This window comes from Rhodoblastus acidophilus (assembly GCF_900187365.1).
Classification (GTDB): domain Bacteria; phylum Pseudomonadota; class Alphaproteobacteria; order Rhizobiales; family Beijerinckiaceae; genus Rhodoblastus; species Rhodoblastus acidophilus.
The window spans coordinates 113,675-227,812 of record NZ_FYDG01000001.1 but is presented as its reverse complement, the minus strand read 5'-3'; the positions used below and the strand labels follow the sequence as shown (position 1 = coordinate 227,812).

The window sequence follows — 114,138 nt, the reverse complement described above, 5'->3', positions numbered from 1 at the left end:
GCGCCAGCAGCGTCGCGCTCGATCAGCTGGCGCTGTGCTGTCAGGAGATCGCGCAAGGCGAAAGTCCGTCCGAACTAGTGGTTGGCGCGCCCGGCAGCTTTCTCGCCAACTGGCTGATTCCCCGATTGCCGCGTTTTGAGGTGCGGCGCCCCGACATCAGGGTGAACCTGCGCACATGCGGGGAATTCGCGCCGCTGGAACAGGGCGGGATCGACATTTTGCTGGTGAGCGGCAGGCACTGGCCGCGCGCCGTGGCGGCGCGTCGCTTGTTCGCCGATGCGGTCGGCCCCGTCTGCGCGCCGGCGCTGGCCGAAAAACTGCGTGAGCCCGCCGACGTCGTCGGCCAGCTTCTGCTGCACACCCGATCATGCGTCGAGGCTTGGCCGGATTGGGCGGAGGCGCTTGGCCTCGCCGCTCCGGCCTTTGGCGCGGGGCGCAAATTCGACCATCTGCCCTTGATGCTGGAGGCCGCCGCAGCGGCGATCGGCGTAGGCGTCGCGCCCAAGCTGCTGGTCGAGCGCCAGATCGAAAGCGGACGCTTGATCGCGCCGTTCGGCTTCGTTCCCTGTGGCGCGGTCTTCGCCTGCTGCCTGCTCAAGACGCGCGCGGACGAGCCGGCCTTGCGGGAATTTTCCGCGTGGCTGGCGGAGGAGGCCGCGCCCATCGAGGGAGGCGACGGCGCCTGACGCCGAGCGCCCCGTTTGGCGGCGCGGGTGAGGATTTTCAGCGCCCGCGTAAATATGAGTTGATTTATAGACTTTATGAAATATTCTGAAGCTGAAGCTCGTCCGAGGCTTTGGCGCCTCGTCTCCGGGCCCAGGAATCGCTCGGCGTCCGTCCGCCGATCCGATCGATTGCGAGGTCGTTATTGTGAATTTCGCCATCCGTCAGCCGCTGCGCTCGTCGCAAGCCTATTGGGACCAGCAGCTCGAAACCCAAAGCCGCGCTCAATGGCGCGCCCAATCTCTCGCGCTGTTGCAGCGTCATCTCGCGCTCGCCTACGAAAAATCGCCGTTCTACCGCGCCCATTTCGACGCGGCGGGCGTCCATCCCGACCAGCTCCGCACGCTTGACGATCTCCGGCGCTTCCCTTTCATCAACAAGAAAGTCGTGCGCGACCGGCAAATCGCGGTTCCGCCGTTCGGCGACCTCTGCGCCGCGCCCGAGCGCGACATCGTCTATATTTCCGCGTCGAGCGGCTCGACCGGCGTGCCGACCGCCTCGCCCTTCACCGCGCAGGATTTCGACGACTGGATCGACTATGAGGCGCGGCAATTCTGGTCGTCGGGCCTGCGCCCGGAAGACCGCTACTGCCACTCGCTGAATTTCTCGCTGTTCGTCGGCGGCCCCTGCGTGCTGGGCGCGCAAAAGCTCGGGGCGCTGTCGATCCACGCGGGAACCGTGCCTTCGGAGCGGCTGCTGAAGATTCTGGGCCAGTTCCAGGCCACGGCGATCTGGACCACGCCGTCCTACGCCTGGTATCTCGGCGAAACCGCGATCAAGGAGGGGATCGACCCGCGCAACGACCTCGCGATCAAGCGCATTTTCGTCGCGGGCGAACCCGGCGGCTCCATCCCCGAGACTCGCCAGCGCATCGAAAAGCTGTGGGGCGCCTCGGTTTACGATTATTACGGACTGTCGGATATTTTCGGCTCCTGCGCCGGCATGTGCGAGCAGAAGGACGGCCTGCACTGGGCCGAGGACCATATTTACGTCGAAGTGCTCAATCCCGCGACGGGGGAGTCGGTTCCGTTCGGCCAGCGCGGCGAACTGGTGCTGACCACGCTGAAGAAGACGGCGCGGCCGATGGTGCGTTTCCGCACCGGCGACATCGTGTCTTTCACCGACGAGCCCTGCGCCTGTGGCCGCACCTCGCTGCGCATGCTCGGCGTCCACGGCCGGCTCGACGACATGCTGATCATCAAGGGCGTGAACCTCTTCCCGTCCGACGTCGAGTCCATCGTGCGCGACGATCACGACCTGACCGGCGAATACAAGCTGATCGTCGAGCGCGTGAACCATCTCGACCGGCTGACCATCGACGTCGAGCATGTGGCCGGCTGGACCGGCGCGCCCGAGGATCTGGCGCATCGCATCGCCCGCCACCTGAAATCCGTGGTCGGCATATTGGCCGATGTGCGCGTGCTGCCGCCGGACACGCTGCCGCGCGAGACGCACAAGGCCAAGCGCGTGGAAGACCGGCGATCCGGCGTCTGGGCCTGACGCGCCACGATCATGCCCGCACCCCGCCCGCCTGCTTTCGAAACGCTGAGCCTGCACGCGGGCCAGCGTCCCGATCCCGTCACCGGCGCCCGCGCCACGCCGGTTTACGACACCACCTCCTATGTGTTCGCCGACGCCGACCATGCCGCCGGCCTGTTCAACCTTGAGCGCGCCGGCCATCTCTATTCGCGCATCTCCAATCCAACCGTGGCGGCGCTGGAGGAGCGCATCGCCGCGCTGGAAGGCGGCGTCGGCGCGGTCTGCGCCGCCAGCGGCATGGCGGCGCTGCATCTCGCCCTCGTCACCCTGCTCGGCGCCGGCGACCACATCGTCGCCTCCGCCGCGCTCTACGGCGGCACGGTCAACCTGCTGGCGCAGACGCTGCCGCGCTTCGGCGTGACCACCACATTCGTCGATCCGCGCCGCCCCGATGCCTTCGCCGCCGCGATCACGCCGCAGACGCGGTTGATTCTGGGCGAAACCATCGGCAATCCCGGTCTGGAGGTTTTCGACATTCCGCGCGTGGCGGCGATCGCCCATTCCGCCGGGCTGCCGCTGCTGATCGACAACACTTTCGCCACGCCCTGGCTGTTGCGCCCGATCGAGCATGGCGCGGACCTTGTGCTGCATTCGCTCACCAAATGGCTCGGCGGCCACGGTCAGGCCGTCGGCGGCGTCATCGTCGATTCCGGCCGGTTCGACTGGACCGCCTCCGGCAAATTCCCGACTCTGACCGAGCCTTGCGCCGGCTATCAGGGTCTTGTCTTCGCCGAACAGTTCGGCCCCGCCGCTTTTGCGATGCTGGCGCGGGCGGTGGGCTTGCGCGATTTCGGCGCCTGCCTGTCGCCGCACAATGCGTCGCGGCTGCTGACCGGGGTCGAGACCCTGCCGCTGCGGATGCCGCGCCATGTCGAGAACGCCGCCGAAGTCGTCAAGGCGCTGGCTGCGCACGAGGCCGTGGCCTGGGTCAATCACCCCAGCCTGCCCGATCATCCCGATCACGCGCTGGCGCAAAAGCTGCTGCCGCGCGGGGCGGGCTCCGTCGTCACCTTCGGCGTCAGGGGCGGCCGCGCCGCCGGCGTGAAATTCATCGAGGCGCTGCGGCTCGCCAGCCATCTCGCCAATGTCGGCGACGCCAAAACCCTGGTGATCCATCCCGCCAGCACGACCCACGCGCAGATGAGCCCGGAGCAGCTCGCCGCCGCCCGCGTCGGGGAGGATATGGTGCGCGTGTCGGTCGGGCTGGAGGCGCCCGAGGACATTGTCGCCGATCTTAAACAGGCGCTGCGCGCGTCGCAACGAGGCGGATCATGAAGCTGACGCTCGACCGCCGCGCGGTTTTCGCCGGGACCGGCGGATACGCGCATGACGCCGCGCAGCCTCTGGCCGTTCTGCTGCATGGCGCCGGGATGGACCATACGATCTGGGCCTTGCAGAGCCGCGCGCTCGCCCGCCGCGGCCTGCGCGTGGTCGCCGTCGATTTGCCGGGCCATGGCGCCTCGGAGGGGCCGCCGCTCGGCTCCATCGAGGAACTCGCGGATTGGACGGCCGCGCTGATCCGGGCCGCCGGCGCCGGGCGCGCGTTGATCGCCGGGCACAGCATGGGCTCGCTGATCGCCCTGGAGACGGCGGCGCGCCATCCGGAGCGCGTCGCCGGGCTGGCGCTGATCGGAACGGCGGCGGCCATGCCGGTGCACGCCGATCTGCTCGCCGCGGCGGCGGCCAATGATGACGCCGCCATCGCCATGGTCAGCCTCTGGGGCTTGGGCGCGACCGCCACGCTCGGCGGCGGTCCTGCGCCCGGCCTGTGGATGCTCGGCGGCGCGCGCCGCCTGCTGGAGCGGGCCGGTCCCGGCGTGCTGCACGCCGATCTCGCCGCCTGCGCCGCCTATGCCAACGGCGCCGAAGCCGCTGCGGCGCTGCGCTGTCCCGCCACCCTGATACTCGGCGGGCGCGATCAGATGACGCCGCTCAAGGCCGGGCAGGCGCTGGCCGGGCTGATCGCCGACGCGCATATCGTGGCTCTGGAGGGCGCCGGCCATTTGCTGACCATCGAACGGCCGGACGACGTCCTGGCGGCTCTGACCAGGGCGGCGTCCTGTCTAAATGTCGGATCGGGTCAGACGTCCGGTTGATTTCTAGAAATAGTAGCCGTGCGCCCCCGCGACGGCGCCGAGGATCGTCGCGGCGAGCAGGCCAAGCAGGATGAGGTGCATCAGCGCCAGCCGCTTCAGCGCGCCGGCCGGGTTTTTGCGCGCCAGAACTTCCAACTTGTGCTCGAACAAGGGTTCGACGACGAAAACCATCGCCATGAACACGATCCACAGCAAGGCCATCGCCGGCATCCACCAGAAATGCGGATCGACAAACCTGTCCCACACGTCCATCCGGTAGGTCATCCACAGCCCCGCCGCGCCGGCGAGCGGAATCGACCATCGGACCTGCGCGGCGAAGCGGCGCTCCACCAGATTGAACAGGTCCAGCCCTTCGCCGGCCGGTCGCGACAGGGCCAGCGGCAGGATGACCAGCGTCACGAAGCCGACGCCCCCGATCCAGTGGACCACGGCCAGAACGTGCAAGGCGCGCGCGAAGAGAAGATCGTCAAACATCACCGCGTTCTAGTCGAGGGGGGCGCGCGTCGCAAGACAAGCCGGACGATGTGGCGGTAGGGTCTTGACTGTTCGGTCAAGACAGCTATATTCGACGCTCAGGAGAGAGGTGATGGGCGCTCAAATTCCCGAAACCAAGAGACGTCTGATCGCCGCCGCGCTGGAGCTGATCTGGCGCAGCAGCTACGGATCTGTCAGCGTGGACGATATCTGCAAGGCCGCGGATGTTCGCAAGGGCAGCTTCTACCACTTCTTTCCGTCCAAGGCCGATCTCGCCGTCGCCGCCATGGACCACGCGGATATCGAGCTGCGCGCGACCTACGACCGGATCTTCTCGCCGGCCTCTCCGCCGTTGCAGCGGCTCGAAAACCTCGCGGCTTTCATCTACGACGCCCAAAAGGAGTCGGCGGAGAAATACGGGCATGTCTGCGGCTGCCCCTGTGCTTCGCTCGGCTCGGAAATGGGCGCGCAGGAGCCGGAGATTCGCGCCAAGTTCGACGAACAGCGGCGTCACAAGACCCGCTACTACCAGAATGTCATCCGCGATCTCGTCGCGGAGGGCCTGCTGCCCGCCGACGCCGACGTCAAGGCCAAGGCGGACGAGCTGTTCGCCTATCTGATGGGCCGTGTGATGCTGGCGCGGATCGAGAACGATCTCGAACCGCTCAGGCGCGATCTGAAAAACGGCATTTTCCGCACGCTCGGCATTGCCGCCGAGACGACCCCGGCGGCCTGACCGCCCGGAATCGCGCCGCCGCGCCTGAAGATCGGAAGTCGCTTTCAAGCGGCTTTTTTTGGGGCATAGACTAGACTGACCGGTCAACTATTCGCCGGTCCCCTCATCGAAGGAACCTCAACATGACCGCTACGCTCGCAGGCAAACACGCCATCGTCACCGGCGCCTCGAAGGGTATCGGGGCGGAGATCGCCCGCACCCTCGCCGCCCATGGCGCGCAGGTCACGGTGAACTACAGTTCGGATCAAAGCGGCGCCGACAAGGTTGTCGCCGACATCGCCGCCGCCGGCGGCAAGGCGGCCGCCGTCCAGGCCGACCTCACCGCGCCCGAAGGGGCGAAGACGCTGGTGACGCAGGCGGTCGAGGCGTTCGGCCCCATCGATGTTCTGGTCAACAACGCCGGCGTTTACGAATTCGCGCCGCTCGACCAGATCACGCCCGACCATTTCCACAAGCAGTTCAATCTCAACCTGCTCGGCCTGCTGTTGACCACGCAGGAGGCGGCGCGGCGTTTCCGGCCCGAAGGCGGCTCCATCGTCAACATCAGCTCGGGCGTCTCGACGATCCTGCCGGCGAACTCGGCGGTCTATTCGGCGACCAAGGCGTCCGTCGACGCCGTCACCGCCGTGCTCGCCAAGGAATTGGCGTCCAAAAACATCCGCGTCAACGCCGTCAATCCCGGCATGATCGTCACGGAGGGCGTCAAGACCGCCGGCTTCGACCAGGGCGACATGCGCGGCTGGATCGAATCCGTCACGCCGATGGGCCGGGTCGGAAAGGTCGAGGAAATCGCCCGGCCGGTGCTGTTCCTCGCCTCCGACGCCAGCGCCTACGTCACGGGCGAAACCCTTCACGTCACCGGCGGCCTGCGCTGAGCCGGCGGCACCATTTGGAAGACGACGCCATGCCAATTTCAACACACAAGGTTTTCATGATTGCGGCGCTGGCCGGGGCCGGCGCCCTCGGGCCGCTGGCGTTCGGAACCACGGCGCCGCGGGCCGACGTCAAGCCGCCGCCCGCCGCCGTGCCGGTCAGCGTGGAAACGCTCGCCATGCGCGACATCCGCGTCTGGTCGTCGTTCTCCGGCCGGGCGCGCGCGGTCGATTACGCCGAGATCCGCCCGGAGGTCAGCGGCAAGATCGTCGATGTCAGATTCGTCGACGGCCAGACGGTTCAGGCGGGACAGGTGCTGCTGGTGATCGACCCGCAGCCCTATGAAGCGGCGGCGGCGCGGGCGGAGGCCAATCTCGCCTCCGCCACCGCGCGGGCCGAATACAGCCGCAAGGATCTGGAGCGGGCCAAGAGCCTGATCGGCAACCAGACCCTGACCCAACGCGATTTCGACGCCCGCGCCAATGCGGCGCGGGTGGCTGACGCCGACATCAAGGCCGCCGAAGCCGCGCTCAGGCAGGCGCGGATCGATCTCGACCACGCCTATGTCAAGGCGCCGATCTCCGGCCGCATCAGCCGGGCCGAGATCACGCAAGGCAATCTCGTGCAATCGGGCGCCAACGCGCCGCTGCTCACGTCCATCGTGTCGCAGAACGGCATCTACGTCGATTTCGACGTGGATGAGCAGACCTATTTGCGCACGGTTCGCGCGGCGGCGAAACAAGCGCAGGCGGAGAAAGCCATTCCCGTCGAAGTGTTCCCCGAAGGCGGCGACGCTTCCGCCATACCCGGCGTGATCTCCAGCTTCGACAACCGCATCAACACCGGCACCGGCGCCATTCGCGCCCGCGCCCGCTTCGCCAATGCGGACGGCGCGCTCGTGCCGGGCATGTTCGTCTCGGTGCGCCTCGCCGGAAGCGCCGAACAGCGCGTGGTGCTGGCGCCGGAGCGCGCCATTCAGAGCGACCAGAGCAAGAAATTCGTCTTCGTCGTCGGCGCCGACGACAAGGTCGCCTATCGCGAAGTCAGCCTGGGTCCGCAGGTTGACGAGGGGCGCCGCATCGTGCGCGCCGGGTTGAACGCCGGCGACCGCATTGTCGTGGACGGATTGCAGCACGTGCGGCCCGACACTTTGGTGCGCACGCGCGAAGCCGCCGCGCATTGACAGCCTCCGGGGAGAATTCCATGAACCTGTCCAGGTTTTTCGTCGACCGGCCGGTCTTCGCCGGGGTGATCTCGGTGGCGATCCTGCTCGCCGGTTTGCTCGCCATGTTCCAGCTGCCGATTTCGGAATATCCCGAGGTCGTGCCGCCGTCGGTGGTGGTGAAGGCGCTGTTCCCCGGCGCCAATCCCAAAATCATCGCCGAGACCGTGGCCATGCCGCTGGAGGAGCAAATCAACGGCGTCGAGAACATGCTCTACATGTTCTCGCAGGCCGCCAGCGACGGAACGCTGACGCTCACCATCACCTTCCGGCTCGGCTCCAATCCCGATCTCGCCACGCAATTGGTGCAGAACCGCGTCAACCAGGCGCTGCCGCGCCTGCCCGAGGTGACGCGGCAGCTCGGCGTGACCACGACGAAAAGCTCGCCCGACCTCACCATGGTCGTGCATCTGAAATCGCCGGACGCGCGCTATGACATGCTCTATCTGCGCAATTACGCCCGGCTCAACGTCAAAGACCAGCTGGCGAAAATCCCCGGCATCGGCAGCGTGCAGCTGTTCGGTTCGGGCGACTACGCCATGCGCATCTGGCTCAACCCGGACAAGGTGGCCGAACGCGGCCTGACCGCCAACGAGGTGGTCGGCGCCATTCGCCGCCAGAACGTGCAGGTCGCCGCCGGCGTGATCGGCGGCCCGCCCTATGGCAAGGGCGTCGAGGTGCAACTGCCCGTCAACGCGCAGGGCCGGCTCACCACCGAGGAGGAGTTTTCCGACATCATCGTCAAGCGCGAGGCCGGCGTCGTGACGCGGCTGCGCGACGTGGCGCGCGTCGAGATCGACGCCTCCGAATATGGCCTGCGCTCGCTGCTCGACAACCAGCCGGCGGTGGCGATTCCGGTGTTCCAGGCGCCGGGCTCCAACGCCATCGAAATTTCCAACCGGGTCCGCGCCACCATGGAGGCGTTGAAGAAGAATTTCCCGGAAGGCCTCGACTACAGCATCGTCTATGACCCCACCATTTTCGTGCGCGGCTCCATTGAAGCCGTGGTGCACACGCTGCTGGAGGCCGTGGCGCTGGTGGTGCTGGTGGTGATCCTGTTCCTGCAGACATGGCGCGCCTCGATCATCCCGCTGCTCGCCGTGCCCGTCTCCATCGTCGGCACGTTCGCCATCATGCTGGCGGCGGGGTTCTCCATCAACGCCCTGTCGCTGTTCGGCCTGGTGCTCGCCATCGGCATTGTCGTGGACGACGCCATCGTCGTGGTCGAGAATGTCGAGCGCAATATCGAGAACGGCCTGTCGCCGCGCGAGGCGACCGTCAAGGCCATGTCGGAAGTGACCGGGCCGATCGTCGCCATCGCGCTGGTGCTCTGCGCGGTGTTCGTGCCGATCGCCTTCATCAGCGGGTTGACCGGCGAGTTCTACCGCCAGTTCGCCCTCACCATCGCCTTCTCGACGCTGATCTCCGCCTTCAATTCGCTCACCCTGTCCCCTGCCCTGTCCGCCCTGCTGCTGCGCGGTCGCGACGCCCCCCGGGACCGGCTGACGCGCGGGATGGACCGGCTGTTCGGCGGGTTCTTCGCCCGCTTCAACCGGCTGTTCCATGCGGGATCGAACGGCTATGGCGGCGGCGTGCGCGGACTGCTCGGCCACAAGTCGGCGGCGCTGCTGGTCTATGTCGTGCTGCTGGGCGGGACCGCGCTGATCTTCGCGCGCACGCCGCACGGCTTCGTGCCGCTGCAGGACAAGCAATATCTCGTCAGTTTCGCCAAGCTGCCCGACGGCGCGACGCTGGAGCGCACGGAAAAGGTCATCCGCGAAATGTCCGACATCGCGCTGCGCGAACCGGGCGTCGAGAGCGCGGTCGCCTTCCCCGGCCTGTCGATCAACGGGTTCATCAACAGCCCGTCCGAGGGGATTGTCTTCGTGACGTTGAAACCGTTCGAGGACCGCAAGACCCCGGACCTCTCGGGCTTCGCCGTCGCGCAAAAACTGCAGGCGAAATATGCCGGCGTCTCCGACGCGATGATCGCGATCTTCCCGCCGCCGCCGGTGCAGGGGCTGGGGACCATCGCCGGCTTCAAGGTGCAGATCGAGGACCGCACCGACCAAGGCTACGAGGCGTTGAACGCGGCGTTGAAATCCGTGCTGGCGCAGAGCGCGAAAACGCCGGAACTGTCGCGGGCGTTCTCGAGCTACAACATCGGCACGCCGCAGCTGTTCGCCGATCTCGACCGCACCCGGGCGATGCAGTTGGGCGTGGACGCGCAGGACGCCTTCGACGCCATGCAGATCTATCTCGGATCGCTTTATGTCAACGATTTCAATAAATTCGGCCGCACCTACCAGGTGACGGTCCAGGCCGACAAGCCCTATCGCTCGCGCCCCGACGACATTCTCAGGCTGAAGACCAGGAACGCCGACGGTCAGATGACGCCGCTGGGCGCCTTCATACGGGTCAGCGAGACCACCGGGCCAGACAACGCCATGCGTTACAACGCCTTTCGCTCCGCCGACCTCAACGGCGCGCCCGCGCCCGGCTTCTCGACCGGACAGGCGCAGGCGGCGATCGCGAAAATCCTGGCCGACACCCTGCCCAAGGGCATGGATTACGAGTGGACCGAGCTGACCTATCAGGAGATTCTGTCGGGCGATACGGCGCTGATGGTGTTCCCGATCTGCGTGCTGCTGGTGTTCCTCGTGCTGGCGGCGCAATACGAAAGCCTGTTCCTGCCGCTGGCGATCATCCTGATCGTGCCGATGTCGCTGCTGGCGGCGATCGCCGGCGTCTGGCTGACCGGCGGCGAGAACAATTTGTTCACGCAGATCGGCTTGTTCGTGCTGATCGGCCTCGCCTGCAAGAACGCGATCCTGATCGTGGAATTCGCCCGCGAACTGGAACGGCAGGGACGCGCGACGGCGGACGCCGCGGTCGAGGCCGCGCGCCTGCGCCTGCGTCCGATCCTGATGACGTCGATGGCCTTCATCATGGGCGTCGCGCCGCTGGTGTTCTCCTCCGGGCCCGGCGCCGAAATGCGTCACGCCATGGGCGTCGCCGTATTCTTCGGCATGTTGGGCGTGACCCTGTTCGGCTTGTTCCTCACGCCGGTGTTCTATGTGCTGGCGCGGCGCATGGAGATGCGGCTGTCGCCCCTCCCCTCGCCCGCCGTTGCGGTCGAAGCCGCCGCGCCCGCCGAATGACATCGCCGGAGGCGCGCGCGCCTCCGGATTTTCTGCAGGATCGGCCTTAGAACCCAATCAATCGGAGGCCGTGACCTTTCGCCAGGAACAAAGGTTGCAAGAGAATCGTTGGGGTTAAGTTTGCGACGGCTCGCCGTCGCGCAAGATAGCCAGACGAGGGGTTGAAAATTGACCCTGCTCTCCTTGCGGCGCCTTTGGGCGTTGGCGCGCACGCCTTGCTGGCGGCGGCGCGACCGAACGCTCGCCGCGGTCATCCTGGCTGCCCTCCTCCTCGTTTATTCCGGCCGCCTTCACGCCCAGGGCGCCGCCGAAGCCGATGCGGCGGCGGCGGCGCGCGCCTGCATCGCCGCCAAGCAGAAGGGGGGCGACCTTTGCAATGACGTCGGCGCCTGCCTCGCGGATTACCGCAAGCGCTTTCCCAATGGCGCCTCGCGCGCCGATCTCGATTCCACCGCGGGTCGCCTGACGCTCGGTTGCGCCTTCGCGCGCGACGAACAGTCGTTCGATGTGGCGAAATCCTGCGCCGCCGCCGCGTCTTCGGCCTGTGCGGCTCAGAGCTGCCTCGCGCAATACCGCCGCGATTTTCCCACGGGCCTTCACTCCAGCGAAGCCTTGCAGCTCGAAACAGCCCGGCTTCAGGACTGCGTGCGCGAAAGCGAGCGCGCGAAACCGAGGGCGGCCCCCTCGGCCACCCCGCTGGCCGACGGCGATTACCTGGGCGACGCCGCGCCTGCGCCCGCTTGCGGCGTCGTCCGGCAGCGCATCGACATTTCCGCCTGCGGGGGCCGCATTCAGTGGCGGCACAAGGCTCCGCTCGCCGCCAGTCTGCCGCCTGCGCCGGTTCAATGGGAGGGGGAAATCGACGCCTCGGGCGACTTGCGCGCATCGGTGCGGGGCAATGCGAGCTTTGTCGCGCACGGCCATGTCGGCGCGACGGAGCGGCGGATCGAGATGCGTTATCCCGATTGCGCCTCGGCCATCGGCGTCGCCATTACCGGGCAGCTCGCCTCCGGCTGCTCGCAGAAACCCCCATGATCCGCCGGAGACTGAAGATGCCAGCCCTGCCGAACATCGCCTTTCTCGCTCTCGGTCTGACGCTCGCCGCCGCGCCCGCGGCCGCGCAACCGGCCTCGACCTCGTTCTGTTTTGTCGACGGTTCGCAGATCAAGGCGGAACGGTTTGAAAGCCGGGGCGGCAATTTCCAGCTCTACGTGCCGGGCTCGGCGACGCCGCTGCAATATCCGGCGAGCAGCGTCTGCTCGGTCAATGTCGATCCGTGCATTTGCGGCGGGCGCACACCCGCAGGGGCGGCTGCGCCCGCGCAGCGCGCGGACGGCGTGGATCGTTTCGGCGTTTACGGCTCCAACACGATCGGCGAGCGCATGATGCCCATGCTGATCGAAGCCTTTGCGAAAAGGACTTATGGCGCCGATCCCGTGGTGAAGATCACCAATGCCGAGGAAAAAGAAATCACGCTCGTGCAGGGCGGCGCGACAAAGGCGATCATTGACTTTCAGGCGCATGGCTCGGCGACGGGACCGAGCGCGCTGCTGTCGGGCAAGGCGCAAATCGCCATGACCTCGCGGCCGATCAGCGCCGACGAGGCGGCGGCGCTCGACCAGAAATACCAGGTCGATATGTTTGCGCCGGACAACGAACACATTCTTTCGCTGGGGGCCGGCGCGGTGATCGTGAACGCCGCCAATCCGGTGGCGCAGCTCACGCTGGAGCAAAGCGCGCGGCTGTTCTCGGGCGCGATCGCCAACTGGCGCGAGGTCGGCGGCCCCGACCTGCCCGTGACGATTTATCGGCGCGACGACAAGTCCGGCACGTTCGACCTGATGAAGGCCAAGGTGCTCGACCCTTCTGGACAGCAGATCGCGCGCAGCGCCAAATCTTTTGAATCCAGCGAACTGCTGTCGAGCAATGTCGCGCGCGATCCCGGCGGGATCGGCTTTGTCGAGGCGCTTTACGCCGGCGATAACGTCACCGTGCGCATCGCCTCCGCCTGCGGCATTGTCAGCGCGCCCACCGCCTTCTCGACCAAGACGGAGGAATACCCCATTTCGCGGCGTCTGTTCGCCTATACGCTCGGGCGGCCGCAATCGCCGGTCGCCAGCGACCTTCTCCGATTTTCTCTGTCCGACGAGGCCAGCGCGCTCAAGGTCGAGGCCGGCTATGTCGGATCGGAGATAGAATTTCAGGATGCGGCCGAGCAGGACGCGCGCACGCAGGTCATCGTCAACACGCCCCGCGCATTCCTGGGCGCGAATGACGACGTCCCCGCCGATGCGACGAAATTCTTCGCCTCGGCCATGAGCAGCATGCGACGCGCCTCCGTCGAACTCCGCTTTCGCAGCAATGACGCCAACCTCGACACGCTGGCGCTGCGCGACGTCAAACGGCTCGGCCAATTCCTTTCCAGCGCCGAAATCGCGGAAAAGCCCTTCCTCGTGGTCGGTTTCGCCGACACGGACGGCGGCTGGGCCAAGAATCTGAAGCTGGCCAAGCGCCGCGCGCAGATCGTCGCCAACGCCCTGAAGAAGGCCAGCGGCCTCGGGGTCTCGGACGCCAATGTGCGGTCGCTGTCCTATATGGCGCCGGTCGCTTGCAACGACACCGAGGCCGGCAAGGCGAAGAACCGCCGCGTCGAAGTGTGGATCGGCCGGTGAGTTCAGGAACAGACAGCCGACGGCAACGCTTTCGGCCTTGGACCGCCCGTCGCCCAGTCCAGCAGTTCGACCGTATGCACGACGGGAATGGCGGTGGCGGAGGCGATCTGGACGATGCAGCCGATATTGCCGGCGGCGATGACCTGGGGCCGCAGGCTTTCCAGATGGGCCGCCTTGCGGTCGCGCAGGCGAACCGCGATGTCGGGCTGCAACAGATTATACGTTCCGGCGGAGCCGCAGCAGAGATGGCTTTCGGGAGGGACGAACACGGCGAAGCCGGCCTGCTGCAGCAGGTCGCGTGGCGCCTGCGTCACGCGGGCGCCGTGCTGGAGCGAACAGGCGCTGTGATAGGCGACGCGCGCTCCCGTCGGCGCGACCGGGTCTTGCAGGCCGATCTCGGCGAGAAATTCGGTGATGTCGCGCGCCAGCGCCGAGACGTTTTCCGCGTCGTTCTTCAGCTCGGGATCGTCGCGGAACATAAAACCGTAATCCTTGACCGTCACGCCGCAACCGGAGGCGTTGATGACGATGGCGTCGAGGCCGCCGCGCGCGATTTCGCGCGTCCAGGCGCGAATGTTTTTTCGCGCGAAGTCGAGGCCCTCGGACTGGCCGAGATGATGGTTGAGCGCGCCGCAGCAGCCGGCGCCCTGGGGCGTGATCACCTCGCAGCCATGCCGCGCCAGGATGCGCGCCGTCGCCGCATTGATCTGCGGCGACAGCACGGTCTGGGCGCAGCCGGTCAGCAGCGCGACGCGACGGCGTTTCGCGCCGCGCGGCTCCGGCGCGGCGGCGGCGTCTCGGGCGCGGCCGGCGGCCTTGGGCGCCATCGCCAGCGCCGCACGCGGAATTTTTGGCAGGAGGCGGGCTAAGGGCCGCGCCATCGCCGCGCCCAGCAGCGCCAGACGAAACAGCCGGGGGCGCGGCAGAACCAAGCCGAGCGCGCGGCGGTACAGGCGGTCAAGCCAGGGCCGACGATAGGTTTTCTCGATGTGATGCCGGGCGTGGTCGACCAGATGCATATAATGGACGCCCGACGGGCAGGTGGTCATGCACGACAGGCACGACAGGCAGCGGTCGATGTGCTTGACCACCTCCGGTTCGGCGGGGCGGCCGTTTTCCAGCATGTCCTTGATCAAGTAGATGCGGCCGCGCGGGCTGTCGAGCTCGTCGCCGAGCAGCACATAGGTGGGACAGGTCGCCGTGCAGAAGCCGCAATGGACGCAGGCGCGCAGAATCTGCTCGGACGAGGCGACGTCGGGATCGGCCAGTTGAGTCAGCGAGAAACTGGTCTGCATGTCACACGCCCTCTCGCATCCGTCCGGGATTGAACAAGCCAAGCGGATCGAAACCGGCTTTCACGCGCGCTTCCAGCGCCGCAAGCGCCGGTTCGACGGGTTGGAACACCTCGACGCTGGCCCGCGCCGTTTCGGGCGCGACCACCAGCGTGGCGTGGCCCTGCCCGTCCAGCGCGCCGCGCACCACAGCCGCGCCGCAGTCCGGCCCGGCCTCGGCCGGGTCCAGGCTCAACCAGACGAGGCCGCCGCCCCATTCATAAAACGCCTCGGCGCCGGGAAGTTTTTCCCGAACCGCGGCCACGATCGCCGCCGCGCGGCTCGGCGTCGGGCAGGCGCGCCAGACCAGGGGCGCGCCATCTGGCAGCAGCGCCCGCACTTCGGCGACCTCCCGCCAGAAAAGCGCTGACGCCTCGGCCTCCAGCCGAACGCCGCCGCCAAATAGTTTTTCTGTTTCCGCCGCCCGATAAGCGACCGAAGGCGCGGGGCCTTCGAGCCGCAGCGCGGTCAGCGGCCCCTCGGCGGCGAGGTGGGCGCGTCGCGCGGAAAGCTCCGGCAGATGCGCGGCGGCGGAGATTTCGTGCGGCGTGTTGAGGGCGCGGGCCATCACGTCGAACGCCTTGGCGTCGGAGAGGCCGGGCAGCAGCAGCGTGCATTGCGTCTCCGGGCGCGGCGCGACTTTTAGCGTGACCTCGGTCAGGATCGCCAGGGCGCCGAAGGAACCGACCATCAATTTGCTCAGGTCGAAGCCCGTGACGTTCTTCACCACCTTGCCGCCGGCCTTGAACATTTCGCCGCGTCCGTTGACGGCGGAGAAGCCCAGGATGAAGTCGCGCGCGGCGCCGGCGCGCAGGCGGCGCGGACCCGACAGATTGCACGCCAGCACGCCCCCGAGCGTGGGCGTTCCGGCGCCGCCCAAGAGATTCAGCCATTGCGGCGGCTCGAAAGCGAGCATCTGGCCTTCGGCGCGCAGCGCCTCATCAATGTCGGCCAGCGGCGCGCCGGGCCGCGCGGTCAGCACCAGTTCGCGTGGCTCGTAGCTGACGAGGCCGGCGAGCTTGGACAGGTTCAGTTGCTGCGCGGCGCGGACGGGCCGGCCGAACGCCCGCTTGCTGCCGCCCGCCACGATTTCCAATGTGTGGTTTTCGGCGCCGGCGTGGCGGACGATTTCCGCGATCTCGCGCGCGTCATGGGGGCGATGCAGCGTCACGGCGCGCCTCAAAATCGCGGCAGATCGGGATGGGGCAAGGCGCCGCCGCGCACATGCATCCGGCCGAGTTCGGCGCAGCGGCACAATCTTGGAAACACCTTTCCCGGATTGAGCAAATTCGCCTCGTCGAAGGCGCATTTCAGCCGCTGCTGCTGGGCGAGATCGATCTCGTCGAACATCACGTCCATCAGGTCGCGCTTTTCGACGCCGACGCCATGCTCGCCGGTGAGCACGCCGCCCACTTCGACGCAGAGCCGAAGAATGTCGTCGCCAAATCGTTCGGCGCGCTCGAGTTCCCCGGGCTTGTTGGCGTCATAAAGGATCAGGGGATGCAGATTGCCGTCGCCGGCATGGAACACATTGGCGACGCGCAATCCATATTTCGCTTCCAGTTGTTTCATGCGCAGCAGGACCGCGCCGATCTCCTTGCGCGGTATGGTTCCGTCCATGCACAGATAGTCCGGCGAGAGGCGGCCGACAGCCGGAAAAGCGGCCTTGCGCCCCGCCCAGAACAGCAGGCGCTCCTGTTCGCTCTGGCTGGCGCGGCAACTGGCGGCGCCATGGTCGGCGGCGATCTTTTCCACGCGGGCGACGAGATGATCGACCTCGGCGGCGCAGCCGTCGAGTTCGACGATCAGCAGCGCCTCGGCGCCGAGCGGATAGCCGGCGTGGACGAACGCCTCGGCGGCTTCGATCGCGAGCTTGTCCATGATTTCCATGCCGCCCGGAATGATCCCCGAACCGATCACGGCGGCGACGCAATCGGCGGCGCCGCGCACGCTCGGAAAGCCGATCAACAGAGCGCGCGCGCCGGGCGGCGTGGGCAGGACGCGCACCGTGACCGCCGTGACCACGCCAAGCAAGCCCTCCGACCCGACCAGCACGCCCAGCAGGTCGAGCGCGCCGGAATCGAAATGCTTGCCGCCGAGACGGATCACTTCGCCGTCGATGGTGACGAATTCGACTTCGATCACATTATTGGTGGTGAGGCCATATTTCAGGCAATGGACCCCGCCGGAGTTCTCGGCGACATTGCCGCCAATGCTGCAGGCGATCTGGCTCGAAGGGTCGGGCGCGTAATAGAGGCCGTGGCCCTGCACGGCGTGGGAAATGGCCAGATTGGTGACGCCGGGCTGGGCGACCACGCAACGGTCGGCGACGTCGATCTCCACAATGCGATTGAACTTGCTCATGCCCAGCAGCACGCCGTCGGCGAGCGGCAGGGCGCCGCCCGACAGCGAGGTTCCGGCGCCGCGCGGCACGACGCGGATCGCATTGGCTTTGCAATAACGCAGGATCTCGACGACTTGCGCGGTCGTCTCCGGCAGAACGACGACCATCGGGGTTTGCCGGTAGGCGGTCAGCGCGTCGCACTCGTAAGCGCGTCGCTCGCGTTCGCCGTCGATCACGCCTTCGCCGGGCGCGATTTTTCGCAACGCCGCGATGATCTCAGCGCGACGCGCGAGCACGGCCCGATCGGGTTCGGGCATCGCCAGCATGTTTCCCCCCGCCGCCGCTGTTGGTCGCGGCCGTTTGCGGAATCGTAACCGATATTCCCCGAGGCGATAAGCTTGCTGGCGGCAAATTGGTTCCGCCCGAGCTTGCTTTTATGTGCTCCTGCGCCGACGCGAGACCGGGATGGGCCTCCCTGTTCGGCGCCGATCATGTTGCGGCGCGGCGCCGATGGGAACTGAATCAAGCCCGTCACGTTTCAGGTCCGATCGCCAAATTTGAGCTGCTTGAGGCCGCCGCCATGATGACACGCGAGGTTGAACCCATTTTGCGGGCGTACGAGCGAATCTGCCCGGCCTGCAAACGCTTGCCGTTGTCGTTGCACTTCGCGCGCTGCCGGGCGAGCGGCTCGCTTGGGTTCGTCCGCAACGCCCATGAAAACATCTATGCCCGCGACAACGATCCAGACCGGCCGACAGGCCGGGGGATGGTCACGAAGTCAGGGACGACATAATTCGGCGCGTCGCGCCTTTCACAGCGGCTTCCAGAATCGCCCGACCGATCGGACCCGAAGCCGCGGGATCGCCCCGCGCTCGGACCCGATCAAGCGCCTGAGCGGATTACTTCACCTCGATCTCGATCACGTCCGAAGTCACCGGAGGATCGTGGGGAATGTGGTTGCCGTCGCCAAGGATCAGCTGCAGTTTATGCCGGCCGGGCGGCAATTCCAGCCGGGTCTCGGTCTGCCCGCCGCCGAAATGCTTGATCTGAGCGCTGGCGGGCAGCGGTTGATCGAGTTCGTCGCCTTTTGGCGTCTCAGTGTCGATCAACAGGTGATGATGGCCCACGCCCGTCTTGTCCACGCCCGCCGGCGCCACGCCCGCGCCGACCAATCCAAACTTCACCTCGAAAGTCTTGTCGACGACGGCGCCATTGGCCGGCGCAATGAAATAGACCCGCGCGGCGCTTGGCCAGTACGGCTCGGCGCGCAACCCATGGACGGAAACGGCAAGCGCCGCGGCGGAGATCAACGACGCGAAAATTCTGTGCATGGCTTTCTCCCATAAAATGACATTTGGCGGCGCGCGCCGGCCGGCGAGCTCAACCGGCGCGATCGCCGGATAACGCGCAGCCCGCGCTTGCGTTCCCCGCCCCGCCCTCGTCCGGGCGCGGATTGGGACGCCGGGGCGCGTCAGCCCGTCGGGCCGGCAAGCTTTCGATCGCATGATGAGCTTGGCCGATTCGCCAGAATCGGTGCAGATACGCTTTGGCGAACTTCTCCGGGCCGTGGCGGGTTTGCCTGACGTTTGGCGCGTGCAAACGCGGCCTGGTGGCGAGCTGGAGCCATGCGAGATCAACTTGTGCGCCAAGCGCGCATCACGGAGCATCAGCCTGTAAGAGGGGCGGCGTGAGCGGCGCCAAGACGGCGCTCGCGCGCCTTGGCGAACGCGCGCGTTCGAAGCGCGAGGCCGAATTTGCTCGCCTGTTCAACGTGCTGGCGTCGGAGCGTGGAATCGTCGTCCATAAAGGGGCGACCTACGGTCCCGATGCGCGCCACCGTCTCGACGTCTATCAAGCGGACCCGCGCCGCAACCGGAATGCGCGCGTGCTTTTCGTTTATGGCGGCGGCTGGCGCGACGGCGCCCGCGAGATTTACCGTTTCGTGGGAACCGCGCTGGCCGCGCAGGGCCTCACCACAATCATTCCCGACTATCGGCTCTACCCCTCGGCCCGCTTTCCCGATTTCATGGAGGACGCCGCGCGCGCCTACGGTTGGGCGCACGCGCATCGCCTCGCAGACGGCCCTAAGCCGGTCGTGCTGATGGGACATTCGGCGGGCGCCCATATCGCCGCGCTGCTGGCGCTCGATCCGACGTACCGTATGCAATTCGCTCCGGACGCGCCGCCGCCGGCGGGTCTTGTGGGTCTGGCCGGGCCTTACGCCTTCGATCCGACGACATGGAGTTCGACCCGCGACATTTTTGCTCCGGCCGCCGGCCATCCCGACCGGGCGCGCCCGGTCGCCCATGCGCGGGCCGACGCTCCGCCAAGCCTGCTGCTTTACGGCCGCGCCGACGATACGGTGGGGCGCTTCAACGGCCAGGATTTCGCCGGCGCCCTGAGCAAGGCGGGCGCGACCGCCCGCTTGATCGAATATGGCGGCGTCGGCCATGTCGGGCTGGTCGTCGCAATCGGACGCGGGGTGCGCTGGCGCGCGCCGGTCTTGCGAGACGTTCTGGACTTTATTGATGGTCTGGCGCGGGACGCGTGCGAGCGGACGGCGTCTCCTTCCGAGGAAACGCCGGGAATGGAGTCCTCCTCCACCTCCTTCTGACGTCATACAAGACGCCGTATCGAAAGAAATCGCCTTCTCCTGACGCGCGTCACACTCGCCATTCCCAGTTTGCCGGGCTATAGGTCGCGACGAAATCTAAACGTCTGATCTCAAAGAAAGAGTCACCCGGCCGGATGTCACAGGACAGATTCACGCACACAATATTCCGCCTGTCGGAACTGCTGATGGATGGCGTTTTCATGCGCGTTATTCCCACATTTGAACGCAAGACGGGATTCAACGCGCTTTATGGCGCCATCGTCCTCTATGGGGCGCATTTTATCGCCATGATCCTTTACGCGTTTTCCGGCTTGTCGACGCTGGAAGCCGACGCGCTGCTGTTCAACCAGTCGCCGACGCTCGGCCTGGTGTCCGTGGCCTCGGATCTCGGCGTGTTCGGCTTGGGACTGACGATCGCCTATGGGTGCCATCGCATCGCCATGGGGTGCATTCACGCCTGCCGCAGGCGGATCGCCAGCGTCGGCGCGGGCCGACAGGCCGGGACTTTGCGCTACGACGCCAAACTTTTGCGCGCGCGCGTCGTGACGCTCAGAGCCGCGGTGGTTCTGACGGCGCTGGGCATGGTCAATCACACGCTGTTCGCCTCGCATGCGCCCGGCGTCGCGGATCAGACTTTCCTCAACGATCCCTTGAGCTTCATGATCGCCAGTTTGCTGCTGTGCGCGCTCGCGCTGCATATTCATTGCGCCTCCGCCAATCCGCCTCCTCGGACGCGCAATATTCGACATGCCGCCTTGTCTCACGCCTTCCGTTAAGAGACCCGGCGCTTCGGCGCCGGTTCCGCCGTGGTGGAAAACGCTGTAAGCTTCCCCCTGAACCAGCCAAGGGATCGCCTTCCATGACGAAACGCCAGGAACCGGGATAACGCCCGTTTCCCGCCCGGCCACGACATTGGCGGTGACGCGCGGCGCGCAGCGGCTGCTGCGGGCGGCGGGCCGCGCCAGCCTGACCGAGGTTCCCTTGCCCAGCGGTCGCCGCGCCGACCTGATGGCCCTGGGCGCCGATGGCGAAATCTGGATTGTCGAGATCAAGTCTTCCGTCGAAGATTTTCAGGCGGACAAAAAGTGGTCCGACTATCGGGCGCATTGCGACAAGCTGTTCTTCGCGGTGGACCTGACCATGCCGCAGGAACGCCTGCCGGCGGATGCGGGACTCATCGTCGCCGACGCCTTCGGCGGGGCGATCCTGCGCGACGCCCCGCTGCACCGCCTCGCCGGCGCGACGCGGCGAAGCCTCTTGCTGCGCTTCGCGCGCATCGGCGCGGACCGGCTGCATCTGGCGACCGATCCCGATGCGGGCGCCGCCCTGCCGTGCGGATGATCGGGCGCGGTCAGCGACTGGCCGCGAAGGCCTGCGCAACGTCCCAAAGGAGATCGTCGGGGTCTTCGGTTCCGATGGAGAAGCGGATCTGTTCCGGCTTGACGCCGGCCAGCCTTTGCTCGGCCTCGGTCAATTGGCCATGGGTGACGGTGGCGGGATGCACCACCAGCGATTTGGAATCCCCGACATTGGCCAGGAACGAGAAAATCTTCAGCGCTTCGATGAATTTTTTCGCGCGCTCAAACCCGCCGTTGATGCCGAACGTCAGGATCGCGCCCGGCCCTTTCGGCAGATATTTTTGCGCCAGGGCGTGATAGGGACTGCTTTTGAGGCCGGGGTAATTGACCCAATCCACATCGGGGCTGGCTTGCAAAAATTCGGCGATGCGCTGGGTGGTTTCAACCTGCCGCCGCAGCCGCAGCGACAGGGTCTCCAGCCCCTGCAGGAACAGGAAGGCGTTGAACGGGCTGAGGCAGGCGCCGATGTCGCGCAGGTAATGCAGGCGCGCCTTCACGATGAACGCTTGATTACCCCATTTCTCCCAATGGATGAAATTGCTGTAGGCCGGGTCGGGCGTGGTGAAATCCGGGAATTTGCCATTGCCCCAGTTGAAATTGCCGCCGTCGACGATCAATCCGCCAATGCTCGTGCCATGGCCGCCGATATATTTGGTCGCCGAGTGGACCGAAATGTTGGCGCCATAGTTGAACGGCAGGAACAGATAGGGCGTGCCAAACGTGTTGTCGACGATCAGGGGAATGCCATGGTCCCCGGCGATGCGCCCCACCGCCTCGAAGTCGATGATGTTGATGTCGGGATTGCCGATGGTTTCGACGAAGATCGCCTTGGTGCGCTCGGTCAGCGCGCGGCGAAAATTTTCGGGGTCGATCGGATCGACCAGGGTCGTCTTGACGCCGTGCTTGGGCAGAGTGTTGACGAACAGGTTGAAGCTGCCGCCATAAAGCGTCTTGGCCGCGACGATCTCGTCGCCGGCATGGGTGATGTTCAAGATTGTGGTGGCTGTGGCGGCGGAGCCGGAGGCGAGCGCCAGCGCGCCGCTGCCGCCTTCGAGCGCCGCGATGCGGTTTTCCAGCACTTCATTGGTCGGGTTGATGATGCGGGTATAGTCGTAGCCCGCCTCCTCCGCCGAACTGATCCCCTTGGCCTGGGCGAAATCCTTGAAGATAAAGGATGTGGTCTGGTAGATCGGAACCGCCCGCGCGCCCGTGGCCGGGTCCGGCGTTTGCCCCGCGTGCAGTTGCAGGGTGTCGAAGCTGAGTTGACGTTGGCTCATGATGAGTCTCAGGCGAAATAGGTTTCGGGGTCGATCCGGTAGGGATCGAGCGACTCGTCCACCGGGATTTGCAGGGCGCTGTTGAACAGGTTGTTGACGATCATCAGCCCGCCGAACACGGTGAGTTCGACGATCTGCGCCGGCGTGAAATGCGCGGCCAGCCGGGCGTAGAGCGCGTCCGACACTCGGTTGGCGTCCTTGGCCAGTTGCCGGCCGAAATCGACCACGGCCTGCTCGCGTTCGTCGAGTTTCAGATCGTTCGGGTCCTCGCCCCATTGCACGATCTCGCGCTTCATGAAGGTGGCGCAGAGTTCGCAGGCGTTCTGCCGCGAAATGGCGTCGCAGAACAGGATCGCGAGGCGCTCGCCGAGAAACGGCTTCACCCGCGCGAACAGGTCATACCATTTCAACACGGCGTCGAGCGCGACCGGCGAATGCAGCAGCGCCGCCTTCATGTTGGTGACGGCGTGGGCTTTCGCCAGCTTGTCATAGTCGGCGCGTTGCGCCGGCGTGGCGTTTTCCGGGATGATCGGGGGAATGCGGGTCATGTGAGAAATTCCATTCATGCGAAAAGGCTGTCGATGGCTTCGGCGACGGCGTCGGCGACGAAGTCGATCTGCTGTTCGCTGCTGATCAAGGGAGGGGCGAGACAGATGATGTCCGGCAGGACGCGGGTGCAAAGCCCGCGTTTCATCAGCTCCGCGCGCAATTTGCCGGCGACGTCGGCCGAGGCGGGAAACGGCGTTTTGCTGGCGCGGTCGGCGACCAGTTCGACGCCGGCCAGCAGACCGAGTCCCCGGATGTCGCCGACATGGCGATGGTCCGACAGATTGGACTTCAGCCGGCCCAGCAGCCGCTCCCCCAGACTTTTCGCTCGCGCGACCAGGTCGTCGCGCCGCATCAGCCGCAGCGTGGCCAGCGCGACGGCGCAGGCGACGGGATGGGCTGCGTTGGTGTAGCCGTGCCACCAGCGTTGCGCCGGCGGCGCCTCGTCCAGCACCTGCTTGATGCGGGCGGAGACGCCAATGCCGCCGAGCGGGAAATAGCCGCTGGTGATTCCCTTGGCGAATTGGACGATGTCCGGCTCCACCCCCCAATGCTCCAGCCCGAACCAGCGCCCGCTGCGCCCGAATCCGGTGATGACGTCGTCGCTGATCAGCAAGACGTCATGCCGGTCGCAGATTTTTCGGATGCGACGGAAGTAATCGTTCTGGGGAACGATGACCCCCCCTCCCCCGCCCTGCACCGGCTCCGCGATGAAGGCGGCGACGGTGCCGGCGCCCTCGCGCAGGATCGCCTCCTCAAGCGCGTCGGCCGCCGCCTCGCCCTGACTGCGGCCATCGTCGGGAACGGGGAAGCGGTAGGGATCGGGCGAGCCGATATGCAGAAAACCCGGCAGACGCGGACCAAAGGGTTGCGAAAATTCCTCGACCCCGGTGGCGCTGGACGCCCCCATGGTCGAGCCGTGATAGGACAAGGCGCGGGCGATGATCTTGCTCTTGCCCGGCTTGCCCTGCGCCCGCCAGAAATAGCGGGCGGTGCGGATCGAACTGTCGGTGGCCTCGCTGCCGCCGCTGGTGAAATAGAACGCCTGGATTGCGGGATAGACCACCTCGGCCAGACGCTCCGCCAGTTCGATGGCGGGGCGGTGCGTCGCCCCGGCATAGCAGGTCGCATAGGCCAGCGTGCGCATTTGCGCGGCGGCGGCTTCGACCAGTTCGGTCTGTCCATGGCCGAGATGGACGTTCCACATGCTGCTCAGGCCATCGAAATAGCGGCGGCCCCGATGGTCGATCAGGTACGGCCCCTCCCCTGCCGCCCACAGCGTGGGGTCGCGGTGGTCGCTGGGGTGATGCTGGGGGTGAAGCAGGCGGAGGCGGTCGGCCTCCACCCAATCGGCGCGCCCGCCCAGGGGCTTCGGATGCTGGTTCATTCGGCGGGCTGGGCCTTGGGCAGATCGGAGGACGCCTCAAGCTCCCGCTCGATCCGCGCCAGCGTTTCCGGCCGCCGATGGCGGAGGAAGTTGAAGTAGAACGCGCCCAGCCACAGCAGTCCGACGAAGACATAAGGCAGCAGGTTCAGCGGGTAATCCGGGACCGGATAGAGCACGCCGACGAAGGGAATGCCGACCAGCACGACGGAGACCGCGGACAAAACGACATGCCGCGCCTTAAGTTCGCCGCGGCGCTTCAGGAACAGCGGGGCGCCGATCGAAACCAGCAGATAGGCCGTCAGGAAGCCGAAAGTGGAGATCGAGCCGAGATAGCCATAGACGTCCATCAGCTTGACGCCCAGGGCGGCCAGCGGCGCGAATAGCACGATCACGAGCAGGGCCGAAATGGCGATGGCGATGTGCGGCGTGGCGTGGGCCTCATGGGCGTCGCCGGCCTTGGTGTAGAGGACGCCCTGGCGCGACAAAGCGTAGATGATGCGGGCGCTGGCGTTGACGCAGCCGAGCACCGAGGCGAAGAAGCTGGCGATCACGCCGACGGCGATCACCGGGCCGAGAAAGCCGAGGCCGATGCTGTCGGCGATGAAGGACAGCGGCGCGTCGGATTTGTCGAGCGGCGTGGCCGCGCCCTGGAATCCTGCGACCAGCCCATAAGTGGTGGCGACCAGGAACACGCCCAGCGCCAGCACGGTGGCGATCACCGCGCGGGGAATGACGCGCAGCGGCTGCTTGGCCTCGTGGCCGAGGACGGCGGCGCTTTCAAAGCCGGTGAAGCTGAAGAAGGCGAGCACCAGGCCGAGTTGCAGGCTGTTGAGCGTCACGCCTTCCAACGCCAGTTGCGGCTTGTCGACGGCCGCGCCGTGCTTGATGAACAGGACGGCGAGAATGGCGAGGATCGCGGCGACGGTGACGCCCTCCAGCGACAGCGACAGCCGCGTCGAAAGTTTGATGCTGCGCCAGGCGATGGCCCAGGCCAGGGCGACAAAGCCGAGCGCCAGGATGAGGGACGGAATCACGTCGTCGAACGCGCCGAAAGCCAGATGCAGCAGCACCAGGGCGTAATTGACCGCGCCCGACAGCACCGCGCCGGCGCAGAACAGATAGGCGATCAACAGCGACCAGCCGGCCACGCTGCCCCAGAAGGCGCCGAGGCTCTGGCCCACGAAGGAATAAAGCGCGCCGGGCGAGGCCGACCTTTTGGCGAAGACATTGATGTTGAGCGACAGGAACAGAATGGCCACGGTGGCGAACACATAGGCCAGCCATGCGCCATTGCCGGCGCTGGCGAAAACCAGCGAGGCGACGATGGCGGGCGTCGCCGTCGGCGAAACCACGCCAATGGCCTGGGCGACCACATCGGTGAAGGACAGGTGGTTCCGTCTCAGGGATCCGTGGGATTGAATGGGGGACGACGTCATGCGTCTGCTCCTCATGCGTGAGCGCAGCGAAAAGGGCGAAAATGCCTTGGAGGGTCGGCCCGGCGGGTCACAGGCCTTGCGGCGATGGCGTCAGGCCATCGCCTTGCTACACGGATCGGCTGACCCTTTGACGGCGGTCAGAAACAGAGCGAAGCCGGCAAAGCCGGTGACCTCGTTCCATCCCGTTTCGACACGCATGACCATCAGGCCGCTCCGAATTCCGCGCTCATGATTGGACAATGCGGTTTTATAGTCAACAAAATTTATAGAATTATAGTATTATTGATCGCGCCGGGCGTGTCGTCTCCGGCATCGAGGGCGCGACGCCCGCGTGCGACGTCGCCGGGGCCGTCGCATCCTGCGCCGCCAAATCCACCGCGCGGGTGAAAAACTTCGGCGTGGGCGGATCTCCGATGTAGATCACGCCGACATCGGGCATCTCGTTGGAAAACGTGTCGGCGATGCGCGCCAGCGAGGTCGGATCGAATGAGGCGAGCGCGCGATGGATGACCAGCCAGCGCGGTTTGACCAGCAGCGTGCGCGCCATGGCGACGCGCTGCTTTTCATCGTCGGACAGCCGGCGATCCCAGCGGTCTTCGACATCGATGGCGTGGGCGAAACGCTCCAGGCCGACGGCGGTGAGCGCCGCGCGCAGCGTTTGATCGTCATAGGCGTTCGGCGGGTGCGGAAAGGTCAGGGAAAGCCGCAACCGACCCGGCGCCACTGAGCCCGTCCGCGACATGAACACGATCGACTGCCGGTGCGGCCGCGCAATATGGCCGCCGCCCCATGGCCACAGGCCGGCGATGGCGAGGAAGAGCGCGCGTTCGCTTTCGGCGTCGCCGGTGATTGCGACGCGGTCGCCGGCCTGCACCACCAGATGGCGGTCGCCCAGCTGTTTCCGCCCGCCGGCCGTCGCGATCCACAGATCGGTCAGGACGAATGAGTCTTCGTGCCCGCCCTCGACCTCGATGCGGCTGGCCTCCCCGACCGTCTGGAGACGCGTCAGCACGCCGTGAAATCCGACCACGCGCGACAAGGTCGCGCGCCAGTCGGCGATGGCGGAGAAATTGTTGACGAACCAGCCCAGGGCGCCTTGGACCTGGTTGAACGCCCCGACGATCATCATCAGCTTGCCGAACGTCATGTCGCCGCGGAAATAGCCGGGCGAGGCGATCAGAATCGGCGCCACAATGGCGAACCAGCCGACGCCCGCCGTGACCCAGGTCAGCCCGGTGGTGGCGAAGGCGATCCGTTTCATCACCGCGACCACCTGGGCGAACAGCTTTTTCAGCGCGCCCGCGGCCTCGGATTCCGCCCCGTTGATGGTGATGTTCTCGATTTCCTCGCTGACGCGCACCAGCGCGGAGCGCAGCTTGGCCTCCTCGGAATATCTGTTCTCGTTCAATCGGATCAGCGGGCGGCCGACGCGCCAGCTCAATAGCGCCGCCAGCCCCGAATACAGCAGCGCGCACCACAGCATATAGCCCGGCGCGGCGAAGACGCGGTCGCCCATCGCCAGGGTGAGGCTGCCGGACAGAGTCCACAGCACGCCCGCGAAGGTCAGCAGCAGCAGGGTGGATTGCAGCAGCCCGACGCCGAGATCGGTGGTCAGTTCGGCAAGGTGGCGCACGTCCTCATGAATGCGCTGGTCGGGATTTTCGCCGACCTCCCCCGCTTGCGACAATCGCACCGCGATCAACGGCGCCAGCCATTGCGACAGCAGGCGGTCGGCGACGGCGCAGCGCAAGGCGATTTTGGTGTGCTGCGCCAGCCAGGCTTGCGCGACATTGAGAACCAGCATGAAGCCGGCGATCCTGGCGAAGACGACAAGCTGGTCGACGAACAGGCCGGCGTCCTTGCGGGCGAGCGCGTCGTAAAACGGCTGATTCCAGGCGTTGAGGATAATTTGCGCATAGGCGGTGGCGACCACGACCGCGACCAGCGCGCCCAGCAGCGCGAAGATTTTCGCGCGCGCGTCGGACTCGCCGATCACCGCAAGCAATTGCGCCATTTGCCGCGGCAGTGTGCTTCCCGTCTGATTTTCCGCCGCCATCATAACCCGCGCAATTCGGCGCGGCAGGCTTCCTCGAAGGGGCGTAGAAGATCCAGCTCGTCCGGATTGTCGGGCCGCGTGTCAAAATCCAGGCAGGGATCGTAGTAAGTGGCGATAATCTTTTCCATGGCTTGCTCCGCCGCCGCCAAAGTCCGGGCGGAGGCGAACAGACGCAGCTTGCCCAGCGCGGCATAGACCGGCATGATTTTCTTCGGCTCTTTCAGCGTCGTCTCCAGCAAGGCGTCCGCCAGAACGATGGACGCCTGTTCGATGAATTCGACATAGAGCCGCTCAAGCCGCGCCTGCTCGTTGGAGCGTTCCTTCGCCGTCGCCTGATAGCGCTGCGTCAGCCAGGTGGTGAGGATCGACGCGAAGGCGCCGATCGCCGAGCCAAGCAGCGCGGAAACCGCCGTGAGCCATGCAGTATCCAAGGTCCGTCTCCTGGCGTTTCGATCAGTAGGCGATTTCGCCGTTGCGCAGCTTGCTCATTTCCGCCAGCGGGATCGCCTCGGGCGAGGGCGCGCGCCCGGGCTCGATCAGCGCAGGCGGAGCCACGGGCGCCGGCGCCGACAGGTTCCGCGACGCCGCGCCGGCGGCGGCGGAGAAAATGGATCGCTCGGACTGGTCCCGCCCCGCCACCTGCCGCGCGAGCTGGCGAACGATTTCGGGGCTGTCGGCGAAGTCGCTATGGCCCAGCGGGTCCGCAGAATCGATGGCGCTGGTGTCGATCACCGAAATGTTGAGGCTGGCCAGCATGGCGCGGTAGGGGGTGAGGTCGACGCCGCCGACGCGTTCGACGCCGCCCGACAGCCAGCGCGACAGGTCGAGCGCCTTGTCGTGATTGGAGGCGATCAGCGTGAAATGCGGCCGTCGCGGCCCCATCTCCAGCCATTGCCGTCGGAACACATCGACGTCGATGTCGGGCGAGGCGAGAATGACGTTGCGGATATTGGCGGGAACGCCGTTCTTCTTCAAGGCGACCGCCCGCAAGGCTTCGACCGTGAGCCAGCCGCCCATGGAATGGGCGATGATGGTGACATCGGCGACATCCGGGCCTTCGGACGCCTGCAAGATCAAGGTTTCCAACGCCTTGCGCGAATAATTCGCGCTCTCTTTGTCATAGAGATAATCGAACACGCCGCCGCGCGACGGCCAGGAGAACAGCACCGGCGCCGCCGCGATGTCGCCGTCGCGGACAATTTGCGCCAGCCGCAACGCGGCGTCCCTGTGCGAGGTGTTGAACCCATGCACATAGAGCAGCACGCGCCGCTTGGTCGCGCTGTGGCGCACAACCCAGGCGCGGATGTCGCGCTCGGACTGGAATTTCGTTGAGTCGATCCGCGTGAGAGTCTGCTGGGGATCGGGCTGCGGCGGCGTCGTGACGACAACCTGGTCGAACGAGATCGCGCCGCCGCGTTCGCCGGAATACAGCTCGCCGGGCTCGCTGGACGGGCGGCGCGTCGTCGCCGCCAGCATTTCGACGCGGCGGTTCTGGGAAATTGGGCTGGCCGGCGCGACATCGCGCGGCGCGCCGGCGCAGCCCGCGAGCAGCAGCGCCAGCGCGATGCCAAGGCTGAAAGGGGTGCGGCGCCGGAAGGTCGCGCAGGAAATAAACGACATCGGGTCTCCCCTTTTTTGATCGCCTGCGATCTCGGGCTTGCCATCTTGAGCGTAACGTCTTATTTCATTGACTGACTCGTAAGTCAATAACAGCGGGTTCATGGGGGCGCGCATGGCGGGCATTCGATCCAAGCAAAAAGCCGAGCGGCCGGAACAAATTCTCGACGCCGCCTTCGATGAATTCGTGGCGACGGGCTATGGCGCCGCCCGCCTTGAAGATATTGGCAAGCGCATCGGGGTGACCAAGGGAACGATATACTTTTATTATGGGAGTAAAGAGAATCTCTTCAAAACATTGATTACAAGTTTAAGCGCGCCGCTGGCGACAGAATTTCATGAAAAAGAATGGGAATGGAGCGACGATATCGCAAAAGATATCGATTACATCATTTCCAGACTTTACAAATTCATTTTCGAGAATCCGAAGTTCCGCGAGCTGCTTCGCCTGTTGGTGTCGGAGGCCGACCGTTTCCCTGAATTCGTCGATGACAATTTCGCCGAATTCGCCGACCCCATCATGACCAGCCTCAGCAAGAGATTCGACCTCGCCGTAGCGGCGGGCGAGATCGAGCCGGCCAACACTTATGAACTCGCCCGGTTCGTGGTCGCGCCCGCCGTGTTTCTCAACATCACCTCCCTTTTGTTCGGAAACCGCAGGGCGATCGATTGCGACGCGTTCATCTCGACGCATCGGAAGGTCATGCTGCGCGGACTTCTCAAGCCGCGCGCCGGCGGCCGGGGCGCATGACAATGGCCGCGCGGCCCCTCCCCCCGAAACGGCTGTGGCGCGCCACAGCCTCCAGCGGCGATCCCCGCCTCGCCATCGACGGCGCCTATGGCGCGGCCTGGACAGCCGAGGCGAACCAACATGCCTGGCTGGAAATCGACCTGGGCGAGACCGCGACGCTCGCGGGGCTGGAAATCTATTGGGGCGGCCATGCGATGCAGAGCTATCGCGTCGCCGCTTCGTCGGATGCGGCGACATGGTTCCCCCTGTGCGGCCTCCGCCATGGCGAAGGCGGTCTGGATCTGTTCGGCTTCGCCCCGACCGACATTCGCCTGTTGCGCGTGATCAGCGACGATCCGCCCGGCGCGCGTGGCCCGGCCATCGTCCAGGTCAACCTGTTTGCGCCGGGGGAGGCGGCCTCGACGCGCGAACCGGGCCTGATCCGGGCGCTGAGCGGCGCGCCGTTCCGGTTGGCGACCGGCGCCAGCCTCACCGTGGATTTCGGCTATTCCCGCGCCCCGCTCGGCGCATTGATCGAATGGGGCGAGGATTTCGGAACGGTGTTTTCCGTGGCCCTGTCGGACGATGGCGCCGCCTTCCGCGAGGTCGGCCGCATCACGACCGGCGACGGCGGCCTCGACAGTTTTTGGTGGCGTTCGACCACCAGCCGCTATCTGCGCCTGACCCTGCATGAAGCGCGTTCAGCCGCTGGCGCCACGGTAACTGAGTTCAAGCTGCGTCTCCAGAACAAGGACCGTATGCCGATTGGCGATCTCGAACGCGCCGCCCGCCGCGCCCGGCCCGAGCTCTATCCGCAGACGCTGCTGGGGCGTCAGGTTTACTGGACCGCGCTCGGGGAATGCGGCCGCGGCGATCAGGCGCTGATCGACGAATATGGCGCCGTCGAACCCCGCCCCGGCGCGCCGCAGATCGCCGCCCTGCTCCGCTGCGCCGGCGCATTGCGCGGCGCGCCCGGCGCCGAGCGCCTGACGCAAACCCTGGACGCGGGTTCGCTGCCCATCGCCAGCGTCGTCTGGCGCGCGCAAGGCCTCGAATGCGGCGTCACGGCTTTCGCCGACGCGGGCCAGGTTTTCTGCGAATATCGCGTGTCCAATATGGGCGCGGCGGCGCAATCGGGCGGGTTGGCGCTGGCTGTGCGGCCGGTTCAGATCAACCCCTATTGGCAGCATGGCGGCCACGCCGCGATCATGTCCATGGCTCTCAAGGGGCGCCGCCTCTGGGTGAACGGCGCGATCTACGCCGAATTTTCGCGCGCGCCAAATTATTGCGCCATCGCCGAGTTCGATGGGGGCGATGTGGTCTGGCTGATTGAAAACCTACCGCTCCAGACTCCCTATGCGTTGGAGAGCGCCTCCGGCCTGCTTAGCGCCGCCTGCGAGTTTTCGTTCGCGCTGGCGCCGGGAGAACATTTCTCCGTGACGGTCGCGGCGCCGATGCGCGATGGCGTCCAACCCGACGCGCAAATGCCGTTCGAGGACGCGCGCGAATCTGTGCGAAAAGCTTGGCGCGACCGGATGGGGCCGCGCCGGATCGAGGTCGGCGACCCCGAGATCGCCGACACGCTCGACGCGCAGATCGCCCACATTCTGGTCAATGCGACGCCCTTCGCCTTCAAACCGGGGCCGCGCAATTACGACCGGGTCTGGATTCGCGACGGTTCGTCGCAAGCTCTGGCCCTGCTGTGGGCGGGACTGGTCGAAGACGCCAAACGCTATGTGCTGTGGTATGCGCGGCGCATCTACCCCAACGGCCTCGCGCCGCCCATTCTCGATGGCGACGGCGCGGTCAACCACGGCTATGGCGGCGACATCGAGTTTGACGCGCAAGGCGAGTTCGTTTGCATCGCCGCCGAAATCTTTCGCGTCACCCGCGACCGCGCCTTTCTCGAAGCCGTGTTCGAGCCGGTCGCGCGCGCGACCAAATTCCTCGACGAGCTGACCGCGCGCACGCGGGGCGAAGGCCCTCGCCGGCGAGGGCTTCTCGCGCCTTCGCTCAGTCACGAAGGCTACAGCAAGCCGTCGTTCAGCTATTGGGACGATTATTTCGCCTTGGCCGCCTGGCGCAATTGCGCCTTTCTCGCGCGCGAGAAAGGCGCGGCCGATGTGGCGGAGCAGGCGGAGACGCGGGCGCGCGCCTTCGCGGATTTGCTCACGCGCTCGATCCGCGCCACAGCGGCGGCCATGGGCGTAAGCGAGATCCCCGGATCGGCCGACCGCAACGATGTCGATCCGACCGCCACCGCCATCGCCTTTGCGCCCTGCCGCGTCGCCGACGCGCTGCCGCCCGAATTGATCGCGGCGACTTTCGACCGCGCCGCCCGCCGCATCGCGACGATCTCGGCGCCGGATTTCACCGGAAACTTCTCGCCCTATGAATTGCGCAACCTCAACGCGCTGGTCGTGCTCGACCGGCGGGAGGATGCGTTCCGGCTGCTGAACACGATGATGGGCGCGCGCCGTCCCCCAGGCTGGCGCGGATGGGCGGAGGTGGCGTGGGGCGAAATGCGCGCGCCCGATTATATCGGCGACATGCCGCACAGCTGGATCGGCGCCGAGTTTTTCACGGCGCTCCGGCGGATGCTGGCTTACGAGGACGGCGACGCCCTCAGCCTGTTCCGCGCCGTTCCCGACGCGTGGTGGAACGGCGATGGAATCGCCCTCAATGGCGCGCCCACCGCTTTCGGCCTCCTCACGCTTCGCGCGCGCAGGACGGAGACCGGCGCCAGGGTCGAACTGGATCTGTCCGGCCCCGCGCCCGAACGCGTCGTCCTTCGCTATCCCGGCGCCAAACGCGCCTGGGCCGACGGGCGCGTCTGCGAAATCGATCAGGACACCATGACAGCGCCGTGCTGGCGCGACCTCGTCATTGAAGCATGACGGGCGCGGAGCGCGGGATCAACGGGGGTGGCGGATGAACGTATATGATCGTTTTCGACGCGGCGCGGCCGTCCGAGACATGGGCCGGCGGGCGCGCCCTCTGGCGTCTTCTGCGGCGTCGCTCGTCGTCGTGACGGCGGCCGCCGTTTTCCCGGCGGCGTCGGCGCAAACCTGGGCTCAGAGCGCGCCGATGGCCGCGGAGGCGGCAAGCGATCTTCGAGGCGATTGGCGTCGTCATGAGGTTGTCCGGACCTACCGGGACGACGAGGGCTGCCGTCTCTCCATCATCGCCTATCATCACGCCAACGGCGGCGTCGACACCCGTGAACGCCGCGATTGCGGCAGATTTTGACCGCGCCGCGCGGGCCGCGCCCCGCGAGAACGCCGCGAAATCTCGCCCAATGCGGCGTCACTTAAGCGCGACAGCACTTGGAGGCATGGGGATGAGGAGGTCTGTCACGGTCGGGAGAAGGCGCGCCGCCGTCTTCAGATATTTCGCCGGCAAATTCATGGAACATGGCGCCCTCATCACAATTTCGGTCCTCGCGGCCGCCGGCCTGGCCGCCATTTTCGTGACCTTTCAGCAATGGCGCGGGTGAGGGGCGCGGACTCCGCCGCCAGTCTCGCCCGCGGCCGCTCCGTCGCGTCGCGGCGGACCGGCGTCCGCGCGTCTTAAAGGTTTGGCGCCGGGGTGCCTCCCGGCGCGATGGCGGCGCCACGGTCGCCGCCCCCATCGCCTCCAGCGCTTTGGCCGCGTCGATCGATCGCCGCAAAGTCTTCAGGCGAATGGCAGGCGCGGCCGGGGCAGGGCGCGCGCAGCGCTAGACATGCCGCCCCACAGGGAGTCGGCGGGAGGCGACATCAAGGCTACAACTTCAATACGGGGTGAGGTTCGGCTCGATCCCGCCGCAAAACCTCGGTGGCGATCGTGGATGTCGAGTGACGCGCCGGTCGCGGAACGCTCGGCCGCGCGGAACGAAGGCTTTGGCGACCTGCGGCAGTTGCCGGCCGACAACTCCTGAATAACATTTTGAAAATAAATGACGTCAAGGCGCGCATCGGAGCAAAGAGATCAAAGCGCGACGCGAATCGTTTTTCGCGTGTATTAAACTCTTATTAACCTAAAACCGCTTGCCAGCCATCGAGAATCGGGAGATCAATAACGGAAGAAGTCTAATTTTGCGCGGTTGTCCGTGCATACGAGGAGAAGACGTGGTTACGAGCACCGCGCGAATCGCACAGCCGAGCGCTATTCATGACCTGGTGGGCGCTCATGCACGAGAACTGTCCTCGAAGCTTCAGGCGCATCGTCTTCAGCTTTATCCGCCCGAGGCGCATAAATCACTTCGGAAATTCACGTCCGGAGAGGCCGCTAAATTCATTGGCGTCAACGACGGCTATCTTCGGCGTCTCTCGCTCGAAGGGAAGGGGCCTGAGGTCGAAGTCGGCCCGCAGGGGCGCAGGCTATATTCGGCGGCGGACATTCAAGGCGTTCGCGCCTATCTCGATTCAAGCGGCAAGGCCGAACGGCGATACATTCCCGCGCGGGTTGGCGCAGAACACCTTCAGGTGATTTCCGTCGTCAACTTCAAGGGCGGCAGCGGCAAGACCACGACGTCGGCGCATCTGGCGCAATATCTGGCGTTGCACGGTTATCGCGTCCTGGCCATCGACCTCGATCCGCAAGCGAGCTTGTCCGCCCTGCATGGCGTTCAGCCGGAATTCGACCTCGGCGAGAATCAGACCCTTTATGGCGCGATCCGCTACGGGACGTCGCGCCGGGAAATGAAGGATATCATCCGGAAAACCTATTTCGCCAATCTCGACCTCATCCCCGCCAATCTCGAATTGATGGAATTCGAGCACGAAACGCCCAAGGCGCTGGCGGCCGGACTGGGCGACGAAGGCATGTTTTTTACGCGCATGGACAGCGCGCTGGCCACGGTGGCGGATCGCTATGACGTCGTCGTGATCGACTGTCCGCCTCAACTCGGCTTCCTGACGATGTCCGCGCTTTGCGCCGCGACGGCGGTGCTTGTCACGGTTCATCCGCAAATGCTCGACGTCATGTCGATGTGTCAGTTCCTGATCATGACCTCCGACCTTCTCGGCGTGATCGCAAGCGCTGGCGGCAACATGGGATATGACTGGCTGCGGTATCTTGTGACGCGGTACGAGCCGGGCGACGGTCCGCAGAACCAGATGGTGTCGTTCATGCGGTCCATTTTCGGCGAGCATGTGCTGAATTACCCGATGCTCAAGAGCACGGCGATTTCGGACGCCGGGATCACCAAGCAGACGCTTTATGAAGTGACCCGCGATCAATTCACGCGCGCGACCTATGACCGCGCGATGGAAGCTCTGGACAACGTCAATGGCGAAATCGAGCACTTGATCCGGGCGTCGTGGGGGAGGGCGTAATGGCGCGCAAGAACCTGCTGTCGGGCCTGGGCGGCCTCGGGTTGCCGGCCGGCAACCCGGACCTGTCTCCGGCCTCTCCGCACGAACCGGCGGCCGCAATCGCCAATTTTGGCGGCGCCCGCGGCGCGATCGGCGCGGTGACCCGATCGATCGAACAATTGAAAGCCAACGCGGTTCAGGACATTCCGACGGAGTCGATCGATCCGTCCTTTATTTCCGATCGCATCGGCTTCGACGCCGCAAATTACGCGGATCTGGTCGAATCCATCCGTGCGCACGGACAGCAAGTCCCGATCCTGATCCGGCCCCACCCGGACAAGGAGGGCCGCTACCAGGTCGCCTACGGCCATCGTCGGCTGCGGGCGGCTGTGGAACTTCAACGGCCGGTGCGCGCCATCGTCAAGAGGCTGAGCGATGACGAACTCGTCATCGCGCAAGGTCAGGAAAACAACGCCCGAACGGACTTGTCGTTCATCGAGCGGGCGCGGTTCGCGGCCTCGCTTGAGCAGCGGGGGTTTGAGCGCGCCACCATCATGGCCGCGCTGTTCGTTGACAAGACAGGCTTGTCCCGCCTCATTTCCGCGGCGACCAAAATTCCGCCGGACATTATCGACGCCATTGGCGCCGCGCCCAAGACCGGACGAGATCGTTGGATCGCGCTGGCGGCCAATCTTGAAGCGGAGGCGTCAGTGGGCGCGGTCCGCGCGGCGATGTCCGACGCGCTGATGTCTGCGGCCTCGTCGGACGAGCGCTTCAATCTCCTGTTTTCCGCCTCGGTCATAAAAAAAGTCAAGCCGCTGAAGCCCAAGACGAAGCCTTCGGCTTGGGTGGCGCCAGACGGCAAAACGGTGGCGCGCATCCAGGACGACAAGAAGCTGTGCACGGTGGTCATCGACAAGAAAGTGGCGCCCGAGTTCGGCGCTTATCTGATCGAGAGCTTACCGGAGCTCTATGCGGCCTTCATGGGCCGCGAGAGTAAGTAACCCGCGTTTTCTACAACTCAAACGGAGCAACCAAAGCAAAGAAAAAGGCCCCCGAAACAGAGTTCCGGAAGCCCCTTTCTCATTCTTGGCAGCTTGAGAATCCCACTTCCGCGAATCATAGTCAAGAGTCACCCGCGCGAAAGCGCCGTTTCGGTGGACAAAATTTCTTTGCCTGGATGAGGCAAGGCAATGGAACCACATCGATCGACGACGCCCTTTGGGCGGCGGTCGCTGACGCTCGCCCATGTGGCGAGCCAGGCGGCGGCCAGGGCGCGGCCACCGGAAAAATTCGCGCATAAATGGAATGTCTTCCGGGCAATCTGCGCCGCGCGTTCGCGTCTTGGCGTGTCGGAGCGCGCCCTGGCGGTGCTCGACGCGCTGTTGACTTTTCATCCCGAAACCATTCTCGCCGGCGAAGACCTCGTGGTGTTTCCGTCCAATCGGCAACTGAGTCTTCGCGCGCATGGCATGGCGCCTGCGACGCTCAGGCGCCATCTCGCCGTGCTGGTCGACGCGGGCTTGATCGTTCGACGCGACAGCCCCAACGGCAAACGCTACGCGCGCAAGGATGGGGCAGGGGAGGTCGAGATCGCCTTTGGCTTCGACCTTTCGCCCCTGGTCGCCCGCGCCGAGGAGTTCGAGACGCTGGCCGAAGCGGTGCGCGCCGAGGAGCGCGCGCTGAAACGCGTGCGTGAACGCATCACCATCTGTCGGCGTGACATCGCCAAGATGATCGTGACCGGCCTGGAAGAGGGCGTGCCGACGCGCATCGGGGGGCAGGGGCCTGCCGATTGGATTGCGATCAACGACATGTTTCGCGCGATCGTCTGCCGCATCCCACGCACTGCGACGCGCGCCGAACTGGAACCGGTGGCCGACGAACTTGCGCTCTTGTCGGCCGAGGTGCTTAACTTGCTGGAAACGCACATCAATTCGCAAAAAATAAGCGCCAATGAGTCTCAAACTGAGCGGCACATACAAAATTCAAACTCAAAACCCTCAATTGATCTTGAACCTTCCCTCCAAGAAGGCAGGGACGACGATTTCGGCCTTGTCGACCAAGATAACGGCGCTCTCCCCAGAGATGAGGGCGCCGATGAGGCGAACGCGCCCAAGCTCGCAACGACGATCAAAGCTTATCCGCTCGGGATGGTGCTGGAGGCCTGTCCCGACATCGTCGATTACGCCAAGCAGGGGGTGAATTCCTGGCGCGATCTGATCGCCACGGCGGGATTGGCGCGCGCGGCGCTTGGCATATCCGCGGACGCCTGGCGCGAGGCTCAGGAAACCATGGGGATTCCAGACGCGGCGGTGATGATTGCAGCGATCCTGCAAAAGGGCGAGGCGATCGGCAGTCCGGGCGGTTATCTCCGCGCGCTGTCGGCCAAAGCGCGCGCCAAGGAGTTTTCGATCGGTCCGGCGCTGATGGCGCTGCTGCGCGGCAAACTCGCCAAAGGGCGGAGAGAGGCCGTGGGATGATGGCGCAGACGGGCCTCGATGCGGCGTCGCGAGTTGGCCCATTCGACGGCGATGGGATCGACCGCGGGAAAATGCGGCGGAAGGGCCGCGCGAAATTCCACTGGCGTCGATCGGCGCGCTGCTGTCGATCAATCCGGTCTTGAAGCGGTCAAGACACAGGCGCGCCGGATCTTGCTCAGGCGACGCTCGCCTGAGCGACAGCGGTCAGCGCCGTCCTGGCGGTTTTACGCGTGGAGGCGGGGGCCATTCCCAGATCGGGCGCCCGCAGGCATCCGTGCGGCTCTGGATAGCGCTTGTCGCCCCGTCCGGCGGGCTCAGTTTTGCAAAGTCCGATAACATAAGATTATCGGACGCGTCTAAAGCACGACGGCTGCGGCGCTTTTTAATCGTTATTGCTATAGAAACCGCCGCAACACGCTGTTCTCAGCCCCGCCCAAGGCTGCGCGATTCGCGCCTCGCACCCGGCCGACGTCGCGTTTTCGCAGCCGGGCGGGGTGAGACAAAACTCTGAAGACACGCCGTTTCTCGTTGAAGGGAGCTTGCCCGGCTCAATGGTTAAGTGAAAAATCTCCTGTCGCCGGCTTCTGGCCATATCTTCGACGGCTTTTCCTAGGAGGCGACGCCGAATTCCTCATATGAAGTCGCGCTGGTCTATGCGCCCAAAGCGGCCGTGAGCGGTTGGGAATGCCTCCCCCCGCCTGTTGGCGGGACTTACAATCCCGCTTCGAACATCAACATGCCCATGGCGAAAAACGGTCGCCGCAGCGAAATATTGACCCAGGGCCTGGCGCAACAACAATCGCCTCCCGCCGCGCCGTGCGGAGAATTTTCTGTTTCCGGAGGGGCGAAGGTTAGAAAAAACAATTCATTGACCTCCGCACACAAAAACTCTACCATTTTTATATGGTTAAGGCCTGCGGAGCGCGAGAGAGGGCGGTCTGATCGGCCCCTTTCGAGGTCGGGCCGGCGACGCCTGAGTTTGCTCGTCGGCGGCGACGCAGTTGAATAGAAGTTCACCCGATTTGACGCTCGCCTCCTTGCGTCAACGATCCGGACGGTTTCCGGATGTACGAAACCGCCCGGTGTTCGGCCCGAACGGATCTCCAGCCGTTCGGGCCGTTTCGTCCGAAACATGTCCCCGAGGGATTCTCTTGCCGATGGCCTTCTGCCTGCAATCCGGGATCGCCGGGGACTCACAGTTTGGCGACGAGGTCGGCGCCAAGGCTGATGAGACGCTGCGGAGAGGGCGACGTCTGCGCGAATGGCGTGCGCCGTCACTCGGCGGCGGCGACAGCGAGACGGGCCAATTCGGGCAATGATTTCTCCCCTGTGCGTTTCATGATTTCTGCGCGGTGGTTTTCGACCGTGCGCTGGCTGATGCCGAGGTCGGCGGCGATATTCTTGCTGGGCGCGCCGGCGAGGACCCGTTCCATGATCTGCCTCTGCCTGGGGGTGAGGCCTTCAATCTGGGCGGCGGCGGCTTCGCGCCAGGCGACCAGCTTGCTGGAATCATGAGCCTGTTCAAAGGCGCGACGTGCGGTGGCCATCCTATTTCGGGAGAGGCGCCAGCAGCTCCCGCACCTCCGGGTCGTCGGCGACGATCAGGATGTCGCCCTTGCGGGGCGCTTTTTCATCGGGCTCCGCCATGTCCCCGCGCCGTGCGACCGTCGCCTTGGCTGGCGGCGCGTTCGGCGCAAGCGCGACCTCAATTGAAAACACTGAACCATCGCCATGATGCGAGCGCGCACGCGATGGCCGAGCAGGTTGCTCAACCATCGGACGATCGACAGGCCGAGCCCGCGCGAGCGCTCACGGGCCTCATTGTCGATCTGATGATATTCCTCGAAAATCGTGTGGATCTCGGCCTCTGGGATCCCGATGCCGGTATCCCAGACCTCCAGGCTCATGGTTGCCCCCTGGCGGCGGCAATTGAGCAGGACCTTGCCTTCGCGGGTGTATTTCAGCGCATTGGCCAGCAGGTTGCGCAGCATCTGTTTGAGCCGGCGCGGATCGCTCCAGATCGACAGGCTGCAGCTTGAGGGCCTTGCCGCTCGCTTCGCGAAACAGGATCGCCAGCGAATAGGCTTCTTCCCCCGTGCTGCATCCGGCGACCCAGATGCGCAAGGGCGTCGCCGCCGGTTGATCGAGGATCAGGCCGGGCAGAACGTTTTCGGCGAGAAAGTCGAACACTTTCGGGTCGCGGAAGAAACAGGTGACGTTGATAAAAAGATCCTTGGCGAGAAGTGCGAGGTCCTTATGCCGTCAAATTCGGCTTCGTCGGGATCCTGAGCGGGGACCAGCCCGGCCTTTTCTTTGATGGCCTTCACGCCCCGACTGCCGTCCGCGCCAGTGCCCGAAAGCACGACGCCGACTGCGTTTTCAGAATAGTCTTCCGCCAGCGATTGCAGCAGGAAATCAAACGGCAGCCGCGCCCCGCGCCGCGCCTCGGGCTCCGACAACCGCAGCGCGCCGCGTGACACCGAAAGGGAAACGCCGGGGAAATGACATAGAAAGGCTCAAGCTCGGCGGGGGCGCCATCCCGTCGCCTCGCAAACCTTGAGCGAGGAATGTCCCGCCACCGGCAGGCGTCGAGCCCTCCGGCCGACGCGCCGATCGCGACGACGAGAAACGCTTCCGCTCCCGGTCGGCTCGCGATGTTGGAACAGGGGTTTTCGCCGGGCAGCGGAGCGAGCTTTTGCATGCGAAGACTTCGATGAAGTTCGCCCGCGACTCCGGGACGGTTGCATTCCACCGTAGATGGCGAGGCGGGGGCGCTGAGTAATTTCCGATGCGTCGGCGCTGCAAATATAGGCTTCAGGGGTTCAGCCGATCGGCGATGGTTCGCTTGCCGCCGCGCAGCAGATAGATCGAAAAAACCATGACGAGAATCAATCCGCCGAGCACGCACAGCTCGATCATCGATGAATTGAACAGATCATTTATGTTCGGCGTCGTTTTTCCAGACTCCTGCGCTTGCGAAGACTCCAGCGTGATGACGAGAACGCGGCGGATGGAAGCGATCAGCCCGACGATCAAGAACGGCTCGCAAACCAACGCGCCTTCGTTGAAGGAAACGCGCACAGTGTGAAGAATTTCGATGACCATCAGGACCAGCAAAATCCGGTCTATCGTCACGACCAGCCAAGCCGGAGAGTCGACGTCGTACGCGGCTTTCGTGAGTGTGAAAACGGCTCCGGCCGTCCCGATGAGCGCGACGATCGCGAGCAGCAAGCCCAGGATCAGATAAGTCGAAACCTCGATGCGCAGAAACGCCCGTTTGGAGACACGGCCGATCCAGTTTGATTCCGCGTCCCGCGGTTCAAGTTTGACTTTTTCCATACACACTCCTGCGCTTGCTCGATGGGCGCCGCCGCGTTCGATTTGCTTCGGCTACGGCTGGGCCACCGGGACCGGATCGCCTGGTCGGGCGGACGAGAGCCAGGCCAGCATCAGTAGGCCCAGCGCGGCCGAGATTGCGGAAGCGCAGAGCACCCCGAGCTTGACCGAGTTGAGATGCTCGGCGCCGAACGCGAGATCGGAAATGAACAGGGCCATCGTAAAACCGATGCCGGTGAGCAATGCTCCCGCCGACCGCCGCTGCGATCGGCAATGCGGCGACTCTGGGATCGCGCAGTTCGCCCAGCGCAAGTTCGCGCTTCAGTTCAAGCGCGATGACGAAAAAGAACAACGTCATAAGCCCGTCGTTGATCCAGTGTTTCACCGACCTTGCAATGGCAACGTCGCCAAGATTGATCCCGGCGTGAACGTCTCACAGGGTGAGGAAGGACGCCGACCACGGAGAATTCGCCAGCGCCAACGCCAGCAGGGAGCTGAGCAGCAGGACGGCGCCCGCCATGGCTTCGATGCGAAGAAAACGCATGAAAGGACCGGTCAGCCAATCCATAGGCGCCCAGGGCAGTCGGGACAGGCTCTCGCTCAAGACCCCCCTTAGCTTTGCGTTGGCGGCGGCGGAAATCCCGATGCGGGCGCCGGCAACGCATGTCGCCGCCTTACCGAAAATCCGCGACGGACAAGGTGTTGAGGTTGCTGCGTCGCCTTGAATACACGTCGCGCGCGACGTCCTGGATCGAGGGACGCATCGCGTCGAAGGCCGAGAGAAATTCCGCTTCCGACATCGTCGCCTTCCGCTCCTGGCGGCTGGCGAGCGCCGCGGCCTCGACGAAGAAGCGTATCTCGAACATGCCGTCGTGGCCGATGAAGCTCACGGCGTTTCGCGCCCCGTCGAAAGCGCGGCTCGGGTTAAGGAAAGCCAGCGTCATGATCATTACTCCTCCTGCGGCGTCCACGCCAGCCGCCAGCCGCGCTCTGGCCGGCGCATGACATTGGACTGGTTGGTCGACACCATGCTGTCCGTCGCTTCCTGACACGAAAGGCCCAGCATGAGACGGACGCCGATGCGCGCCGGCGCGCCGCCCTCGTTCTTCCATATGCTGATTGCGAATGCGTCCGGTCTGAGTCCGCTTTGTTTATTGACGGCCTTCATGGCTGAGTCCTTTGCAAACGTCCCAGACGGCCCCAAGCGTGACGGCGTTCGTCCGACTTTCTGAGCAGGCGAATTCGCGCCGGCTCAGGATGATCGCGCTTTTCCGTTCACGCGCTTCACGTCCTTAATCGCCGAGAGCCCGATGTGGTTGCCGACGGGCTGGAGCGGCTTCGGCTCCGTCTTGTCCTGCTTTGGCTTCTTGATCTCGCGATTGCCGCGTTTCTGTGCTTTAGCCATGATGGAATGTCCTTTCCATGAGATCCGCGCCTTCGCCCGTCACCGCTTCGAGCTCGTTCTGCGACGCCAGCCGCTCATGGCTCTCGCCATCGTTGCGGATGCGATATTGCGGCGATTCCCCCAGCGGCGGGAGCGTGCGAGTGATGTGACAGACGCCAAGGGCCGGCGCCCGCTGCGCAAAACCGCCCTTCAGCCGGACGGCTTGCCCCAAGGCGAAGCGATGCGGCGCGCTGCGATGGTTGGCTATGGGGGTGTTGCGCCGATAAATCTGCGGCGTGTTCATGATGGTTTGTCCTTTTCGTTTTTCTTCACGGAATTAGGGGCTTGGCCGGATTGGTCGGCGCGATGCGCCGGGCCTTGCAGACCGATTGCGGCGATGGATCCGACGCGGACCAGCCAACGCTGCGATTTGACGACGCCCGGCTAAAGACGGCGATCAGGCGACGGCGCCGCGTTTGTGCAGTCGGGAAAGATCAATTGGGGGCGCTTCGCCCAGTTGCCGCACCCGAGCAGGAAAGCCCGGCGCCGCCAGGATATCCGTGGTCGGCGCCGGAGATCATTCCAACTGTTGGAGAGCCAATTGCAGCGTGTGATGACGGGTCTCTGGCGCCGCGAAGCCAGATCGACATGACAATCTATGCGCCTTGATTGAGATCAAAACAAGACAAGTCCACGCCCGGGCTGAAATGGTTATCTATCTGTTCCAAATCCATTATGTCTGATCGGCGCGGGTTGGGCCTGCCCATGGCGAAGTGGCGTCCAAGCGCGTAGCCCCAACCCTTGAGGCGGAGGGGAGCGCCGCGACATTACGCGGCGCGCACGAATGGAGGGGAAGCGACACCTTCGCCGCGACGCGCTGCGGCGCCGGCCCGGAGATCGCCAGCCTGGATGCGTCAGCCGCTCAAAGAAGGCGAAAGGCGCTCCACATTTTCATCGACGACGGTCTGGATGTCCTTCATGACGACATGTGGAAAAACTCCAACGGAGAGCTTCGCCGTCGCTTCGGAAAAAGCGAAAACCTTCTCGATGACCATACGATGAGCCTCATCCGCCGCGCCGAAGCCTTCGACGATGAACTTGTTGAACCGCAGGGCGAGCACGCGTTGGGACTGCCAAGCCAATTCGCTGGGCCCAAAGGTCATTCCGTACCAAAAATCAAGCATTTGACCTCTCTTGCTATGAGGTCAACGCTTCGGAATGGATAAAAGTCTCATGGAGAATTTGGCCTCGACGAAACGGGCGGGCGCCGGCCTCATGCGGAGGATCCTCATCGCCGAACTGGACGACGAGAAATGTTTCGCGCCACGGCTGCGCCTCGGCTTCCGCTTATGGCGTCGGACGCCCAGCAATCCGGCGGCGCGATCCGTCCATAGATAGCAAGGGAAGAATGGATCGCCCGGAGAAATAATACCGCTGCGATAGAGATAATTCGTCAATCGTTTACAGATTTCGGTTGATTTCGAAAAATTCTTCATCTAAAAGAAACCTACGATATTTGTTTGGACGGCCGTTTTTCTACCGCGCCTTGTGCGCTCGTGACGAACCTACCCCCCACTTCGAAAGTCGGAAAAAGCCGCTGCGCATTCGCGCGGTGGACGTCAATACTGCTATGAGGAGGGTTCTGTCATGACCACCGGCACAGTGAAATGGTTTAATTCCACCAAGGGTTTCGGTTTCATTCAGCCCGACGATGGCGGCGCGGATGTGTTCGTTCACATCTCTGCCGTGGAGCGCGCCGGAATGCGCGATCTCGTCGAAGGCCAGAAGATTGGCTACGAAATGAAGCGCGACAACAAGTCGGGCAAGATGTCGGCCGAGCAGCTCGCCGCCGCCTGATCCGGTTCTCCGTCGCGGCGACCACGGATGTACTGGCGCCCGACGACAACCGAACATTTAGAGGCCAGGCATCGCCTGGCCTTTTTCGCGTTGATATTCCGTTGAAGGCGCCGCGTTAAGCGCCCCGCGCCGCTGGTCGGCGTCAAGCGCTCCGCTGACGCTTTCCATGCCGGCGTCCAGCCGCATGGATGCGAACATCTTCTGCGCTCGCTATCGCGTGGCCCGCCAAGCGTCAGCCCGTTCCAGGCGCGGGCAATTCGGTGTCAATGGACACCCGCAGGCCCGAGGGGTCAAAATTCATCACGACGTCGCCCTCCAGGCAGCCGCTGATCAGCTTGGTTCCGAAGCCGCGCCGCGTGGGCGTCGCCACGGGGGGGCCGCCGGACTCGACCCAGTCCAGCTTGAGGCGAGAACCTTTCTCCCCGCTTTGTTGGGTCCAGGCCACGTCGACGCGCCCGCCCGGATTTGAAAAGGCGCCGTATTTGGCGGCGTTGGTGGCGAGTTCGTGAAACGCCATCCCTAGCGCGAACAAGATTTTCGCCGAGAGCAGGACGTCGGGACCCTCGCAAGTCCAACGCGGGGCGCCCGCCGCGTTCTGGTATGGCGCGAGTTCCGCTTGGATAACGTCGCCAAGCAAGGCCGCCTGACAATCCTCGCGGGTCAGGAGATCGTGCGTCTTCGCCAACGCCGCCAGGCGGTCGGAAAACGTGGCGGTGAATTCCTCGGGAGGCGTCGTCTTGAAGGTTTGCGCCGCGATCGCCTGCACGATGGCGAGGGCGTTCTTCACGCGATGGCCGAGTTCGTGGACCATGAGCGTGCGATGCTTTTCCGCCTCGATCCGCTCGGCGATGCCTCGCGCGGACAGCGCAAGCGCGATGATCGCCCCATCGCTGGCCTTGATCGGCATCACCGCGATTTCGACGTCAACCTTGACCCCGTCGCGCCGCCCCCATGTCGTGGCGACCGGACCCGCGATTTGCCCCCCCTTGGCCTGCGCCATCAGGCGCTCATGAACGCCGGCGTCCCCCAGCAGGGAAACGATGTTCCGGCCGCACGCCTGCGCCGCGTCATAGCCGAAAAGCCGCTCCGCCCCCGGGTTCCAGGAGCGGATCCGGCCATCGACCGTCAGGCTGATCAAGGCGTCCTGAGAGAACTCGACGATGGCCGCGTGCTCCCTCAACGCTTCTTCCATCGCCTTGCGTCCGGAAATATCCACGAAAGTGATGACGACGCCGTCGATCACCCCGTCGAGCGTTCTGTAGGGTCGCATGCGCATGATGTATGTCGTGCCGCCGTGCGCGATCTCGACCTCACGCTCCATTGTTCTTGCGTCGCGGAGGACGGTCATCACGTCCTGGCGTAAATCGCCATAGGCGATGCGGGAAACGACTTCATCGAGCGGGCGGCCGCGATCCGCATCGCGGAGATGAAAAAGCTCCGTCATCGCCGGCGTATAGCCTTTGACGCGCAGTTCGGGGTCGAGGAAGACCGTGGCGATGTCCGTGCTGTCGAGGAGGTTTTGCAAGTCGCTGTTCGAACGCATCAACTGATCGTTCTTGTTGCTCAACTCGGCGTTGACCGTCTGCAATTCCTCGTTGATCGACTGCATCTCCTCCTTGGCGGTTTCCAGCTCTTCGTTCGAGGATTGCAGCTCTTCATTGATCGACTGCTGCTCTTCGACGGCCGATGCGGCCTCTTCGCGCGCCGCCTCCAGGTCCGTCGTCGCGGCGAACAGTTGCGCTTGCAGCTCGCTGTCCCGCGCGGCGACGTCCGTCGGCTCGTTCGCATGTTTTCCGGCGCGGCCGGGAGGCAAGATGAGCGCCTGAAACGCGATCACGCACAACCTGCCCTTTTCCTGACCGCCGCCAAGCGGTTCGGCGATGACCTTGACCGCCTGGCTCGCGCCGTCGATGCGAACCGATATCTGGTCCTCGACAAAGCTGCGGCCCTCGCCAAAAACCTGTTGCACCGCGGTGCGAACGACCGGGCGGAGCGTTCTCAGCAGCAGCGAAAACAGGTTGAGGCTCGGCGGGCCTCCGGCCGGCTCAAGGTATCTTCCAATGCCGCCGCCGGAAAAGCGCACGACATCGTAATGGTCGTCCACGACGACGTAAGCCGGAGAATGCTTTTCGAGCGCGTTGCGAACGTTGCGCTCGATCCGGTCGTCGGGGGCGGGCTTCGGCTCGGGCGTTTCGATTCGCGCCGAAGGGAAGTCCGGGAGCCGCGTCGGCGTGTCGGTCTGGCGCCGCTCGAAAATGCGATGCCGTTTGTCGATGACGGAGAACAGTCTCGACCCGTGCGCCAACCCCTCCGACGGCCCGAGGAACAGCAGGCGTCCGGGCCTGAGCGCGTAATGGAAACACCGCAGCACCTTGTCCTGCAATCCGCCGTCCAGATAGATCATCAGGTTGCGGCAGGAGATCAGGTCCAGCTTCGAGAACGGCGGATCCCTGATGATGCTGTGCACCGAGAAAACGCACATTTCCCGAATTGGCTTGATCGGGCTGAAGCCGTCGCCGCGCGGCGCGAACCATCGTTCAAGGCGTTCGGAAGACACCCCGGTCATCGTCGCCGGATAGCAGGCGGTTCGCGCCGTCGCCACCGCGACGTCGTCGATGTCCGTCCCAAATATCTGGACCTGGCGCGCGACGCCACGCCGCTCCATTTCCTCGCTCAGCAGGATGGCGATGGAATAAACCTCCTCGCCCGTGGCGCAAGCCGGAACCCAGATCCGGATTGGCTCCAAGGTTTCGGGGCCGCCCTCGAAAAGCTTCGCCAGACCGCTCACCCGCAACGCCTCGAAGGCCTCGGGGTCGCGGAAGAATTGCGTCACGCCGATCAGGAACTCCCGGAACAGCAGCTGAAGCTGCGGCGGGTCGTGGCGCAGGCGCTCGATGAACTCCGGCACGCTTTCGATCTGAAGAACCTGCATGCGCCGCTGGACGCGCCGGGCCAGCGTGTTGCGCTTGTATTGCCCAAAATCGTGCCCGATCGCTGTGCGCAGCAAAGCGCTGATGGTCGCGAGATGATCGTCGAGGTCGCGTCGGGCGCCGTCGCCGTCCTTGAGCGGCGCCACGCCCTGCATGTGGCGCGCATATTCGATGAGCCGGGCGGGCATGTCATCGACCTTCAGCACGTCGTCGACGAGGCCCGTCGCCGCGGCGCTCTGCGGCATGCCGTTCAAGGGCGCATGGTCGTCGCCCGCCTGCGCGAGCGCGAGACCGCCATGAGTCTTGATCGCGCGAACGCCCAAGGTTCCGTCGCTGCCGGTGCCCGAGAGAATGATGCCGACCGCGCCTTCCCCCAGGTTTTCCGCAAGCGACGTGAACAGGGAATCGATCGGGAACCGCGTGCGCCGCGGCGGCGCCGGCCGTTCGACCCGGAGCCGTCCATCGGCGATGGTCAAGGTCGCATCGGGGGGAATGACGAAAATCGCATTGGCGCGGATCGGCGCGTCATCCACGGCCTCGGTCACCGCCATAGTGGTCTGCCGGGAAATCAGCTCCGTCAGAATGCTTTTGTGATCGGGATCGAGATGCTGCACCAGCAGAAAGGCCAGCCCCGAGTCCGCAGGCATTTTGGAGAAGAAGCTTGCAAAAGCTTCCAGGCCGCCGGCCGAGGCGCCGATCCCCACCACCAGAGGGCGTTTGTCCTCGCCCCGGATCGTTTGCAGATCCTTGGATCCATTCCCGCGTGTTTCGCCTCTAGCCATCCAGGTCGCTTTCGCAAAGAAGATCGCCCGAATTGCGGCGCGCCAGCGAAAATTTCGGCGGGAAGGCAACTGAGACGCCCGCACGGTAGTCCCGTTGGCTTAACCAGTCCAGACGATTGATTCTTAATCCGCTTGGACGAGTGAACCTCCGCGCCTTCAACGCCGGTTCAGACCATTTCGTCGCCAGTGAATTGATCATACAGCTTAAAGCGCAACGCTCCGACACTGGAGCTATCGTGCGCGGCGCCTGACCGGATGGACGAGGCGCGCCTGCCGTCCGTCGCTCATCGTCTTGATCGCGCCGTCATCGGCCTATTGGCGTTGTGAGCCCCCCCCCCCAGCATTCGCCTGCTTGACGAGACGGGAAACCCTGTCTCATGCGGGCGGAGCCGCAACATTGGCTGAACGCCGCGAGCCACGCCGTCGCAGTTCGCGGTGTCCCCGCGCCATGAGCAAATCACGATTCCTTCGGCGGATTCGCGCGACTTTGCATCGCCGCGCTCTCGCTCCCCTTGGTTTCCATAAGAACTTCTTCGCCAGCCGCCAGCGCCATCCGCAGCAACTCGCTCAAGTCGCGCGCTTGCATTTTCAGCATGACGGTCGAACGATGGAGGTCAACAATTCTTTGGCTTGAGCCCATTCGGCCCGCGATTGTCCTGCTGGTTTGTCCGGCGATCATCCCCTGGAACACCTGCCGTTCTTCGACGCTCAATGTCGTCAGGCGGGCGGCGAACGCGGCTTTTGCATCCTCCCGCGCAGGACTATTGGCCTTGTCGGCAAGCGCCACGCGCACGCATGCGATGAGATCGGCGACGTCGAACGGCTTCTCGAGAATGCTGGTCGCGCCGGCTTTCATCGCCTGAAGGGCCAGCGCCCTGTCACCGTCCCCGGTAATGACGACCGCAGGAAGATCGATTTGCAGTTCCTGAAGCTTTTCCAGCAATTCGATCCCGGTCATCCCGGGCATGCGGAGATCCGTCACGATGCAGCCGTCATCGAGCGTCTCCAACTGCTCCAAAAACTTCGCGGCCGACGCATAGACCCGGGGATTGAACCCTTCCGTCGCAAGCAGGATCTCGAGCGAGTCGCGAATGACCGGATCGTCATCAATGACATGCACCGCAACGCCATCGCTCATGCAACGATCTCCGACGAAACATGGGCGGCGAGCGGCAAAGTGAAGCTGAAGACCGCACCGCCGCAAGGGTTGGGGCTAGCCCAGAGTTTCCCGCTGTGGGCCTCGATGATCTTGCGCGAGATCGGCAGGCCTATTCCCATGCCTCGCATTTTGGTGGAAAGGAAAGGCTCGAACAATCGGCTTTGCACCGCGCTGTCGAGGCCGGCGCCGGTGTCGGCGACGTCGATCCGAACCATGTCATCTTCGATCCGGGACGTCCTGATGGTTAATTCGCGCTGGCTGGAGCCCTCCATCGCCTCCTGGCCGTTTTTCATCAAATTGACCAGAACTTGATTGATCTGGGTCCTGTCGGCGACCGCACGGTCATTTTCGGCGTTCAAGGCGAGGGTCAGCAGCGGCGCGTCCGACTGGGCGACGGCCTTGAACTGGTCGACGGTTTCGCGGATCAGATCGTGCAGACTGAAAATTGTCGTGTTGGGCTCGTTCTGCGAGATGAACTCGCGGAGATTGTGGATAATGCGTCCCGCCTGCAAACTCTGGCCGATCACCTTGTCCAGCAACGTTTCAAGACTCGCCGGTCGAGCGTCGGGTTTCGCCGCCGCCTGCCGGCGCAACGCTTCGAGATACATGACGATGGCCGCGAGCGGCTGGTTGATTTCATGCGCAAGGCCGGCCGCCATGGCCTGCATGGCCTTCAGGCGTTCGGCGAACAACCGCTCAATGGATTGCTCCGCGCGCGACAGGCTCGGCGCATCAATGAAAGTCGCGACGACGCCGTTGACCGCCCCGGCTGAATCGCAATCCGGCGTCAGCCGGATCAGGTAGTATCGCGGGTCGGCGTCCTTGTTGCGAACGCTCAGCTCGACCGGACCGCCGCCGTCGAGCACCTTGCGCAGATCGTCTTCCAACCCCGGATAATCGAGCGTGGTCGTGAGATGGGTGAGCGGACGGCCGACATCCGTCGAAATGAGATTGAACAATTGCGCCGACGGCGGGGTGAAGCTTCGGATCGCCAGATGGCGATCGAGAAAGATCGCAGCGATCCGCACGCTGACGAAAACATTGCTCAGGTCGGCGTTGGCGCGATCGAGATCCTGAACCTTATTCAGGATCTCCTGATTGACCGTCTGCATTTCTTCGTTGACCGATTGCAATTCCTCCTTCGAGGATTCCAGTTCCTCGTTGCTGGATTGCAATTCTTCGTTCAACGACATCATCTGTTCATTGGCCGACCGGAGTTCGTCGAGCGCAATTTCGTATTCCTCGATGGTCGTATGCAATTGTTTGCGCGCATCACGCAATTCGGCGTCGACGCGGTTGGCTTCCGGCGCCGGCGGATGGGCGCACCCGGGCGCGGCTTCGCCGGCGCCTGGCGCGCATTCCCTGAAGACGATCAGCAATTCGGGAACGTCGCCGGTGCGTTCGGGCAAGGGCTCGACCCGCAGCGACACATAATCGAAGCCCTGGTTTTCCGTTTCGAATCTGACGTTGGCGCGCTCGGTGATTTGCCCGGTCTGCAATGCCTCGCGCAACGCGCCGCGCAAATCCAGCCTCAGATCCTTGTGCGCCATCGTCAGCAACTGGCGGTTCGGCGCGCCCGGAGCGAGTTCGAGATATTTGCCGGTTCGCGCCGAGGCATAGAGAATTTCGCCGTCAGCGGCCACCACCACGTGCGGCGGCGTCAGGCGAGCGACGCGGCTTTCGACGACCTCGCGAAGCTGCAACGCGCCCTTGGCGGAGGCGGCGTCCGAGGGCCGACCGGCGAAAGGAGCAAGCGGCAGGCCGGAGACCGACAAAGGCAAGCGCGTCGTCCGGGAGGCCTCGCTGGCCCGGTAAACGCATTTGACGTTGTCGAAAGGGGCAAAGAGATCGCTGAAGCGGCCGATGGTTTCGGACAGGCCCAAAAAAAGGAAGCCGCCTGGCCGAAGCGCGTAATGGAACAGGGGGAACGCCCGCCGCTGCGCCTCGGCGTCGAAATAGATCAGCAGGTTCCGGCACGAAATCATGTCCATGCGCGAGAACGGCGGGTCGCGCAGAATATTGTGCGGAGAGAAGACGCAGATGTCGCGCACCACCGGCGCGACCATATAGCCGCCGGGATACGCGATGAAAAAGCGATCACGCCTTTCAGGGGACACGTGACGCAGCAATTGCTCCGGATAGCGCCCGGCGCGCGCCTTCGCCAGCGCGTTTTCGTCGATATCGGTGGCGAAAACCGTCACGCGCGGCGGAGACGGCAGGCCGTCCATGTATTCACGCAGCAGAATGGCGATGGAAATCGCCTCCTCCCCGGTCGAACAACCCGGCGTCCAGACCCGGACCCAGTCGGAAGCGCCCTTGCCCTCGAACAGGCGAGGAATCACCGTCTGCCGCAAGGCTTCGAAAGCTTCCCTGTCGCGGAAAAAGTCGGTCACATTAATCATCAAATCATGAAACAGTTGCGTCGCTTCATGGGAGTCGCTTTCGAGCAGCTGGATGTAATTGGCGACGTTTGCGCATTGATGCATCTTCAGGCGACGGTGGACGCGGCGCATGAATGTGCCGGTTTTGTAGCCACTGAAATCATGGCCCGTCTTGCGGATCAACAAGGCGCAAATGGCGGCGCGCGCACCTTCGGCGACGGCCTCCTCCTCGCTTTCTTCGCTCCGCGCCGCCGAATCGCCTGCTCCATCAGGCGCTTGAAAGATTTTGGCCAGCCGGTCCGGCATGGAACGAACGGATATGGCGAAATCCACCATGCCGCTCGCTATGGCGCTGTCAGGCATGCCAGAGAAGTCCGGACCGCTCGAATCCCTTGTCTGGGCCAGGGTGAAGCCGCCTGCTTCCTTGATCGCCTTGACGCCGAGCACGCCATCGTTGCCGTTGCCCGACAGCACGACGCCAACCGCATAATTCCCCCGATCACACGCCAGCGAAGAAAAAAAAGCGTCGATCGGCGCGCGTTCGTGGTGCAAGGCGTCAGTGACGTGAAGCTTTAGGGTTCCGCTGGCCATGGCGAGCGTCGCATTTGGCGGCAGGACATAGACGTTGTTTTTCTCAACGACCAAGCCATCCTGCGCGACGGTGACGCTCATGTTGGTCAAGCGCGACAGTATTTCCGTGAGAAGGCTGTGCTTGTCCGGCGCCAAATGCATCAAAACAACGAACGCCATCCCAGGCGCCGCAGGCATGGTTTCGAAAAAACACTCCAGCGCCCGCAGGCCCCCGGCTGAGGCGCCAACGCCGACCACGGGAAAAAGCGGCTGTTGATTTGTCACGGGCCCCGCCTCAGACATTTTTCCCGACTCAGCCAATTGCGCTTTTGATCGGATAACAAGGCAAAATCGGGGTCGATGTAACACAGGTTCGAAAAATGAACGAACGCGTAAGCGGAGCTGGGCGGTCGGCGGGCGGATCCGGGCTGATGAGATCAACGCCCTGATGCAAGGGAAGCGGGCGCAGAGTGAAGGTCCGGTTCGCAGACGACGCTGGCCGGTCGATAGCTGAAAATAAGACGCGCCGCGCTGAAAACAATCGCTCCTGGCGTGTTTTCTGGATTCGAGCCCAGCTGGACTTTTCGATATCCCGGCGCAAGACCCAGGTTGGAACGACGGGGCGGACGCCAGCGCGCATCGCGTCGGCGCCGGATCTCCAGACCTGGCGAACGCGTCGGGCTGGCTTACCGGCCATGATGACCTTGCTTGCTCTGGGAACGTTCGTCGCGGGCGCGGAACCTTTAACTGCGCAGCTCCGCTCCCGAGGCTCGCGGCCGATGCGTCCTTGGATAAATTGGCTGCATCAGGCGGCTCAAGCCGCCGGGTTGGCTCTTCCCTGCTGGCTCGACGCGCGAGTCACGACTTCGAAACGGACCAGCGTGGCGACGCCGAAGGCGGTCGTGAGCGGGACGTCGGCGGCGTCGCGTCCATAGCCCATCGCAACCCGGCCGATGCGCGGCTGGTTGTGGCGCGCGTCGAACGTATACCAGCGGCCCTCAAGGAACGCCTCGAACCAGGCGCTGAAATCCATCGGCGCGGGATCGGGCGGAACGCCGATGTCGCCGAGATAGCCCGTCGCGTAACGCGCGGGAATATTCATGCAGCGACAGAGCGCGATGGCGAGATGGGCGAAATCGCGGCAGACGCCCACGCCTTCGTCAAGCGAATCGCTGGCGCATCGCGTGGGCCGGGCGTCGGGGTAGCTGAAGCGGATCTTGTCGTGGACGAAATCGCAGATCGCCTGTACGCGCCGGGCGCCGCCGGCGACCTTGCCGAAATGGGACCAGGCGAAATCCGAGAGCTTGTCGCTGTCGCAATAGCGGCTCGAGGTGAGATAGAGCAGCACGGCGTCGGGAAGGGCGGAGATCGGCGTCAAGGCGCCGTCGGGCGGCGTCGGGTCCGCTTCGCCGCTGTCCGCTATGGTGAAGCGGTTGCTGAAGGTGATGCGTCCCGGCGGGACTTCCAGGCGCGTGACGCGGTTGCCGAACAGATCGACATAGGCGCTCTGGGGAACCGCGGGATCGGAACGGATCCGGTCCGGCGTCAGGAGGTCGGGCTCGCGCGAGGGATGGACATTCAACTGCAGCAGCATCGGAGTCTGCGCCGGACAGTCGAATGCGATATCAAATCCAGCCTCAATCAACATATGTCGTCTCATTTCCTGCGCAAGATCACGCCGAAGCTGTGAGTTGAACGTGAGGCGGGCGTTCAGGTTCCCCGCCTAAAGGTTTCGATGCGGCGCGCTCGGCAATTCGCACGAGGGCGACTGGCGAACGCGGACCTCGACGTCCATCGTGCTTGCGGTCGCGTTGTCGGCGAAATAGCTGCCGTAGAGCGGGATGGCCTGGCGGGCCTCGCGCGCGACCGCCACGCGGATGAGGTCGCGATTGCCGACGATGCCATTGGTCGGATCGAACTCGACCCAGCCCGAGCCGGGGAGATAGATCTGGAGCCACGCATGGGTCGAGCCGCCGCCCAGATGGCGGTTCTCGCCGTCGCAATCGGGCACATAGAGGTAACCGGAAACGAACCGGGCGGCGAAGCCCAGCGCCCGCGCCGCCTCCATCATCAAGGTCGCGAAATCGCGACAGGAGCCGCGCCGGCGCGCCAAGGTCTCGAGCGCGCTCTGCGTGCCCTTTTCGACGCGGCGCTCGTAATAAAATCCCTCCTTGATCGCGTAATTCAGCGTCATCAGAAGTTCTCCGGTTTCGGTCGGCCGCCCCGGATGCAGGAAATGCCGCACCCAGCGGTCAAGCTCGCCCGAGGGATCGGGAGAATGCCGTTCGATCGAGCGGGCGAGGTCCGGCGTTTCTTCCGCGTCATAGGCGAAGGGATAAAACCGCGCGCTGTCGTCCAGCAGGAATTCGTCGCCCTCGAAGGGCGTATGCTCCAGCGTGATCCTGTTTTCCACCCGCAGTTCTCGGGTTTCGCCCGAAAAGGTGGCGACCGCGACGCAATTGTCGAAGACATCGTGAATCCAGCGCAAGGTTTTGGGTGGCGGATCGATGGCGAGACTGGCTTCGAGCAGGCGCTGGTCGTTGCTGTCGCGCGGACGCAGCATCATGCGATGCTCTCCCAGGCGAACGGGCTCCGCATAGGCGTAGGTCGTGACATGGTTCACGCTGAAGACGGTCATGGGACCTCAGCGCTGGATGCGCCCTTTGGCGCCCGGATCGGGCGCGCCCATAATGCGCCGCCAAGAATTCAATACAACCGTCTATCGCCTGAGCTTCGTTTCGCGGCGCAACGCATGCCGACCCATTCAGCATCTTTTTCCGCCGGTTCATTTCAGAAGCCCGGCGTCACCCGTGTTCGTCGGGCGCGGGTTTTGGCTGCGCTGACCAGACCGCTGGCGCATCGTCCTTGTCGGCTTCGGCCGCGGTCGCTTGAACCGTTGCTGCTGGTCGGCGCGGCGGGCCACGCGTACGCACAGGCGGCGCAAATCTGCGGCTGCGCAGTTGGCACGATCACGATTCGCGTCAACCGGGCGCGAAAGCTTCAATTCCCCGAAAGGCCGCTTCATCCCGATCTCTGGCGCAAGGTTCGACCGGCGTCGTCGCTGTCGCCGCATCTCTACCTCAAGGCCGTGCAACTCACCGAGCAGGAGGGCGCCGTGGCGCCGGGAACATCCGCAACCGTGCTGCGCCGGATGCGCGAAGCGTTTTTCGTCCAAGGCCTCGATGTCGCGCGGCTGGATGTTCAGCAGGAGGTCGGCCGGCAGGCCGGCGCCGACGCCGACCGGGCGCGGAAACACCTCGCCGACGGCCGCGCCCACGCCCTGCTGGACCGCGACTACAGGGAGGCCGAGAGCCTCGGCGTGAAAGGCAGCCCGACCATGAGTCTGAACCAGGGCCGGCAGACCCTCTATGGCAATGTCGGCTATCGCATCATCGAGGCCAACATTCAGGAATTGCTGCGCGAACCCAACCCGGACCACGCCAGCTGGCGCTGAGGCGCGACGTTAGATTTTGCCGCGCAACCAGGATGCGAGGTCGGCCGCGACCTTGCCGAAGGCGATGCTGAGCGCCGCGGCGGCGTCCGGCGCCTCGGCGCTGTTCGCCGGGGCCGCACCGGTGAAACTGCGCGTGGCGACGATGGCGCCGCCCTTGCCGAGCTTGGCGTTCAGCTCGACCTTCGCCTCCATCTGCGGATCGAGGCTGATCTCGAACGCGCGAATGTCGAGGATGAGCTGGTATTGCGCCGCGAACCCGTCGAAACTCTTCGCCACATTCTTGAACCCCGCCGCCTCAAGGGATTGCAGCATTTTTTCCTGCACAAGTTTCGGCAGGGTGTCGCTCCACTGTCCGCCTTCGATCTGCGCGATTTCGCCGCGGCGGGGCGATGACAGCAGGCGTTGCGTCTCGAACACGATCAGGCCGGACAGGTCCGGGATCGCCACCTGCGCGTCGCTGGCCTTGCCGGGCGCGATCTGCGGCGTCGCCAGATCGAAGGTGCGCTGCGGCTTCACCGCCCCGCCGCCCGAAAGTTTCGCGAGTCCGCCCAGAATATCGTCGACCTTGTCGGCGTTGCGCCCCAGCGCCGCCGAAAACGTGCTGATGTTGGCGATGGCGCTGCGCAGCGCGTCCGAATTGTCGTTCAGGATTTCGTCGATCTTTTTCAGCGTGGCCTTGGCGGACTGGGACAGCGTCTGCCCGGCTTGCGCGGATGCGGCCAGGGTCGGCGGTCCCGCGCGGGCTTCGCGCTTGATCTCGGCATCCACGGAGCCGCCGACCATGGACACGACGGCGGAGCCCATCAGGCCCTGCGTGTCGATGACGATCGTGGTGTCCGCGCGCACCGGCGTCGTCGGATCGACCGCGACCAGGGCGCGAACCTCCTTTGGATCGGCGGCCGAAAGGCTGACCTGACGCACCTCGCCGACGCGCAAGCCATTGAACAGCACGGACACGCCGGGCCGCACGCCGATCACCGGCTGTTCGAACCGGATCCAGTACAGCGCCTGTTCGGCGCCGCCGGAATTGTGCAGCCAGTGCACGAACAGGAAGCCGGCCACAAGGCTGGCGATGGTGAAGAAACCGACGATGGCGTAACGCGCGCTCGTTTCCATGATTGCTCACACCAAGGTTTGAGCGCCCTGTCCGGAATGGCTCCGGGCGGCGCGAAAATAGGCTTGCACCCAGGGGTGGGCGGACGCGCGCATCGCGTCCATCGCGCCGACTTCGACGATGCGGCCGTCCGCAAGCGCGCCGATGCGGTCGCAGACCAGCCTGAGGCAGTCGAGATCGTGGGTGATCATGAAGACCGTCAGGCCGAGCGTGTCCTGAAGCGTCTTGATGAGGCTGTCGAATTCGCCGGCCGCGATCGGGTCCAGCCCCGAGGTCGGCTCGTCGAGGAAGACGATGTCCGGGTCGAGCGCCAGCGCGCGGGCGAGCGCGACGCGTTTGGTCATGCCGCCGGAAAGTTCCGACGGCAGTTTTTCGCCGTCGCGCGGGGCGAGCCCGACCATGTCGAGCTTCGCCATCGCCACCTCGCGCATCATGCGCGGCGACAGTTTCAGATATTCGCGCATGGGAAATTCGACGTTCTGCAACACCGTCAGCGAGGAGAACAGGGCGCCCTGCTGGTAGAGCACGCCCCAGCGCCGCTCCAGCGCCTGCAATTCGGCGGGGCTGGCGGCGTCGCGATCCGTCCCGAGGATCGCGATCCTGCCCGCCGTCTTGGGCAGCAGGCCGAGCATGGCCCGCAACAGGACGGATTTGCCGCCGCCGGATGCGCCAACCAGTCCGAAGATTTCGCCACGCTTCGTTGTGAGCGACAGGCGATCGATGACGACGCGCGCGCCAAACGCCACGACGACGTCCTGCAAGTCTATCGCGATCTCGCCCTGCGCATCCATGCTCACATGCCGATCGACGAAAAAAACATGGCGAAGAAGCCATCGAGCACGATGACCATGAAAATGGATTTCACCACCGAGGTCGTGGTCTGCAGCCCCAGCGATTCCGCGCTGCCCTGCACCTTCAGCCCCTCCGTGCAGGCGACGATGCCGATCACCAGCGCCATGAACGGCGCCTTGATCATGCCGACCTCGAAATCGCTCATGGAAACGGCTTCGCGCAGCCGCGCGACGAATATGGCGGGGTCCATGCCGCCATAGACCCAGGCGACCAGTCCGCCGCCGAACAGCGCCGCCATCGATCCCAGAAAGGTCAGGGCGGGCAGCGCCATCACGAGCGCGAGCACGCGCGGCAGGATCAGCACCTCCTGGGGATCGCGGCCCATGGTGCGCAGAGCGTCGATCTCCTCGCGCATGTTCATCGAGCCGAGTTCGGCGGTATAGGCGCTGCCCGAACGTCCGGCGACCATGATCGACACCAGCAGCACGCCGATTTCGCGCAGGATGAGAATGGCGACGAGATCGACGACATAATCGTCCGCGCCGAACCGCCGGAAGTGATAGATCCCCTGCTGCGCGATGATGCCGCCGATCAGCAGCGTCATCAGCGCGATGATCGGGATGGCAGTCCAGCCGACGCGATCGATCTGATGCGCCAGCGATGCGAGCCGCAGGCGCCTGGGCCGCGCCGCGACGCCGGCGAGCGTGAGCGCGAAGGCGCCGATCATGCGCAGGTAGCGCAGGGCGTCCGCGCCGAGTTCGCGCACGCCTCCCGCCGCGTCGGCGAAAAGGGCTTTCCTGACAAGCGGCGCGGGCGCGTCCTTGCCGGCCGCGCGCACTTTTTCGTAGAGCGCCGCATAGCGCGCCGACAGGCCGGTGAGCTGCACCTGGCGACGGCCGTCCTCCCGCGTGAGCCTGTCCAGCGCGACGGCGCCGAATGTGTCGAACTGGCTGATGCCGCGCGCGTCGATCACGATGCGACGCGTGTCGAAAGCAAATATGCGATCGACAAGCGTTTCAAGCTTCTGGGCGTTGACCGCCACCCAGGCGCCGGACCCTGTGACTTCGATCAGGTCGGCGCCGGCCTTGATGTCGATGAGGGCCTCGGCAACCATGCGTTCCCTCTCCCTTGAGCGCGCCTGAAAAAGCGGAGAGTCCAACAAGGCGAGCCTGGCTGCGCCGCGCCAAACCGCTTCCACCGGCGCCCGAAATGTTGGCCCGGCTTGAAAGCGAAAGTTTGACAGGCGCAGATCGTTCCCCTGCCGGGATGTCCTCTCCTGCAACGCAGTCCCGGCCGCCCCGGCAAAGCCGCAAGCTTGGCGCTCAGGCGTCGTCAACCCTGCGTTCGAGCCATCCAGCTCAACAGGACGAACAGCACGAGCGCGGCGGGGATGACAAAGGCGGGGTCAACCAAGGGGACATGTCCCAACTCCATTTTTGGACGAGGCCCGGCGGAACGTTCGCGCGTGAGGCGACGGGCGCGCCCCCTGGGCCGCATCGGGAAGGCGCAACGCTGACGGTTTTCACGGGACGTCGACAGGTTCGGAAAACACTCACGTCCTGTTCGAGGCGAGGCTGCAGACAATGACGATGCGACCTCGCCCAGCGCGGCGCGCCCGGCGCGGTCCCGCGCAAGTTTTCACGACGCGCGCGCGCTCCACGGGTCGATCACGGTCAGGCCGGCGGCTATGAACGCGCTGGCGTCGCGGGATGCGACCCCGAAACCGTGCGACGCGGCGATGGCGGCGATATATCCGTCCGGCGTGGGGAAACCTTTGCCGGCCGCGCGCGCCTTCACGGCCAAATCAGAGTAACGGCGCGCCGCATTCGTATCGAATGGCAGGATGCGCGCCTCGAAGAACTTGAGAACGCCTTCGAGCGCGGCCGCCAGTTTATCCTTGCGCTTGCCTCCGGGAAGCACTCCGATCCCGAACATCAACTCCGCAACGGTTACGCTGGAAAGGTAGAGCGTCTCCGCCGCCTGTTCATCGAGCCAATGGCGAACCGCCGGCGCCGGTTCAGGCTTCATCGCCTCGGAGACGACATTGGTGTCGAGCAGGATCATTCAAAGCGCAATGGTTCTGCCGGCCTATGTTCGCAGGCCTGTTCGAGCGCCTCGACGTCGACATTGGTCAGACCGATCGCGCGGCTCATTTCCGCCAGCGCGCTCCCGAGGCGCAGGCGGTTGGCCGGGCGCACGGCGGCTTCGAGGATATCGCGCATTTCCGCTTCCGTGCTGCGGCCGTGTTGCGCCGCGCGGACTTTCAGGGCGCGATGCGTCGCTTCGGAGAGGTTGCGTATGGTGACGGCGGGCATGATGGCGTTCACAAGCGATTGATGATTTTGCAATCAATATAGTTTGGCTGATATCGAGACGCAAGGCGGCCCGAGGGTTTGCGACCCCCATCCCTCGCCGGTCGCCGCGATCCCAGACCTTGACCGCTTCGCACCGGTGCTCCCCACGCTATAGCGTCAGGGCGCGATCGTCGCCGGTTGCCGGCTGCTCATAAATCTCAATCCGTTTGTCGCCGCCGCTGCGCAGCAAGCCCATCTGCCGGAGGGGCGCGGCGGAGAAAAATCGACCGGAACCTTGCGGGACCATGGCGGCTGATTTTCTTATATCCCGCACGCCCCGTCCGAAATAGACATTAATAATATAGGAATTATATGCTTAAGCGCCGGCGCATCGCCGGATTCCTTGTTTCAAAAACCGGAGAGTCGCCCGCATGACCACAACAGTCCGTGGCGTTTCATGGCGCAAAATTGTTCTTGGCGCCGGCGCGGCGCTGATCGGGGCCGGGGCCGCCCTTTACGTCTCCGGCGTCCCGGCCTTGTTGCTGCGCGGCTACCTCTATGGGCTGCCGGCCTATGAAATCGCCCGTTCGCGCGATATCGCGCTGACCCGGAACGGCCAGACGCTCAACGCGTTCGCGCACAAGCGCGCATTGGCCGACCATGCGACCCGGTTGATCACCACGCCGAACAATGACACGCTCTATTCCTCGGCCTTCCTCGATGTTTCGCGCGGGCCGGCGACGATCGACGTTCCCGCTTTTGGGGCGCGTTATTACTCACTGGCCTTCATCGACGCCTACACCAACAATTCCGCCATCGTCGGCCAGCGCACCATTGGCGGCGGCGGCGCCAGATTGCGCGTTGTCGGCCCCGATTGGAAAGGCGAAGCGGCGCCCGGTGAAACGCTGGTGCGTGCGACGACTCCGCAAATCTGGCTGCTCGCCCGCGTGCTGATCGAGGGCCCGCGCGAACTCGACGCCGTTCATGCCTTGCAGGACGCGCTGGTGATCAAAGGCCCGTCCGATTCCGCCTTCCCGCCCGACGCGGTTCCCGCCGAGCCCAACGGCCCCGATTTCGTCCGGGTCGTCAATCAGGTTCTGCGCGACAACCCGCCGCCGGACGCCGACAAGCCGGAACTGGCGGATTTGCGCAAGATCGGCCTCGGGCCGGACGCCGAGCCGCTGTCCGCGTGGCGAAATCTGGTCTGGCGAATCGGCTTTCCTCTTGCGCGCTACGCCCTGATCAAGGGCACGGAGGGGCGCTTCAACATCGTGGAGGGTTGGAGCTACACGCGCCCCGCCATCGGAGATTTCGGAACGGATTACTCCTATCGCGCCGCCGTGGCGCTGCGCGGCCTGCTGGCGCTGCCGGAAATCGAGGCGATCTACACGCGGCCCGCCGAGGACCAGCAGGGACGTCCGCTGGAGCCCGGCAAGCGCTACCGCCTGCGCCTGCCCCCCGGGGCGCCGCCGGTCGGCGCGTTCTGGTCGCTGTCGGCTTACGAAGTCGAGCCGGATGGCGGCCTCTATTTCGCCGACAATGCGATCCACCGCTACGCCATCGGCGACCGCACCGAAGGTTTGACGAAAAATTCCGAGGGGGGGATCGACATCCTCATCCAGCCGGATCGGCCCGCCGGCGCCGAGGCTGCGAACTGGCTGCCGGTTCCGACGAAACCCTTCGCCCTGATCGCGCGCGCCTATCTGCCCAAGGACGGGCTGTTGTCGCACAACTGGCGCTATCCGGCGCTGGAACGGCTGGACGACTGAGCCGTCCGCCTTTCGGCTCTTGACTCCCGGCGTCTTTGTGTTCATTTTTTGTTCCGATTTGAACATGAGGCGAGGCGATGGGTGCGGCGGTCGAAGACGGGTCCGAGACAATCGGCGACGCCGAGATCGACGAGATCATCGCGGAGGCCGGCGGCGATCCGCGTCAGGCGATCCGGAGTTTGCTGCATGATCTTGCGAAGCTCGCCCTCGACGCCGAGACCAGCGTTTCCCATGGTTTCGTGCGGGGGCGTTTCCCGCCGCTCCGGGCTCGCATAGGGCGATGATGTGGTCGAAATCGATGTTCGGTTCGGGGGCGCGGCGCGGTGGTTCGACTGGCGATGACGGCTGCGGTTCCGCTGCGGCCGCCGCCAAGCCGCCGCGCCCGATCGATCAGACGCTGATTCACGAAATGGCCAAGCGCTATCTGGAGCGTTATGAGGCGAACGCCCATCGCGTGGAAAATTTTCTCGCCCAAAAGATCGCGCGTGGCCTGCGCGCCGGGTGGTATGCGGAGGTCGATCCCGACGCCTTGTCCGCGATGATCGCGACGACCGTTTCAACCGCGCAACGCATCGGCCTGATTGACGACAAGGGCTACGCCGGACGGCGCGCGGCCTCTCTCTCGCGACGGGGCAAATCGGCGTCGCGCATCGCGTTGGATCTTAGGAGCCGCGGCGTCGACGCCGATCTGACGCAGAGCGCGATCGCCGAAACCGAAACGACGGACGCCGAACGGGCGCGCCTTTTGGCGCGGCGCAAGCGCATTGGACCTTGGCGCAGTGTGGCGCGCGCGGAAAACCGCGACAAGGACATCGCCAGATTATGCCGCGCCGGATTTTCGCCGGGCCTCGCCAAAAGCGTGATTGACGCGCCTTTGCCTGATTCCGACGGCGAAGGCGCCCCGCCTTTGTCGGAATAGGTCTGGCCGAAAACCGAGAAGTCAGAAGGGACCGCCTGAGGCTCGGTCTTTGGTGGCGGCGCGCACATGATCGAACACCACAGCCCGCGCCGCGCGCGACGACAGGCTGTGATCGGCGTCCCTGAGGATCGCGCGTTCAAGACCCGCGATCCGACGCGCGCGCCAATCGCGGCGCCCGAAATAGCGCGCGAACTCATCGAGGCTGGCGTCCGTCTCGCTGAACAGAACATGCGTGGCCACGCCGCGCGCCGACAGGCGATGCAGCCACGCTTCAGGCGTTCCCGGCTTTGGCGCCGGCCGCATCAGGGCGGAGACGGCTTCGCCCACCGCCTGCATCCCGCGCCGCCCGATCTTGTTGGCGGCGCGCAGCAGGCCTCGCAATGGCGCCTCGCCGCGAACCAGCCGCCGCAGCGCCTCGCCATTGCGCCACATGCGCAGGTACGCGTCCGATGAGCGCCCGGGCGCGGCGAGGGCCTGCTCCAGGGTTTCGTCGCCGCGCCAGGCGAACCGCCACAGGTTGATCAGCACAAGACCGGCGACGTCGTCGTCGCGCAGCGCCGTATGCAGGGCGGCATAGGCGCCGCTGCATTGCCCGACCAGCGTGATCCGGCGATAGCCGGCGAGGCCGCAGATGATCATGGCGTGGTCGAGGGCCTGCGTCATGAGCTGGGCGGCCGACACTTTTACGTTGTTCATGGCGACGAGATAGGAGATGGCGCTGAGGCCGTTTTCGGTCTGGCTGGCGGCCTCGTGGCGGGCGACGCCGTCCACGATCACGGCGCGCATCTGCTGCAGCATGACGGACATTTCGGCCAGCCGCAGCGTGCTGGTGAGATGCGCGTGGGGCGCTTTTCGCGCCGCCGCTTTCACAAAAGCCTGTGAGCGCGAAAACGCTTCGCTGGTGAGGCCGTACCAGAGGGCGGCCCACAGAAGATGGCAATGCGCCAGCATCGACTGCGCCGCGATTTCGGCGAAGGGCAGCGGAAAAATTTGTTCGACCGGCGCCGTGGCCTTGAACAGATAGCCTTCCGAGCACGTGCCGCGCATGCCCAGCGTGTCCCAGGGATGAGTGCGCTCCAGCGTATATTGTCCCTTCTCCACAGCGACCATCACCTGATCGGAGGGGGGAGCGTCGGGATGGGCCCGCGCCGTCACCAGGATCAGGTCGCAGAATTCGCCATAGGAAATGCAGGTGGCGTCCTTCTCCAGGTGGAAGACCTCGCCGTCGCGCACCACGGCGCAGCTCGATGTGCGCAGGTCGCCGCTGCCGCTTTCCGTGGTGGAGGAGCCGAGCAGCAATTGTTCGTCGGCGATGCGGCGCATCAGGTTGCGATGCCACGCATGATCCTGGCCGTGCTGGACGCAGCTCGACAGCTTGATCATGTGCATGGCGTAGATCATCGCCATCGCCGAGCAGGCCTGGCCGAGAATGGCGCAGACTTCGGCGACCTCCATCAGCGCGCGGCCTTCGCCGCCGAGATCGACCGGGATCATCACGCCGAGCAGGCGCTCGGCCTTGATGGCCGCCATGGCCTCGTGCGGAAAGCGGTTTTCCGCATCGACGGCGTCGGCGAATGCGCGCGCGACGCTGGCGGCGCGGCGGGCGCGCTCGGAGAGATCGAGCGCGGCTCGGGGGCGAGGGACGGTGTTCACGCGGCCTCGCGCCCGGACCGCAGCAGGGCGACGGCGTCGGAGATGGCGCGCAGGGTGGCGAAGGTCTTGCGGTTCAGAAGATGATCGGGAAATTCGATGTCGAATTCCTCTTCCAGCGCCAGCATCAGCTGCACCGAAGCGAAGGAGGTGAGGCCGGCGGCGTAGAGATCGGCGTCATCAGCCAGAGAGATCGGATCGACAGGCAGTTCACATGTCTTTGCAACCAGTCCGCGAACAATATCATCGATCATCTCGGCGCCCTCTCCTGAAAAACATCGCTGAACTGTCTGCGCAATTTTTGCGCGCCTGCAATTTTAATAAATTGAAGGGCATTAAGGCGGGGTGAATGACTGCAGCCTGCCGTAGAGATGTCATTCGTTTGGCTTAGAGTGTCTTTGCGAAAAGCGTAGAATTTTAGCGAGCCCGGATTTTATTCTCCGGGCGCGATCGCCGCTTCGCCATTTTTGACACGCCGGAATCGCCGATGCCGCCTGTCCCGCCGCGACGTTCACCGGGCGTCATGGGCCGCCTCGGGCGCCAAAACGTCGCGCCTCGCGCGCATGCGGCACAGCACATAAAACGCCGGCGTGAAGATCAGGCCGAACAATGTCACGCCCAACATGCCGAAGAACACCGCCGTTCCCAGCGCCTGCCGCAGTTCGGCGCCGGCGCCGGTGGCGAGCATCAGCGGCAGCACGCCGAGAATGAAGGCGAGCGAGGTCATCACGATCGGACGCATGCGCAATTGCGCGGCCTCGGCGGCCGCCTCGAAGCGCGATTTGCCCTGTTCCTCAAGCTGGGCGGCGAATTCGACGATCAGGATGGCGTTTTTCGCCGCCAACCCGATCAGCACGACGAAGCCGACCTGGGTGAGGATGTTGTTGTCCATGCCGCGGAAAATCACGCCGGAAATCGCCGCCACCAGGCTCATCGGCACGATCAGGATGACCGCGAGCGGCAGCGTCAGGCTCTCGAACTGGGCGGCGAGCACGAGGAACACGAAGACCACGCCCAGCAGGAAGGCGAAGATGGCGGCGTCGCCCGCCCGGATCTGCTGGAACGCCAGTTCGGTCCATTCCGCCGAAAAGCCGGGCGGCAGGGTTTCGGCGGCGATTTTCTGCATGATCTCCAGCGCCTGGCCCTGCGAAAAACCGGGCGCGGCGACGCCGTCGAGTTCGGCGGCGGGAAACAGGTTGTAGCGTGGCGACCGCGAGGGGCCGGCGATGTCGCGGACGGTGGTGAACGATCCCAATGGAACCGCCGCGCCCTCGGCGTTGCGAACGCGGATTTTCGGGATGTCGGTCCAGTCGTTGCGGAACGGCGCGTCGGCCTGGGCCGTCACGCGGAACGTGCGGCCCAGCAGGTTGAAATCGTTGACATAAGCCGAGCCGAGATAGGTTTGCAGCGCGGCGAAGACGTCGGACACGTTGACGCCGAGAATCTGCGCGCGGTCGCGGTCGATATCGAGATAGATTTGCGGGGTGGCGTTCTCGAACAGCGAAAACACCTGTTGCACGCCCGGCGTCTGCGCGGCCTTCGCCATCATGGCCGACACCGCCTGCTGCATCGCCGCCGGTCCGGAGGCCCCGTGATCCTCGACCATCATCCGAAACCCGCCCGCGCTGCCGATGCCGCGTACGGAGGGCGGCGGCACCACAAAAACCTGGCCGTCGCGGATCGCGGCGAACTTTTGCGTGAGCGTCGCGCGGATCGCATTCGCCGAAAGATTTCGATCCTTCGCCCGCTCCTCGAACGGTTTCAGCGTCACGAACACGGCGCCGGCGTTGGGCGCATTGGTGCGCGTCGCTCCGGAAAAGCCGACGATGTTGACGGCGTGGGCGACGCCGGGCGTCTTCAGCGCCAGCTCCACCACACGACGATTGACCGCGCTGGTGCGGTCCAGCGCGGCGGCGGGCGGCAATTGCGTGACGGTGATGAGATAGCCGGCGTCGATCTGCGGGATGAAGCCCGTGGGCGTGCGGCGGAATTCGTTGAGGCCGAAAGCGACGACGCCGACGTAGAGCAGCGCCATGATCAATGCGGCGCGCGTCACGCGCGCGACCAGCGCGCCATAGCCGCGCGACAGTTTGTCGAATCCCCAGTTGAAGGCGCCGAAAAACCCGGCGACGCCGCGCGCGACAAAACCTTTCGCGGCCTGCTTCGGGCGCAGCAGCAGCGCGCACAAGGCCGGCGACAGCGTCAGCGAGACGATCAGCGAAATCAGCGTCGCGCCGGCGATGGTGAGGGCGAATTGGCGGTAGAACTGGCCGGATATGCCGGGAATGAAGCCGGTGGGCACGAACACGGCCGACAGCACCAGAGCGATGGCTACCAACGCGGCGCCGACCTCGTCCATCGTGCGCCGCGCCGCGTCACGCGGCGACAGCCCGTCATGAATGTTGCGCTCGACATTTTCGACCACGACAATGGCGTCGTCGACGACGATGCCGATGGCCAGCACCAGGCCGAACATGGACAGGTTGTTCAGCGAGAAGCCGAACACGCTCATGAGAAAGAACGTGCCGACCAGGGAGACGGGAATGGCGACGATGGGGATGACCGCCGCGCGCCAGCTTTGCAGGAACAGCACGACGACCAGCACCACGAGAGCAATCGCCTCGAAGATCGTATGAACCACCGCGTCCTGGGATTGCTGGATGAATTCGGTGGGATCGTAGATGATGCGGTATTCCAGCCCCGGCGGAAAGCCTTTCGCCAGTTCGGCCATGGCCGCGCGCACGCGCGCCGCCGTCGCCAGCGCGTTCGAGCCGGGCAATTGGAAGACGCCGAGGCCGACGGCCGGGGTCGTATCCAGATATGAGTTCACGCCATAGTCGAGCGCGGCCAGCTCGACCCGCGCCACGTCCTTCAGCCGCACCAGCGCGGGGCCGTTGCTCTTGACGACGATGTCGCCGAATTCGTCGGGCTGGATCAGCCGCCCTCGCGTCTGCACCGAAATCTGAAAGGCGCCGGGGTTGGGCATGGGCGGTTGGCCGAGCACGCCCGCGGCCACCTGCACGTTCTGGCGTTGCAGCGCGGCGACGATGTCGCCCGACGTCAGGTCGAGCGATTGCAGCCGCTCCGGGTCGAGCCAGACGCGCATGGAATAGTCGCGGCCGCCGAACACAGTGATCGAGCCGACGCCCTCCACGCGGCTGAGCACATCCACGACATTGATGCTGGCGTAGTTGGAAATGAACAGGTCGGGGTGGGACTTGTCCGGCGACAGCAGGTGGACGACCATCATCAGATCGGGCGAAGCCTTGGCGACGGTCACGCCGATATTGCGGACATCCGCCGGCAGCCGCGGCTGCGCGACGGAGACGCGGTTCTGCACCTGCACCTGCGCGGTGTCGAGGTTCGTGCCGAGATCGAAGGTGATGGAAATGGTGAAGCGGCCATCGCTCGTCGAGTTCGACGAGATGTAGAGCATGTGCTCGACGCCGTTGATCTGCTGCTCCAGCGGCGCCGCCACCGTATCCGCCACCACTTGCGCGCTCGCGCCCGGATATTGCCCGGTGACGTTCACCACCGGCGGCGCGATCTCCGGATATTGCGCGACAGGCAGGTTCGCGTAGGAGACCGCGCCGAAAATGACAATGACGATCGACACGACGCAGGCGAAGATCGGCCGGTCGATGAAGAATTTGGAAAATTCCATTGCTGAACCTTCAGTTCGCCGCGGGAGACGGCGCGTCCACGGCGGCGACTTGCGGCGACACCTTCCCTTCCGCCTTGACGCGCATGAGGCCCTCGGTGACGACGCGGTCCTGCGCGTCGAGTCCGGTTTCGATCACGCGCAGGCCGTCGACGACCGGGCCGAGCGTCACATATTTCATCCGCGCGACATCGTCCTTGTCGACCACATAGACGAACTTGCGCGCCTGCTCCGTTCCCACGGCGACATCGGGAACGAGCAGTTTTTCGGCAGGCGGCGCAGCTTGCACCCGGACGCGCGCGAACATGCCCGGCGTCAGTTTGCCATCGGGGTTGGCGACGGTCGCGCGCATGCGGATCGTGCCGGTGTTGCGGTCGATGACATTATCGACGAAATCGATCCGGCCCTCGTGCGAGAACGTTTTTTCGTCGAGCAGCCTGAGTTTTACCGGCAGCCGCAATCCCCGGTCGGGCGCATCGCCGGTCGCCTTGGAAACGTTGATGAAGCGCAGATAGGCGCCCTCATCGACGGTGAATTCCAAGCGGATCGGATCGATGCTGGCGATGGTGGCGAGCAGCGTGGTCGCGCCGCCGGCGCCGCCCGTGACCAGATTGCCGACGGAGACGCGGCGGTCGCCGATCCGGCCGGCGATCGGCGCGGTCAAGTCGGTGTATTCGATGTCAAGCTCCGCCTGGCGAACCGCCGCGTCCTGCGCCGTGGTCGCGGCTTCGGCGGAGCGGCTGGTTTGCACGCGCTGTTCGAAGCTCTGCTGGGTGATGGTGGAGCCGCGCACCAGATCCTTGCCGCGATCGAGATCGGTCCGGGCGAAGGCCTGCTTGGCCTTGGCTTCGTTGAGCGCGCCGCGGGCCTGGTCGGCGGCGATCTGATACGGGCGGGGATCGATCTTGAACAGCGGATCGCCCTTCTTCACAAACTGGCCATCCTTGAAATCGATCTCCTGGAGATAGCCGGACACACGTGCGCGAATTTCCACGAAATCGACGGCGTTGAAGCGGCCGACGAATTCATCGTAGTCCGACACGGCCTTTTTCACGGGCGCGCCGACGGAGACCTGGGGCGCGGACGCCGCTGGCGCGGGCGGCGGCGCCGATTCGCCGCAGCCCGCCAGAGAACTCACCACAAGCGACGCAAGGAGGAATGACGGCTTCAAGACGCTTGACCTTTCAAGCACGGGAACTGTGCTTGAAACGCGCGAGACGCCAGCTGGCTCCCGCGCAAGCCGCGCGCTTTGGTTTTGGGCCGGCGCCCGGCGTCTGCGGCGGAGTTCCGCGTCAGGCGGCGAGCCCGTTTCCGGTTCGCCGCCAGTTTTGCGCATTTTGGCCGACGACGCTGAAAATCTCGCGCGCCCGCCATATTTTCCCGGACAGGCTGCGCGTCTTGACGCATATTGAGCCGGCGATGGCGGATGTGCGGCCATCGGCGGACGCGCCCGGCGATTTCGCGACAAGCTTGATCCCGGCCGCCGCGAATCCAGCAACAAGCGACTTGCGTAAGGCATGATCCCGGAACACGCGGTTTTCGCAAGGGATCATGCTGGACCATAGCGGGGAGAAAGCGCGCCGCCATGCCTGACGAATCCCAAGTTTCGATGGTTTCGGACGACGTGTTCGATCCGGCCGAGATCGACGATCTCGTCGACGATCTCGGGCCGGGGGAGGTGGCGCGACTGCTGAAAATCGGCCTGGGCGACATCGGCGAACGCGTCGCCCGTCTACGTGACGTGTCCGGCGACGACCTCACGGAGGGGTGCGGGCTGGCGCACCAGCTCAAGAGCCTGTTCGCGCAATTTGGCGCGCTGACCGCGGCGCGGGAGGCCGCGGCGCTCGAAGCCTGCGCGTCGCCTCAGGCGTTCGCGGCGCGCTTGCTGGCTTTCGAGGCTTGCGCCTGGCGCGCGCTCGTCTGGCTCGAAGACAAACAGGCGGGTCTGGCGCCCCCGGCGTGAGGCTGCGAACGGCGTCTCAGGCCGGATCGGCCGCCGCCTCGGACCGAGGCGGCGCGCGGTCCGCGGCCAGGGCCGCCGCCAGCTTCTTGCGGTTGATCGGCTTGGAGACGAAATCGTTCATGCCGGCGGCTTTGCACGCTTCGATGTCGGCGGGCAGCGCGCTGGCGGTCAGGGCCACGATCCGCACATCGCCCTTTCGGCCGGGCAGCGACCTTATGCGCCGCGCCGCCTCCAACCCGTCCATGACGGGCATGTGGACATCCATGAACACCAGGTCGAACGTCCCGCTCGCCATCAGGCGCGCGGCTTCGAAGCCATTGGGGACGATCTCGACGCGATGGCCCATGCCTCGGAGCAGCGCCCCAATCACCTCCTGGTTGGTCGGCGTGTCCTCCGCGACCAGAATGTCGAGCGCCTCGGTCGCCGCGACATTTTTCGCACCCGGCTTTTGTGCCGCAAAATCCGGTCGCGCGATGGCGTCGAGGCGGCGCTCGATGCGGTGCGGCGTCAGCGCCCCTTCGATGGCCTGGGCGTCGGGCGGCGGCGCCCGCGAACTGTCGCCGAACATGATGCAAATCTTGCCGGCGGCGGCGAGAGCGGGAATGTCGACGGCGTCGATCCGCTGCGCGTCGACGAACACGAAGCGCGCCCGATCGAGGTCGCTCAGCTGCAATCCGCTATAGGCGATGACGCGGCCCGCCGCCTCCCGCCCGCGTTCGGCGGCGCATAGCAGCGCCGCTTCGCCGCGCGCGGCCGGGGCCGCCGCCTTGACGAAAGGCGCGCGAATTTCGAACCAGAACAGGCTGCCTTCGCCCTCGGCGCTGCGAACGCCGATCTCGCCTTTCATCGCTTCGACCAGGCTCTTGCAAATCGCCAGACCCAGCCCCGAACCGCCGAATTCGCGCCAGATGGCGGGATCAATTTGGCTGAAAATCTGGAACAGCCGGTCCTGCTTATCCGCGGCGACGCCGATGCCGGTGTCTTCAACCTCGAACCGCAGGCGCTCGGGCGCCACGCGGATGACGCGGATGCACACGCGCCCGCGATGCGTGAACTTGACGGCGTTGGCGACGAGATTGAGCAGGATCTGCCGCAGCCGCGCCGGATCGCCCGTCGTGGCCAGGATTGCCTCGGCTTCGACATCCATTTCTATCCGCAAGCCCTTGCGGATGGCGACGGGTTCGAGCGCGTCGATGACATTTTCCACAATCGCCAGCGGCTGGAATTCGCGGCTCTCCATGTCGAGCCGGCCCGTCTCCAGCGCGGAATAGTCGAGAATATCGCCGATCAGCTCGACCAGCGCCTCGCCCGATTGCCGGATCGCTTTGACATAGCGGCCCTGTTCGGCCGAAAGCGCGGTGGTCTCCAGCAGGTCGATCATGCCGAGCACCCCATTCATTGGCGTGCGGATTTCGTGGCTCATCGTGGTGAGGAAATAGGTCTTGGCCTGATTGGCGCGATCGGCCGCCTCCTTCGACGCCGCCAGGGCCGTCTGGCGGCGGTCGGCTGCGAGGAAGTCGAGTTGCAGCCGCACGGCGCGGCGGCGCTGCCGCTCAAAACCAATCGCCATCATGAACAGCGCGGCGGGGAAGGCCGACAGATAAAGCGCGTAAACCGGCTGCGCTATGCCGCCATAAGCGGCGGTCTCGGAGGTGAGCGTCATCAGGTGAAGCGGCGCGCCCTTCACCGGCGTCCGCAAGGCGAGCATGTTCCTCGCCGTTTTGGCGCCGGGGATGCTGTCCGTCGGCGTCAGCCGGTTTTCGGGCAGTTCGGCCAGCGATCTTTCGACCAGTTCGAAATCCGAGCCGGAGCGGCGTGGCGACAAGGCGTGGCCGCCGTCCCCGATCAGCAGGAATTCATGGTATCCGCCGCCTTGGGTTTCGTCGGATTCGATCAGCAGTTTCGACAGGACCTTCAGGTCGGCGGTCATCGCCACCGCTCCGGCCACGGCGTTCTTGAACACGACGGGCGCGACCACCTCGATGGTCCAGTCGTGCGCGTTGATGTGCGGCGGCGCGACCGTTTCGGACAGGGTTCCGATCACAGGCGCGGAGCCGGCGCCGGCCGACGCGATCTCGACCTTGTCGATGCTGACGAAGCGGATGGCGCGCAGAAACGGCGCGCCGCGCAGCGACACCCGTTCGATCGTGCGTTCAAAGCGCTGCTCGATGAAGCCGATGCTGGCGTTCAGGCCATAGCGCGGCGACATGCCGAGCGCCTCGTTGGTCAGGTAGTCCTCGATTTCGGGGCCGCTGGCCAGTTGCGCGGCGAGCTTTTCCTGTTCGGCCAGGAAATCCTCGATGACGGCGGCGCGCCGTTCGCTGTCCGCGAGCAGGCGCGCATCGGTCGCGCCGCGCAACTGCACCTGAGTCGAATACAGGCCCCAGGCGAGCGCCAGAACCAGCAGCAGGAAGACGCTGGCCATGACCAGCGGCCATTGCAGCAGCAGACGCTGCCAACCTGACAGCAAGGCGTCGCGCCGTCCGGGCGTGGGCGTCGGCAAGTTGGTGGCCGGTTCCGTCATGGTTCAAGTCGATCAGATCTGCGTGAAAGGCGTCGCGCGCTTGAAGGTCTTGAGGCGGATCATTCTCCTCCTCGCCGCTCGTCTGTCATCCCACGGATTTTGGCGGGCTGAAATATATCGTTCAAATCTTAAGCGTTGGCGTCGTCGCAATCCGCCAACGGGCGCGATATCTCCAAGACTTTATGACGAATTACCTGCGGTTTCTCGCAATTTAACCTTTTGAATGGCGTCAAAGAAGCGCGCCTTCATGGCGCAGCAGCCAGAGCTTTCGCTCCAATCCGCCGCCATAGCCGACCAGCGCGCCATCCGCGCCGATGACGCGATGGCAGGGGATCACGAGGACGATGGGGTTGCGATTGTTGGCGAGGCCGACGGCGCGCGCGGCGCCGGCCGCGCCGATCCGCCGCGCGATCTCGCCATAGCTGACCGTCGCCCCCGCCGGAATGGTCCGCAGCGCCGCCCAAACCTGACGCTGGAAGACGCTGCCGCCGGTTTCGACCGCGAGCGCGTCCAGCGCGGCGGCGTCGCCATTGAAATAGGCGTCCACGGCGCCGCGCGCCGGAGACGGAGCGCGGCGCGCCTCCAGGCGGAGGCGTCCGACGCCCAGCGGCAGGCGCCGGCGCAGGTCCGCCGGATCGTCGGCGGCGCCCCAGTCGAGCAGCCGGATCGTCTCCCGTTCATCGGTGACGATCCGCAGCAGGCCAGTGGGCGTGGGCAAGGTTTCCAGGAACAGGCGCGTCTCGATCATGCGCCTTTTTAGCGCGCGGCGAATCCGCCGTCTGGCGGTTTTCGGACCCCGGCGTTTCCGGCGCCATGTCCGAAAACCGCGAGACTTTTGCAGTTCATGCGCGCAGAATCCGCCGATGGACCTCGCTCCCGACGCCTGTTACCGCGCCATCTGCGCGCGCGATTCCCGGTTTGACGGACGGCTGTTCACCGGCGTCAAGACGACCCGTATTTACTGCCGCCCTGTTTGCCCCGCGCGGACGCCGCGCCTGGAAAATGTCGCGTTTTTTCCGACCGCCGCGGCGGCGCAGGAGGCCGGTTTCCGGCCGTGCCTGCGCTGCCGCCCGGAAACGGCGCCGGATCTCGGCGCCTGGCGCGGCGCGTCCAACACGGTGTCGCGGGCGTTGGCGCTGATCGAAATGGGCGCGCTCGACCAGCGGGGCGTGGAGGCGCTCGCCGAACGCGTCGGCGTCGGCGAGCGGCAGTTGCGCCGGTTGTTCGCGCGCCATCTCGGCGCCTCGCCCATCGCGGTCGCGCAGACCCGTCGCGTGCTGCTGGCGAGGCAGCTTATCCAGGAAACCTCGCTGCCGATGACCGAAGTCGCGCTGGCTGCGGGATTCGACAGTCTGAGGCGCTTCAACGAGACGTTCCTCGCGCTGTACCGGCGGCCCCCGACGGCCCTGCGCCGCGCCGGGGGCGTCGAGGCCTCGTCCGGCGAGATCGCCTTGGCCTTGCGGTTCAAGCCGCCTTACGATTGGACCGCCATTCTCGGCTTCCTTGGCGCGCGCGCCATAGCGGGCGTGGAAAGCGTCGAGGGCGGAAGCTACCGTCGCGCCATCGCGCTGGAGGGCGAACACGGCGTCGTCTCCGTCGCCCCATCCGGCGCCGATGCGCTCAAAGTCGTCCTGCGCCTGCCGAAACTCGCGCTGCTGCCGGGGATCATCGCGCGGTTGCGGCGCGTGTTCGATCTCGCCGCCGACCCCGAAGCCGTCGCCGCCGATCTGGCGCGCGACCCGAAGCTGGCGCCGCTGGTCGCGGCGCGTCCCGGCCTTCGCGTGCCCGGCGGATGGGATGGGTTTGAACTGGCGGTCAGGGCGATCCTGGGGCAACAGGTGACGGTCGCCGGCGCGGCGCGCTGCGCGAGCAAACTGACGGAAAGATATGGCGAGCCGCTGCGTTGCGCCGATCCCGTTCTAAGCCGCATTTTCACTACGCCTGCCGCGCTCGCCGGCGCCGATTTCTCCGGCTTCGGCCTGCCCAGCGCCCGCGCCGAAACCCTGCGCCGCCTCGCGCAAACCGTCGCCGCCGATCCCGATTTCCTGTCGGCGCGCCACGCGCCGGCCGAAGTCATGGCCCGGCTGCGCGGGCTGCCGGGCGTCGGTGAATGGACCGCGCAATATTTCGCTTTGCGGATGTTGCGCGAGCCCGACGCCTTTCCGGCGGATGACCTCGACTTGCGCCGCGCCATGGCGGAAGACGGCGCGCGTCCGACGCCGAAAAACCTTTTGGCGCGCGCGAACCTTTGGAGGCCGTGGCGCGCCTATGCCGCGCAGCACCTCTGGACCGCCGGCAGCGTCGCGCCGGCGGCGTGACGGCGGCGTTTGGCTTATCTTTTGAGGACGTGGGTCTCCGCGCCATGCGCATGCGCGTTCCGCCGCAGCAGAAAAATCGACACGACCATCACAAGGATCAATCCGCCGAGGACGCATAATTCGATCATCGACGAATTGAACAGTCCGTGCAGCTCCGGCGCCGATGGGCCGGAATCCTGCGCCTGCGACGATTCCAGCGTGATGACCAGCATGCGCCGGATCGAAGCGATCAGGCCGACGACCAGAAACTGCTCGCAGGCCAGCGCGCCCTCGTGGAACGACACGCGCACGGTGTGGAGAATTTCGATGATCATCAGAACCAGCAGGATCCGGTCGATCGCGATGACCAGCGGCAGCGGCGACTCGACGTCGGCCGCCGCCTTCGCAAGGGTCATGACGGCCCCAATCGTTCCAATCGCCGCGACAATGGCCAGCAGGCCGCCCAGGACCAGATAGGCCGTGAACTCGACGCGCGAAAACGCCCGCTTCGAGACGCGTCCGACCCAGTTGGTTTCCGCGTCGATATGTTCGGAATTGATCGTATCCATCAAGCCTCTCGTCCGTAGCCGTCAAACTCCAGCTTCCTTATAGGCGGCGCTCGGCGGAAAACGACCCAATTTTTACGCCGGGGCAGGCTTCTGCGTCCCCAAGTCGTCCCCAGCGCCGGCAGGACGCCAAGCGGCGATCTGTCGCGGGGAAGCGGCTGGATTGATGGAGACAAATAAAATATAAAATCTATAGATAAAATGTTTTATATTGAGTTTGACGTCGCCTGCCGGCGCGGCCGACCCCTTCGGACGAAAAGATCATGACCCGCAAAGAGACGATGACTTCCCGCGAGCGCTTCGCCGCCGCTCTCGCTGGCGAGCCGTATGACCGCATTCCCGTTTTCCTCCTCATGAGCGACCATGCGGCGCGGGTGATCGGCGTCAGCGTCGGCGAATATCAACAGTCGGCCGATTTGATGGCCAAAGGCCAACTCGCCGCCCAGCGGCTTTATGGCGTCGATCTGCTCAACACCGGGCCGGGCCTGACCGGCCTCGCCGAGGCCCTGGGCGCCAAACTGGCGTTCCCCGACAACACCGCCTATGTCGTGGAAAATCCCGCGCCGACTCCCGAGGATCTCGATCGTCTGAAAATTCCCGATCCCCGCCGCGATGGCCGGTTGCCGTTGTTCCTTGAGGCGACGAAGATCGTGCTCGACGAAGCCGGCGCCCGCGTGCCGGTGTCCCTGACCACCGCCGGTCCTTTCACGACAGCCTCGTATTTGCGCGGTCCCGACCAGTTATTGCGCGATCTGCGCCGCGCGCCGGAGGTCGCCCATCGCGCCCTGCGTTTGGCCACCGACGCCACCATCCCGTTCATCCGCGAAGTCATCGCGCTCGGCGCCCGCATCAGCCTCGCCGAGCCGATGGCGTCGGGCACGCTGATCGCCGCCGCGCAATTTCGCGCCTTCGCCCAGCCCTACCTCACGGAAATCGTGGACGCCGTCAAACACTTGACCGGCGGCGTCGGCCCCTCGCTGCACATCTGCGGCGACAGTTCGCGGATCTGGTCCGAGATGGCCGACACCGGGGCGAGCGTGTTGAGCATCGACGATGAAGTCGATCTCGCCGCCGCGCGCGCGCAAGTGGGGCATCGGGTCGGTTTGATCGGCAATATCAGGCCGACGGCGGTGATGGCCAACGGCGGCCCGGACGACGTCAGGGCCAACGCCCGCGCGTGTTTCGAGAAAGGCGTCGGCAATCCCAAAGGTTACATTCTCGGCCTGGGTTGCGCCTTGCCGATCAATACGCCGCCCGAAAATGTTCACGCGCTGTTTGACGCCGCCTGGGAGTTGAGCGGGGAACGCCGAGCCTTGACCTGAAATTGACAGGGATTCGCGACATCGGTAGCTTGCGGCGCGCTGAAGGAGCGCCGTCATGCCCGCGAAAGCCCGGTTTTTCATCGTCACGCCGCCGACAAGCCGCGCCCAATCCGTTTCGGTGGGATGACGATGGACAGGACGATCCCGGACGATTCGCCCCCTCCCGGCGAAGGCGCCCTGGTTGCGCCGCGTAGCGCAACCGGTGAGGTTCCCGCGCATCTGGAGCGGCTGGCCGAGCGCGCCCGCGACTACGCCAAAGCCGCCAGTTCGGACAACACAAGGCGGGCCTACGCCGCCGACTGGAAACATTTCTGCGCCTGGTGTCGCCGCCAGCGGCTGGAGGTGATGCCGCCCGATCCCGAGATCGTCGGCCTCTATGTCGCCGCCTGCGCCTCGGGCGCGGCCAGCCCGGACCAGAAGGCCAATTCGGTCGCCACCATCGAACGGCGCCTGTCGGCCTTGACCTGGAATTACGCGCAGCGCGGCGCGCCGCTCGACCGCAAGGACCGCCATATCGCCACCGTGCTGGCCGGCGTGCGCAACACTCATGGCGCGCCGCCCGTGCAAAAAGAGGCTTTGCTGCCCGACGATCTGATCGCCATGCTGGAGACGTTGAGCCGCGGCGGGCTGCGCGGCCTGCGCGACCGCGCCATTCTGCTGCTGGGCTTCGCCGGCGGCCTGCGCCGCTCGGAGATCGTCGGCCTGGATTGCGGGCGCGGCCAGACCGAGGACGGCGCCGGCTGGATCGAGATCCTCGACAAAGGCATGGTGCTTACGCTGCGCGGCAAGACCGGCTGGCGCGAGGTCGAAATCGGGCGCGGCTCGTCGGAGGCCACCTGCCCCGTCGCCGCGCTGACCACTTGGCTGCAGTTCGCCCGGATCGGCCATGGGCCGCTGTTCCGGCGCATCGCCGGCGAGGGCCGCAAGGTCGGCGCGGAGCGGCTCAACGATCGCCATGTCGCGCGTCTGGTCAAACGCGCCGCGCTCGCCGCCGGCGTGCGGCCCGATCTCACCGAAGCCGAGCGCAAGGCGAAATTCGCGGGCCATTCGCTGCGCGCCGGCCTCGCCTCCTCGGCGGAGGTGGACGAACGCTATGTGCAAAAGCAGCTCGGCCACGCCAGCGCCGAAATGACCCGGCGCTACCAGCGCCGCCGCGACCGTTTCCGCGTCAATCTCACCAAGGCGGCGGGGTTGTGACGCAGCAGGATCGGCGGGCGAATCAAACGCCGGCTCCGTCAGCTTATACTTGGCCATAATGGCTGCGTGACGCCCGTTACAGGTTCTTGCGGAGTTCAATTCGTCCTATCTGGATGAATCATGCGGGCGTATTTCGGGAAAAAATCCCATTTACTGCGGGATACGCTCCCAAAAAATAATTGTACTGTCGCTGCTTTGCCACACATGCGCGGAAATATGGCTGAATTTGGCGCCTCCTTCCGATGGGACAATTGCCTGTTTCCTGCGGTGATATTTAATTCCTCATTGCGGGCCGTCGGACGACGGAACCGCAGAGGCGGTAAAAAAACGCCTGGAGGGGGGAATTCATGATTCGTGCAAGTCTGTCGGTGGCGAGCGTTCTGATCGCATTGGGAGCAACCGGCGTCCATGCGCAAACGGTGACGCTGCCCGACATCAATGTCACCACGGATACGCCAAGCGCGCTGCGTCGCGCCCCGGTCGTCGCGCCCGTAGCCCCTTCGCCCGCGCCGGCGCCTGTATCAGCGCCTCCGACCGCTCTGGCGGTGGAGCCGGTGATCGACAGCCGTCCGGCCAACAACACGCATGTTTCCGCCGAGGACATCCGCCGCACTGCTTCGCCCGATGTCGCGGAGGCGTTGAACCGCTCCGCGCCCAGCGTCAGCCTGCAAGCGCCGTCGGGCAACCCCCTCACGCCCGACGTCGAATATCGCGGCTTTGTCGCCTCGCCGATCGAAGGGACGCCGCAGGGCCTCGCCGTCTATCAGAACGGCGTGCGCGTCAATGAGGCGTTCGGCGATACGATGAACTGGGACCTGATCCCGACCTTCGCCATCGCCTCCCTCGACCTGATTTCCAACAATCCGGCCTTCGGCCTCAACGCGCTGGGCGGCGCGCTCAACGTCAGGATGAAAGACGGCTTCGCCTTTCAGGGCGGCCAGCTGGAATTGCAGGGCGGCTCCTATGGCCGCTTCCAGGCCGCGCTCGAATATGGCAAGCAGATCGGTCAGTTCGCCTTCTACGGCGCGCTTGAATACGTTCACGACGACGGCTATCGCAGATTTTCCGAATCGAATGTCCGCCGCTTCTATGGCGATCTCGGCTATCGCAACGAAGGCCACGAAATCCACCTGAATGTCGGCCTCGCCTCCAACAAGTTCGGCGCCGCCGGCACCTCGCCGATTGAACAGGTTCAGCAGGACTGGGGCGGCGTTTACACCACGCCGCAGACCTCCGAGCGCCAGTTCGGCATGATCAATCTCACCGGCGCGTTCGCGCTGACCCCGACCTGGACGCTCAACGCCAACGCCTATGTCCGCCGCTTCATCCAGCGCACCGTCGACGGCAACCCGACCGACGTCTACGATTGCGGCGACGCCACGCTGTGTTTCAACGACGACAATCCTTCTACGACCAACATTCCTTCGGCGCCGTTCGCGGGCGCGACGCTCGGCGAGATCGACCGCACCCGCACGCTGACGACCAGCGTGGGGACGGCGCTGCAACTCAACAATCGCGACGACCTGTTCGGTCACAGGAACCGCTTCAGCATCGGCGCCTCGTTTGACTACGGACAGACGTCCTTCGCGGCGAATTCCGAACTGGGGATCATCGGTTCGGATTATGTCGTGGCCGGCTCGGGAACGCCGGTCGGGACCATCCTCGATCCGAACAGCGGACAGACGGTGTTCGGCCCGGTCGACACCCACGCCATCAACCGCTATCTCGGCGTTCACGCGCTCGACGCTTTTGACGTCACCGACCGGTTGACCGTGTCCGCCGGCGCGCGCGTCAACTACGCGTCCATTTCGCTGTTCGACCAGATTCCCGGCGGCGACGTGAACGGCCAATACAGCTTCACTCATGTCAATCCGCTTGCCGGCCTTACCTACAAGATCACGCCGGACCTGCAGGCTTACGGCTCTTACGCCGAAGGCAATCGGGCGCCGACGCCGCTGGAGCTGGGCTGCGCCAATCCCGAGCGGCCCTGTGTGCTTGCCGCTTTCCTGGTGTCCGATCCGCCGCTGAAGCAGGTGGTGTCGCGCACGTTTGAGGCGGGCCTGCGCGGCCAGCACGATTTCGGCGGCTATGGCGCGCTGTCGTGGAAGGCGGGCGCGTTCCGCACTCGCAACGAGAACGACATTCTCAACATCCCCTCGCAACTGTCCGGCTTCGGCTATTTCGCCAATGTCGGCTCCACCCTGCGCCAGGGCGTGGAAACCGCGCTCAACTATCGCTATGCGGACGTGGCGCTGCGCGCGTCCTACACGTTTATCGACGCCACCTTCCGCGACACGTTCACATTGACGTCGAACAGCCCGTCCGCCGACGACGGCCAGATTCTGGTGACGCCGGGCAACCAATTGCCGATGGTCCCGCGCCATCGCGTGAAGGTGAGCGTGGACTGGGACGTGACCTCGCGCGCGACCATTGGCGCGGACATGCTTTTCGTCGGCGCGCAACGCTATGTCGGCGATGAGGACAACAAGAACGCCAAGCTGCCGGCCTATGTCACTTTCGGCCTCAACGCTTCCTATCGCGTGCTCGACAACGTCACCGTGTTCACCCGCGCGACCAATCTGCTCGACCGCCGCTATTACAACTACGGAACCTATCTGAACCTGGAGCAGCAGCCTTTCCCCGGCGCTTTCACCGACGCCCGCAGCGTCAGTCCCGCGCAGCCGTTCTCGATCTATGGCGGCGTGCGCGTCGCCTTCGACACGCCGGTCGTCGCGCCGGCGGCGGTCATAGCGAAATACTGACGCGCTGGCGTCTTGCCTGCCGACATGACGCTGGGACGGGGAAAACATCAATGCGGCTCAGGCCGCGCGACGGCGAGGCTTCCGACGGAAGCCTCGCGTGTTGGCGTCGTCAGCGCTTGCCGCAAATGGCTCCCGTGTTGACGTCGAGAAGATCGTCGGGACTCGCGAAACCGCCGAGGATCTGCGCGCCATTGGCGGGAATGCAGGCGCCGGGCCACGGCGCGGCGTATTCGCCGGACGCCTGCATCGCCCGATCGGACGATCTCATGTGGTTGGCGTGCGCCGAGCCGGCTTGAGCGCCGGACCCAGCGACGAGCGCGAGGACAAAGGTGGCTCCTACGGCGGCGCCGCGGGCAAGTTTCCGGCTGTTCTTCGTGACGGGCATTCTGATCTCCTGTGCGTTATGGCGATAAGACAAGGATCTGGCGCCTTGACCCTCGACGAGATTACGCACGAGCGCCAAAAGTGTTACGCGCTCGGCGTGCAATTCCGGTCGCGCCCGGTCTTAGCGCCGACGCTGGTCCGTCCCTCCTGTTTGAAAGCGCCGCATGACGCGTTTGCGCCGTCGACGAGACCTGCGTCGACGGCCATCAGCGCATAACGCGCAGCCCAGGCGAGCGACCTGCGGCGTCACGCCGGGGTCGCCGCGATCCATTTCGTCGCCTGCGGCGCCCGATAGGCCCGCAAGGCGGCCAATAATTGCGTCGGCTCGCGTTCGACAATCAGCATGTCGCGGTGAATCGGCTTCAGAAAGGCCTCCGCGACGACATGGTCGAGGAAGGCGGTCAGACTCTGGTAGAATCCGCCGACGTCGAGCAGCGCGCAGGGTTTGCCGTGATAGCCGAGCTGCGCCCAGGTCCAAACCTCGAAAAGCTCTTCAAGTGTGCCGAGGCCGCCGGGCAGGGCGATGAAGCCGTCCGACAGTTCGGCCATCAGCGCCTTGCGCTGGTGCATGGTTTCGACCACCCTGAGATCGGCGAGGGTCTTGTGCGCCACCTCTTTTTCCACCAGCGCGCGCGGGATGACGCCGATGACCTCGCCGCCGCGAGACTGGACCGCGTCGGCGATGATTCCCATCAGGCCGACCGAGGCGCCGCCATAGACGAGACCGATCCCGGCTTCGGCGAGCGCATGGCCGAGCCGCTCCGCCGCTTCGGCGTAAATGGGCGACCGCCCCGAACTGGAGCCCGAAAAGACGCAATATCTCACAATCGTTCCTCCATGATCGCGGGGCCGGCCCTGGTCAGCGTGAATTCGACCAGAAGCGGAACATCCGGCCCGCGTTTGAAGACTTGTGCAGGCGCCGCGCCGTCAAGATCGCGCGGACGCCATTCGCGACACGCCGCGATCGCCAGACCGGCGCGCGTCGCCGCGCCGATATAGTCGCAGAAGCGATGCGGAAAGGTCGGCATCCGCACGAGGACGTCGCCGTCGTGGAAATGGGCGCCGACGCCGCCGAGCGACAGGAAGGGATGGATTTCGATCACGGCGACGGTTCCGGCGTCGCGGACAAGACGGCGCGCCTCGCGCAGGGGGGCGACGAGATCGCCGACATGTTCCAGCGACAGGCAAAACAGCGCCAGATCGGCGAAGCCGTCGGCCAGCGGCAAGGGCTGGCTCATGTCCTGCTGAAACAGCAGGAAGTCGGGGTCGCGCGCCCGCGCTTTCGCCAGCATGCCCGGCGACAGGTCGCAGCCGACGAGCCGTTCGGCTCCATCCTGCTTCAGTTGGGCGAGATTGCGGCCGGCGCCGCAGCCGAACTCCACGACGACCTTGGCGCCAATCGTCCTCGACAACAGGCCAACCGCCTGGCTCGCGCCGAAAACCATCGGATTGTCGCCGGACTCGTAAGACCGCGCCCAGCGGTCATAGGCTTCCGCCACCGGGAGATGGACGGTTCCCTTTTTATGTCGCGTGGACGCCGCGCCGGCGGCGGTTCGATTGAGCGGCTTCCCATCGGCCATGCTACCCCTCGCGAAAAACCGTTGCGTTTTCGGGGCAAGTAGTTTTGCGGCCGGACCGTTCAGCTCCGCCAGAGCGCATTTTTGATATCATTCGTGAGGTCATCCCGTCAACGCGACGAATGTGCGGCGCTTGCTGGCCGGTCCGTCGGAGCCCTCCTGCTTACGCAGAGCCTTTGGCGCACGACTGGCGCGGCTGCGCCGGACTCCTCTCGAAGCGCGCTTTCAGGCGCCGCCAGTTCCTTCCGCCGGACGCCGTCGTGGCCGCGAATCGGCGACCCCTTAGCTTCGACGGGCTCCGCTCGCCCCTGTAGCCTGTGGTCGAAGACGGTCACGCGGACAACAAATTGACCAAACAGCGGCAATTTCCGGAACTGAAACTGAACAGGGGTTGTCCAATTCAGACAGCTCGGTTATTAGTAATCCTACTCAATGCGCGCGGCGTTTCGCTGTGTCATGGGTCAGCTCGCAGGCTTGGCCGAAAAGCTGTTATACATTAACGTTAAGAGACAGTTCAAAGCGTTGCTCAATTGATAGGCAGTAAAATGCGCATCAATGTGGCGCCAAATTCTCTGGAACGGGCGGCTTAACGCAGCCGGGTTCCAGAAATACATTGTGTGCAGATTGGAATGGGAGGGGGCGACTGCTCCACCCAAATGGCGGTAGCGTTCCCGTCAACCTGACTTGCCACGATCGCCACGACATCTCTGCGATTTCTTGATCGCTTGAAGGCGCAAAATTGACCGTGCTTGGGTGGGGCTACGACCTGTTCCTGATGTTGTAGGCCGGGGACGAACGTTATCTGGAAGCTCAGAAGAGTTTTGAGAGTCGTTCGGCGCCTGATCTCCAGCAGGATACTGAAACATTCCTCCGCTTAATCTTGGTTCGTGAATTGCTCCGGATGCTATGGGGCTATGGACTGCTTGGCGTCGACGGGCGGGTCGGTCAGTTACGTCGATATCGAAGCGCGGGGCGCCGATCTCCGGTTTCGCTGGTTAGATGTCAGCCAAGGAGCCGCCCTCGAATTGCGGGCGTAATCCAGCCGTCGATTTCAACTCCAACGGATGGTCCGCAACGAGCGCGGCAGCGTTGGCTATGGGCGAGATCTTCGCCAACCGTCCGACGGGAATCGCGCTTGGCGCCGACAAGGGATGTGATGGACGCATTTTTGTCCTGCGTTCCGGGAATAAACTGCGCCCATATGTCGCGCAATATTTCATGACCGCCGCTAGGCCGTCGACAATCACAGGGCGCGCCACGCCGGTTAAGCGATCAGTCAGCACATTGAGAACGATGCAAGACGTTGGCCTGAGGCGCAACGCCAGGAGTCGGGGCGGCATACGTCTCGTGCGGCGACGGAAGCCGCCAGGGTTGTCGCGACGAGCGCTCCCGCCAACCGCCGGCTCATCGGCCGCTGGCGGATCGTCGAGGCTAATTTGGGGGCGCGATCACCTGGGCATGCGCGATCCGGCGATGCTCACAACTCATGGACTGGCGAAGGGCGCGGCGAAATTCTCTTCGGCGCGTTGGGCGCTGATCTCCATATCTCCTGCGGCGGCGCGTCCATGGTTTTCACCTGGAATGGCTCAGATGGGCGATCCTGTCTCAGGCGAAGACCCGGCGCAATGGCGACGAGACTGGCTTCAAGGCGAAGCGTGAAGTTTTTCGAGCGGCCCGCCAAATCATTTTTTTGAAAATCAACGGGCGATCGGGCGCTCCGACCGGCGCCTCTCGGCCCATGAATTCGAGAAAGCTTAATTCCTCGCGCTGTCTGCTGAACTCTTCGCGCCAGGAATTTATTCTGAATGCGAGATGAAAGAATATGATTGGTTCTACCGAAGCATCAGATGGAACGTCGAGCGACATCCTACTTATAGCGCCGCTTAACTTCTATTCGTTCGCAAAAGCGTTGAAGTCTGATTTAGAGAGCGGTGGGCGCAACGTAATTTTGGCAAACGACGAGTACCCGGCGAATATGGTCGGAAAAATCATGGGGAAAATGTCTCTATACAAATTGCTTTCCTGGCTTACGAGAATGTACTTTCGCAAAAAATTTCTAAACGGTAAAAAATACGAAATATGCATCATCATAAAAGGGCGTGGATTACGCGCTCCGCTCATCTCCGATCTGAAACGGGCTTCCAACCGCATCGTGGGGTATAATTTCGACTCCTTTGCGTTCAACAGTTCTCCGCTCGCATGGTGCAAACTTGTGTCGAAATACGCGACATTCGACTTCGATGACGCCGCCAGATACAGTCTCCCGCGGGTAGACCTGTTTTCATTTAGCAAGCCCATTGATGCTGATAAGAAAGTGACGTTTGAAATATCGGCGATACTTAGAAATCACTCGGAACGGCTTGGTTTTGTTGATAAGACGTTGAATTCACTTTGTAGCAAAAATGCATTTATATACATATACGAGCTGAATTTCATAACATTTTTTATTAATTTTGTTAAAAATCCATATTTGTATATCAAATACTGGCGATTTATTAATTTCAAATCGCTCCCTGGCGAGGAATATGATCGCGTGTTGCGTGAGTCATCGTTCACGATCGACTTCGCTCACCCTAAGCAGTCTGGCATCACGATGCGCTGCTTCGAGGCTGCGGCGGCGCGCACCAAGATTATCACCAATAATCGTCACGTGCTCAAACACCCATTTTTTGATCAGGAAAACGTGGTCGTATTCGATAGCGGATCGGCTGCGCTGCGCGCCGCAGTAACCAAGATCCAGGGGGCTATGCCGCCGGCTCGCCATCGGTCTTCGCATGAATTTCTCCAGGATCTTCTAAGCGATCCATCGGCGTCAACAATTCGGTCTCTTAATAGTTAGTGTTTGAGTCCCTGTATTTGATGGGGTTGTCCTGTCCAAATATTTCGGACCTGGACGTTCATTGTTCGTGGATACCCTTCGTATGGCGGTAGGCGCCTTCAGCGTCCTGAGCCTTCGCGCGCAATTGTAGGCGGCGATAAAGCCGGCCACGTGGTCTGAAGCTGTTCGTGATTATCATAGTGGTTACGTTTGATAGCAACGCACCACATGTGTTGTCGTGTTGCTGTTGAGAAAAAACGTCCCCATAGCGCCGTCATCCATTCTGTGGACGGTAGGTCATCATCAAAACACCGATAAAAATATTGGTGCTAGGCCTTCGGAAGCGTTTCTGAGCCTTCCATAAGTAATGTGCCGCTGTGTAGCCGCAATAAGACGCGCGATAAAAATTAGCTAAAGGAAGTAAGTATGCTTAAAACAGCACTTATTGGGCTCGGAAAGATGGGCCTTTCTCATCATGCGATTATCAATGCGCATCCTGAGGTGGAACTGGTAGCCGTCTGTGATACCGCAGGGTATGTCCTTGATGTATTCAGGAAATACACAGGAATTAAAATATACACAAACTACATAGATCTTATTCAAGAAAATGAACTCGATGCGGTGTTCATAGCGACTCCGTCGCGCTTCCACTCCGAAATGGTGCGCGCGTGTTTGGAGCGCGGTTTACATGTCTTCTGTGAAAAGCCGTTCTGTCTTGATCCGGAAGAAGGATTGCGGTTGGCGGAATTGGCGGAACAGAAGGGGCTGGTCAACCAAGTTGGCTATCACTACCGCTTCGTCGGCGCTTTCTGCGAAATGAAGCGCTTGCTCGATTTGAAGGTTATCGGTGACATCCACAATATTCGCTGCGAGGCATATGGCCCGGTTGTGTTGCGCTCGAAGGGCAAATCTTGGCGTAACGCCAAAAACGAGGGGGGCGGTTGCCTCTACGATTATGCCTGTCACGCCATTGATCTAATGAACTACATGATTGGGCCGCCCCGCTCCGTTGGTTTTTCGATCTTGAATAAAATCTTCTCAGAAGACGTCGATGACGAGGTGTACTCTGAGTTCGTCTATGAAAATGGCGCTTCTGGTCAGCTCAGCGTCAATTGGAGCGACGAGAGCCATCGCAAGATGTCGACTAAACTCGCCATTTGGGGCACCAAAGGCAGGATGGTGGCCGATCGTCAAGAAATCCAAGTCTATTTGCGCGCGGCGTCGACATTGCCGACTGGCTACAACGCTGGCTGGAACGTTCGCTATACGACAGAACTCACTGAACCCGTCTGGTATTATTTGCGCGGCGAGGAATACTCAGCACAGTGCGATCACTTCATTCAAGCTGTGAAAGCTAAGAGGATGGATACGCGTTCGTCATTCCGAACGGCGTCGGAAACGGACATGGTTGCTGCGGCCGTGCGACGCGCCGCCGATCTGCCTACCGAAGGGGTCGCCTCCATTTACTCCCAGACAGATGAATCAGCACAGGAGCGCACGAAAAGTTCGCGCGGCGGCCTGTGGTCGCGGCTGATCCGCTGATTGTTTGGCCTGCCGAGCTCGCACGACTGACGGAGACTTTACATGCAGCGTATTCTATTCGGTGACAATCAGTTCTTTGGCGTGAACCATATGTCGGAAGAAAAAGCGCGCGCCCAGGCGATGCGTTTTCAAAATATTGAGGCGATTATTGAGGTGCTCGACGCCGCCTACGACGAAGGCGTCAAGGTGTTCATGTGCACGACGCACGATCGCATCCAGCAGGTTTGCGATCACATGCGCGCCAACCCTCAGCGCTACGCGGATTACGAATTTTATCCGTGTATGCCCTACGCTCATAAGTACGCCAATGCCGTAACAGAACTGGGCATCCTGGGCGCTCTCAACAAAGTCCTCCCCGAAGGAGGGGTGATCTCGGGCATCTTCAAGAGCGGAGTGTCGCTGGCCAAAAAGGATCTTGAGGGTCTCGCCGGCATGCTCATCGACGCCGAGATGAAGATGTTCAAGGGCCTCAAAACGCCAGTGATCTTCTTGCAGAATGTCGTCACCGACCTGCTGCTGGGTCTCGGCATGAAAGACGCGCTGAGGATGTTCGCCGACCACGTCAAGGCGCGTTATGACGCCGAACCCGGCTTTATCACGATGAACTTGCCGATGGCGCTCGACGCGCTCGAGGCGGTTGGGATCGAAAACCCCATTGTATGCTCCAACATCAACAAGATCGGCTTCCGCATGTGCGGCGGTCTTCCGGCCTATGAGGCGGCGATCGCCACCCGGCGCTTCCGTCCTGTGGCCATGTCAGTGTTCGCGTCGGGCGCTTTAAAGCCGCGCGAGGCGCTCGAATACGTCTGCAAGCAACCGAAGATCGAGTCCATCGTGTTTGGCGCCTCCAGTCGAGGCAACATCCGCCAGACGAAACAACTGATCGACGCGCTTTCGCAGCCGCGCATCGACGCCATGGCGTCGTGAACCGCGTCTGAATTGACGCGACAGGGGGCGAAGATCGCGCCCAGGCGATCGACAGGCCCGAGTCCGCTTCTCGAACGGGCGCCAGTTTCGGCCCGCGACGACTCCGGCCGACTTGCCCGGCTCGATATCGGAGAAATTTATGTCGTCCAAAAAAAACATTCTCATCACCGGAGGCGCTGGCTTCATCGGTTCCAGGCTGGCGCTGCGTCTTCTGTCGGAGGGGCACGCCGTCACCGTTCTCGATAACCTGTCGCCGCAGATCCACGGCGACGATCCATCGCAATCGCCACTTTACCGTTCAATCGCTGACAAGGTGCGGTTCCTGAAGAAAGACGTGCGGTCGCGCGATGCGCTTCGGGCTGCGCTGGCAGGATGCGACACGGTGGTGCATTTCGCAGCGGAGACTGGCACTGGTCAGTCGATGTACCAAATTAACCATTACGTGGACGTCAATATCGGGGCCACAGCAACCCTTCTCGACATCTTCGCCAACGAACCGCACGAAGTGAAGCGCGTGGTGATCGCCTCCTCGCGCTCGATCTACGGCGAAGGCAAATACTTTTCGAAGGAACTGGGCATCGTCTATCCGCCTCATCGATCCATTGAGGACATGTCCGCCGGCGATTTCCGGGTGAAGGTTCCTGGATCGTCTGACCTCACCCTCGTCGCCACGGACGAGGACTCAAGGATCCATCCTTCTTCCGTTTACGGCATCACCAAACAGGTGCAGGAAGAAATGATCATGACCGTGTGCCCGAGTCTCGGCATCGAACCGGTCGCCCTGCGCTATCAGAACGTCTATGGGCCGGGGCAGTCGCTCTCCAATCCCTATACCGGAATCCTGTCGATATTCGCCAATCTGATTCTGAACGGCAAACCGATCAACGTCTTCGAGGATGGCGCCGAAAGTCGCGATTTCGTCTTCATTGACGACGTGGTTGCGGCGACGACTTTGGCGATCACAGAAGCGGCCGCAGCCGGCCAAGTGTTCAACGTCGGATCCGGCGTACCCACCGATGTCCGGACAGTGGCGGAAACGCTCAACGCGAAGCTTGGCGGGCATTCGCCAATCAAAGTTTCCGGCAATTTCCGCGTTGGCGATATCCGCCACAATTTTGCGGATCTTGAAAAGGCGCGCCAGCTGCTCGGATTCTCGCCCGAGGTGTCGTTTGACGAGGGTATCGAACGTTTCTGCCTGTGGGTGCGGTCGGTGGGGCCGACATCAAGCGACTATGCAGGGTCGATCAAGGAAATGCGCGCCAAGGGTCTGTTGAAGTAACCCGATCGAGCGCCGGGTTCCTCGACCTGCCCACGGAGCTTGTTGGCGTCATAGCCCGTGTCCGCCTGCGACCATCAGATGCTGGTTCATGAGGCCGAAGTCTTTTTCCCCAATGTGACCAGAGCCTCGCCTGCGACGATCGCGCGCTCGGCGTTGACGGGCCGAGGATGGCGGACGGCCGCCAGCTGCCGTCCAGGGACAAGACCCACTCGCGTTTCGCCGATCCGTCGGCCTGTTTCGTTTGATTTTCTGGAGTGATGGAATGAAGGGAATTGTCCTCGCGGGCGGCTCGGGCACGCGGCTGCATCCGGCGACTCTGGCGATCAACAAGCAGTTGCTGCCGATCTACGACAAGCCGATGATCTATTATCCGGTCTCGGTGCTGATGCTGGCGGGCATACGCGAGATTCTGATCATCTCGTCGCCCGAATATATCGACAATTACCAGCGGCTGTTCGGCACGGGCGAACAGTTCGGCCTGCGGATTTCCTACAAAGTGCAGCCCAGGCCCGAGGGGCTGGCGCAGGCCTTCGTCATTGGCGCCGAATTCATCGGCAGCGATTCCGTCTGCCTGGTGCTGGGCGACAACATTTTCTTCGGCGCCGGCCTGCGCGCCTTGCTCGGGCGCGCCCGCGAACGGCACGCCGGCGCCACTGTGTTCGGCTATCATGTCGAGGATCCCGAGCGTTACGGCGTGGTGACGCTCGACGCCGAGGGCCGCGCTGTCGCCATCGTGGAAAAGCCGCAGCAGCCGGACTCGCCCTATGCGGTGACCGGCCTGTATTTCTACGACAATTCCGTGATCGACATTGCGGCGAACCTAAAACCTTCGCCGCGCGGCGAACTCGAAATCACCGACGTCAACCGCATCTATCTGGAGAAGGGCGACCTCCACGTCGAAGTGATGTCGCGCGGTTTTGCGTGGTTTGACACCGGGACGCATGACAGCCTGCTGGAGGCCGCCGAATTCGTCCAGGTCATCCAGAAGCGTCAGGGCATCCAGGTCGCCTGCCTGGAGGAGATCGCCTATGTCAACGGCTTCATCGACCGCGACCAATTGATCGCCCGCGGAAATCTGTTCGCCAAGAACGCCTATGGCCGTTACTTGCTGCGCATCGCTGGAAGCAAGGTTTAGGAGGAGAACATGCGGATTCTGGTGACGGGCGGCGCGGGGTTCATCGGTTCGGCGGTCTGCCGCTATCTGGTCGGCGAACGCGTCTCGGTGCTCAACGTCGACAAGCTGACCTATGCCGGCAACCAAGACTCGCTGCGCGAGATCGAGAAAAACGCGCATTACGATTTCCTGAAAGCCGACATTTGCGACCGCGCCGCGATGGACGCCGCCTTCGCCAATTTCCAGCCCGACGGGGTGATGCACCTCGCCGCCGAAAGCCATGTCGACCGCTCGATCACCGGCGCCGGCGATTTCGTCAATACCAATGTCGTCGGCAGTTTTACGCTGCTCGAAGCCGCGCGCGCCTACTGGTCCGCGCTGCCGCCCGGCAAGCGCGAAAACTTCCGCTATCTCCACGTCTCGACCGATGAAGTCTATGGCTCGCTCGGAGCCGACGGCCTGTTCCAGGAGACCACGCCCTACGACCCGTCCTCGCCCTATTCGGCGTCGAAAGCGGCGTCCGATCATCTGGCGACCGCGTGGGGCCGCACCTATGGCCTGCCGGTGGTGATCTCCAACTGCTCCAACAATTACGGGCCGTACCATTTCCCGGAAAAACTGATCCCGCTGATTATTTTGAACGCGCTGCACGGCAAGCCGCTGCCGGTTTACGGCGACGGCTGCAACATCCGCGACTGGCTCTATGTCGAGGACCACGCCCGCGCGCTGCTGACGATTCTCACGCGGGGCAGGGTAGGGGAGAAGTACAATGTCGGCGGCCGCAACGAGCGCCGCAACATCGACATCGTCCGCCGCATCTGCGCGATTCTCGACCGCGAGGCCCCCACGGCGAACAAGCGCGAAAAGCTCATCACTTTCGTCGCCGACCGCCCCGGCCACGACGCCCGCTACGCTATCGACGCCACCAAGCTCGAAACCGAACTGGGCTGGCGCGCGCAGGAAAATTTCGACACCGGCATCGAGAAGACGGTGGCCTGGTATCTCGACAACGAATGGTGGTGGCGCCCGTTGCGCGAAAAGGTCTACGCCGGCGAGCGGCTCGGTCTGGTGGGGGCGGCGTCATGAGCCTGCGGTTGGTCGTCACCGGGCGGGAAGGGCAGGTGACCCGCGCCTTGCAGGCTTTGGCCGGCCCCGATCTCGACGTCATCGCGCTGGGGCGCGAAACATTCGACCTCGCGGCGGAGGGCGACGCCACCGCCATTTTCGCGGCGGCCAAGCCTGATGTGATCGTCAACGCCGGCGCCTATACGGCCGTGGACAAGGCCGAGAGCGAGCGCGATCTCGCCTTCGCCATCAACGGGCGCGGCGCCGGGCGCGTCGCGCAGGCCGCCGCCGCGCTGAACATCCCGGTGATCCAGATTTCCACGGATTACGTGTTCGACGGCGCGGGCGAAACGCCCTGGCTGGAAAGCGCGCCGACCGGTCCTGTCGGCGTCTATGGCGCGTCAAAACTGGCGGGCGAGGCGGCGGTGCGGGCGGCGACGCCGAACCACGCCATTTTGCGCACCTGCTGGGTCTATGCGCCCTGGGGCGCCAATTTCGTCAAAACCATGCTGCGTCTGGCTGAGACGCGGCAGGAATTGCGCGTGGTCGCCGACCAGAATGGAGCGCCGACCTCCGCGCTGGATATCGCCGAAGGCGTTGTCGCCGTCGCCCGCAATCTTGCGGCGCGGCCGGACGCAAACCTGCGTGGAGTGTTCCATCTGGCCGCGCAGGGCGTGACCAACTGGGCCGATTTCGCCCGCGAGATTTTCGCGCAATCCCTCGCGCGCGGCGGCCCGAGCGCCAGCGTCGTTTCGATCCCGAGCCGCGATTATCCCACGCCCGCCGCGCGTCCGCTCAATTCGCGGCTGTCAACCGACAAGCTTGCGCAGGCCCATGGCGTGCGCCTGCCGGACTGGCGCGATAGCCTCACCCGCGTGATGGATCAATTGGTTGGCGCGAAAGCCACACCCCCCGCCTGATGCGCCCCCTGCGAGATTTTAAGCTCGCCTCGCCAGCGGTTTTGGCTAAGATCGCGCCACATCCCCTTTTCAGCGCGCATGAGGATCATTATGAGAGTTTCGCGATTGGGCTTGGGTTTCGCCGCCCTGCTTACACTGGGGCAGGCGGCGCAGGCTGCGGAATGTGGCAATTCGGCCGGCGGTTTCGACGCCTGGAAGGCGAATTTCGCCCGTGAAGTCGGCAGCAAGTTCAGCCCGCGCGCCGTCAATGCTCTGATGTCAACGTCCTACGCCCAGGCGACCATCAACGCCGATCGCGGCCAGCACAGCTTCAAGCTGTCGCTCTCGGCCTTCTGCCAGAAGCGCGGCTGCGCCGTCATCGCGCAGCGCGGCAAGAAGCTGAAGCACCAATACGCCAATCTTTTCGCCGACATCGAGAGCCGCTATGGCGTGCCCGCCGGTCCGCTGCTGGCGATCTGGGGCATGGAGACCGGTTTCGGCGCCGTCGCCGGCCACCAGAACGTGCTGTCGGCCGTGGCGACCCTGGCTTATGACTGCCGCCGCACCGAATATTTCACCGATCAGCTCAATGCGGCGCTGACTCTGGTCGATCGCGGCGTGTTCTCGGCGGGCACCACCGGCTCGATGCACGGCGAGGTCGGCCAGACCCAGTTCATGCCGAAGACCGTGCTGCAATTCCAGGCCGGCGGCAGCCTGGAGACGGCGGCGGGCGCGTTGACCTCGACGGCTAATTACCTCAAGGGTCACGGCTGGACGCGCGGCGCCGGCTATGCGCCGGGCGAGCCGAACTACAACGCCATCGCGGAATGGAACGCGGCCACCGTGTACCAGGAGGCCATCGCCAAGGTCGGCGCCGAGATCGACGCCGCGCCGTAAGGGCGGTTCACAGCTCGAAAACACCGAAGCCGGCCGCGCAAGCGACCGGCTGTTTTTACGAGGGCTAGGGGTTTCGTCCTTCTCCCGCAAGGGGAGAAGGAAACGCGCGGCGGCGTAAGTTCTCTTTAGTCGGCCTTGGCCTTGACGCGCACGGGACGCGCCAAAAAGCCCGGCAGATGATCGCCGAAGCCGATCACGGCGGGACCGTCATCGTCGCGCTCGCGGCGGCGTGGCGCGCGGGCTTCGCGCGGTTCGCGGATCGGCGCGGCCGACTCCCGCAGGGCGCGCGGTTCGCGCACGGGCGCTTCCCGCAGCGCGCGAGGCTCCCGCGCGGGCGTTTCGCGCAGGGCGCGCGGTTCGCGCACGGGACGCGGCTCGCGCGGCGCCCGAGGTTCGCGCGGCGCTTCCTCGCCGAGGATCACCCGCTCGCGGCGAGGACGCTCGCCCCGCTCGCGGTCGAGCCGTTCGACCCGGCCGCCGCGGCGGTCGCGCGTGCGCGACGCGCGGGCGCGATCGCGCTCGGTATATTCCGGCGGCGCGAGTTCATCGAGCTTGGGGCCGAGCCAGTCGATCTCTTTCTTGATCAGATCCTGGATCTGCGCGAGATGCTTGAGATCGTCCGAGGTGATGATGGTGTAAGCCACGCCGCTGCGTCCGGCGCGTCCGGTGCGTCCGATGCGGTGGACATAGTCTTCCGGGTGGCTCGGCGCGTCGAAATTGACGACATGGCTGACATCGGGAATGTCGAGGCCGCGGGCCGCCACGTCGGAACAGACGAGAATGTCGATGTCGCCGTTCTTGAAGGCGTCGAGCGAGGCCATGCGCGCCGGTTGGTCCATGTCGCCATGCAGGGCGCCGGCCGGGAAGCCGTGCTTTTGCAGGCTCTTGTGCACGATGGCGACGTCGCGCTTGCGATTGCAGAACACGATGGCGTTCTTGAGATCCTCGGCGTCGCGCAGCAGGCGGCGCAGCGTCTCGCGCTTGTCGCCGCCGCCATGCGAGGCGATCAGGCCCTGCGTGATCGTGATCGCCGTGGAGGCGGCGCGCGCCACCTCGACGCGGGCGGGATTGTGCAGGAACTGCTCGGTCAGCCGGGTGATTTCCGGCGGCATGGTGGCCGAGAAGAACAGGGTCTGGCGCGTGAACGGCACCAGCTTGCAGATCTTCTCGATGTCGGGGATGAAGCCCATGTCCAGCATGCGGTCGGCCTCGTCAATGACGAGGATCTCGATGCCCGAAAGGAGCAGCTTGCCGCGCTCGAAAAAGTCCAGCAGGCGGCCGGGCGTGGCGATCAGCACGTCGGCGCCGCGCATGATCTTGGTTTCCTGGTCGCCGAACGAGACGCCGCCGATCAGCAGGGCGACGTTGAGCTTGTGCTGCGCGCCATATTTGTTGAAGGCTTCCTCGACTTGGGCGGCGAGTTCGCGGGTCGGTTCGAGGATCAGCGTGCGGGGAACGCGGGCGCGGGCGCGGCCCTGTTCGAGGCGCGACAGCATGGGAAGGGTGAAGGCGGCGGTCTTGCCGGTGCCGGTCTGGGCGATGCCCAGCACATCGCGCCCGGTGAGCGCAAAAGGAATGGCCTGCGCTTGAATCGGCGTGGGCGCCGTGTAACCCGAGGCTTCCACGGCGCGCAGCACCTTTTCGCTGAGGCCGAGTTCGGAAAATTGCATTAAAGGTCCCAGTTCTATCGTTTGACTTGGGTTCTTGTCGCGGCTTGAAGGGCGCCGGATTTGACCGGCTTCGGACGGAAATATGCTTCCGCCGCCTGGCGCCACGGGCGCCGAAACAGCGAAGCGGGCGCGCGCGAACGAATGACGCCGCCCGGACATTTAGGCCGGGCGGCGCAAAAGTCAACGATTATCTCTAGTCTATTACCGATCGCCGCAAGGATTGAGCGTGGCGGCGCCCGGTTTGTGGATCGACGCCGTGGCCGAATAATCCACGCCTGGCGCCGCGCGCTGTCCGGCCAGCGCCGCCAGCGTGCCGTCCTTGGACATGCGGTCGATCAGATGGGCGCCGAGCACGCAGAGCAGAGAAACCACGGCGCTGAACAGCGCGATCTTGTCAAAGAACGACGCCTTGCGGGAGTCCGGATCTTCGGATTGGGGTGACATCGGGGGGCTCCTGAATCTGTCGTCAGAATGCCCCCCGATGGTTAAGCGAGGCTTACTCTAGCGCATATTCCCGAAAAGTGTGCGCGGCTTTCGGAAAGAATACGCGCCAAAACAAAAAGTTACAGCGCGTTCGGCGAATGGAGGTCCGCCAAACGCGCTGGAGCGTCACTTGCCGCGCGGGCTGAGGCGATAGAGCAGATTGTCCTTCAGCACGAACTGGTGGTACAGCGCGAACAGCACATGGCCGACGACGAGCGCCGCCAGCAGATTGGCGCCGACCTCGTGGACTTCGTGCAGCGTGTGCGCCAGCGGCTTGTTCTCGACGAGCGGCGAGGCCACCTGCATGAAATAGAGGTTGAGGCCGCGGCCGGCGTAGAGCGACATGAACACGCCGCTCAGCGGAACGACCGCCATCAGCAGGTACAGCGCATAATGTCCGAGATGGGCCAGCTTGACGAACAGCGGTCCCATCGTGGCCGGCATGGCCGGGGGCGGGGTGATCAGGCGCGACACAAACCGGATCGCCAGCAGAGCAATGATCGCGAGGCCGCCGAGCTTGTGGATGTTGATGTAATCCGGACGCACGCTCTTGTCGAACGACTCCAGCGCCAAGCCGAACAGATACAGGCCAATGATCAACAGAGCCATGAGATTATGCAAGCCGATCTGCGGCTTCGTATAAGTCTTGATTTCTGCTTGTTCCATAAGCGCCTCCATTTCCTTGCGTGATTTAAACCGGAACCTTGTTCAAAGATCGACCAGATCGGCTTCGGCCGCGAAGGCGGCGCGCTCCTGCAGGAAGGCGAAACGCGCTTCCGGCTTGGTTCCCATCAGCCGCTCGACCGAATCCGCCGTCCCCTCACGATCCGCCTCGACAATGGCCACCTGGAGAAGCGTGCGCTTGCCCACGGCCATGGTGGTGTCGCGCAACTGCTGCGGCATCATTTCGCCCAGCCCCTTGAAACGGCTGATCTCCACCTTGCCGCGCCCCGAAAACTCTTTTTTCAGCAATTGGTCGCGGTGCGCGTCGTCGCGGGCGTACATGGTCTTGGCGCCTTGCGTCAACTTGTAGAGCGGAGGCACCGCCAGATAGAGATGGCCGTGCTCGATCAGCTTGGGCATTTGCCGATAGAAAAAGGTGATGAGCAGCGAAGCGATATGGGCGCCGTCGACGTCGGCGTCGGTCATCACAATGATCTTGTCATAGCGCAGATCTTCGGCGCGATAATGCGACCCCACGCCGACGCCGAGCGCCTGGATCAGATCGCCGATCTGCTGGTTGGCGACCATTTTGTCGCGGGTGGCGCTGGCGACGTTCAGGATCTTGCCGCGCAGCGGCAGCACCGCCTGGCTGGCGCGGTCGCGCGCCTGTTTGGCCGAACCGCCCGCCGAGTCGCCCTCGACGATGAACAGTTCCGAGCCTTCCGCCGCGCTGTTGGTGCAATCGGCCAGCTTGCCCGGCAAGCGCAGTTTTCGCGTCGCGCTTTTGCGCGCCACATCCTTTTCCGCCCGGCGGCGCAACCGCTCCTCGGCGCGCTCGATCGCCCAGTCCAGCAGGTTTTTCGCCTGCGCGGGGGAGGCGGCCAGCCAATGATCGAAAGCGTCGCGCAGCGTGGTCTCGACAATGCGCGAGGCCTCCACCGTCATCAGCCGGCTCTTGTTCTGGCCCTGAAATTCCGGCTCGCGGATAAAGATCGAGATCATCGCGGCGCAGCCGGCCATCAGGTCGTCGGCGGTGATCGCGCCGGCGCGCTTGCCCTGGCCGATGCGCTCCGCATGCTCTTTGAGCGCCCGCAACAACGCGAGGCGCAACCCGCTTTCGTGCGTGCCGCCGTCGGGCGTCGGAATGGTGTTGCAATAGGAATGAACGAAACCGTCGTCCTGCGCCAGCCAGGCCACCGCCCATTCCAGCGAGCCGTGGCGCTCCTCCTTGTCGATGCGCCCGACGAAAAACGACTCCGTGACCTGCGTCTTGCCCTCGATATCGGCGGCCAGATAGTCCTTGAGGCCGCCGGGGAAGTGGAACACGGCCTCGGGCGGCGTCTTGCCGGCGGGGTCGAGCAGTTCGGGCGCGCATTTCCAGCGGATTTCGACGCCGCCGAACAGATACGCCTTGGCCCGCGCCATCTTGAACAGCCGCGCCGGGCTGAACTTGCACACGTCCTTGAAAATCTGCGGATCTGGCCGGAACCGCACCTTGGTGCCGCGCCGGTTGGTCACGCGGCCGACCGTCTCCAGCTTGCTCACGGGATGGCCGCGCTCGAAAACCTGCCGATACAACGTCTGCGCGCGGGCTACTTCCACTTCCAGCCGCTCGGACAGAGCGTTGACCACGGAGACGCCGACGCCGTGCAGGCCGCCGGAGGTCTGATAGGCCCCGGAATCGAACTTGCCGCCGGCGTGCAGCGTGCACATGATTACTTCCAGCGCCGACTTTTTCGGGAATTTCGGGTGGGGATCGACGGGAATGCCGCGCCCATTATCGCTGACGCTCAGGAACCCGTCGGCGTCGACCTGCACCTCTATGCGGCTGGCGTAGCCGGCCACCGCCTCATCCATCGAATTGTCGAGCACTTCGGCGAACAGATGGTGCAGCGCGGCTTCGTCGGTGCCGCCGATATACATGCCGGGGCGGCGGCGCACCGGCTCCAGCCCCTCCAAAACCTCGATCGAGGCGGCGGTATAGCCCTCTTCTCCGGGCGGAGGGGCGGCTTTCGCCGTCTTCCTCGCTTCGGCCGGCTCTTTTTTCGCCCGCGCGGAATTGCCGAAAAGATCGTTATCGCCCGCCATCTGAATCCGATTCGAAATGTCTGTCGCGGCTCGTACTAGCAAAAAGCGGCGCTGAAGGGAACAGAACGAAAACGGAATATCGGAGATGATATTTCTCCGCGCTTCAACCCGCCTTCCGCCAGTCGAGATGCTCGTGACCGTCGGTTGTTCGGCGGGCGTCGCGCGTTTAGCGAAGCAATTCAGAGCTGTTTTATGCGACGCGCCGATGAAGCTCCTGCGCGTGCGCCGCATAAAACCGGCGTTCGCGCCGCGAGGATTTGCGATGGATTCGCCGCGCCCGCAGGCGCGACCCCATCTTTCTACAAATTTCTTACAAGGATCTGAGATCTCCCTCGCTCTCCCTTGATTGAAATCAAGAGCCGTTGGGAAACCTCCATGTTAGCTGCTGAAGCTTAAGCGCCGGACCATAAGGCGCGGGGGGAATGCAATGCAATTTTATCGTTTTGCGCGCGTTTCGCGCGTCGCGGCCGGCGTTTTGGCTCTTACGGGGCTCGCTCTGGCGGAGCAGGCCCGGGCGGAAAGCCCGCCGCAGTTCGATCCGCCGTTTCATTTCGTGCGCCACGACGACGATTTCGCCTTTCTCGCAGGCAAGGCCAGTCCCGATCTGTGGGAGCGGTTCAAATATATTCCGCTGGGAACGTCGATGGCCGGCCCCGCTTACCTGACCCTCGGCGGCGAGGTCCGCGAGCGCTGGGAGGGCTACGGGAACATCAATTACGGCCTCGGCAAGGTCGCGCCCGGCAGCGGCTACATGCTGCAGCGCCTGGAGGTCACTGCCGATCTTCACGCAACCGACTGGCTGCGCGGCTTCGTCAAATTCGGCGACGACCGCATCTTCTCGCATCGCGGCGCCAATTCGACCACGGATACCGACCGCGCCGAGCTGTTCGAGCGGTTCGTCGATTTTTCGCCGCCCTCGCCGTTTGGCGACAAGCCGAATGTGCGTTACGGCCGCCAGGAGGTGTCGCTCGGCTTCCAGCGTCTGGTCGCCCTGCGCGAAGGCCCCAATGTCCACCGCGATTTCGACGGCTGGCGCATCACCGAGCGGATCGGCGACGCCAGCATCGACTTCCTGCAATTGCAGCCGGTCAACAATTCGCCCTACGCCTGGGATGACGCCACCAACCGCAACCAGCGGCTGTCGGGCGTTTACGCCACCACGCCGGCGCTCGGCCCGGTCAAGGCCGACCTTTATTATCTCGCCTACGACAACCACAACATCAAACTGCGCGGCATGTCCGGCTCGGAAACCGCCGATACGATGGGCGCGCGGCTGTTCGGCAAGGCCGGCGGCTTCGACTGGAACCTGGAAGGAGCTTGGCAGACCGGCCAGTTCGTCACGGGGGCCAAAACCTATGACGTCAAGGCGCATCTGCTGGCGGCGCTGGCCGGCTACACATTCGCCGACCTGCCGGGCAAGCCGCGCATCGGCTTTTCCGCCAACGACGCCTCCGGCGATAATTCCGCCAACAAGAGCACGATCGGCACGTTCAATCCGATGTATCCGCGCCTGCCGTACTTTGCGGAAACGGCGGTTCTGGTTCCCGCCAACGTCCGCGACATCAGGCCGATCCTGCGGGTCGAACCCACCAAGGGCGTCGACGTCTATATCGGCTACGACATGCTGTGGCGCGCCTCGACCCGCGACGGGCTTTACGGCTCCGGTTTTTCGGCGCTCCCCAACACCAGCAAGGCGACCGGCGCGCGCATCGGCTCGGAATTTTCCATCGACACGCGCTGGCAGGTCAATCAATTCCTGCAGCTCGGGGCGATTTTCGCCCAGTTTCAGGCCGGGCCGGCGCTCACCAGCGCAGGCGGCAAGAACATGAGCTATGGCGTGCTGTTCGCCCGGTTGAAGTTTTAGCCGCCGCGCCCGTAAATGCGGAGCGGGTCGGCGGCGCCATAGCCGTAAAGCCCCCAGGCGAACGGGCCGAGTCGCCAGCCGGCGGCGCAGCCGTACAGGACGCAGCCGGGATCGACGGTCGCGAGGCAAGCGCCGAACGGACAGGCGCCGCCGAGCGGCCAGAACAGGCTGGCGCCGGGATCGGCGGCGGCGTGGCGGCGGGCGGCGCGATGGGCGCGGCGGTGATCGCGCCGGTTGTGGCGCAAGCGCGCGGGCTCGGCGGCGAAGGACGGCGCGAACGCCGGCCGGGGCGGATTGATCGGTCCGGCCTCCGCAGGCGCGGCCAAGGGGAAGAAAAGCGGGGCGGCGAGGACGGTTGCGGCCGCAAGCGTGTTGACGAACCTGAACATGGCTCCTCCCGGCTTCACCGCGCCGCCTGGCCGAAACGGGATCTGATGGCGTCGAACCGGGCTTTTTGCGCGGAATTGAGGCTGTTGTAAAAATCGAGCAATTTCGGATTGACCGCGTTCATCGCGTCGAGCTGGCTTTGCAGCACCGCCCTGCGGAAATCGAGGGCGCCGGGCAGGTTGGCCGGGTCGGGCCTGCGCTCGCACAGCCGGGCGCGCGCGTCGCCCAGCGCCTGGGCCTGCGCGTCGTGATAGTCTTTGAGTTTGTCGCGCTGATCGTCGCCGAGCAGCAGGGTTGAGCCGAGCAGGTCCATATAGCCCTGGTCGCGCGCGTCGGCCTGCGGATCGGGCGGCGTCCCGCACATGGTTTCGAGCGCGCTTTTCTCGCGGTCGGCGGCGGTGGCGGCTTCGCCCGAGGGCGCTTCCGCCCGCCGCGGCGCCGCCGCCGACCCCTGCGTCAATATGAGCTGGTGTGCGAGCAGCATCGCGCCAAGCGCGCGGGTCGGGATCGTCGTCATCGAGGCCTCCAGCGGCCCCGGAGGGCCATCGCGCCGCCACTTGCCTGGAAAACGCCAATTTCAGCGCGCTTGTTCCGCGCCCGCGAAGCGCGGGCGTCGGCAGATTTCATTTGCATCGAGCGTCAACGACGCGTTAGAGGATCAGAATTGGGGAGGCGTTGACGATGCAGTCTTACAAACCGGGCAAGGCGGCGTTCATATTCATCTTCATCACGGCCGCGTTGGACGTGGTTGCGCTTGGCATCATCGTCCCGGTACTTCCCAAACTGATTGTTTCGTTCCGTGACGGCGACTTTTCCGCCGCTTCACGCTGGGTCGGCTATTTCGGCATCGCCTGGGCGATGATGCAGTTCATGTTCCAGCCGGTGCTCGGGGCCTTGTCCGACCGGTTCGGCCGCCGCCCGGTGGTGCTGCTGTCCAACGTCGGCCTTGGCGTCGATTATCTGGTGATGGCGCTGGCGCCGAGCCTGACATGGCTGTTCATCGGCCGTCTCGCCTCGGGCGCCGCCGCGGCCAGTTTCTCCACCGCGCAGGCCTATATCGCCGACATCACCCCGCCGGAGAAGCGCGCCGCCAAATTCGGACTGCTCGGCGCGGTTTTCGGCGTCGGATTCGTGCTTGGCCCGGCCATCGGCGGCTGGCTCGGCGAAATCGACTTGCGCCTGCCGTTCTGGGGCGCGGCGGCCTTCAGCTTCGCCAACGCCGTTTACGGGTTCTTCGTGCTGCCGGAATCGCTGGCGCCGGAAAACCGCACGCCCAAATTCGTCTGGCGCAGCGCCAACGTCCTGGGATCGCTCAAATTTATCTCGCGCGAACCGGGGCTGGCGCTGATCGTCTCCGCCATCTTCCTGTCGCTGCTGGCGCATGAATCGCTGCCCTGCCTGTTCGTGATCTACACGGACTTCCGCTATCACTGGACGCCGACCGAAACCGGCCTCGCCCTGGCGGCGGTCGGCGTCACCCAGACCATCGTCGCCGGCGGTCTGGTGCGGCAGACGGTCAAGCGCTTTGGCGAAACGCCGTCGGCGGTGGCGGGCCTGTTGTTCGGCGTCGCCGGCTTCGTCGGCTTCGCGGTGGCGCCCGTCGGCTGGGCGTTCATCGCCTCGATCCCGCTGATCGCGCTGTGGGGTTTGGCCGCGCCCGCCATGCAGTCGATGGCGACCCGGTTCGTCGGCGTGTCCGAGCAGGGAACCCTGCAGGGCGCGGTGTCGTCGCTGCGCGGCGTGTCCGGCATGATCGGCCCGATCACGTTCACGCAATTGCTGGCCTTCGAGATCGCCAGCGGCAAGCAGCCGGGCCTCGCCTATGGCCTGTCCGCCCTGCTGCTGTCGATGAGCTTCCTGGTCGTCGTGGCCTTGGCGCGCCGGGGCGCGTTGAAGCCGGCGTAATCATAAAGAGCATGGCGACGACGCGCGGCCGCGCCCTATATTGGGAAAGCGCGTCATCGCCGCGTCGAACGCATCGGGGATTGGCATGAACAAAATCTTCGCCGCCGCTGTCATTTCGCTTGCCGGCTCCATCGGTCTCGCCGGGCAGGCGGAAGCCAAGGGCTGCATCCGCGGCGCCGTGGCCGGCGGCATCGCGGGCCATGCGGTGCATCACACCTGGACCGGCGCGCTCGCCGGCTGCATCGCCGCCCGCCATTACTACAAGCAGAAACGCCTGCAGCAGATGCGGCAGGGCGGCGGTTATCAGGGCGGCGGCGCTCAAGGCGGTTATCAGGGCGGTTATCGCTGACGCGCCCGCCGCCTTTGCCGCGCCCTGTGGCGCAAATGTCATTGCCTGGGCGGGCGTCGCCCACTAAGCTCCCGCCGGCCTAGTGCGAGTCGCGGCCGTTCTCGCGCGGGCTTAAGGGGAGAGCAGGGCGGATGCGTTTGCGCGAAATTCTGGCGGCGGGCGTCATGCTCGCTGCGGCGTCGCCAGCCCTGGCGGGCGACCCCACCCTGATCGGCGTCGGCCTCGGCCAGTTCGACGAAACCTTCCTCGACCCGCGCATCGCCTTTTTCAAGGTGGACTACAACCGGCCGCATTATCGGGCGATGGACGGCCGGCTGGAAATCATGGGCGGCTACAATTTCCTGCCGACGCCGGAAATCTACGGACGTCTGCATCCGACGGCGGGCGTGGAAATCACCACGCGCGCATCGACCTGGATGGGAGCCGGCGTCGCCTATGACGTCAATTACGGCCCGCTGCATTTCACGCCGAAATTCGAGCCCGGCCTTTACTTGCCGGGCGACGGCAAACGGCTGAACTATCCGCTGGAGTTCCGCACGTCGCTGGAACTGTCCTACGAATTCACCGACCGCTCGCGTTTCGGCGTCGCCATCAGCCACATTTCCAACGCCAATATCTCGCGCAACGTCTATCACAAGCCGAATCCGGGCGCGGACATTCTCTCGATCTATTACCGTTTCCCGCTGGAGAGCCTGTTTCCGGGCTGAGGCGCGCCCTCAATCGGTATCGTCGCGGTCGCCGCTGGAGGGAGCTTCCCGGCGCTCCTGCGATCGTTTCAAGGCGGGGCCGCCGCCGCGATCGGTCGGCTCGGCGCTGGGCGCGGCGCCACGCGGGCCGGTGATCGTCCCGGTCGGCGGATCAACGTCGTCGCGCGGCGGGGCGGCGGTCTGGGCTTGGGCGGGGAGGGTTTGAACGGCGCCTGCGATCACCATCGCGGCGGCCATCGCGCCATAGGTCGTGAAGGGTGCGGCCATGCGAGCCTCGTTCGGGTCATGTTGGAGGGAGTGCGGCCGGTCGGGGCCGGCCTGCGGGCGGCAACGCCGGCGGCAGGCGAAAGTTCCCCGGCTTTTTCGCCGCGCCCCCGCTTGATCCTCGGCGCTTTCGGCCCGACAATGCGGCGTCGCCAAGGGAGCCGTCGCCCATGAGGAAAACGCTTGTCATCCTGGCCGTCTTGCTGGCGTGCTGCGTCGGCGCCGAGGCGAAAGCGCCCGTTCACAAGCGCGTCCACGCCGCCCATAACGACGCCTTGATTCGCCTCATCGCCGACGCCACCGCCTGGAGCGAGATGTGCGCGAACTATGCCATGGACCCCGCCGCCCTCGCTTTGTTTCGCGACGTCCACCGCATCGCCATGGACGGCCATTACGTCAAGGTTTTCGGCTTCGCCTATGCGCGTCAGCACGCCGACGCCTATGACAGCAACCGTTTCCGCGGCGCCTGCGACCGCGCGCTGTCGCTCTACGGCCCCTCGGGCTGGCTCGCCCCCGGCTTGGTGCGCCCGCTGTTCCATGGATCGGTTCCCGATCAGAAAATCAACCTCGACCGCTGGTAGGCTTTACGCCTCATAGCGATAGCCGACGCCATGCACGGTCTGGATGATGCGCGGCCGGGCCGGGTCCAGCTCGATCTTTTTCCGCAGCGAGGAGACATATTGGTCGAGCGCGCGGCTGTTGGGCATATAGCCGCGCCCCCAGGCCAGATCGAACAATTCGTCGCGCGACACCGGCTTGCCCCGGCGCTCATAAAGCGCCCGCAACACCGCCAGCTCGCGCGGCGCGAGGTCGATCTGCGCCGCGCCGCTCTCGGCCGCGTCCCCGCGCGTCGCGCGCAAAGCGTCGGGGTCGACCGTCAGGTCGCCCATGCGAAACGTCTTGTCCATGGCGGCGGGAGCGGCGGGCGGCCGGACGCGCCGCAGCGCGGCCTTGATCCGCGCCACCAGTTCGCGCGCGGAAAACGGCTTGGAAATGTAATCGTCGGCGCCGATCTCCAGCCCCACCACGCGGTCGATCTCCGCGCCGCGCGCCGACAGCAGCAGGATCGGGGTGGCGGGATCGCGCTCGCGGATGCGGCGGCACAGCGCCAGCCCGTCGAGGCGCGGCATCATCACGTCCAACAGGCACAGGGCCGGGGCCTGTTCGACAAAGGCGTCCCAGGCGGCCTCGCCGTCCTCCGCGACGATGCAGTCGAGGCCCTCCAGCGCCAGAAGGTCGGTCAGCCCGGCGCGCAGATTGGGATCGTCCTCGGCGATGAGGATTTTCATGGGACTTCCATTCTCAGAGTCACCCGCGCGATCAGGCCGGGAGGGGCGGCGGACAGGGTGAAGCCGCCGCCGTGAACCCGCGCCAGTTCGCGCACGATCGACAGGCCGACGCCATGCGACTTCCGGGGCGCCGTCGGCGCGCCGCCATGGTCGCGCACGGTCAGGACCAGCAAGCCGCCGCTTTCCGCCACGCCGACCTCGATGCGCCCCGGCGCATGTTTGCGGGCGTTGTCGAGCAGATTGACCAGAATGCGCTCGAACGCCTGCACAGCGAAGCGCCGCTCGCCTTCGACCGCGCTGCTCACCTCGCAAAAGCAGGAGGAGGCCGCGAGCAGGCCGGCGTAACGCGCCGCGATCTCCCGCGCCAGCGCGCCGGGATCGGCGGTTTCGAGCGGGGACGCGGCGACGGCGGCGCCTTGCGACAGGGTCGCGCCGGCCAGCGCGTCGAGCCGGTCGATCTCGTCGGTCAGCACGGCGCAATAGCGCGCGATATCCGGGCTTTCGCTCTTGCGGCGGATCAGTTCGGCGTAAAGCTTCAGATTGGCGAGCGGCGTGCGCAGATCGTGCGAAAGCTGGGTCAGCAGCGTCATGCGCGCCGCGCTTTCCGCCTCTTGGGCGTTTTGCGCGCGCCGCGCCTGAAACACCAGCAGCAGCCAGACCAGCGCCAGCGGCGCGGCCAGCGCCAGCCGCCCCAGCGCGCCGCGCCGCGCGTCGGGCGCGCCGGACAGCTCCACCACCCAGCCATGCAGCGCGCCGCCCTGGGTGAAGGATTCGAAGGTTCCGCCCTCGCCCTTGCTCCAGACGATGCGGTCGAACGGATCGCGCAGCCGGAACGCCCAGCCGGGCGTCACGGCGGCGAATTCGTCGAGCACGCCGAACAGGGTGGGGAAAATCTGCGGGCTCGCCAGCGCGATGCAGTTTTCCTCACGCTCGGCGCCGGCCCCGGAGCGGCGGCACTCGAAATAATATTCTCCGGCGATATTGGGAAACCAGCCGTTGACGAAATCGCCCTCGCGCAGCAGGTCGGCCACCGCCGTCAGCGCCCGCAGCCGCTCCTCCCACATTTTCGGCATCGCGAGGGGGTCTTCGGGCGGGAACAGCAGGCGCTCGCCGCGCCGCTTCAGCACCAGCAGGCCGAGATCATAGGTGTAGATCACCCGCCACAGCGCGGCTTCCGGGGCGGCGTCGCGCGCGCTCCGGTCCACATGCAGCCGGGCGAAGGCGGCGAGTTCGGTCACTTCGTTGACGGCGGCGCCGGAAAAGGCCTCGGCCACCCGCGCCGTGTCGCGCCGCGCCCGGTCGCGCAGCACAAGGTAATCGGCGTCGAGCGCCTGCGCGCCGAGCAGCGCGGCGAGGGCGAGCGGCAGCGCGAACAGCAGGGCCGTCCGCGCCGTCTCCACCCAACCGCTCCGCGCAACCATTTTCGCCCTCGCCGCGTTTCCAAGCCAGAGCGCAGCACAAATCGCCGCTGGAAAAAACCCGGACCTTGGAAGATGTTCAACGCGTGACGGCTACAACACTTCTCCCCTTGGGCGACGCGGCGGCGACGCTATGTTTCGGCGCGGCCATCGACCCCGCGCTCAACGCCCGCGCCCACGCCTTTTGCGCGGCGCTGGCGGCGGCGCCGCCGCCCGGCCTGCTGGAATGGGCGCCCGCCTTCGCCTCGGTCACGCTGTGGCATGATCCGGACGTCCTGCCATTCGCGGCGCTGGAGGATTTGTGCCATCGCCTGATCGCGGCGCCGGCGCCGCCCCGGACGGGCGAATCGCATGAGCTGCCGTTCTGCGCCGAGGGCGATTTTGCGCCGGATCTGGCCGAAGTGGCGCAAGTCAACGGCCTCTCGCCCGGCGCCTGGCTCGACGCTTTCGCGCACATAACTTTCGACGTCCATATGCTCGGCTTCCTGCCCGGCTTCGCCTATCTCGGCGGCCTGCCGCCCTATCTCGATGCGCCGCGCCTCGCCACGCCGCGCAAAACCGTGCCGGCGCGTTCGGTGGCGGTGGCCGACGGCATGTGCGCGGCTTATCCTTTCGCCAGCCCGGGCGGCTGGCGGCTGGTCGGCCGCACGCCGCTCAAAATGTTCGACGCGCGGGCGCTCCGGCCGACCTTGTTGGCGCCCGGCGACCGCGTGCGCTGGCGGCGGATCGGCCTCGACGAATTTTTTGAGCTGGAGGGGCAATGGCGCGACTGATCGTCGAACATCCCGGCCTCGGCGTCTCGATTCAGGACCGGGGCCGCCCCGGCTGGCGCAAGCTCGGCGTGCCGCTGTCCGGCGCGCTCGACCAGGGCTGGCGCGCCGCCGCCAATGTTCTGGCCGGCGCGCCGGAAGAGGCGGCGGCGCTGGAATGTCTGCTGGCGGCGCCAATCCTGCGGTTCGAACAGGGGCCGGCGCGCGTCGGCCTCGCCGGCGCCTTTTCGGGGACGCTGGTTCGCGACGGCGAGACGCGGGCAATCGAATCCTGGCGCGGCCTACTGTTGCAAACCGGCGACCGCCTCGCGCTCAAACTTTTCCGCGCGCCCGGCTATATCGCGTTTTCCGGCGGCCTCGACGCGCCGCTCGCGCTGGGCGCGCGCGCGACCTATGCCCGCGCCGGCCTCGGCCGCGCCGTTTCGCGCGGCGATGCGCTGGTCTGCGCTGACGCCGAGGGCGAGGACCGCGCCGCGCCGCCACTGGCGGTCGGCGCCGGGCCGCTGCGCTTCATTCCGGGGCCGGAGGCGTTTCCGCCGGAAACCCTTGAAACCTTTGTCGCCGCGCGCTGGACCGTCCGTCCCGAAAGCGACCGCATGGGCCTGCGCCTGTCCGGCCCGCGCCTCGCCCATGGTCCCGAAGGGGCCAATATCGTCAGCGCCGGCGTCGCGCCCGGCGTGATTCAGGTTCCTGGCGACGGCCAGCCGATCGTTTTGCGCGCGGATGGACAAACGTCCGGCGGCTATGCCAGACTCGGCTGTGTGATTTCGGCCGATCTTGACCGTCTGGCCCATGTTTCGCCGGGCGAAGACGTGTGTTTCGCCCCGGTCGATCTGGCGGAGGCGGCGCGGGCGCGAAACCTGCGGCGCGAGACTTTCGCGGCCTGGCGTCAAATGCTGCGGCCCGTCGGCGGCCTCGACGAGGAAAAACTGTGGAGCGAGAACCTCATCACCGGCGCGATTTTGGGCGAGTGACGCCGCCGTCTCCGCACAAAAAGTCCGCCCTCGCGTGAAACCCCGGCTCAACCTCAACGCCGACCTCGGCGAAAGTTTTGGCGCGTGGCGCATGGGCGACGACGCCGCGATGCTGAATCTCGTGCAATCCGCCAATATCGCCTGCGGTTTTCACGCCGGCGATCCCCTGGTGATGCGCGCCACCGTCGCGGCGGCGCGAGAAGCGGGCGTCAGCCTCGGCGCGCACCCGTCCTACCCCGACCTCCAGGGCTTCGGCCGTCGCGCGCTAAAATGTTCGAACGAGGAGGTCGAGGCCTTTATCCTCTATCAGCTTGGCGCGCTTGACGCTTTTGCGCGCGCGGCCGGGACCCGGCTCACCCATGTCAAGCCGCATGGCGCCCTCAGCAACCAGGCCTGCCGCGATCCCGACCTCGCCCAAGCCATCGCCCGCGCCGCGCGGGCCTATGACGCAAAGCTGATCCTGCTCGCCCCGGCGCTGTCGGCGCTGGCGGCGGCGGGGGCGCGCGAAAACCTTGTTACGGCGCTGGAAATCTACGCCGACCGCGCCTATGAGGACGACGGCCAGCTCACCCCGCGCGCGCAGCCGGGCGCGGTGCTGCACGAGGCGGAGCAATGTCTTGCGCATGTCGAGGCCATGCTCGCCGCCGGGGGCTTGAGGACGCGCTCGGGCCAGACCCTGCCGACGCCGATTCATTCGATCTGCGTTCATGGCGACGGGCCGCAGGCCGTGGCGACGGCGGCCGTTCTGAAAAGCCGCCTCGCCGAAATCGCAAGTCTCGCGCCGCTGCCGTCGCTGTTCGCTTGAACTTTGCTTGCGTCCGCCGCGCAGCGGGGTAATGTCGCCGAAAAATATCGCACGGGAGAGCGCCATGATCACAGCCGACCAGCCGCGCGCGGCGCGGTTCGCCGCCGGCAAGGCCCTGCGCAAGCGCACGCCGCGCGCCCTGCACGCCCAATTGCTCGGGCCGGCCCAGCGCGACGCCAACCTTCTGCTCGACGCGCAGAACGCGCGCCGGCTGTCCTCGCTGGTCGGGCTGCGCCGGCAGTTGATGACCGCCGATCCCTTCGCCTATCTGCGCGGCGCCGCCGCCGTGATGGCGCACGATCTGCAATATCAGGCCATGGCCGGGATTCCGGTGCAGGCCTGCGGCGATTGCCACCTGATGAATTTCGGCGCCTTCGTCACGCCCGAAGACAATATTCTGTTCGACATCAATGATTTCGACGAAACCCTGCCGGGCGTCGATTTCACCGTCGATCTGAAGCGGCTGGCGCTCAGCTTCGCCGTGGCGGCGGAGGCCGACGGCGCCGACAAGGCGCAACGCCGCGACATCGCGGCGGCCGTGGTCAAGGCCTATCGCAAGCGCATCATCGGCCTGTCGCATCTGACGCCGCTCGAAGTCTGGCACAGCCGCGTCGATCTCGAGAGCGAAACCGAGAAATTCAAGAACCACGACCTGCGCCGCAAGCTGGAAGTGGTGATCGACCGCGCGCGCGGCGCGGGCCTTGACCGCGACGACAATTTCCCCAAGCTGGCGCGGGCCGACGGGCGGGGCATCGTCGACAAGCCGCCGCGCCTGTTCCATTTCACGCCGGACAGCGAGGCCGGCCGGGCGTTCGAGCCAAAAGGCGCCTTCGCGCGTTATGTCGCCGCGCTGACCCCGGAGCGGCGCGCCCTGTTCGACCGTTACGCGCTCAAGGATTGCGTGTTCAAGGCGGTGGGCGTCGGCTCGGTCGGAACCTTCTGTTATGTCGGCCTGTTCGAGAGCGGCGACGGCGAACCGCTGTTCCTGCAGGTCAAGGAGGCCGCGCCGTCCGTGCTGGAGGCGCTCGACCCCAAGCTGGCCTATGCCGGCCCGCAAGGGCGGCGGGTGGTCGAGGGCCAGCGCATGATGCAGGCGGCCAGCGACATTTTTCTCGGCTGGACCGATCACGACGCGGCGGGCCGCGACTATTACGTGCGCATGTTGAAGAATCGCCGGCTCGGCTCGGTCAGCGAGATCGAGGAGACCGAAGGCCTGCGCGACTACGCCCGGCTGTGCGGCCGCACGCTGGCGCGCGCCCATGCCCGCTCCGCCGATCCGGCCGTGCTCGCCGGCTATATGGGCGACAGCGAGGCGTTCGACGAGGCGATCGCCGATTTCGCGCTCTCCTACGCCAAGCGCAACGCCGCCGACCACGCCGCGCTGGTTGCGGGGGCCTGAAGCGAAGGCTGGGGCCTTCGCCGCGCTCGTCGTGGGAAGATGGGCGAAGGCTGGGGCCTTCGCCGCGTTTGTCGTGGGAAGATAGGCGAAGGCGTGAGCCTTCGCCTGGGCTTCACGCGATTTTCTGATTGCAGATGAGGAACGGCAGCCGCCGCACCGACAGCAGCGGCGTTTCGATCTGTTTTTGATACAGATACATGCTGAACAGGCGCTCGGCGAAATGGCCGAGGATGCGCTGGCCCGGCTCGACCTTGGCGTCGAGATAGGCCATGGCCTCCGACCAGAACTGCATGTATTCGTCGAACAGATCCGCGCGCATGATGTACATGTTGCAGTAAGTGCCAAGCATCGACGTTTCCGGCGTCGCGCCCCGGCTGGCGAAGAAGCTGGTCTTCTTGGCGGCGATGAGCAAATGGCTCCACAGCACGTTCATGCCGAAATGCTGCCGCCATTGCGCGTCGAGCGGATCGGGGTGGGCGCGCTGGACGATGATGTCGTGATGGCCGATCCAGTCCTGAATGGCGGCGTTGTTTTCTTCGGAAAACGCCGCCCGCATGTCCATATATTCGTCGAACAGGGTTTTTTCCGCGAGAATATTGTGGCTGTTCGGCCGGGCGGTGAACGCCTTGCGCAACATGTGGACGCCGGGATAGCGCGCCTTCACCACCGCGTCCGGCAGCGGGTCGATGAAGAACGCGCGGCGGTAATGCTCGAAGCCGATGTAATCGTAATCGGCCAGACGGTTCTTCCAGACGTAGAATTGATGGCGCATTTCCGAATGCGTGTTCTGGTTGGCGATGTTGACGCCATCGAGGTCGCCTTCATACGTCCCCTGCGCGCAGGAGGGCAGGCCGGAAATCAATGTTTTGAATATCGGCCCGACATCGGGGCGCTCGGGGGCGACGTGGTTGCAACGATAAATCTTCATCCGCATGCGCAGTCTCCAGATACGCGCCGCCCGCGCCGCCCTGGGGGCGGGCGCGAAGCATGGCGCGGGCGTCATCGCCGCGCCCTTGTTCGGATCGGAGGCTTTCGCGGGGCTTGGGGCCGGGGGGCAAAATCCTGTTTTATGGCTTCGAATCAAATTTTTATGGTCTCATACCAGACCCGTCGCATAGTACAGCGCGATCACCACGAAGACGGCGGCGGTCTTGATGCAGGTGACGGCGAAAATATCCTTGTAGCTGTGGCGATGGGTGAGGCCGGTGACCGCCAGCAGGGTGATCACCGCGCCATTGTGGGGCAGGGTGTCCATGCCGCCCGACGCCATCGCGGCGACGCGGTGCAGCACCTCCAAAGGAATCCCGGCGGCGTTGGCGCTCGCGACGAATTGGTCCGCCATCGCGGCCAGCGCGATCGACATGCCGCCCGAGGCCGAGCCGGTGATCCCCGCCAGCGCCGTCACCGTCACGGCTTCATTGACCAGCGGATTGGGGATCGAGGCCAGCGCGTCGCGGATGACCAGAAAGCCGGGCAGCGTGGCGATCACCGCGCCGAAGCCATATTCCGAGGCCGTGTTCATCGAGGCGAGCAGGGCGCCGGACACGGCGGCCTTGCCGCCCTCGGCGAAGCCCTTGGACGCCTGCCGCCAGCCGAGCGCCACCACAGCGAGGATGCCGACGATCAGCGCGCCCTCCACCGCCCAGACCGCCGTCAGCTTGTCCACCGCCACCGTCACCGGCTTGGCCATGGCGGCCAGTTTCAGTTCGTAGCTCTTGCCGTAATGCGCCGCGATCAGATTGGTGAACAGCTTGTTGAGGCCGAACACCAGAACCAGCGGCAGCAGCGCCAGCCAGGCCGGCGCCAGCTTCTCATGCGCCAGGGGCGGCGGCTCGTTGACATGGCCCTCGCCATAGCCTTCGCCCGCCTTGAGCGCGGCGTGGCGCCGCCATTCGAGATAGGCCATGCCGACCAGGAAGATGAACAGGCCGCCGAGCGAGCCGAGCACGGGCGCGGCGAAGCCGTCGGTCTTGAAATAGGTGGTCGGGATGATGTTCTGGATCTGCGGCGTGCCCGGCAGCGAATCCATGGTGAACGAGAAAGCGCCGAGCGCGATGGTTCCGGGAATCAGCCGCTTGGGAATATTGTGCTGGCGAAACATTTCCGCCGCGAACGGATAGACCGCGAACACCACCACGAACAGCGACACGCCGCCATAAGTGAGGATGGCGCCGACCAGCACGATCGAGGCGATGGTGAATTTCGGGCCGAGCAGCGTTGTCACCGCCGAGACGATGCTTTTGGAAAAGCCGGAAATCTCGATCAGCTTGCCGAACACCGCCCCCAGCAGGAACACCGGGAAATAATCGCGGATGAACCCGACCATGCGCTCCATGAACACGCCGGAAAAGGCCGAGGGCACGGCGGCCGGATCGGTCAGCAGCACGGCGGCCATGGCCGCCACCGGCGCGAACAGGATGACGGAAAAGCCGCGATAGGCGACGAACATCAAAAAGATCAGCGCCGCGACGGCGACCGCAAAGCTCATGGATTTCCTCCCCGCGCGCGCCCCTGACGCTGGGGCGCGCATTTTTCGTTACTTGCAACGACGTTAACGCAAAAACGCCGCATCGCGGATGCGACCAAGAGAGGACAAGACAAGAGAGGACAACAGAAGAGACGGCAAATTCGATCGGAAAGCTTGGCCGACGACATTGAGATCGGCGCTCTGGCGTGCGAAAAGGCGCGCATGAGCGAAACACTGCAACAAGTCATGGGCGTGTTGGCCATCGCCATGCTGGTCGCCATGCTCGCGCGCCGGCTGCGTCTGCCCTATACGATCGGGCTTGTTCTGGTCGGCGGCCTTCTGGCCTGGTCGGGCGCCCGGCGCCTGCCGCCGCTGACGTCGGAATTGCTTTACTATCTCATTCTTCCGCCCTTGCTGTTCGAAGCGTCGCTGACGCTGCGCTGGAAGGATTTGAAACGCGATCTGGCGCCGGTGCTGTCGCTGGCGGTGCTCGGAACCGTCGCGGCCATGGCCGTCGTCGCCGTCGCGCTGGTCTGGCTGATGGATTGGCCCGTCGCCTCGGCGCTGGTGTTCGCCGCGCTGATCTCCGCCACCGATCCCGTCGCCATCATCGCCATGTTCAAGGACAATGGCGTGCATGGCCGCCTGCGCCTGCTGGTGGAGTCCGAAAGCCTGCTCAACGACGCCGCCGCGGCGGTGCTGTTCGCGCTGGCGCTGGCCTTCGCGCTCGCGGGCGGGCGCCTGACCGGGGCGCATATGTTGTGGGAGCTGGTGCGGATCGTCGGCGGCGGCGCCCTGATCGGCGCGGGGTTCGGCTTCGCGGTGATCCTGGCCGCGCGCGGCACCACGGAACATCTGGTCGAGTTGACGCTCACCGCCATCGGCGCCTTCGGCTCGTTCCTGCTGGCGGAGCATTTCCATGATTCCGGCGTGCTGGCCACGGTCACCGCCGGCCTGATCATCGGCAATTACCGCCCGACCGAGCAAAGGGGCGATTTCCTCACCGAAAAGGGCCGGGAGTTCCTGATCGACTTCTGGGATTTCGCGGCCTTCCTGGCCAATTCGCTGGTTTTCCTGCTGATCGGGGCGCGGGTCGCGGCCTCCCCCTACGAGCAACATTCCTGGAAGGTCTACGCCGGCGTCCTCGCCATCACGCTCGCGGCCCGCGCCGTCTCCGTCTATCCGCTGGCGGCGCTGTTCTCGCGCTCGCGCTGGCGGATCTCGCAGGGCGAGCAGTTCGTTTTGTGGTGGGGCGGCTTGCGCGGCGCGCTGGCGCTGGCGCTGGTGCTGTCGCTGCCGAGCCGCGTGCCGCTGCGCGACGAGATCGTGCTGGTGACTTTCTTCTGCGTCGCCTTCTCGATCGTCGTTCAGGGGTTGACCATGCCGCCCGTGCTGCGCAAGCTGGGCTTCCTGGGAGCGCGCCATGAACAGCAACCTCATCCTCAGCAATGACGTCCTGCGCGCCGAGATCGCCCCGCT

102 protein-coding genes and 3 pseudogenes (2 of these 105 only partly in view) are annotated in these 114,138 nt (G+C 64.8%); 50 read left to right on the top strand and 55 right to left on the bottom strand.

Features of this window, described 5'->3' with window-relative positions; genetic code table 11:
- From CFB24_RS00980 to CFB24_RS00965, 4 genes are all read left to right on the top strand, one after another.
- Nucleotides 1-686: the 3' portion of a LysR substrate-binding domain-containing protein gene (locus CFB24_RS00980; RefSeq protein WP_088518699.1), read on the top strand. 208 nt of this gene lie to the left of the window's left edge; 686 of the gene's 894 nt are visible here — the last part of the coding sequence; its start codon lies off the left edge, out of view; the stop codon is at nt 684-686.
- A gap of 184 nt (nt 687-870) precedes the next feature.
- On the top strand, nt 871-2,223 hold the full coding sequence (locus tag CFB24_RS00975; protein WP_244593182.1) for a phenylacetate--CoA ligase family protein: 1,353 nt from the start codon (nt 871-873) through the stop codon (nt 2,221-2,223).
- A 12-nt stretch (nt 2,224-2,235) separates the two neighbouring features.
- Nucleotides 2,236-3,537: an O-acetylhomoserine aminocarboxypropyltransferase gene (locus CFB24_RS00970; protein WP_088518698.1), complete on the top strand. Its 1,302-nt coding sequence runs from the start codon at nt 2,236-2,238 to the stop codon at nt 3,535-3,537.
- Nucleotides 3,534-4,358, top strand: coding sequence for an alpha/beta fold hydrolase (locus CFB24_RS00965; RefSeq protein ID WP_088518697.1), 825 nt, complete (start codon nt 3,534-3,536; stop codon nt 4,356-4,358). Before CFB24_RS00970 ends, CFB24_RS00965 begins: the two co-directional genes overlap by 4 nt.
- A 3-nt stretch (nt 4,359-4,361) precedes the next feature.
- Here the strand turns inward: CFB24_RS00965 and CFB24_RS00960 are convergent, their stop codons facing one another.
- Complete coding sequence (locus CFB24_RS00960) at nt 4,362-4,832, bottom strand: hypothetical protein (RefSeq protein WP_088518696.1); 471 nt, start codon at nt 4,830-4,832, stop codon at nt 4,362-4,364.
- A 112-nt stretch (nt 4,833-4,944) separates the two neighbouring features.
- Here CFB24_RS00960 and CFB24_RS00955 point away from each other — a divergent pair, with 112 nt between their 5' ends.
- From CFB24_RS00955 to CFB24_RS00935, 6 genes are all read left to right on the top strand, one after another.
- Nucleotides 4,945-5,568 carry a TetR/AcrR family transcriptional regulator gene (locus CFB24_RS00955; protein ID WP_088518695.1) on the top strand — a complete coding sequence of 208 codons (624 nt, stop codon included), beginning with the start codon at nt 4,945-4,947 and terminating at the stop codon, nt 5,566-5,568.
- 122 nt (nt 5,569-5,690) lie between these two features.
- On the top strand, nt 5,691-6,443 hold the full coding sequence (locus CFB24_RS00950; RefSeq protein WP_088518694.1) for an SDR family NAD(P)-dependent oxidoreductase: 753 nt from the start codon (nt 5,691-5,693) through the stop codon (nt 6,441-6,443).
- 29 nt (nt 6,444-6,472) lie between these two features.
- Nucleotides 6,473-7,624, top strand: a complete 1,152-nt coding sequence (locus tag CFB24_RS00945) for an efflux RND transporter periplasmic adaptor subunit (protein WP_088518693.1) — start codon at nt 6,473-6,475, stop codon at nt 7,622-7,624.
- Between the two features lie 20 nt (nt 7,625-7,644).
- Nucleotides 7,645-10,824, top strand: coding sequence for an efflux RND transporter permease subunit (locus CFB24_RS00940; RefSeq protein ID WP_088518692.1), 3,180 nt, complete (start codon nt 7,645-7,647; stop codon nt 10,822-10,824).
- Nucleotides 10,825-10,992: 168 nt separating this feature from the next.
- Entirely contained in the window at nt 10,993-11,859 is an 867-nt protein-coding gene (locus tag CFB24_RS22940) for a hypothetical protein (RefSeq protein WP_158255201.1), read from the top strand.
- Nucleotides 11,860-11,876: 17 nt separating this feature from the next.
- Nucleotides 11,877-13,496 carry a phosphate ABC transporter substrate-binding/OmpA family protein gene (locus CFB24_RS00935; protein ID WP_158255202.1) on the top strand — a complete coding sequence of 540 codons (1,620 nt, stop codon included), beginning with the start codon at nt 11,877-11,879 and terminating at the stop codon, nt 13,494-13,496.
- 2 nt (nt 13,497-13,498) lie between these two features.
- Here CFB24_RS00935 and glcF read toward each other — a convergent pair whose 3' ends face one another.
- The 3 genes from glcF to CFB24_RS00920 are packed head-to-tail and all read right to left on the bottom strand — an operon-like array spanning nt 13,499 to nt 17,497.
- A complete protein-coding gene (gene glcF, locus CFB24_RS00930) occupies nt 13,499-14,791 on the bottom strand; it encodes a glycolate oxidase subunit GlcF (protein WP_088518690.1) in 1,293 nt (430 codons plus the stop codon).
- A 1-nt stretch (nt 14,792) separates the two neighbouring features.
- Nucleotides 14,793-15,998, bottom strand: a complete 1,206-nt coding sequence (glcE, locus tag CFB24_RS00925; RefSeq protein ID WP_088518689.1) for a glycolate oxidase subunit GlcE — start codon at nt 15,996-15,998, stop codon at nt 14,793-14,795.
- 8 nt (nt 15,999-16,006) lie between these two features.
- Entirely contained in the window at nt 16,007-17,497 is a 1,491-nt protein-coding gene (locus CFB24_RS00920; protein WP_088518688.1) for an FAD-linked oxidase C-terminal domain-containing protein, read from the bottom strand.
- Nucleotides 17,498-17,583: 86 nt separating this feature from the next.
- Here CFB24_RS00920 and CFB24_RS00915 point away from each other — a divergent pair, with 86 nt between their 5' ends.
- Nucleotides 17,584-17,964, top strand: a complete 381-nt coding sequence (locus CFB24_RS00915; protein WP_141098305.1) for a hypothetical protein — start codon at nt 17,584-17,586, stop codon at nt 17,962-17,964.
- A 106-nt stretch (nt 17,965-18,070) separates the two neighbouring features.
- Here the strand turns inward: CFB24_RS00915 and CFB24_RS00910 are convergent, their stop codons facing one another.
- Nucleotides 18,071-18,502: a DUF4399 domain-containing protein gene (locus CFB24_RS00910; protein WP_088518686.1), complete on the bottom strand. Its 432-nt coding sequence runs from the start codon at nt 18,500-18,502 to the stop codon at nt 18,071-18,073.
- Nucleotides 18,503-18,858: 356 nt separating this feature from the next.
- Here CFB24_RS00910 and CFB24_RS00905 point away from each other — a divergent pair, with 356 nt between their 5' ends.
- The 3 genes from CFB24_RS00905 to CFB24_RS00895 all read left to right on the top strand — a co-directional run bounded on the left by CFB24_RS00905 (nt 18,859) and on the right by CFB24_RS00895 (nt 21,126).
- On the top strand, nt 18,859-19,785 hold the full coding sequence (locus CFB24_RS00905) for an alpha/beta hydrolase (protein WP_158255203.1): 927 nt from the start codon (nt 18,859-18,861) through the stop codon (nt 19,783-19,785).
- A 200-nt stretch (nt 19,786-19,985) separates the two neighbouring features.
- Complete coding sequence (locus CFB24_RS00900; protein ID WP_141098304.1) at nt 19,986-20,561, top strand: hypothetical protein; 576 nt, start codon at nt 19,986-19,988, stop codon at nt 20,559-20,561.
- Nucleotides 20,562-20,634: 73 nt separating this feature from the next.
- The gene (locus CFB24_RS00895) at nt 20,635-21,126 is read left to right on the top strand and encodes an MmcB family DNA repair protein (RefSeq protein WP_425332295.1); all 492 of its coding nucleotides are present in this window, start codon (nt 20,635-20,637) and stop codon (nt 21,124-21,126) included.
- 10 nt (nt 21,127-21,136) lie between these two features.
- Here CFB24_RS00895 and CFB24_RS00890 read toward each other — a convergent pair whose 3' ends face one another.
- From CFB24_RS00890 to CFB24_RS00860, 7 genes are all read right to left on the bottom strand, one after another.
- Nucleotides 21,137-22,420, bottom strand: a complete 1,284-nt coding sequence (locus tag CFB24_RS00890; protein WP_176440402.1) for an O-acetylhomoserine aminocarboxypropyltransferase/cysteine synthase family protein — start codon at nt 22,418-22,420, stop codon at nt 21,137-21,139.
- Nucleotides 22,421-22,428: 8 nt separating this feature from the next.
- The gene (locus CFB24_RS00885; protein ID WP_088518682.1) at nt 22,429-22,968 is read right to left on the bottom strand and encodes a carboxymuconolactone decarboxylase family protein; all 540 of its coding nucleotides are present in this window, start codon (nt 22,966-22,968) and stop codon (nt 22,429-22,431) included.
- A 14-nt stretch (nt 22,969-22,982) separates the two neighbouring features.
- A complete protein-coding gene (locus CFB24_RS00880) occupies nt 22,983-24,353 on the bottom strand; it encodes an aminotransferase family protein (protein WP_088518681.1) in 1,371 nt (456 codons plus the stop codon).
- On the bottom strand, nt 24,350-25,789 hold the full coding sequence (locus tag CFB24_RS00875; RefSeq protein ID WP_158255204.1) for an APC family permease: 1,440 nt from the start codon (nt 25,787-25,789) through the stop codon (nt 24,350-24,352). Before CFB24_RS00875 ends, CFB24_RS00880 begins: the two co-directional genes overlap by 4 nt.
- A gap of 271 nt (nt 25,790-26,060) precedes the next feature.
- Nucleotides 26,061-27,845, bottom strand: coding sequence for an ABC transporter ATP-binding protein/permease (locus tag CFB24_RS00870; protein WP_158255205.1), 1,785 nt, complete (start codon nt 27,843-27,845; stop codon nt 26,061-26,063).
- Nucleotides 27,845-28,276 (bottom strand): hypothetical protein, encoded by a 432-nt coding sequence (locus CFB24_RS00865; protein ID WP_088518678.1) that lies wholly within the window; start codon nt 28,274-28,276, stop codon nt 27,845-27,847. Before CFB24_RS00865 ends, CFB24_RS00870 begins: the two co-directional genes overlap by 1 nt.
- Before the next feature lie 22 nt (nt 28,277-28,298).
- Nucleotides 28,299-29,465: an alpha/beta hydrolase gene (locus CFB24_RS00860; RefSeq protein ID WP_170068152.1), complete on the bottom strand. Its 1,167-nt coding sequence runs from the start codon at nt 29,463-29,465 to the stop codon at nt 28,299-28,301.
- 100 nt (nt 29,466-29,565) lie between these two features.
- Between CFB24_RS00860 and CFB24_RS00855 the strand changes: the two genes are divergently transcribed.
- From CFB24_RS00855 to repC, 6 genes are all read left to right on the top strand, one after another.
- Nucleotides 29,566-30,213 (top strand): TetR/AcrR family transcriptional regulator, encoded by a 648-nt coding sequence (locus CFB24_RS00855; protein ID WP_088518677.1) that lies wholly within the window; start codon nt 29,566-29,568, stop codon nt 30,211-30,213.
- A gap of 2 nt (nt 30,214-30,215) precedes the next feature.
- Nucleotides 30,216-33,089 (top strand): discoidin domain-containing protein, encoded by a 2,874-nt coding sequence (locus CFB24_RS00850; RefSeq protein WP_158255206.1) that lies wholly within the window; start codon nt 30,216-30,218, stop codon nt 33,087-33,089.
- A gap of 79 nt (nt 33,090-33,168) precedes the next feature.
- Nucleotides 33,169-33,441, top strand: coding sequence for a hypothetical protein (locus tag CFB24_RS00845; RefSeq protein ID WP_088518675.1), 273 nt, complete (start codon nt 33,169-33,171; stop codon nt 33,439-33,441).
- An 860-nt stretch (nt 33,442-34,301) separates the two neighbouring features.
- On the top strand, nt 34,302-35,510 hold the full coding sequence (gene repA, locus CFB24_RS00840) for a plasmid partitioning protein RepA (protein ID WP_088518674.1): 1,209 nt from the start codon (nt 34,302-34,304) through the stop codon (nt 35,508-35,510).
- On the top strand, nt 35,510-36,493 hold the full coding sequence (gene repB, locus CFB24_RS00835; protein ID WP_088518673.1) for a plasmid partitioning protein RepB: 984 nt from the start codon (nt 35,510-35,512) through the stop codon (nt 36,491-36,493). The genes repA and repB overlap by 1 nt, the downstream gene beginning before the upstream one ends.
- Before the next feature lie 189 nt (nt 36,494-36,682).
- Entirely contained in the window at nt 36,683-37,972 is a 1,290-nt protein-coding gene (repC, locus tag CFB24_RS00830; RefSeq protein WP_088518672.1) for a plasmid replication protein RepC, read from the top strand.
- A gap of 1,274 nt (nt 37,973-39,246) precedes the next feature.
- Here repC and CFB24_RS23520 read toward each other — a convergent pair.
- The 12 genes and pseudogenes from CFB24_RS23520 to CFB24_RS00790 all read right to left on the bottom strand — a co-directional run bounded on the left by CFB24_RS23520 (nt 39,247) and on the right by CFB24_RS00790 (nt 43,876).
- Entirely contained in the window at nt 39,247-39,519 is a 273-nt protein-coding gene (locus CFB24_RS23520; RefSeq protein ID WP_104469653.1) for a response regulator transcription factor, read from the bottom strand.
- A gap of 54 nt (nt 39,520-39,573) precedes the next feature.
- On the bottom strand, nt 39,574-39,963 hold the full coding sequence (locus CFB24_RS23515) for a sensor histidine kinase (RefSeq protein ID WP_244593183.1): 390 nt from the start codon (nt 39,961-39,963) through the stop codon (nt 39,574-39,576).
- 97 nt (nt 39,964-40,060) lie between these two features.
- A pseudogene (locus CFB24_RS23510) lies at nt 40,061-40,162 on the bottom strand (chemotaxis protein CheR); the annotation flags it as partial.
- Entirely contained in the window at nt 40,123-40,452 is a 330-nt protein-coding gene (locus tag CFB24_RS22380) for a chemotaxis protein CheB (RefSeq protein WP_141098303.1), read from the bottom strand. The pseudogene CFB24_RS23510 and the gene CFB24_RS22380, both read right to left, overlap by 40 nt.
- 334 nt (nt 40,453-40,786) lie before the next feature.
- Nucleotides 40,787-41,311, bottom strand: a complete 525-nt coding sequence (locus tag CFB24_RS00815) for a phosphate-starvation-inducible PsiE family protein (protein ID WP_088518671.1) — start codon at nt 41,309-41,311, stop codon at nt 40,787-40,789.
- A 51-nt stretch (nt 41,312-41,362) separates the two neighbouring features.
- Nucleotides 41,363-41,527, bottom strand: coding sequence for a Na+/H+ antiporter NhaA (locus tag CFB24_RS23505; protein ID WP_425332114.1), 165 nt, complete (start codon nt 41,525-41,527; stop codon nt 41,363-41,365).
- A gap of 19 nt (nt 41,528-41,546) precedes the next feature.
- Nucleotides 41,547-41,912, bottom strand: a pseudogene (locus tag CFB24_RS24000) (Na+/H+ antiporter NhaA); the annotation flags it as partial.
- Between the two features lie 70 nt (nt 41,913-41,982).
- Nucleotides 41,983-42,252 (bottom strand): DUF1488 family protein, encoded by a 270-nt coding sequence (locus CFB24_RS00805; protein WP_088519466.1) that lies wholly within the window; start codon nt 42,250-42,252, stop codon nt 41,983-41,985.
- Nucleotides 42,253-42,257: 5 nt separating this feature from the next.
- Entirely contained in the window at nt 42,258-42,476 is a 219-nt protein-coding gene (locus tag CFB24_RS23355; RefSeq protein ID WP_088518670.1) for a hypothetical protein, read from the bottom strand.
- Nucleotides 42,477-42,560: 84 nt separating this feature from the next.
- Nucleotides 42,561-42,713, bottom strand: coding sequence for a hypothetical protein (locus tag CFB24_RS22935; RefSeq protein ID WP_170068153.1), 153 nt, complete (start codon nt 42,711-42,713; stop codon nt 42,561-42,563).
- Complete coding sequence (locus CFB24_RS00795) at nt 42,706-42,996, bottom strand: hypothetical protein (protein ID WP_088518669.1); 291 nt, start codon at nt 42,994-42,996, stop codon at nt 42,706-42,708. Before CFB24_RS00795 ends, CFB24_RS22935 begins: the two co-directional genes overlap by 8 nt.
- A 610-nt stretch (nt 42,997-43,606) precedes the next feature.
- On the bottom strand, nt 43,607-43,876 hold the full coding sequence (locus CFB24_RS00790) for a hypothetical protein (RefSeq protein WP_141098302.1): 270 nt from the start codon (nt 43,874-43,876) through the stop codon (nt 43,607-43,609).
- 463 nt (nt 43,877-44,339) lie between these two features.
- Between CFB24_RS00790 and CFB24_RS00780 the strand changes: the two genes are divergently transcribed.
- Nucleotides 44,340-44,549 (top strand): cold-shock protein, encoded by a 210-nt coding sequence (locus CFB24_RS00780; RefSeq protein WP_088518666.1) that lies wholly within the window; start codon nt 44,340-44,342, stop codon nt 44,547-44,549.
- A 232-nt stretch (nt 44,550-44,781) separates the two neighbouring features.
- On the opposite strand, the gene CFB24_RS00775 is transcribed toward CFB24_RS00780, so the two are convergent.
- The 5 genes from CFB24_RS00775 to CFB24_RS00755 all read right to left on the bottom strand — a co-directional run bounded on the left by CFB24_RS00775 (nt 44,782) and on the right by CFB24_RS00755 (nt 55,009).
- Nucleotides 44,782-48,261: a chemotaxis protein CheB gene (locus tag CFB24_RS00775; protein ID WP_088518665.1), complete on the bottom strand. Its 3,480-nt coding sequence runs from the start codon at nt 48,259-48,261 to the stop codon at nt 44,782-44,784.
- A gap of 457 nt (nt 48,262-48,718) precedes the next feature.
- On the bottom strand, nt 48,719-49,399 hold the full coding sequence (locus tag CFB24_RS00770) for a response regulator transcription factor (RefSeq protein ID WP_088518664.1): 681 nt from the start codon (nt 49,397-49,399) through the stop codon (nt 48,719-48,721).
- Nucleotides 49,396-52,674 carry a CheR family methyltransferase gene (locus CFB24_RS00765; RefSeq protein WP_088518663.1) on the bottom strand — a complete coding sequence of 1,093 codons (3,279 nt, stop codon included), beginning with the start codon at nt 52,672-52,674 and terminating at the stop codon, nt 49,396-49,398. Before CFB24_RS00765 ends, CFB24_RS00770 begins: the two co-directional genes overlap by 4 nt.
- A 511-nt stretch (nt 52,675-53,185) precedes the next feature.
- Complete coding sequence (locus CFB24_RS00760) at nt 53,186-54,019, bottom strand: transglutaminase-like domain-containing protein (protein WP_088518662.1); 834 nt, start codon at nt 54,017-54,019, stop codon at nt 53,186-53,188.
- 75 nt (nt 54,020-54,094) lie between these two features.
- Complete coding sequence (locus tag CFB24_RS00755) at nt 54,095-55,009, bottom strand: transglutaminase family protein (protein ID WP_088518661.1); 915 nt, start codon at nt 55,007-55,009, stop codon at nt 54,095-54,097.
- Nucleotides 55,010-55,267: 258 nt separating this feature from the next.
- Here CFB24_RS00755 and CFB24_RS23495 point away from each other — a divergent pair.
- Nucleotides 55,268-55,369: pseudogene (locus CFB24_RS23495) on the top strand (RNA polymerase subunit sigma); the annotation flags it as partial.
- Between the two features lie 90 nt (nt 55,370-55,459).
- Entirely contained in the window at nt 55,460-55,825 is a 366-nt protein-coding gene (locus tag CFB24_RS23490; RefSeq protein WP_276328280.1) for a DsbA family oxidoreductase, read from the top strand.
- 9 nt (nt 55,826-55,834) lie between these two features.
- Here the strand turns inward: CFB24_RS23490 and CFB24_RS00745 are convergent, their stop codons facing one another.
- The 5 genes from CFB24_RS00745 to CFB24_RS00725 all read right to left on the bottom strand — a co-directional run bounded on the left by CFB24_RS00745 (nt 55,835) and on the right by CFB24_RS00725 (nt 60,046).
- Entirely contained in the window at nt 55,835-56,941 is a 1,107-nt protein-coding gene (locus CFB24_RS00745; RefSeq protein WP_088518659.1) for an ABC-type transport auxiliary lipoprotein family protein, read from the bottom strand.
- 6 nt (nt 56,942-56,947) lie between these two features.
- Nucleotides 56,948-57,730 carry an ABC transporter ATP-binding protein gene (locus tag CFB24_RS00740; RefSeq protein WP_088518658.1) on the bottom strand — a complete coding sequence of 261 codons (783 nt, stop codon included), beginning with the start codon at nt 57,728-57,730 and terminating at the stop codon, nt 56,948-56,950.
- A gap of 2 nt (nt 57,731-57,732) precedes the next feature.
- The gene (locus CFB24_RS00735; RefSeq protein ID WP_088518657.1) at nt 57,733-58,845 is read right to left on the bottom strand and encodes an MlaE family ABC transporter permease; all 1,113 of its coding nucleotides are present in this window, start codon (nt 58,843-58,845) and stop codon (nt 57,733-57,735) included.
- Between the two features lie 524 nt (nt 58,846-59,369).
- On the bottom strand, nt 59,370-59,795 hold the full coding sequence (locus CFB24_RS00730; RefSeq protein ID WP_088518656.1) for a type II toxin-antitoxin system VapC family toxin: 426 nt from the start codon (nt 59,793-59,795) through the stop codon (nt 59,370-59,372).
- On the bottom strand, nt 59,792-60,046 hold the full coding sequence (locus CFB24_RS00725) for a FitA-like ribbon-helix-helix domain-containing protein (protein ID WP_088519465.1): 255 nt from the start codon (nt 60,044-60,046) through the stop codon (nt 59,792-59,794). Before CFB24_RS00725 ends, CFB24_RS00730 begins: the two co-directional genes overlap by 4 nt.
- A 410-nt stretch (nt 60,047-60,456) precedes the next feature.
- On the opposite strand from CFB24_RS00725, the gene CFB24_RS00720 reads away from it, so the two are divergent.
- From CFB24_RS00720 to CFB24_RS00710, 3 genes are all read left to right on the top strand, one after another.
- A complete protein-coding gene (locus CFB24_RS00720; RefSeq protein ID WP_088518655.1) occupies nt 60,457-61,794 on the top strand; it encodes a DUF1254 domain-containing protein in 1,338 nt (445 codons plus the stop codon).
- Nucleotides 61,795-61,871: 77 nt separating this feature from the next.
- Nucleotides 61,872-62,078 carry a hypothetical protein gene (locus CFB24_RS00715; protein WP_088518654.1) on the top strand — a complete coding sequence of 69 codons (207 nt, stop codon included), beginning with the start codon at nt 61,872-61,874 and terminating at the stop codon, nt 62,076-62,078.
- Nucleotides 62,078-62,713, top strand: a complete 636-nt coding sequence (locus CFB24_RS00710; protein WP_206605456.1) for a regulatory protein RecX — start codon at nt 62,078-62,080, stop codon at nt 62,711-62,713. Before CFB24_RS00715 ends, CFB24_RS00710 begins: the two co-directional genes overlap by 1 nt.
- 21 nt (nt 62,714-62,734) lie before the next feature.
- On the opposite strand, the gene CFB24_RS00705 is transcribed toward CFB24_RS00710, so the two are convergent.
- From CFB24_RS00705 to CFB24_RS00690, 4 genes are all read right to left on the bottom strand, one after another.
- Nucleotides 62,735-64,366: an acyl-CoA dehydrogenase family protein gene (locus CFB24_RS00705; RefSeq protein ID WP_158255211.1), complete on the bottom strand. Its 1,632-nt coding sequence runs from the start codon at nt 64,364-64,366 to the stop codon at nt 62,735-62,737.
- Nucleotides 64,363-64,614 carry an acyl carrier protein gene (locus CFB24_RS00700; protein WP_088519464.1) on the bottom strand — a complete coding sequence of 84 codons (252 nt, stop codon included), beginning with the start codon at nt 64,612-64,614 and terminating at the stop codon, nt 64,363-64,365. Before CFB24_RS00700 ends, CFB24_RS00705 begins: the two co-directional genes overlap by 4 nt.
- Before the next feature lie 260 nt (nt 64,615-64,874).
- Nucleotides 64,875-68,027: an efflux RND transporter permease subunit gene (locus tag CFB24_RS00695; RefSeq protein ID WP_088518651.1), complete on the bottom strand. Its 3,153-nt coding sequence runs from the start codon at nt 68,025-68,027 to the stop codon at nt 64,875-64,877.
- A gap of 10 nt (nt 68,028-68,037) precedes the next feature.
- Nucleotides 68,038-69,162 carry an efflux RND transporter periplasmic adaptor subunit gene (locus tag CFB24_RS00690; protein ID WP_245295398.1) on the bottom strand — a complete coding sequence of 375 codons (1,125 nt, stop codon included), beginning with the start codon at nt 69,160-69,162 and terminating at the stop codon, nt 68,038-68,040.
- 447 nt (nt 69,163-69,609) lie between these two features.
- On the opposite strand from CFB24_RS00690, the gene CFB24_RS00680 reads away from it, so the two are divergent.
- Nucleotides 69,610-69,987 carry a hypothetical protein gene (locus CFB24_RS00680; protein ID WP_141098301.1) on the top strand — a complete coding sequence of 126 codons (378 nt, stop codon included), beginning with the start codon at nt 69,610-69,612 and terminating at the stop codon, nt 69,985-69,987.
- Between the two features lie 16 nt (nt 69,988-70,003).
- Here the strand turns inward: CFB24_RS00680 and CFB24_RS00675 are convergent, their stop codons facing one another.
- Together CFB24_RS00675 and CFB24_RS00670 are read right to left on the bottom strand one after the other, a co-directional pair.
- Entirely contained in the window at nt 70,004-72,511 is a 2,508-nt protein-coding gene (locus CFB24_RS00675) for an ATP-binding protein (RefSeq protein WP_088518647.1), read from the bottom strand.
- A gap of 229 nt (nt 72,512-72,740) precedes the next feature.
- Entirely contained in the window at nt 72,741-73,259 is a 519-nt protein-coding gene (locus CFB24_RS00670; protein ID WP_088518646.1) for a methylated-DNA--[protein]-cysteine S-methyltransferase, read from the bottom strand.
- Nucleotides 73,260-73,374: 115 nt separating this feature from the next.
- Between CFB24_RS00670 and CFB24_RS00665 the strand changes: the two genes are divergently transcribed.
- Complete coding sequence (locus tag CFB24_RS00665) at nt 73,375-74,829, top strand: DNA-3-methyladenine glycosylase 2 family protein (protein WP_088518645.1); 1,455 nt, start codon at nt 73,375-73,377, stop codon at nt 74,827-74,829.
- A 14-nt stretch (nt 74,830-74,843) separates the two neighbouring features.
- On the opposite strand, the gene CFB24_RS00660 is transcribed toward CFB24_RS00665, so the two are convergent.
- Nucleotides 74,844-75,377, bottom strand: coding sequence for a phosphate-starvation-inducible PsiE family protein (locus CFB24_RS00660; RefSeq protein WP_088518644.1), 534 nt, complete (start codon nt 75,375-75,377; stop codon nt 74,844-74,846).
- A 260-nt stretch (nt 75,378-75,637) separates the two neighbouring features.
- On the opposite strand from CFB24_RS00660, the gene CFB24_RS00655 reads away from it, so the two are divergent.
- The 3 genes from CFB24_RS00655 to CFB24_RS00645 all read left to right on the top strand — a co-directional run bounded on the left by CFB24_RS00655 (nt 75,638) and on the right by CFB24_RS00645 (nt 80,655).
- Nucleotides 75,638-76,696: a uroporphyrinogen decarboxylase family protein gene (locus CFB24_RS00655; RefSeq protein ID WP_088518643.1), complete on the top strand. Its 1,059-nt coding sequence runs from the start codon at nt 75,638-75,640 to the stop codon at nt 76,694-76,696.
- Nucleotides 76,697-76,819: 123 nt separating this feature from the next.
- The gene (locus CFB24_RS00650) at nt 76,820-77,893 is read left to right on the top strand and encodes a site-specific integrase (protein ID WP_088518642.1); all 1,074 of its coding nucleotides are present in this window, start codon (nt 76,820-76,822) and stop codon (nt 77,891-77,893) included.
- A 347-nt stretch (nt 77,894-78,240) separates the two neighbouring features.
- The gene (locus tag CFB24_RS00645) at nt 78,241-80,655 is read left to right on the top strand and encodes a TonB-dependent receptor (protein ID WP_088518641.1); all 2,415 of its coding nucleotides are present in this window, start codon (nt 78,241-78,243) and stop codon (nt 80,653-80,655) included.
- A 109-nt stretch (nt 80,656-80,764) separates the two neighbouring features.
- Here the strand turns inward: CFB24_RS00645 and CFB24_RS22370 are convergent, their stop codons facing one another.
- The 3 genes from CFB24_RS22370 to CFB24_RS00635 form a co-directional block, all read right to left on the bottom strand.
- Nucleotides 80,765-81,040, bottom strand: coding sequence for a hypothetical protein (locus CFB24_RS22370; RefSeq protein ID WP_104469654.1), 276 nt, complete (start codon nt 81,038-81,040; stop codon nt 80,765-80,767).
- Between the two features lie 245 nt (nt 81,041-81,285).
- Nucleotides 81,286-81,867 carry an LOG family protein gene (locus CFB24_RS00640; RefSeq protein ID WP_244593190.1) on the bottom strand — a complete coding sequence of 194 codons (582 nt, stop codon included), beginning with the start codon at nt 81,865-81,867 and terminating at the stop codon, nt 81,286-81,288.
- The gene (locus CFB24_RS00635; RefSeq protein ID WP_088518639.1) at nt 81,861-82,619 is read right to left on the bottom strand and encodes a class I SAM-dependent methyltransferase; all 759 of its coding nucleotides are present in this window, start codon (nt 82,617-82,619) and stop codon (nt 81,861-81,863) included. The genes CFB24_RS00640 and CFB24_RS00635 overlap by 7 nt, the downstream gene beginning before the upstream one ends.
- 1,819 nt (nt 82,620-84,438) lie before the next feature.
- Here CFB24_RS00635 and CFB24_RS00630 point away from each other — a divergent pair.
- The 8 genes from CFB24_RS00630 to CFB24_RS00595 all read left to right on the top strand — a co-directional run bounded on the left by CFB24_RS00630 (nt 84,439) and on the right by CFB24_RS00595 (nt 93,157).
- Entirely contained in the window at nt 84,439-85,455 is a 1,017-nt protein-coding gene (locus CFB24_RS00630) for a WaaS/CpsH family glycosyltransferase (protein WP_088518638.1), read from the top strand.
- A gap of 405 nt (nt 85,456-85,860) precedes the next feature.
- Nucleotides 85,861-86,976, top strand: a complete 1,116-nt coding sequence (locus CFB24_RS00625) for a Gfo/Idh/MocA family protein (protein WP_088518637.1) — start codon at nt 85,861-85,863, stop codon at nt 86,974-86,976.
- A 42-nt stretch (nt 86,977-87,018) separates the two neighbouring features.
- The gene (locus CFB24_RS00620; protein WP_088518636.1) at nt 87,019-87,903 is read left to right on the top strand and encodes a hypothetical protein; all 885 of its coding nucleotides are present in this window, start codon (nt 87,019-87,021) and stop codon (nt 87,901-87,903) included.
- Between the two features lie 139 nt (nt 87,904-88,042).
- Nucleotides 88,043-89,182 carry an NAD-dependent epimerase/dehydratase family protein gene (locus tag CFB24_RS00615; RefSeq protein ID WP_088518635.1) on the top strand — a complete coding sequence of 380 codons (1,140 nt, stop codon included), beginning with the start codon at nt 88,043-88,045 and terminating at the stop codon, nt 89,180-89,182.
- Nucleotides 89,183-89,444: 262 nt separating this feature from the next.
- A complete protein-coding gene (gene rfbA, locus CFB24_RS00610) occupies nt 89,445-90,317 on the top strand; it encodes a glucose-1-phosphate thymidylyltransferase RfbA (protein ID WP_088518634.1) in 873 nt (290 codons plus the stop codon).
- Nucleotides 90,318-90,326: 9 nt separating this feature from the next.
- Nucleotides 90,327-91,382, top strand: a complete 1,056-nt coding sequence (rfbB, locus tag CFB24_RS00605; protein WP_088518633.1) for a dTDP-glucose 4,6-dehydratase — start codon at nt 90,327-90,329, stop codon at nt 91,380-91,382.
- Between the two features lie 2 nt (nt 91,383-91,384).
- Entirely contained in the window at nt 91,385-92,281 is an 897-nt protein-coding gene (rfbD, locus tag CFB24_RS00600) for a dTDP-4-dehydrorhamnose reductase (RefSeq protein WP_088519463.1), read from the top strand.
- Between the two features lie 90 nt (nt 92,282-92,371).
- Complete coding sequence (locus tag CFB24_RS00595; protein WP_244593335.1) at nt 92,372-93,157, top strand: lytic murein transglycosylase; 786 nt, start codon at nt 92,372-92,374, stop codon at nt 93,155-93,157.
- Nucleotides 93,158-93,282: 125 nt separating this feature from the next.
- Here the strand turns inward: CFB24_RS00595 and CFB24_RS00590 are convergent, their stop codons facing one another.
- The 4 genes from CFB24_RS00590 to parE all read right to left on the bottom strand — a co-directional run bounded on the left by CFB24_RS00590 (nt 93,283) and on the right by parE (nt 98,061).
- Nucleotides 93,283-94,827 carry a DEAD/DEAH box helicase gene (locus CFB24_RS00590; RefSeq protein WP_088518631.1) on the bottom strand — a complete coding sequence of 515 codons (1,545 nt, stop codon included), beginning with the start codon at nt 94,825-94,827 and terminating at the stop codon, nt 93,283-93,285.
- 201 nt (nt 94,828-95,028) lie between these two features.
- Entirely contained in the window at nt 95,029-95,271 is a 243-nt protein-coding gene (locus tag CFB24_RS00585; protein WP_088518630.1) for a hypothetical protein, read from the bottom strand.
- A 165-nt stretch (nt 95,272-95,436) separates the two neighbouring features.
- Nucleotides 95,437-95,976 (bottom strand): cytochrome b, encoded by a 540-nt coding sequence (locus tag CFB24_RS00580; RefSeq protein ID WP_158255338.1) that lies wholly within the window; start codon nt 95,974-95,976, stop codon nt 95,437-95,439.
- 42 nt (nt 95,977-96,018) lie between these two features.
- Nucleotides 96,019-98,061, bottom strand: coding sequence for a DNA topoisomerase IV subunit B (gene parE / locus CFB24_RS00575; RefSeq protein WP_088518628.1), 2,043 nt, complete (start codon nt 98,059-98,061; stop codon nt 96,019-96,021).
- Between the two features lie 427 nt (nt 98,062-98,488).
- Here parE and CFB24_RS00570 point away from each other — a divergent pair, with 427 nt between their 5' ends.
- The gene (locus tag CFB24_RS00570) at nt 98,489-99,925 is read left to right on the top strand and encodes an alginate export family protein (protein ID WP_088518627.1); all 1,437 of its coding nucleotides are present in this window, start codon (nt 98,489-98,491) and stop codon (nt 99,923-99,925) included.
- Here CFB24_RS00570 and CFB24_RS00565 read toward each other — a convergent pair.
- Complete coding sequence (locus CFB24_RS00565) at nt 99,922-100,314, bottom strand: hypothetical protein (RefSeq protein WP_088518626.1); 393 nt, start codon at nt 100,312-100,314, stop codon at nt 99,922-99,924. The genes CFB24_RS00570 and CFB24_RS00565 overlap by 4 nt on opposite strands.
- Before the next feature lie 14 nt (nt 100,315-100,328).
- Complete coding sequence (locus CFB24_RS00560; protein WP_088518625.1) at nt 100,329-100,829, bottom strand: Spy/CpxP family protein refolding chaperone; 501 nt, start codon at nt 100,827-100,829, stop codon at nt 100,329-100,331.
- 164 nt (nt 100,830-100,993) lie between these two features.
- Here CFB24_RS00560 and CFB24_RS00555 point away from each other — a divergent pair, with 164 nt between their 5' ends.
- The 3 genes from CFB24_RS00555 to CFB24_RS00545 all read left to right on the top strand — a co-directional run bounded on the left by CFB24_RS00555 (nt 100,994) and on the right by CFB24_RS00545 (nt 103,273).
- On the top strand, nt 100,994-102,217 hold the full coding sequence (locus CFB24_RS00555) for a TCR/Tet family MFS transporter (RefSeq protein WP_088518624.1): 1,224 nt from the start codon (nt 100,994-100,996) through the stop codon (nt 102,215-102,217).
- An 85-nt stretch (nt 102,218-102,302) separates the two neighbouring features.
- A complete protein-coding gene (locus CFB24_RS00550; protein ID WP_244593336.1) occupies nt 102,303-102,566 on the top strand; it encodes a hypothetical protein in 264 nt (87 codons plus the stop codon).
- A gap of 131 nt (nt 102,567-102,697) precedes the next feature.
- On the top strand, nt 102,698-103,273 hold the full coding sequence (locus CFB24_RS00545) for an acyloxyacyl hydrolase (RefSeq protein WP_088518623.1): 576 nt from the start codon (nt 102,698-102,700) through the stop codon (nt 103,271-103,273).
- A 9-nt stretch (nt 103,274-103,282) separates the two neighbouring features.
- Here the strand turns inward: CFB24_RS00545 and CFB24_RS00540 are convergent, their stop codons facing one another.
- Entirely contained in the window at nt 103,283-103,540 is a 258-nt protein-coding gene (locus CFB24_RS00540) for a hypothetical protein (protein WP_088518622.1), read from the bottom strand.
- A 167-nt stretch (nt 103,541-103,707) separates the two neighbouring features.
- On the opposite strand from CFB24_RS00540, the gene CFB24_RS00535 reads away from it, so the two are divergent.
- The gene (locus CFB24_RS00535) at nt 103,708-104,118 is read left to right on the top strand and encodes a hypothetical protein (protein ID WP_088518621.1); all 411 of its coding nucleotides are present in this window, start codon (nt 103,708-103,710) and stop codon (nt 104,116-104,118) included.
- Between the two features lie 3 nt (nt 104,119-104,121).
- On the opposite strand, the gene CFB24_RS00530 is transcribed toward CFB24_RS00535, so the two are convergent.
- Nucleotides 104,122-104,826 carry a response regulator transcription factor gene (locus tag CFB24_RS00530; RefSeq protein ID WP_088518620.1) on the bottom strand — a complete coding sequence of 235 codons (705 nt, stop codon included), beginning with the start codon at nt 104,824-104,826 and terminating at the stop codon, nt 104,122-104,124.
- Nucleotides 104,823-106,247 carry a sensor histidine kinase gene (locus CFB24_RS00525; protein ID WP_088518619.1) on the bottom strand — a complete coding sequence of 475 codons (1,425 nt, stop codon included), beginning with the start codon at nt 106,245-106,247 and terminating at the stop codon, nt 104,823-104,825. Before CFB24_RS00525 ends, CFB24_RS00530 begins: the two co-directional genes overlap by 4 nt.
- Before the next feature lie 83 nt (nt 106,248-106,330).
- Here CFB24_RS00525 and CFB24_RS00520 point away from each other — a divergent pair, with 83 nt between their 5' ends.
- The 4 genes from CFB24_RS00520 (at nt 106,331) to CFB24_RS00505 (ending at nt 110,192) form a co-directional block, all read left to right on the top strand.
- A complete protein-coding gene (locus CFB24_RS00520) occupies nt 106,331-107,017 on the top strand; it encodes a 5-oxoprolinase subunit B family protein (protein WP_158255339.1) in 687 nt (228 codons plus the stop codon).
- On the top strand, nt 107,005-107,988 hold the full coding sequence (locus CFB24_RS23480) for a 5-oxoprolinase subunit C family protein (protein WP_088518617.1): 984 nt from the start codon (nt 107,005-107,007) through the stop codon (nt 107,986-107,988). Before CFB24_RS00520 ends, CFB24_RS23480 begins: the two co-directional genes overlap by 13 nt.
- A gap of 34 nt (nt 107,989-108,022) precedes the next feature.
- Entirely contained in the window at nt 108,023-108,793 is a 771-nt protein-coding gene (locus CFB24_RS00510) for a 5-oxoprolinase subunit PxpA (RefSeq protein WP_088518616.1), read from the top strand.
- A gap of 64 nt (nt 108,794-108,857) precedes the next feature.
- Nucleotides 108,858-110,192 (top strand): DUF2252 domain-containing protein, encoded by a 1,335-nt coding sequence (locus CFB24_RS00505; RefSeq protein WP_088519461.1) that lies wholly within the window; start codon nt 108,858-108,860, stop codon nt 110,190-110,192.
- Nucleotides 110,193-110,304: 112 nt separating this feature from the next.
- On the opposite strand, the gene CFB24_RS00500 is transcribed toward CFB24_RS00505, so the two are convergent.
- Together CFB24_RS00500 and CFB24_RS00495 are read right to left on the bottom strand one after the other, a co-directional pair.
- A complete protein-coding gene (locus CFB24_RS00500) occupies nt 110,305-111,126 on the bottom strand; it encodes a DUF4422 domain-containing protein (RefSeq protein WP_158255340.1) in 822 nt (273 codons plus the stop codon).
- Between the two features lie 162 nt (nt 111,127-111,288).
- Entirely contained in the window at nt 111,289-112,680 is a 1,392-nt protein-coding gene (locus CFB24_RS00495) for a GntP family permease (protein ID WP_088518614.1), read from the bottom strand.
- 153 nt (nt 112,681-112,833) lie between these two features.
- On the opposite strand from CFB24_RS00495, the gene CFB24_RS00490 reads away from it, so the two are divergent.
- Together CFB24_RS00490 and CFB24_RS00485 are read left to right on the top strand one after the other, a co-directional pair.
- Complete coding sequence (locus CFB24_RS00490) at nt 112,834-114,111, top strand: cation:proton antiporter (protein ID WP_244593337.1); 1,278 nt, start codon at nt 112,834-112,836, stop codon at nt 114,109-114,111.
- Nucleotides 114,083-114,138 carry the beginning of an aldose 1-epimerase family protein gene (locus CFB24_RS00485; RefSeq protein WP_088518613.1) on the top strand. 811 nt of this gene lie beyond the right edge of the window, so 56 of the gene's 867 nt are visible here — the first part of the coding sequence; it begins with the start codon at nt 114,083-114,085; its stop codon lies beyond the right edge, outside the window. Before CFB24_RS00490 ends, CFB24_RS00485 begins: the two co-directional genes overlap by 29 nt.

Coding starts and splice junctions, on each gene's coding strand:
- CFB24_RS00540 (WP_088518622.1), bottom strand. CDS start 103,540: ATGGCCGCACCCTTCACGACCTATGGCGCGATGGCCGCCGCGATGGTG.
- CFB24_RS00795 (WP_088518669.1), bottom strand. CDS start 42,996: ATGAACACGCCGCAGATTTATCGGCGCAACACCCCCATAGCCAACCAT.
- CFB24_RS00960 (WP_088518696.1), bottom strand. CDS start 4,832: ATGTTTGACGATCTTCTCTTCGCGCGCGCCTTGCACGTTCTGGCCGTG.
- CFB24_RS00500 (WP_158255340.1), bottom strand. CDS start 111,126: ATGCGGATGAAGATTTATCGTTGCAACCACGTCGCCCCCGAGCGCCCC.
- CFB24_RS00525 (WP_088518619.1), bottom strand. CDS start 106,247: ATGGTTGCGCGGAGCGGTTGGGTGGAGACGGCGCGGACGGCCCTGCTG.
- CFB24_RS00875 (WP_158255204.1), bottom strand. CDS start 25,789: ATGACGTCGTCCCCCATTCAATCCCACGGATCCCTGAGACGGAACCAC.
- CFB24_RS00860 (WP_170068152.1), bottom strand. CDS start 29,465: ATGTCGTTTATTTCCTGCGCGACCTTCCGGCGCCGCACCCCTTTCAGC.
- CFB24_RS00615 (WP_088518635.1), top strand. CDS start 88,043: ATGTCGTCCAAAAAAAACATTCTCATCACCGGAGGCGCTGGCTTCATC.
- CFB24_RS00870 (WP_158255205.1), bottom strand. CDS start 27,845: ATGGCGGCGGAAAATCAGACGGGAAGCACACTGCCGCGGCAAATGGCG.
- CFB24_RS22935 (WP_170068153.1), bottom strand. CDS start 42,713: ATGGCTAAAGCACAGAAACGCGGCAATCGCGAGATCAAGAAGCCAAAG.
- CFB24_RS00545 (WP_088518623.1), top strand. CDS start 102,698: ATGCGTTTGCGCGAAATTCTGGCGGCGGGCGTCATGCTCGCTGCGGCG.
- glcF (WP_088518690.1), bottom strand. CDS start 14,791: ATGCAGACCAGTTTCTCGCTGACTCAACTGGCCGATCCCGACGTCGCC.
- CFB24_RS23355 (WP_088518670.1), bottom strand. CDS start 42,476: ATGAAGGCCGTCAATAAACAAAGCGGACTCAGACCGGACGCATTCGCA.
- CFB24_RS00755 (WP_088518661.1), bottom strand. CDS start 55,009: ATGACCGTCTTCAGCGTGAACCATGTCACGACCTACGCCTATGCGGAG.
- CFB24_RS00790 (WP_141098302.1), bottom strand. CDS start 43,876: ATGCTTGATTTTTGGTACGGAATGACCTTTGGGCCCAGCGAATTGGCT.
- CFB24_RS00950 (WP_088518694.1), top strand. CDS start 5,691: ATGACCGCTACGCTCGCAGGCAAACACGCCATCGTCACCGGCGCCTCG.
- CFB24_RS23520 (WP_104469653.1), bottom strand. CDS start 39,519: ATGGCCACCGCACGTCGCGCCTTTGAACAGGCTCATGATTCCAGCAAG.
- CFB24_RS00945 (WP_088518693.1), top strand. CDS start 6,473: ATGCCAATTTCAACACACAAGGTTTTCATGATTGCGGCGCTGGCCGGG.
- CFB24_RS00900 (WP_141098304.1), top strand. CDS start 19,986: ATGCGCGTTATTCCCACATTTGAACGCAAGACGGGATTCAACGCGCTT.
- CFB24_RS00555 (WP_088518624.1), top strand. CDS start 100,994: ATGCAGTCTTACAAACCGGGCAAGGCGGCGTTCATATTCATCTTCATC.
- repB (WP_088518673.1), top strand. CDS start 35,510: ATGGCGCGCAAGAACCTGCTGTCGGGCCTGGGCGGCCTCGGGTTGCCG.
- repC (WP_088518672.1), top strand. CDS start 36,683: ATGGAACCACATCGATCGACGACGCCCTTTGGGCGGCGGTCGCTGACG.
- CFB24_RS00815 (WP_088518671.1), bottom strand. CDS start 41,311: ATGGAAAAAGTCAAACTTGAACCGCGGGACGCGGAATCAAACTGGATC.
- CFB24_RS00570 (WP_088518627.1), top strand. CDS start 98,489: ATGCAATTTTATCGTTTTGCGCGCGTTTCGCGCGTCGCGGCCGGCGTT.
- CFB24_RS00890 (WP_176440402.1), bottom strand. CDS start 22,420: ATGAGCCAACGTCAACTCAGCTTCGACACCCTGCAACTGCACGCGGGG.
- CFB24_RS00505 (WP_088519461.1), top strand. CDS start 108,858: ATGATCACAGCCGACCAGCCGCGCGCGGCGCGGTTCGCCGCCGGCAAG.
- CFB24_RS00965 (WP_088518697.1), top strand. CDS start 3,534: ATGAAGCTGACGCTCGACCGCCGCGCGGTTTTCGCCGGGACCGGCGGA.
- CFB24_RS00670 (WP_088518646.1), bottom strand. CDS start 73,259: ATGATCGAGACGCGCCTGTTCCTGGAAACCTTGCCCACGCCCACTGGC.
- CFB24_RS00760 (WP_088518662.1), bottom strand. CDS start 54,019: ATGTTGATTGAGGCTGGATTTGATATCGCATTCGACTGTCCGGCGCAG.
- CFB24_RS00940 (WP_088518692.1), top strand. CDS start 7,645: ATGAACCTGTCCAGGTTTTTCGTCGACCGGCCGGTCTTCGCCGGGGTG.
- CFB24_RS00620 (WP_088518636.1), top strand. CDS start 87,019: ATGCAGCGTATTCTATTCGGTGACAATCAGTTCTTTGGCGTGAACCAT.
- CFB24_RS00710 (WP_206605456.1), top strand. CDS start 62,078: ATGTGGTCGAAATCGATGTTCGGTTCGGGGGCGCGGCGCGGTGGTTCG.
- CFB24_RS00955 (WP_088518695.1), top strand. CDS start 4,945: ATGGGCGCTCAAATTCCCGAAACCAAGAGACGTCTGATCGCCGCCGCG.
- CFB24_RS00720 (WP_088518655.1), top strand. CDS start 60,457: ATGACCACAACAGTCCGTGGCGTTTCATGGCGCAAAATTGTTCTTGGC.
- CFB24_RS00680 (WP_141098301.1), top strand. CDS start 69,610: ATGCCTGACGAATCCCAAGTTTCGATGGTTTCGGACGACGTGTTCGAT.
- CFB24_RS22370 (WP_104469654.1), bottom strand. CDS start 81,040: ATGCCCGTCACGAAGAACAGCCGGAAACTTGCCCGCGGCGCCGCCGTA.
- CFB24_RS00695 (WP_088518651.1), bottom strand. CDS start 68,027: ATGGAATTTTCCAAATTCTTCATCGACCGGCCGATCTTCGCCTGCGTC.
- CFB24_RS00535 (WP_088518621.1), top strand. CDS start 103,708: ATGAGGAAAACGCTTGTCATCCTGGCCGTCTTGCTGGCGTGCTGCGTC.
- CFB24_RS00775 (WP_088518665.1), bottom strand. CDS start 48,261: ATGGCTAGAGGCGAAACACGCGGGAATGGATCCAAGGATCTGCAAACG.
- CFB24_RS00735 (WP_088518657.1), bottom strand. CDS start 58,845: ATGGTTGCCGAGGCCCTCATCGACATCAAGGCCGGCGCCGACCTGATC.
- rfbB (WP_088518633.1), top strand. CDS start 90,327: ATGCGGATTCTGGTGACGGGCGGCGCGGGGTTCATCGGTTCGGCGGTC.
- CFB24_RS23505 (WP_425332114.1), bottom strand. CDS start 41,527: ATGGCCCTGTTCATTTCCGATCTCGCGTTCGGCGCCGAGCATCTCAAC.
- CFB24_RS00880 (WP_088518681.1), bottom strand. CDS start 24,353: ATGAACCAGCATCCGAAGCCCCTGGGCGGGCGCGCCGATTGGGTGGAG.
- CFB24_RS00660 (WP_088518644.1), bottom strand. CDS start 75,377: ATGGATACGATCAATTCCGAACATATCGACGCGGAAACCAACTGGGTC.
- CFB24_RS00745 (WP_088518659.1), bottom strand. CDS start 56,941: ATGGAAACGAGCGCGCGTTACGCCATCGTCGGTTTCTTCACCATCGCC.
- CFB24_RS00665 (WP_088518645.1), top strand. CDS start 73,375: ATGGACCTCGCTCCCGACGCCTGTTACCGCGCCATCTGCGCGCGCGAT.
- CFB24_RS00805 (WP_088519466.1), bottom strand. CDS start 42,252: ATGACGCTGGCTTTCCTTAACCCGAGCCGCGCTTTCGACGGGGCGCGA.
- CFB24_RS00565 (WP_088518626.1), bottom strand. CDS start 100,314: ATGTTCAGGTTCGTCAACACGCTTGCGGCCGCAACCGTCCTCGCCGCC.
- CFB24_RS00850 (WP_158255206.1), top strand. CDS start 30,216: ATGGCCGCGCGGCCCCTCCCCCCGAAACGGCTGTGGCGCGCCACAGCC.
- CFB24_RS00625 (WP_088518637.1), top strand. CDS start 85,861: ATGCTTAAAACAGCACTTATTGGGCTCGGAAAGATGGGCCTTTCTCAT.
- CFB24_RS00585 (WP_088518630.1), bottom strand. CDS start 95,271: ATGTCACCCCAATCCGAAGATCCGGACTCCCGCAAGGCGTCGTTCTTT.
- CFB24_RS00630 (WP_088518638.1), top strand. CDS start 84,439: ATGATTGGTTCTACCGAAGCATCAGATGGAACGTCGAGCGACATCCTA.
- CFB24_RS23515 (WP_244593183.1), bottom strand. CDS start 39,963: ATGCTGCGCAACCTGCTGGCCAATGCGCTGAAATACACCCGCGAAGGC.
- CFB24_RS00550 (WP_244593336.1), top strand. CDS start 102,303: ATGAACAAAATCTTCGCCGCCGCTGTCATTTCGCTTGCCGGCTCCATC.
- CFB24_RS00780 (WP_088518666.1), top strand. CDS start 44,340: ATGACCACCGGCACAGTGAAATGGTTTAATTCCACCAAGGGTTTCGGT.
- CFB24_RS00580 (WP_158255338.1), bottom strand. CDS start 95,976: ATGGAACAAGCAGAAATCAAGACTTATACGAAGCCGCAGATCGGCTTG.
- CFB24_RS00650 (WP_088518642.1), top strand. CDS start 76,820: ATGACGATGGACAGGACGATCCCGGACGATTCGCCCCCTCCCGGCGAA.
- CFB24_RS00715 (WP_088518654.1), top strand. CDS start 61,872: ATGGGTGCGGCGGTCGAAGACGGGTCCGAGACAATCGGCGACGCCGAG.
- CFB24_RS00855 (WP_088518677.1), top strand. CDS start 29,566: ATGGGGGCGCGCATGGCGGGCATTCGATCCAAGCAAAAAGCCGAGCGG.
- CFB24_RS00635 (WP_088518639.1), bottom strand. CDS start 82,619: ATGGCCGATGGGAAGCCGCTCAATCGAACCGCCGCCGGCGCGGCGTCC.
- CFB24_RS00530 (WP_088518620.1), bottom strand. CDS start 104,826: ATGAAAATCCTCATCGCCGAGGACGATCCCAATCTGCGCGCCGGGCTG.
- CFB24_RS00595 (WP_244593335.1), top strand. CDS start 92,372: ATGAGAGTTTCGCGATTGGGCTTGGGTTTCGCCGCCCTGCTTACACTG.
- CFB24_RS00655 (WP_088518643.1), top strand. CDS start 75,638: ATGACCCGCAAAGAGACGATGACTTCCCGCGAGCGCTTCGCCGCCGCT.
- CFB24_RS00730 (WP_088518656.1), bottom strand. CDS start 59,795: ATGATCCTGCTCGACACCAATGTCGTCTCCGAGGCGATGAAGCCTGAA.
- CFB24_RS23480 (WP_088518617.1), top strand. CDS start 107,005: ATGGCGCGACTGATCGTCGAACATCCCGGCCTCGGCGTCTCGATTCAG.
- CFB24_RS00845 (WP_088518675.1), top strand. CDS start 33,169: ATGGGCCGGCGGGCGCGCCCTCTGGCGTCTTCTGCGGCGTCGCTCGTC.
- rfbA (WP_088518634.1), top strand. CDS start 89,445: ATGAAGGGAATTGTCCTCGCGGGCGGCTCGGGCACGCGGCTGCATCCG.
- CFB24_RS00910 (WP_088518686.1), bottom strand. CDS start 18,502: ATGCACAGAATTTTCGCGTCGTTGATCTCCGCCGCGGCGCTTGCCGTT.
- CFB24_RS00675 (WP_088518647.1), bottom strand. CDS start 72,511: ATGACGGAACCGGCCACCAACTTGCCGACGCCCACGCCCGGACGGCGC.
- CFB24_RS00765 (WP_088518663.1), bottom strand. CDS start 52,674: ATGTCTGAGGCGGGGCCCGTGACAAATCAACAGCCGCTTTTTCCCGTG.
- CFB24_RS00495 (WP_088518614.1), bottom strand. CDS start 112,680: ATGAGCTTTGCGGTCGCCGTCGCGGCGCTGATCTTTTTGATGTTCGTC.
- CFB24_RS00590 (WP_088518631.1), bottom strand. CDS start 94,827: ATGCAATTTTCCGAACTCGGCCTCAGCGAAAAGGTGCTGCGCGCCGTG.
- parE (WP_088518628.1), bottom strand. CDS start 98,061: ATGGCGGGCGATAACGATCTTTTCGGCAATTCCGCGCGGGCGAAAAAA.
- CFB24_RS00770 (WP_088518664.1), bottom strand. CDS start 49,399: ATGAGCGATGGCGTTGCGGTGCATGTCATTGATGACGATCCGGTCATT.
- CFB24_RS00920 (WP_088518688.1), bottom strand. CDS start 17,497: ATGCTGGCGATGCCCGAACCCGATCGGGCCGTGCTCGCGCGTCGCGCT.
- CFB24_RS00970 (WP_088518698.1), top strand. CDS start 2,236: ATGCCCGCACCCCGCCCGCCTGCTTTCGAAACGCTGAGCCTGCACGCG.
- CFB24_RS00645 (WP_088518641.1), top strand. CDS start 78,241: ATGATTCGTGCAAGTCTGTCGGTGGCGAGCGTTCTGATCGCATTGGGA.
- CFB24_RS00725 (WP_088519465.1), bottom strand. CDS start 60,046: ATGCCCGCCGTCACCATACGCAACCTCTCCGAAGCGACGCATCGCGCC.
- CFB24_RS00935 (WP_158255202.1), top strand. CDS start 11,877: ATGCCAGCCCTGCCGAACATCGCCTTTCTCGCTCTCGGTCTGACGCTC.
- CFB24_RS00740 (WP_088518658.1), bottom strand. CDS start 57,730: ATGGATGCGCAGGGCGAGATCGCGATAGACTTGCAGGACGTCGTCGTG.
- CFB24_RS00885 (WP_088518682.1), bottom strand. CDS start 22,968: ATGACCCGCATTCCCCCGATCATCCCGGAAAACGCCACGCCGGCGCAA.
- CFB24_RS00560 (WP_088518625.1), bottom strand. CDS start 100,829: ATGACGACGATCCCGACCCGCGCGCTTGGCGCGATGCTGCTCGCACAC.